Annotated in this window: 104 protein-coding genes, 1 pseudogene and 1 riboswitch (1 of these 106 running past the window's edge); of the genes and pseudogenes, 44 read left to right on the plus strand and 61 right to left on the minus strand. The window is 71.8% G+C overall.

What is annotated here, in order from left to right; translation table 11 throughout:
* Positions 1-27 precede the first annotated feature (27 nt).
* On the minus strand, positions 28-555 hold the full coding sequence (locus ACZ561_RS00460; RefSeq protein ID WP_470987723.1) for a gamma carbonic anhydrase family protein: 528 nt from the start codon (positions 553-555) through the stop codon (positions 28-30).
* Positions 556-678: 123 nt separating this feature from the next.
* Between ACZ561_RS00460 and ACZ561_RS00465 the strand changes: the two genes are divergently transcribed.
* Positions 679-1,422 (plus strand): acyltransferase, encoded by a 744-nt coding sequence (locus ACZ561_RS00465; protein ID WP_470987726.1) that lies wholly within the window; start codon positions 679-681, stop codon positions 1,420-1,422.
* 285 nt (positions 1,423-1,707) lie between these two features.
* On the opposite strand, the gene ACZ561_RS00470 is transcribed toward ACZ561_RS00465, so the two are convergent.
* On the minus strand, positions 1,708-2,577 hold the full coding sequence (locus tag ACZ561_RS00470; RefSeq protein WP_470987728.1) for an EamA family transporter: 870 nt from the start codon (positions 2,575-2,577) through the stop codon (positions 1,708-1,710).
* Between the two features lie 118 nt (positions 2,578-2,695).
* Here ACZ561_RS00470 and ACZ561_RS00475 point away from each other — a divergent pair, with 118 nt between their 5' ends.
* Both ACZ561_RS00475 and ACZ561_RS00480 read left to right on the plus strand, forming a co-directional pair.
* Positions 2,696-3,268, plus strand: a complete 573-nt coding sequence (locus ACZ561_RS00475; protein WP_470987731.1) for a helix-turn-helix domain-containing protein — start codon at positions 2,696-2,698, stop codon at positions 3,266-3,268.
* 44 nt (positions 3,269-3,312) lie between these two features.
* On the plus strand, positions 3,313-3,870 hold the full coding sequence (locus tag ACZ561_RS00480; protein WP_470987733.1) for a YbaK/EbsC family protein: 558 nt from the start codon (positions 3,313-3,315) through the stop codon (positions 3,868-3,870).
* Positions 3,871-3,981: 111 nt separating this feature from the next.
* On the opposite strand, the gene ACZ561_RS00485 is transcribed toward ACZ561_RS00480, so the two are convergent.
* The 3 genes from ACZ561_RS00485 to ACZ561_RS00495 all read right to left on the minus strand — a co-directional run bounded on the left by ACZ561_RS00485 (position 3,982) and on the right by ACZ561_RS00495 (position 7,451).
* Positions 3,982-4,404, minus strand: coding sequence for a CoA-binding protein (locus ACZ561_RS00485; RefSeq protein WP_470987736.1), 423 nt, complete (start codon positions 4,402-4,404; stop codon positions 3,982-3,984).
* A 69-nt stretch (positions 4,405-4,473) separates the two neighbouring features.
* Complete coding sequence (locus ACZ561_RS00490; protein WP_470987739.1) at positions 4,474-5,928, minus strand: carboxylesterase/lipase family protein; 1,455 nt, start codon at positions 5,926-5,928, stop codon at positions 4,474-4,476.
* Between the two features lie 35 nt (positions 5,929-5,963).
* Positions 5,964-7,451: a long-chain-fatty-acid--CoA ligase gene (locus ACZ561_RS00495; RefSeq protein WP_470987743.1), complete on the minus strand. Its 1,488-nt coding sequence runs from the start codon at positions 7,449-7,451 to the stop codon at positions 5,964-5,966.
* 358 nt (positions 7,452-7,809) lie between these two features.
* Here ACZ561_RS00495 and ACZ561_RS00500 point away from each other — a divergent pair, with 358 nt between their 5' ends.
* From ACZ561_RS00500 to ACZ561_RS00515, 4 genes are all read left to right on the plus strand, one after another.
* Positions 7,810-9,171, plus strand: coding sequence for a PucR family transcriptional regulator (locus tag ACZ561_RS00500; RefSeq protein ID WP_470987746.1), 1,362 nt, complete (start codon positions 7,810-7,812; stop codon positions 9,169-9,171).
* Between the two features lie 38 nt (positions 9,172-9,209).
* Entirely contained in the window at positions 9,210-9,836 is a 627-nt protein-coding gene (locus ACZ561_RS00505) for a YigZ family protein (protein WP_470987748.1), read from the plus strand.
* 126 nt (positions 9,837-9,962) lie between these two features.
* Positions 9,963-11,135: an exonuclease SbcCD subunit D gene (locus ACZ561_RS00510; protein ID WP_470987751.1), complete on the plus strand. Its 1,173-nt coding sequence runs from the start codon at positions 9,963-9,965 to the stop codon at positions 11,133-11,135.
* Positions 11,132-14,365 carry an AAA family ATPase gene (locus ACZ561_RS00515; RefSeq protein ID WP_470987754.1) on the plus strand — a complete coding sequence of 1,078 codons (3,234 nt, stop codon included), beginning with the start codon at positions 11,132-11,134 and terminating at the stop codon, positions 14,363-14,365. The genes ACZ561_RS00510 and ACZ561_RS00515 overlap by 4 nt, the downstream gene beginning before the upstream one ends.
* Here ACZ561_RS00515 and ACZ561_RS00520 read toward each other — a convergent pair.
* The 3 genes from ACZ561_RS00520 to ACZ561_RS00530 form a co-directional block, all read right to left on the minus strand.
* Entirely contained in the window at positions 14,355-14,801 is a 447-nt protein-coding gene (locus ACZ561_RS00520; RefSeq protein ID WP_470987756.1) for an Lrp/AsnC family transcriptional regulator, read from the minus strand. The genes ACZ561_RS00515 and ACZ561_RS00520 overlap by 11 nt on opposite strands.
* A gap of 173 nt (positions 14,802-14,974) precedes the next feature.
* Positions 14,975-16,678 (minus strand): DUF885 domain-containing protein, encoded by a 1,704-nt coding sequence (locus ACZ561_RS00525; protein ID WP_470987759.1) that lies wholly within the window; start codon positions 16,676-16,678, stop codon positions 14,975-14,977.
* Positions 16,679-16,727: 49 nt separating this feature from the next.
* Positions 16,728-17,225 carry an Lrp/AsnC family transcriptional regulator gene (locus tag ACZ561_RS00530; protein ID WP_470987762.1) on the minus strand — a complete coding sequence of 166 codons (498 nt, stop codon included), beginning with the start codon at positions 17,223-17,225 and terminating at the stop codon, positions 16,728-16,730.
* 59 nt (positions 17,226-17,284) lie between these two features.
* On the opposite strand from ACZ561_RS00530, the gene ACZ561_RS00535 reads away from it, so the two are divergent.
* Positions 17,285-18,490 carry a trans-sulfuration enzyme family protein gene (locus ACZ561_RS00535; protein WP_470987765.1) on the plus strand — a complete coding sequence of 402 codons (1,206 nt, stop codon included), beginning with the start codon at positions 17,285-17,287 and terminating at the stop codon, positions 18,488-18,490.
* Here the strand turns inward: ACZ561_RS00535 and ACZ561_RS00540 are convergent.
* From ACZ561_RS00540 to pdxR, 7 genes are all read right to left on the minus strand, one after another.
* Positions 18,417-19,811 carry a GNAT family N-acetyltransferase gene (locus ACZ561_RS00540; protein ID WP_470987768.1) on the minus strand — a complete coding sequence of 465 codons (1,395 nt, stop codon included), beginning with the start codon at positions 19,809-19,811 and terminating at the stop codon, positions 18,417-18,419. The two genes, ACZ561_RS00535 and ACZ561_RS00540, sit on opposite strands and share 74 nt — an antisense overlap.
* 88 nt (positions 19,812-19,899) lie before the next feature.
* Positions 19,900-22,629, minus strand: coding sequence for a DUF7824 domain-containing protein (locus tag ACZ561_RS00545; protein ID WP_470987770.1), 2,730 nt, complete (start codon positions 22,627-22,629; stop codon positions 19,900-19,902).
* Positions 22,626-24,032: an SWIM zinc finger family protein gene (locus ACZ561_RS00550; protein WP_470987773.1), complete on the minus strand. Its 1,407-nt coding sequence runs from the start codon at positions 24,030-24,032 to the stop codon at positions 22,626-22,628. Before ACZ561_RS00550 ends, ACZ561_RS00545 begins: the two co-directional genes overlap by 4 nt.
* Positions 24,033-24,321: 289 nt before the next feature.
* A complete protein-coding gene (locus ACZ561_RS00555; protein ID WP_470987776.1) occupies positions 24,322-24,636 on the minus strand; it encodes a winged helix-turn-helix domain-containing protein in 315 nt (104 codons plus the stop codon).
* Positions 24,633-25,055 carry a hypothetical protein gene (locus tag ACZ561_RS00560; protein WP_470987778.1) on the minus strand — a complete coding sequence of 141 codons (423 nt, stop codon included), beginning with the start codon at positions 25,053-25,055 and terminating at the stop codon, positions 24,633-24,635. Before ACZ561_RS00560 ends, ACZ561_RS00555 begins: the two co-directional genes overlap by 4 nt.
* Positions 25,056-25,131: 76 nt before the next feature.
* Positions 25,132-26,721 carry an alkaline phosphatase D family protein gene (locus ACZ561_RS00565; RefSeq protein ID WP_470987781.1) on the minus strand — a complete coding sequence of 530 codons (1,590 nt, stop codon included), beginning with the start codon at positions 26,719-26,721 and terminating at the stop codon, positions 25,132-25,134.
* 200 nt (positions 26,722-26,921) lie between these two features.
* Positions 26,922-28,322 (minus strand): MocR-like pyridoxine biosynthesis transcription factor PdxR, encoded by a 1,401-nt coding sequence (gene pdxR / locus ACZ561_RS00570; RefSeq protein WP_470987783.1) that lies wholly within the window; start codon positions 28,320-28,322, stop codon positions 26,922-26,924.
* Between the two features lie 384 nt (positions 28,323-28,706).
* Here pdxR and ACZ561_RS00575 point away from each other — a divergent pair, with 384 nt between their 5' ends.
* Both ACZ561_RS00575 and ACZ561_RS00580 read left to right on the plus strand, forming a co-directional pair.
* Positions 28,707-29,711, plus strand: coding sequence for a hypothetical protein (locus tag ACZ561_RS00575; RefSeq protein ID WP_470987785.1), 1,005 nt, complete (start codon positions 28,707-28,709; stop codon positions 29,709-29,711).
* A 354-nt stretch (positions 29,712-30,065) separates the two neighbouring features.
* Positions 30,066-30,665: pseudogene (locus ACZ561_RS00580) on the plus strand (EamA family transporter); the annotation flags it as partial.
* Positions 30,666-30,707: 42 nt separating this feature from the next.
* Here the strand turns inward: ACZ561_RS00580 and ACZ561_RS00585 are convergent.
* Positions 30,708-31,538: an alpha/beta fold hydrolase gene (locus tag ACZ561_RS00585; RefSeq protein WP_470987788.1), complete on the minus strand. Its 831-nt coding sequence runs from the start codon at positions 31,536-31,538 to the stop codon at positions 30,708-30,710.
* Positions 31,539-31,653: 115 nt separating this feature from the next.
* Here ACZ561_RS00585 and ACZ561_RS00590 point away from each other — a divergent pair, with 115 nt between their 5' ends.
* Together ACZ561_RS00590 and ACZ561_RS00595 are read left to right on the plus strand one after the other, a co-directional pair.
* A complete protein-coding gene (locus tag ACZ561_RS00590; protein ID WP_470987791.1) occupies positions 31,654-32,538 on the plus strand; it encodes an RNA polymerase sigma-70 factor in 885 nt (294 codons plus the stop codon).
* 247 nt (positions 32,539-32,785) lie between these two features.
* Positions 32,786-33,526, plus strand: a complete 741-nt coding sequence (locus tag ACZ561_RS00595; RefSeq protein ID WP_376432672.1) for a GntR family transcriptional regulator — start codon at positions 32,786-32,788, stop codon at positions 33,524-33,526.
* 217 nt (positions 33,527-33,743) lie between these two features.
* On the opposite strand, the gene ACZ561_RS00600 is transcribed toward ACZ561_RS00595, so the two are convergent.
* The gene (locus ACZ561_RS00600; RefSeq protein WP_470987795.1) at positions 33,744-34,901 is read right to left on the minus strand and encodes an ROK family transcriptional regulator; all 1,158 of its coding nucleotides are present in this window, start codon (positions 34,899-34,901) and stop codon (positions 33,744-33,746) included.
* 143 nt (positions 34,902-35,044) lie between these two features.
* Here ACZ561_RS00600 and ACZ561_RS00605 point away from each other — a divergent pair, with 143 nt between their 5' ends.
* A complete protein-coding gene (locus tag ACZ561_RS00605; RefSeq protein WP_470987798.1) occupies positions 35,045-35,413 on the plus strand; it encodes a hypothetical protein in 369 nt (122 codons plus the stop codon).
* A 295-nt stretch (positions 35,414-35,708) separates the two neighbouring features.
* Here the strand turns inward: ACZ561_RS00605 and mug are convergent, their stop codons facing one another.
* The 7 genes from mug to katG all read right to left on the minus strand — a co-directional run bounded on the left by mug (position 35,709) and on the right by katG (position 43,992).
* Positions 35,709-36,269, minus strand: coding sequence for a G/U mismatch-specific DNA glycosylase (gene mug / locus ACZ561_RS00610; protein ID WP_470989989.1), 561 nt, complete (start codon positions 36,267-36,269; stop codon positions 35,709-35,711).
* Positions 36,266-37,708 (minus strand): adenylosuccinate lyase, encoded by a 1,443-nt coding sequence (gene purB / locus ACZ561_RS00615; RefSeq protein WP_470987800.1) that lies wholly within the window; start codon positions 37,706-37,708, stop codon positions 36,266-36,268. Before purB ends, mug begins: the two co-directional genes overlap by 4 nt.
* Before the next feature lie 124 nt (positions 37,709-37,832).
* Positions 37,833-38,612, minus strand: coding sequence for an SGNH/GDSL hydrolase family protein (locus ACZ561_RS00620; protein WP_470987802.1), 780 nt, complete (start codon positions 38,610-38,612; stop codon positions 37,833-37,835).
* Between the two features lie 91 nt (positions 38,613-38,703).
* Complete coding sequence (locus tag ACZ561_RS00625) at positions 38,704-39,723, minus strand: hemolysin family protein (RefSeq protein ID WP_470987805.1); 1,020 nt, start codon at positions 39,721-39,723, stop codon at positions 38,704-38,706.
* Positions 39,720-41,060, minus strand: coding sequence for a hemolysin family protein (locus ACZ561_RS00630; RefSeq protein ID WP_470987808.1), 1,341 nt, complete (start codon positions 41,058-41,060; stop codon positions 39,720-39,722). The genes ACZ561_RS00625 and ACZ561_RS00630 overlap by 4 nt, the downstream gene beginning before the upstream one ends.
* Before the next feature lie 143 nt (positions 41,061-41,203).
* Positions 41,204-41,692 carry a GNAT family N-acetyltransferase gene (locus ACZ561_RS00635; protein WP_470987811.1) on the minus strand — a complete coding sequence of 163 codons (489 nt, stop codon included), beginning with the start codon at positions 41,690-41,692 and terminating at the stop codon, positions 41,204-41,206.
* Positions 41,693-41,772: 80 nt separating this feature from the next.
* Positions 41,773-43,992 carry a catalase/peroxidase HPI gene (gene katG, locus ACZ561_RS00640; RefSeq protein ID WP_470987813.1) on the minus strand — a complete coding sequence of 740 codons (2,220 nt, stop codon included), beginning with the start codon at positions 43,990-43,992 and terminating at the stop codon, positions 41,773-41,775.
* A 230-nt stretch (positions 43,993-44,222) separates the two neighbouring features.
* Here katG and ACZ561_RS00645 point away from each other — a divergent pair, with 230 nt between their 5' ends.
* On the plus strand, positions 44,223-44,633 hold the full coding sequence (locus ACZ561_RS00645; protein ID WP_383552532.1) for a Fur family transcriptional regulator: 411 nt from the start codon (positions 44,223-44,225) through the stop codon (positions 44,631-44,633).
* Between the two features lie 16 nt (positions 44,634-44,649).
* Here the strand turns inward: ACZ561_RS00645 and ACZ561_RS00650 are convergent, their stop codons facing one another.
* Complete coding sequence (locus tag ACZ561_RS00650) at positions 44,650-45,513, minus strand: LLM class F420-dependent oxidoreductase (protein WP_470987817.1); 864 nt, start codon at positions 45,511-45,513, stop codon at positions 44,650-44,652.
* A 47-nt stretch (positions 45,514-45,560) separates the two neighbouring features.
* On the opposite strand from ACZ561_RS00650, the gene ACZ561_RS00655 reads away from it, so the two are divergent.
* Positions 45,561-45,788, plus strand: a complete 228-nt coding sequence (locus ACZ561_RS00655; protein ID WP_470987820.1) for an antitoxin — start codon at positions 45,561-45,563, stop codon at positions 45,786-45,788.
* The gene (locus ACZ561_RS00660) at positions 45,785-46,156 is read left to right on the plus strand and encodes a fic family toxin-antitoxin system, toxin component (RefSeq protein WP_376441973.1); all 372 of its coding nucleotides are present in this window, start codon (positions 45,785-45,787) and stop codon (positions 46,154-46,156) included. The genes ACZ561_RS00655 and ACZ561_RS00660 overlap by 4 nt, the downstream gene beginning before the upstream one ends.
* 49 nt (positions 46,157-46,205) lie before the next feature.
* Here the strand turns inward: ACZ561_RS00660 and ACZ561_RS00665 are convergent, their stop codons facing one another.
* From ACZ561_RS00665 to bioB, 5 genes are all read right to left on the minus strand, one after another.
* Entirely contained in the window at positions 46,206-46,871 is a 666-nt protein-coding gene (locus ACZ561_RS00665) for a class I SAM-dependent methyltransferase (RefSeq protein WP_470987823.1), read from the minus strand.
* 76 nt (positions 46,872-46,947) lie between these two features.
* Complete coding sequence (locus ACZ561_RS00670; protein WP_470987827.1) at positions 46,948-47,292, minus strand: VOC family protein; 345 nt, start codon at positions 47,290-47,292, stop codon at positions 46,948-46,950.
* A gap of 18 nt (positions 47,293-47,310) precedes the next feature.
* A complete protein-coding gene (gene bioD / locus ACZ561_RS00675; RefSeq protein WP_470987830.1) occupies positions 47,311-48,027 on the minus strand; it encodes a dethiobiotin synthase in 717 nt (238 codons plus the stop codon).
* 131 nt (positions 48,028-48,158) lie between these two features.
* On the minus strand, positions 48,159-49,439 hold the full coding sequence (locus tag ACZ561_RS00680; RefSeq protein ID WP_470987832.1) for an adenosylmethionine--8-amino-7-oxononanoate transaminase: 1,281 nt from the start codon (positions 49,437-49,439) through the stop codon (positions 48,159-48,161).
* Positions 49,432-50,697 (minus strand): biotin synthase BioB, encoded by a 1,266-nt coding sequence (gene bioB / locus ACZ561_RS00685; protein ID WP_470987835.1) that lies wholly within the window; start codon positions 50,695-50,697, stop codon positions 49,432-49,434. Before bioB ends, ACZ561_RS00680 begins: the two co-directional genes overlap by 8 nt.
* Before the next feature lie 144 nt (positions 50,698-50,841).
* Between bioB and ACZ561_RS00690 the strand changes: the two genes are divergently transcribed.
* Together ACZ561_RS00690 and ACZ561_RS00695 are read left to right on the plus strand one after the other, a co-directional pair.
* Positions 50,842-52,008, plus strand: coding sequence for an 8-amino-7-oxononanoate synthase (locus ACZ561_RS00690; protein ID WP_470987837.1), 1,167 nt, complete (start codon positions 50,842-50,844; stop codon positions 52,006-52,008).
* 170 nt (positions 52,009-52,178) lie between these two features.
* Positions 52,179-52,637 carry an ATP-binding protein gene (locus tag ACZ561_RS00695; protein ID WP_470987840.1) on the plus strand — a complete coding sequence of 153 codons (459 nt, stop codon included), beginning with the start codon at positions 52,179-52,181 and terminating at the stop codon, positions 52,635-52,637.
* Positions 52,638-52,684: 47 nt separating this feature from the next.
* Here ACZ561_RS00695 and ACZ561_RS00700 read toward each other — a convergent pair whose 3' ends face one another.
* A complete protein-coding gene (locus tag ACZ561_RS00700; protein WP_470987842.1) occupies positions 52,685-53,590 on the minus strand; it encodes a LysR family transcriptional regulator in 906 nt (301 codons plus the stop codon).
* A gap of 72 nt (positions 53,591-53,662) precedes the next feature.
* Between ACZ561_RS00700 and ACZ561_RS00705 the strand changes: the two genes are divergently transcribed.
* Positions 53,663-54,292 (plus strand): LysE family translocator, encoded by a 630-nt coding sequence (locus tag ACZ561_RS00705; protein ID WP_470987845.1) that lies wholly within the window; start codon positions 53,663-53,665, stop codon positions 54,290-54,292.
* Between the two features lie 84 nt (positions 54,293-54,376).
* On the opposite strand, the gene ACZ561_RS00710 is transcribed toward ACZ561_RS00705, so the two are convergent.
* The 3 genes from ACZ561_RS00710 to ACZ561_RS00720 all read right to left on the minus strand — a co-directional run bounded on the left by ACZ561_RS00710 (position 54,377) and on the right by ACZ561_RS00720 (position 56,305).
* Entirely contained in the window at positions 54,377-54,853 is a 477-nt protein-coding gene (locus ACZ561_RS00710) for a C40 family peptidase (protein WP_470987847.1), read from the minus strand.
* Between the two features lie 3 nt (positions 54,854-54,856).
* Positions 54,857-55,029, minus strand: a riboswitch (cyclic di-AMP (ydaO/yuaA leader).
* A 339-nt stretch (positions 55,030-55,368) separates the two neighbouring features.
* On the minus strand, positions 55,369-55,674 hold the full coding sequence (locus ACZ561_RS00715) for a hypothetical protein (RefSeq protein ID WP_470987849.1): 306 nt from the start codon (positions 55,672-55,674) through the stop codon (positions 55,369-55,371).
* Between the two features lie 7 nt (positions 55,675-55,681).
* On the minus strand, positions 55,682-56,305 hold the full coding sequence (locus tag ACZ561_RS00720) for an ATP-dependent Clp protease proteolytic subunit (protein WP_470987852.1): 624 nt from the start codon (positions 56,303-56,305) through the stop codon (positions 55,682-55,684).
* 58 nt (positions 56,306-56,363) lie between these two features.
* Between ACZ561_RS00720 and ACZ561_RS00725 the strand changes: the two genes are divergently transcribed.
* Positions 56,364-56,648 carry a type II toxin-antitoxin system Phd/YefM family antitoxin gene (locus ACZ561_RS00725; RefSeq protein ID WP_470987854.1) on the plus strand — a complete coding sequence of 95 codons (285 nt, stop codon included), beginning with the start codon at positions 56,364-56,366 and terminating at the stop codon, positions 56,646-56,648.
* Between the two features lie 164 nt (positions 56,649-56,812).
* Here the strand turns inward: ACZ561_RS00725 and ACZ561_RS00730 are convergent, their stop codons facing one another.
* Positions 56,813-57,802 (minus strand): ABC transporter permease, encoded by a 990-nt coding sequence (locus ACZ561_RS00730; protein ID WP_470987857.1) that lies wholly within the window; start codon positions 57,800-57,802, stop codon positions 56,813-56,815.
* A 106-nt stretch (positions 57,803-57,908) separates the two neighbouring features.
* Between ACZ561_RS00730 and ACZ561_RS00735 the strand changes: the two genes are divergently transcribed.
* The 8 genes from ACZ561_RS00735 to ACZ561_RS00770 all read left to right on the plus strand — a co-directional run bounded on the left by ACZ561_RS00735 (position 57,909) and on the right by ACZ561_RS00770 (position 64,950).
* Positions 57,909-58,529, plus strand: a complete 621-nt coding sequence (locus ACZ561_RS00735) for a TetR/AcrR family transcriptional regulator (RefSeq protein WP_470987860.1) — start codon at positions 57,909-57,911, stop codon at positions 58,527-58,529.
* A gap of 139 nt (positions 58,530-58,668) precedes the next feature.
* Positions 58,669-58,971, plus strand: a complete 303-nt coding sequence (locus tag ACZ561_RS00740; protein ID WP_329123332.1) for an urease subunit gamma — start codon at positions 58,669-58,671, stop codon at positions 58,969-58,971.
* Positions 58,972-58,987: 16 nt separating this feature from the next.
* Positions 58,988-59,386 (plus strand): urease subunit beta, encoded by a 399-nt coding sequence (locus ACZ561_RS00745; protein WP_470987863.1) that lies wholly within the window; start codon positions 58,988-58,990, stop codon positions 59,384-59,386.
* Positions 59,379-61,100, plus strand: a complete 1,722-nt coding sequence (locus ACZ561_RS00750; RefSeq protein WP_470987865.1) for an urease subunit alpha — start codon at positions 59,379-59,381, stop codon at positions 61,098-61,100. Before ACZ561_RS00745 ends, ACZ561_RS00750 begins: the two co-directional genes overlap by 8 nt.
* Entirely contained in the window at positions 61,100-61,765 is a 666-nt protein-coding gene (locus ACZ561_RS00755) for an urease accessory protein UreF (RefSeq protein WP_470987868.1), read from the plus strand. Before ACZ561_RS00750 ends, ACZ561_RS00755 begins: the two co-directional genes overlap by 1 nt.
* A 19-nt stretch (positions 61,766-61,784) precedes the next feature.
* A complete protein-coding gene (ureG, locus tag ACZ561_RS00760; RefSeq protein ID WP_470987871.1) occupies positions 61,785-62,474 on the plus strand; it encodes an urease accessory protein UreG in 690 nt (229 codons plus the stop codon).
* The gene (locus ACZ561_RS00765) at positions 62,471-63,214 is read left to right on the plus strand and encodes an urease accessory protein UreD (protein ID WP_470987874.1); all 744 of its coding nucleotides are present in this window, start codon (positions 62,471-62,473) and stop codon (positions 63,212-63,214) included. Before ureG ends, ACZ561_RS00765 begins: the two co-directional genes overlap by 4 nt.
* A 158-nt stretch (positions 63,215-63,372) precedes the next feature.
* Positions 63,373-64,950 carry an alpha/beta hydrolase gene (locus ACZ561_RS00770; protein WP_470987877.1) on the plus strand — a complete coding sequence of 526 codons (1,578 nt, stop codon included), beginning with the start codon at positions 63,373-63,375 and terminating at the stop codon, positions 64,948-64,950.
* A gap of 50 nt (positions 64,951-65,000) precedes the next feature.
* Here the strand turns inward: ACZ561_RS00770 and ACZ561_RS00775 are convergent, their stop codons facing one another.
* Together ACZ561_RS00775 and ACZ561_RS00780 are read right to left on the minus strand one after the other, a co-directional pair.
* On the minus strand, positions 65,001-66,038 hold the full coding sequence (locus ACZ561_RS00775) for an NAD-dependent epimerase/dehydratase family protein (RefSeq protein WP_470987880.1): 1,038 nt from the start codon (positions 66,036-66,038) through the stop codon (positions 65,001-65,003).
* Positions 66,039-66,102: 64 nt separating this feature from the next.
* Positions 66,103-66,834: a lysophospholipid acyltransferase family protein gene (locus ACZ561_RS00780; protein ID WP_376437794.1), complete on the minus strand. Its 732-nt coding sequence runs from the start codon at positions 66,832-66,834 to the stop codon at positions 66,103-66,105.
* Positions 66,835-66,919: 85 nt separating this feature from the next.
* Between ACZ561_RS00780 and ACZ561_RS00785 the strand changes: the two genes are divergently transcribed.
* Complete coding sequence (locus tag ACZ561_RS00785) at positions 66,920-67,933, plus strand: DUF3048 domain-containing protein (protein WP_470987883.1); 1,014 nt, start codon at positions 66,920-66,922, stop codon at positions 67,931-67,933.
* Positions 67,934-68,000: 67 nt separating this feature from the next.
* The gene (locus tag ACZ561_RS00790; protein WP_470987886.1) at positions 68,001-68,351 is read left to right on the plus strand and encodes a PRC-barrel domain containing protein; all 351 of its coding nucleotides are present in this window, start codon (positions 68,001-68,003) and stop codon (positions 68,349-68,351) included.
* A 2-nt stretch (positions 68,352-68,353) separates the two neighbouring features.
* Here the strand turns inward: ACZ561_RS00790 and ACZ561_RS00795 are convergent, their stop codons facing one another.
* From ACZ561_RS00795 to ACZ561_RS00815, 5 genes are all read right to left on the minus strand, one after another.
* A complete protein-coding gene (locus ACZ561_RS00795) occupies positions 68,354-68,563 on the minus strand; it encodes a hypothetical protein (RefSeq protein WP_376437802.1) in 210 nt (69 codons plus the stop codon).
* Positions 68,564-68,658: 95 nt separating this feature from the next.
* Positions 68,659-69,627: a cytochrome c oxidase assembly protein gene (locus ACZ561_RS00800; RefSeq protein ID WP_470987888.1), complete on the minus strand. Its 969-nt coding sequence runs from the start codon at positions 69,625-69,627 to the stop codon at positions 68,659-68,661.
* 104 nt (positions 69,628-69,731) lie between these two features.
* On the minus strand, positions 69,732-70,757 hold the full coding sequence (locus ACZ561_RS00805; protein ID WP_376437807.1) for a 6-phosphofructokinase: 1,026 nt from the start codon (positions 70,755-70,757) through the stop codon (positions 69,732-69,734).
* A 176-nt stretch (positions 70,758-70,933) separates the two neighbouring features.
* A complete protein-coding gene (locus tag ACZ561_RS00810; RefSeq protein ID WP_470987890.1) occupies positions 70,934-71,662 on the minus strand; it encodes a type 1 glutamine amidotransferase in 729 nt (242 codons plus the stop codon).
* A 19-nt stretch (positions 71,663-71,681) separates the two neighbouring features.
* Positions 71,682-72,929 carry a Mur ligase family protein gene (locus tag ACZ561_RS00815; protein ID WP_376437812.1) on the minus strand — a complete coding sequence of 416 codons (1,248 nt, stop codon included), beginning with the start codon at positions 72,927-72,929 and terminating at the stop codon, positions 71,682-71,684.
* Positions 72,930-73,055: 126 nt separating this feature from the next.
* Between ACZ561_RS00815 and def the strand changes: the two genes are divergently transcribed.
* Complete coding sequence (gene def / locus ACZ561_RS00820) at positions 73,056-73,616, plus strand: peptide deformylase (RefSeq protein WP_470987892.1); 561 nt, start codon at positions 73,056-73,058, stop codon at positions 73,614-73,616.
* 75 nt (positions 73,617-73,691) lie between these two features.
* On the opposite strand, the gene ACZ561_RS00825 is transcribed toward def, so the two are convergent.
* Positions 73,692-74,429, minus strand: coding sequence for a GbsR/MarR family transcriptional regulator (locus tag ACZ561_RS00825; RefSeq protein WP_470987894.1), 738 nt, complete (start codon positions 74,427-74,429; stop codon positions 73,692-73,694).
* A gap of 256 nt (positions 74,430-74,685) precedes the next feature.
* On the opposite strand from ACZ561_RS00825, the gene ACZ561_RS00830 reads away from it, so the two are divergent.
* A complete protein-coding gene (locus ACZ561_RS00830) occupies positions 74,686-75,864 on the plus strand; it encodes a serine hydrolase domain-containing protein (RefSeq protein ID WP_470987897.1) in 1,179 nt (392 codons plus the stop codon).
* 96 nt (positions 75,865-75,960) lie between these two features.
* Here ACZ561_RS00830 and ACZ561_RS00835 read toward each other — a convergent pair whose 3' ends face one another.
* A complete protein-coding gene (locus ACZ561_RS00835; protein ID WP_470987900.1) occupies positions 75,961-76,608 on the minus strand; it encodes a TetR/AcrR family transcriptional regulator in 648 nt (215 codons plus the stop codon).
* Between the two features lie 153 nt (positions 76,609-76,761).
* On the opposite strand from ACZ561_RS00835, the gene ACZ561_RS00840 reads away from it, so the two are divergent.
* Positions 76,762-77,991, plus strand: a complete 1,230-nt coding sequence (locus tag ACZ561_RS00840; RefSeq protein WP_470987902.1) for an acyl-CoA dehydrogenase family protein — start codon at positions 76,762-76,764, stop codon at positions 77,989-77,991.
* An 89-nt stretch (positions 77,992-78,080) separates the two neighbouring features.
* On the opposite strand, the gene ACZ561_RS00845 is transcribed toward ACZ561_RS00840, so the two are convergent.
* The 3 genes from ACZ561_RS00845 to ACZ561_RS00855 form a co-directional block, all read right to left on the minus strand.
* A complete protein-coding gene (locus ACZ561_RS00845; protein WP_470987905.1) occupies positions 78,081-78,368 on the minus strand; it encodes an SHOCT domain-containing protein in 288 nt (95 codons plus the stop codon).
* A 49-nt stretch (positions 78,369-78,417) separates the two neighbouring features.
* Positions 78,418-78,876 (minus strand): DUF6325 family protein, encoded by a 459-nt coding sequence (locus tag ACZ561_RS00850; RefSeq protein WP_470987907.1) that lies wholly within the window; start codon positions 78,874-78,876, stop codon positions 78,418-78,420.
* 133 nt (positions 78,877-79,009) lie between these two features.
* Positions 79,010-79,477, minus strand: a complete 468-nt coding sequence (locus ACZ561_RS00855; protein ID WP_470987910.1) for a VOC family protein — start codon at positions 79,475-79,477, stop codon at positions 79,010-79,012.
* A gap of 138 nt (positions 79,478-79,615) precedes the next feature.
* On the opposite strand from ACZ561_RS00855, the gene ACZ561_RS00860 reads away from it, so the two are divergent.
* Positions 79,616-80,983, plus strand: a complete 1,368-nt coding sequence (locus ACZ561_RS00860) for a cytochrome P450 (RefSeq protein ID WP_470987912.1) — start codon at positions 79,616-79,618, stop codon at positions 80,981-80,983.
* A gap of 74 nt (positions 80,984-81,057) precedes the next feature.
* On the opposite strand, the gene ACZ561_RS00865 is transcribed toward ACZ561_RS00860, so the two are convergent.
* Positions 81,058-81,846: a putative protein N(5)-glutamine methyltransferase gene (locus ACZ561_RS00865; RefSeq protein ID WP_470987914.1), complete on the minus strand. Its 789-nt coding sequence runs from the start codon at positions 81,844-81,846 to the stop codon at positions 81,058-81,060.
* Between the two features lie 186 nt (positions 81,847-82,032).
* Positions 82,033-82,518 carry a glutathione peroxidase gene (locus ACZ561_RS00870; RefSeq protein ID WP_470987917.1) on the minus strand — a complete coding sequence of 162 codons (486 nt, stop codon included), beginning with the start codon at positions 82,516-82,518 and terminating at the stop codon, positions 82,033-82,035.
* Between the two features lie 38 nt (positions 82,519-82,556).
* On the opposite strand from ACZ561_RS00870, the gene ACZ561_RS00875 reads away from it, so the two are divergent.
* The gene (locus ACZ561_RS00875; RefSeq protein WP_470987919.1) at positions 82,557-82,769 is read left to right on the plus strand and encodes a DUF6011 domain-containing protein; all 213 of its coding nucleotides are present in this window, start codon (positions 82,557-82,559) and stop codon (positions 82,767-82,769) included.
* 35 nt (positions 82,770-82,804) lie between these two features.
* Here the strand turns inward: ACZ561_RS00875 and ACZ561_RS00880 are convergent, their stop codons facing one another.
* Positions 82,805-83,668, minus strand: coding sequence for an acyl-CoA thioesterase (locus ACZ561_RS00880; RefSeq protein ID WP_470987922.1), 864 nt, complete (start codon positions 83,666-83,668; stop codon positions 82,805-82,807).
* Between the two features lie 10 nt (positions 83,669-83,678).
* Positions 83,679-86,252, minus strand: coding sequence for a DEAD/DEAH box helicase (locus tag ACZ561_RS00885; RefSeq protein ID WP_470987925.1), 2,574 nt, complete (start codon positions 86,250-86,252; stop codon positions 83,679-83,681).
* A 71-nt stretch (positions 86,253-86,323) separates the two neighbouring features.
* Here ACZ561_RS00885 and ACZ561_RS00890 point away from each other — a divergent pair, with 71 nt between their 5' ends.
* On the plus strand, positions 86,324-87,115 hold the full coding sequence (locus ACZ561_RS00890; RefSeq protein WP_470987927.1) for a metal-dependent hydrolase: 792 nt from the start codon (positions 86,324-86,326) through the stop codon (positions 87,113-87,115).
* Here the strand turns inward: ACZ561_RS00890 and ACZ561_RS00895 are convergent.
* Positions 87,112-87,891 (minus strand): TetR/AcrR family transcriptional regulator, encoded by a 780-nt coding sequence (locus ACZ561_RS00895; protein WP_470987929.1) that lies wholly within the window; start codon positions 87,889-87,891, stop codon positions 87,112-87,114. The genes ACZ561_RS00890 and ACZ561_RS00895 overlap by 4 nt on opposite strands.
* Positions 87,892-88,008: 117 nt before the next feature.
* Here ACZ561_RS00895 and ACZ561_RS00900 point away from each other — a divergent pair, with 117 nt between their 5' ends.
* The gene (locus ACZ561_RS00900) at positions 88,009-88,716 is read left to right on the plus strand and encodes an NAD(P)-dependent oxidoreductase (RefSeq protein ID WP_470987931.1); all 708 of its coding nucleotides are present in this window, start codon (positions 88,009-88,011) and stop codon (positions 88,714-88,716) included.
* Positions 88,717-89,133: 417 nt separating this feature from the next.
* Here ACZ561_RS00900 and ACZ561_RS00905 read toward each other — a convergent pair whose 3' ends face one another.
* Together ACZ561_RS00905 and ACZ561_RS00910 are read right to left on the minus strand one after the other, a co-directional pair.
* Positions 89,134-90,915, minus strand: coding sequence for an ABC transporter ATP-binding protein (locus ACZ561_RS00905; RefSeq protein WP_470987933.1), 1,782 nt, complete (start codon positions 90,913-90,915; stop codon positions 89,134-89,136).
* Positions 90,912-92,762, minus strand: coding sequence for an ABC transporter transmembrane domain-containing protein (locus ACZ561_RS00910; protein WP_470987936.1), 1,851 nt, complete (start codon positions 92,760-92,762; stop codon positions 90,912-90,914). Before ACZ561_RS00910 ends, ACZ561_RS00905 begins: the two co-directional genes overlap by 4 nt.
* A gap of 167 nt (positions 92,763-92,929) precedes the next feature.
* Here ACZ561_RS00910 and ACZ561_RS00915 point away from each other — a divergent pair, with 167 nt between their 5' ends.
* On the plus strand, positions 92,930-94,534 hold the full coding sequence (locus tag ACZ561_RS00915) for a peptide-N4-asparagine amidase (protein WP_470987939.1): 1,605 nt from the start codon (positions 92,930-92,932) through the stop codon (positions 94,532-94,534).
* 219 nt (positions 94,535-94,753) lie between these two features.
* On the plus strand, positions 94,754-96,097 hold the full coding sequence (locus ACZ561_RS00920) for a cation:dicarboxylate symporter family transporter (protein WP_470989991.1): 1,344 nt from the start codon (positions 94,754-94,756) through the stop codon (positions 96,095-96,097).
* 48 nt (positions 96,098-96,145) lie between these two features.
* Here the strand turns inward: ACZ561_RS00920 and ACZ561_RS00925 are convergent, their stop codons facing one another.
* The 3 genes from ACZ561_RS00925 to ACZ561_RS00935 form a co-directional block, all read right to left on the minus strand.
* Positions 96,146-97,573, minus strand: a complete 1,428-nt coding sequence (locus ACZ561_RS00925) for a Gfo/Idh/MocA family protein (protein WP_470987942.1) — start codon at positions 97,571-97,573, stop codon at positions 96,146-96,148.
* Positions 97,574-97,775: 202 nt separating this feature from the next.
* Positions 97,776-100,700: an FAD-binding and (Fe-S)-binding domain-containing protein gene (locus ACZ561_RS00930; RefSeq protein WP_470987945.1), complete on the minus strand. Its 2,925-nt coding sequence runs from the start codon at positions 100,698-100,700 to the stop codon at positions 97,776-97,778.
* 37 nt (positions 100,701-100,737) lie between these two features.
* Positions 100,738-101,181 (minus strand): MarR family winged helix-turn-helix transcriptional regulator, encoded by a 444-nt coding sequence (locus tag ACZ561_RS00935; RefSeq protein WP_470987947.1) that lies wholly within the window; start codon positions 101,179-101,181, stop codon positions 100,738-100,740.
* A gap of 95 nt (positions 101,182-101,276) precedes the next feature.
* On the opposite strand from ACZ561_RS00935, the gene ACZ561_RS00940 reads away from it, so the two are divergent.
* Together ACZ561_RS00940 and mltG are read left to right on the plus strand one after the other, a co-directional pair.
* Positions 101,277-103,112 (plus strand): ABC transporter ATP-binding protein, encoded by a 1,836-nt coding sequence (locus ACZ561_RS00940; protein WP_470987950.1) that lies wholly within the window; start codon positions 101,277-101,279, stop codon positions 103,110-103,112.
* Positions 103,113-103,432: 320 nt separating this feature from the next.
* Positions 103,433-104,299: an endolytic transglycosylase MltG gene (gene mltG, locus ACZ561_RS00945; protein WP_470987952.1), complete on the plus strand. Its 867-nt coding sequence runs from the start codon at positions 103,433-103,435 to the stop codon at positions 104,297-104,299.
* A gap of 71 nt (positions 104,300-104,370) precedes the next feature.
* On the opposite strand, the gene ACZ561_RS00950 is transcribed toward mltG, so the two are convergent.
* Positions 104,371-104,748, minus strand: a complete 378-nt coding sequence (locus tag ACZ561_RS00950) for a hypothetical protein (protein WP_470987955.1) — start codon at positions 104,746-104,748, stop codon at positions 104,371-104,373.
* A gap of 43 nt (positions 104,749-104,791) precedes the next feature.
* Complete coding sequence (locus ACZ561_RS00955) at positions 104,792-105,922, minus strand: NAD(P)-binding domain-containing protein (protein ID WP_470987957.1); 1,131 nt, start codon at positions 105,920-105,922, stop codon at positions 104,792-104,794.
* A 490-nt stretch (positions 105,923-106,412) separates the two neighbouring features.
* Here ACZ561_RS00955 and ACZ561_RS00960 point away from each other — a divergent pair, with 490 nt between their 5' ends.
* Both ACZ561_RS00960 and ACZ561_RS00965 read left to right on the plus strand, forming a co-directional pair.
* Entirely contained in the window at positions 106,413-106,829 is a 417-nt protein-coding gene (locus ACZ561_RS00960) for a YjbQ family protein (RefSeq protein WP_470987959.1), read from the plus strand.
* A 377-nt stretch (positions 106,830-107,206) separates the two neighbouring features.
* Positions 107,207-107,695 (plus strand): DedA family protein, encoded by a 489-nt coding sequence (locus tag ACZ561_RS00965; protein WP_470987962.1) that lies wholly within the window; start codon positions 107,207-107,209, stop codon positions 107,693-107,695.
* Positions 107,696-108,135: 440 nt separating this feature from the next.
* On the opposite strand, the gene ACZ561_RS00970 is transcribed toward ACZ561_RS00965, so the two are convergent.
* On the minus strand, positions 108,136-109,425 hold the full coding sequence (locus ACZ561_RS00970; protein WP_470987965.1) for a PucR family transcriptional regulator: 1,290 nt from the start codon (positions 109,423-109,425) through the stop codon (positions 108,136-108,138).
* Positions 109,426-109,776: 351 nt separating this feature from the next.
* On the opposite strand from ACZ561_RS00970, the gene ACZ561_RS00975 reads away from it, so the two are divergent.
* Positions 109,777-111,132, plus strand: a complete 1,356-nt coding sequence (locus ACZ561_RS00975) for a lipase family protein (protein WP_470987968.1) — start codon at positions 109,777-109,779, stop codon at positions 111,130-111,132.
* Between the two features lie 214 nt (positions 111,133-111,346).
* On the opposite strand, the gene ACZ561_RS00980 is transcribed toward ACZ561_RS00975, so the two are convergent.
* Positions 111,347-111,462: the end of a PucR family transcriptional regulator gene (locus tag ACZ561_RS00980; protein WP_470987971.1), read on the minus strand. 1,072 nt of this gene lie beyond the right edge of the window; 116 of the gene's 1,188 nt are visible here — the last part of the coding sequence; its start codon lies beyond the right edge, outside the window; the stop codon is at positions 111,347-111,349.

The raw sequence follows: 111,462 nt of genomic DNA on the forward strand, positions 1-111,462 counted from the left end.
CCCTTCGCCGTGTCCGCTCCGCCGCTCTCAGTCCTCGAAGGCCTCGGCGTGGCCCTTGGCCAGGTGCAGGTACATCTCCGCGTTGAGACGGATCCCGGCCTGCTCCTCCTCGGTCAGCGGGCGCCGGACCTTGGCCGGGACGCCCGCGACCAGCGAACCCGGCGGGATCTCCATGCCCTGGGGGACGAGCGCCTGCGCGGCGATGAGCGAACCGGCACCGACACGGGCCCCGTTCAGGATCGTGGCACCCATGCCGACCAGGACGTCGTCCTCGATCGTGCAGCCGTGGACGGTCGCGTTGTGGCCGACCGTCACACGCTCGCCGATCGTGACCGGGTAGCCGGGGTCGACATGGACCGTGCAGTTGTCCTGGATGTTGGAGTCCTCGCCGACGACGACCGGACCGCAGTCCGCCCGGAGCACCGCGTGGTACCAGACGCTCGCGCGGGCGCCGAGCGTGACCTCGCCGAGCACGACGGAGGTCGGCGCGGTGAAGGCGGTCGGATCGACCTGCGGCTCCTTGCCGCCCACGCCCTTGATCAACGCCTCTGTCATCGTTCGCTCCTGATCCTTCGTCGTTGCGTCACGCCCTGCGGGGGCAATCTAGCCCCCGCCTGATGACGGACATCACAGGGCACCCCCGTGATCAGGTACGACGGTGAGGACTACCGTGTCCGGGTGCCCAAGAACAGAAACACGTTCTCCTCTCTCGCCGCCTGGCGGCGCCGGGTTCTCGCCCGTGCCGTGCAGGGCGGATGGCGCTGGGTGCAGGAGGCCGGTTCCGTGACCGCGGAGAGCCCCGGACGGCTGCGCTTCCGCCGGCTCGGCGCGGGCACCCGACTCGCCTTCCCGCAGGGCACCGTCTTCGGCGAGCAGTGGATCGAGATCGGCGAGTGCTGCATCATCGCCGAGCAGGTCACCCTGACCGCCGGGATGCTGCCGGGGCTCGACCTCGGCCCCGACACGGTCCTGACCCTGGGGAACGGCGTCGTCCTGGGGCGCGGCAGCCATGTCATCGCGGACACGACGGTGACGATCGGCTCGGACACCTACTGCGGTCCGTACGTCTACATCACCTCGACCAATCACAGCTACGACGATCCCGACGAGCCGGTCGGCAGGCAGTGGCCGCGCTCCGAGCCGGTCGAGATCGGCCCGGGCTGCTGGCTGGGCACGGGTGCGGTGATCCTGCCGGGCGCCAAGCTCGGCCGGAACGTGGTGGTCGCCGCGGGCGCGGTCGTACGGGGCGAGGTTCCGGACCACTCGGTGGTGGCCGGCGCCCCGGCGAAGGTCGTGCGCAGCTGGGACCCGGAGCTGGGCTGGCAGCCGCCGCTTCGGACACCGGCGCCGGTACCTGTCCCGGACGGCGTGACGCACGAGCAGCTCGCCGCGCTGGCGGCCTGGGACCTCGCGGAGGGGTGACGCCGGCGCGGGCGTCAAGCGTGGGGGCGTCCGGCCCGACCGTCGTCCGGCCCGACCGTCGACCGGGCCGACCGTCGACCGGCGTGACCCTTGACGGTCCGGCCGCCCTGGCCCGACCGTCGACCGGGCTGACGGTTGACCGGGCCAGGCGCGGCCTGACCGCTGACCGGCCCGACCGTTGACGGGTCCGGCCCGCCCGGCCCCGACCGTCGCCCGGCCCGACCGTCGACCGGTCCGGCTGCGCCTGGCGAGCTCCGACCGCGTGCTGCTGTCCGGGGCCCGTCGTCAGCCCGTCGCGAGCAGCACCGTGCCGACCAGCGCGAGGCCCGCGCCCGCCGCCTGTACCGCCCGCAACCGTTCCTTGAGCACCCCGCGCGCGGCCAGCGCCGTCACCACCGGGTAGAGGTTGGCCAGGACGGCGGCGACGGTGACCGGACCGTTCTGCGCCGCGATCGAGTACGTGCCGTTGGCGGCGACGTCCGCGAGGCCGACGAAGGCGAGCGCCGGGAGGGCCGCCCACACGACCTTCATGCCCCCACCGCCCTCGGGCAGCGCCCGGCCGCCCCGCTTCACGGAGACGTAGAGGGCGCCACCGCCCACCGCCACATTGGTGACGCGCTGCACGAACAGGGCGAGGAACAGGCCGGTGAGGGTCGTGGACGCCTCCGCGATCAGGGCCATCACCGAGCCGAACCCGAAGGCCGCGACCACGGTGAGGAGCACCGCCTGCCGCTGCACCGGGGCGCCGCGCAGCTCCGGTCCGCCGGCCAGGACGATGCCCACGACCGCCACGCCGATCCCGGCGAACTGGAGCAGCCCCGGCCGGTCGCCGATGAGCAGGCCCACCGACACGGGCACCACGACGCCGAGCGAGCCGAGCGGGGAGACCACGCCCATCGGGCCGAGGGCCAGGGCCTTGTAGAAGGCGAGCATGGCCACCGGGCCGACCACACCCGCGGCGACCGCGTACCAGAGCTGGGGGCCGATCTCGCTCCAGCCGCCGGTGGCGACGACGATGGCGCCGAGGACCACGACCGCGATGGTCTGCGAGGCGACGACGACCGTCAGCGCGGGCATGCGCCGGGTGAGCAGCCCCCCGCCGAAATCGGCCAGTCCCCAGAGCAGGGCGGTGGCCAGGGCGAACAGCGCGGTCATGGAATCCTCGCAGGGTGGTGGTCTCGCAGTACAGTGCGGTGTACAGCTGAGTACACCGCGATAGACCACACGGTAGTTCAGTCTGTTGAACTCTGTCATCCAAAATATTGGACGGAATGTGTCGGACCTCGATCAGCTCACGCAGTCGCTCGCGCGGAACCTGAAGCGGTGGCGCAACGAGCGCGGTTTCACTCTGGACGCGCTCGCCGCACGGGCCGGGGTCAGCCGCGGCATGATCATCCAGATCGAGCAGGCCCGCACCAACCCCAGCGTCGGCACCACGGTGAAGCTGGCCGACGCGCTCGGCATCTCGATCACGACCCTCCTCGACTACGAGCAGGGCCCGCACGTCCGCCTCGTTCCGCCCGAGCAGGCTGTGCGCATGTGGTCCACGTCCACGGGCAGCCACACCAAGCTCCTGGTCGGCACCGAGGCGCGCGGCCCGCTGGAGCTCTGGTCCTGGACGCTGATGCCCGGCGACGGCAGCGCATCCGACCCGCACCCCGACGGCACGACCGAACTGCTGCACGTCACGGAGGGCGAGCTCACCCTCGTCGTGGAGGGCGAGGAGCACCGGATCCCGGCCGGCACCTCGGCCGTCTTCGAGGCCAATGTGCCGCACGCCTACCGCAACGACGGCACGGACAAGGCCGAGATGACCATGGCGGTCTCCATCCCGCCCGCACGCTGAGACGATCAAACCCGGGGAACGGGCGCCTTGTTAGCGTGTCGTCCATGCGCGCACCCATCGGAGACTTCGACAACGCCGTTCCCGCCCCCGAGTGCCTCGACCAGCTCACGGAGCCGGTCGCCGCCGCGGTACGCGCCTGGCGGGGAGCCGTCCCGGCCGACCAGCTGCTGTACGTGGACACCGACCCGGAGATCGCCGACACGGCCGTCTTCGTCGAGCACTACGGGCCCCGGCTGCTCGACCAGTCCGCGAACTGCGTGATCGTCGCCGGGAAGCGCGGCGAGGAGACCACCCTGGCCGCCTGCGTGGTGCGCTCTGCCACCAGGGTCGACGTCAACGGAGTCGTCCGCAAGCACCTGGGATCCCGCAAGGCGCGGTTCGCGGCGACGGAGACCGCGACCGGCGAGAGCGGCATGGAGTACGGGGGCATCACCCCGATCGGACTCCCCGCCGACTGGCCCGTCCTCGTCGACGCCACCGTCGTCGACACCGAATGGGTCCTCGTCGGCAGCGGCCGACGGCGCGGCAAGCTCATCGTGCCGGGCAAGGCCTTCGCCCAACTGCCCGGCGCCGTCGTCCTGGAGAGCCTCGGCGTCAGCTGAGGCGTGGTGGAGGGGTACGGCTCAGGCGGGAGCCCGAGGGGCCTCGTCCCACACGACGCACGGGCTCGAAGGGTACGGTCTCGGGCGAGGCGCGGGCTCGAGGGCCTCGGCTCAGGCGAGGCGCGGGATCTCGATCGCGGGGCAGCGGTCCATGACCATGTCGAGGCCCGCCTCGCGGGTCCGGTCGTACGCCGCGTCGTCGATCACGCCGAGCTGGAACCACACCGCCTTGGCGCCGATGGCGGCCGCCTCGTCCGCGATCTGTCCCGCGTGCTCGCTGTTGACGAAGACATCGACCACGTCGACCGGGAAGGGGATGTCGGCGAGCGAGGCGTAACCCTGCTCGCCGTGCACCGTCTCCGCCTTCGGATGGACGGGCACGATTCGCTTGCCGAAGCGCTGCAGTACGGCGGCCACGCCGTACGCCGCGCGCGCCCGGTTCGACGACAGGCCCACGACCGCCCAGGTGTCGCCCGTCGCGGTCAGGATCTTCCGTACGGTGTCCGACTCGGTGGTCGCGGTCTCGACGCTCATCTGCTGCCTCCTGTGGCTCGTCGCTGTCCAGAACGAGCCGGGGTCCCCGGTGATTCCCTGTCGGTCGTGTCAGGTGTCCCAGGCCCGCCGTTCGTCCTCGCGCGGGGACTCGACCAGCGTCGGGGCGCCCGGGCCGAAGGTCATCACCGGCCGGGACGGGTCCCAGGGCCGCCATCCCGGGTCGCCGGTCGCGGCGAACCGCGTCCAGGCCCCGTGCATCGCCGCCGCCAGCTCGCGTGGGGCGTCCGGGCCGGTGAGCGCCACCGCCTCGGGCCGGTCCAAGGTGTCGAAGACGAAGGCGATCTCCAGGGCATGGCAGGCGCCGAGGCCCATCACCGGGGAACGCCAGCCGAACTCGTACACATGGGTCGAGCCGGGACCCGTTGGCCGGGCGTCCGCCACTCGGTTCAGCGGCACGCGCAGCAGCTTGTCGGTCGCGAGCGCCCCGAGCAGCTCGCCCGGCGTCTCGCCGGGCCGGTTCGCCCGGTACGCGCGCGTGGTCCGCGACGGCACCTCGGTCCTCCACAGCGCCACCCTCAGCGCGAGGCGGCTCAGCCGCTCGGTCAGCCGGCTGGGCACGAACCACAGGCGGTACTCCTCGGTGTTCGTCCCCATCAGCAGATCGACCTCCGCCGACGCCCCGTCGCGCAGTGCCTCGGCCGGGTCACGGGGGAGCACCTCGCCGTCGACGGCGATCTGGAAGGAGTGCCCACCCGTCAGCGGCGAGCCCTTCCCTGTCACCGCGGTCTGCGCGTCGAGGAGCCGGTCGCGGGGTACGGCGGACAGCGCCCGCGCGGTCGCCTCGACGCCCAGGTGCGAGGCGATGGCCTCGGTCGTCCGGCGGGCCCGTTCGAGCGGCAGCGCGGTCGGCGCCCCGCTCTGGAGCACGGCGCGCCGGAACAGCCCCTTGGCGAGCGGGGAGGCGAGCAGCGCGGCGATCGAGATCGCGCCCGCCGACTCGCCGAAGACCGTCACGCGCTCCGGGTCGCCGCCGAAGGCCGCGATGTTCTCCCGTACCCAGGTCAGAGCGGCCAGCTGGTCACGCAGCCCCAGATTGGCCGGGGCGTCGGGGAACACCCCGAACCCCTCGATGCCGAGCCGGTAGTTGAGCGAGACGAGCACGACACCGTCGCGGGCGAACGCAGCCCCGTCGTAGACGGGGACGGACGACGAACCATGGACGAGCGAACCACCGTGGATCCAGACCATGACCGGTCGGCTCCCGGCCCCGCCCTCCCAGGGGGCCCAGACGTTGAGGTTGAGACAGTTCTCGCCCTCGACGTCCGGATCCGGGAGCAGCGCGTCCAGGGGCGGGGCGTACGGGCGCTTGGGCGCCGTCGCCCCGAAGGCGACCGCCTCGCGCACGCCGTCCCAGTGCTCGACGGCCTCGGGCGCCCCGAAGCGCAGCGGACCCACGGGGGCCCGGGCGTACGGGACACCGAGGAAGGAGGCCACACCGCCTTCCAGGGAGCCCCGCAGGACACCGTCACACGTGGTCACCAGCGGACCGGCACCAACGGACATCGGTTCAGCCCCCTCCTCGGCGCGACGCGCCGTGCTCAGACCGCGGACACCAGCGCCCGCTTCAGGACCTTGCCGGTCGGTCCGAGCGGCAGCTCGTCGACGAACCGGACCACCCGCGGGTACTTGTGACGACCGAGACGCTCCTTCGACCATGCGACGAGCTCCTCCGCCGTGACCACGCCGGCGCCGGCGCGCCGGACGATCACCGCGCAGACCTCCTCGCCCTTAGCGTCGTCGGGGATGCCGATCACCGCGACCTCGGAGACGGCCGGGTGGCGGACCAGGACCTCCTCGACCTCGCGCGGGTAGATGTTGAAGCCGCCCCGGATCACGAGGTCCTTCTTCCGGTCCACGATGCTCAGGAACCCGTCCTCGTCACGGACCCCGAGGTCCCCGGTGCGGAACCAGCCGTCGACCACCGCAGCGGCCGTCGCCTCCGGGTCGTCGAGATACCCCGCGAAGACGTTGTGCCCGCGCACCACCACCTCGCCGATCTCGCCGTCCGCGAGCAACCGGACCTCGTCGTCCACAGCCGAGTCCGCGATCCCGATCTCGACACCCCAGACGGGGTGTCCGACCGTCCCGGGGCGCCGTCCGATGTGCGGCTGGTTGAAGGTGGCGACCGGCGAGGTCTCGGTGAGGCCGTAGCCCTCCAGGACCTGGGTCGCGAACGTCTCCTCGAACCTTTCGAGCACGGCCACCGGGAGCGCCGAGCCACCCGAGACCGCGGCGCGCAGCGCCACCGGCCCGGAGCCCGACACGGCCGCCGCCTCCACCAGGGCGTGGTACATCGTCGGAACGCCCATGAAGACGGTGACGCCCTCACCGGCCAGCACCTCAAGCGCCGCGGCCCCGGTGAACCGGGGCATCAGGACCAGCGTGGCCCCGACCCGCAGCGTCCCGTTCATGGCGCACGTCTGCCCGTAGCTGTGGAAGAGCGGCAGACAGCCGAGCACCACGTCCTCCGCGCCCAGACCCAGCAGGTCCTGCGAGGTCACGGAGGCGTTCAGCACGATGTTGAGGTGTGTGAGCCGGGCGCCCTTCGGCCGTCCCGTCGTTCCGCTCGTGTAGAGGATCACGGCCGTGTCGGAGGGTTCGGCCGGCTCGGGGGCGCGCAGCGGCTCGGCCGCCGAGGGGGCGCCCTGCAGCGCATGCACCCCGGCGGCCCGCGCCGCCTCCTCGGCCACCGGCCACAGCGGTCCGCCGCTGACGATCGCCACCGCCTTGCTGTGCTCCAGGACGTACTGGACCTCCTCGGCCACCAGGAGCGCGTGCACCGGCACGACCGTCGCGCCCGCGGCCAGCGCGCCGTAGTACACCCGCAGGAACTCCGTGGTGTTCGGCAGGAGCACCGCGACCCGGTCGCCCGGCTTCACGCCCGCGGCGCGCAGCCCGGCGGCGCAGCGGAGCGCCCCGCCCCACAGTTCCCTGTACGTCACCCGGGCCGCGCCCTCCACCACCGCGATCCGGTCGGGGAAGTGGCGGGCGGACTCGCCCAGGACGTTGGCGACGCTCAGTGACATGGCACGCTCCAGGAAACACCGCGTTGACAATCGCTTGACACGAGACAGAATCCGTCGCCAGGCCGGTCGGGCACCATGTGCATCTGCCCACCATGTGACCGACGGAGCTGGGCAGCGGCCCCCTGTGACCGACCGGGGCGTGGCATTCGCCAAATTCCGGCGTTACGGTGCGGACATGACGCACGGCCCCCCGACACCTCCCGGCAGGAGGCCCCGCCCCACGACGCCGGGAGACGCGGCGCGCGGATCCACGACGCTCGGAGACGGCGCGGCGCATGGCTCCGAGACGTCTGGAGGCGCGGCGCGCGGATCCGCGACGTCCGGTTCCGCGGCACGCGGCTCCACGTCGTCCGGTTCCATGGCGCGTGGCTCCGCGACGTCCGGCTCGACGACTCCCGGAGGCCGGGGCGCGCACACCCCCGTCGGCTCCGCCACCGGCGCGCTGCGCCACACCCTCGCCACCGCGCTGATCGACGACCTCGATCGCCTCACCGACCGGGCCGTCGACGACATCCGCGCCCACAGCGGTACGTACGCCTCCGGAACCCCCGTCACACGCGAGGAGCTGTGGAGGTTCGTCCGCGACAACCTGCTGCGAGCCCTGGAGGACTTCGGCGGACTGGCCCCCACCGGCGGAGACTTCGAGGACGCCGCCCGCGCGACCGGCCGCCGCCGGGCCGAGCAGAACGTCCCGCTCGACACCGTTCTGCGCGCCTACCGCCGGGGCGGCCGCGTCCTGTGGCTGGTGATGGCCGAGCATCTGCGGACCAGGCCGGGCCGGGATTCCGACAGTCGCGACACCGAACTCGACGTCGCCGGCGCGGTCTGGGAGACCATCGACCGCTACTCGGTCGTCATGTCCGACGCGTACCGCCTGACCCAGCTGGAGATGCAGAGCCGCCAGGACACCCGCCGGGTCGCCCTCTTCGAGGCGCTGCTCGACGGCCGCGCCGACGACCCGGCCGTCGCCACGGCAGCCTCCGCCGCGCTCGGCGTGCCGCAGCAGGACCGGTACGTCGTGGTGGTCGCCGCCCAGGACCCGGCCGCCCCGCCCCATCCGGCACCCGTCCTCGAGGCGCACGGCATGTGGTCGTTCTGGCGCCCCCGCGGCGGCCGCTACGCAGGCATCGTCCGGCTGCCGCGCGGCGCGGAGGCCCACAGCACCCTGCTCGACCTGCTCCGGCACCGGACGGGCGCGACCGCCGGGGTCTCCCCGGAGTTCGACCGGCTCGCACAGGCCGGCCGGGCACTGCGACTGGCCGAGGAGACCCTCCGTACGCTCCCCACGGGCAGCGGCGAGGCGGCGACGTTCGACGACCGGCTCGCCGAGGTGCTGCTCAGCGGCCGGGGGGACATCTCCGAGCGGATCGTGACCGTCCACCTCGGACCCGTCCTGGCCACCGGCGGCGAACGAGCCGCCCTCCTCGAGACCCTCCGGGTCTGGTTGGACAACGGCTGCTCGGCGGCCCGGGCCGCCGAGCAGCTCTACTGCCACCGCAACACGGTCCTCAACCGCATCAGCCGTATCTCGGAGCTCACCGGCCGTTCCAGCGAGTCGGGTGCCACCCGCCTCGGCTGGTCCCTGGCCCTGAGGGCGCTGCCCCTCGCCGACCTCGGCGACCCGGCCGACGCCGGAGATTTCGGGGACCTCGGTGGACCGGGCGACTTCGGTGGCTTCGCCGGCCTCGGCGCGGAGCCCGAGCGGGCGCCGGGGGACTGACGGCGGGGAGCACGGGCGCGGGCGCATAGGGTGGCGGGATGCAGGAGCAGTACCGCACGCTCGCCCGCGAGGGTGTGCACGAGACCGAGATCAACCGATCGCGCTTCATCTGCGCGCTGGCACCCGTCGCGACCGAGCAGGAGGCGCAGGAGTTCGTCGCGCGCATCCGCAAGGAGCACCCGACCGCCACGCACAACTGCTTCGCGTACGTCATCGGCGCCGACGCCGCCGTCCAGAAGGCGAGCGACGACGGCGAGCCCGGCGGCACGGCGGGTGTCCCGATGCTCCAGATGCTCATGCGGCGGGAGGTGCGGTACGTCGCCGCGGTCGTGACCCGCTACTACGGTGGCGTGAAGCTCGGCGCGGGCGGTCTGATCAGGGCGTACGGCGGCGTGGTCGGCGAGGCCCTGGACGCGCTCGGCACGATCACCCGGCAGCGCTTCCGTCTCGCCACCGTCACCGTCGACCACCAGCGCGCGGGCAAGCTGGAGAACGACCTGCGGGCGACCGGGCGCGCGGTCCGTGAGGTGACGTACGCCGAGGGCGTCACCATCGAGATCGGCCTGCCGGACGCGGACGTGGCGGATTTCCGCGCCTGGCTCGCGGACGCGACGGCCGGCACGGCCACGCTGGAGCTCGGCGGCGAGGCGTACGGCGATGCCTGAGCGCGTCATCCGCCGCGGGCACCCGTCCGCGACCCCGGACCTTCCGCATGTCCCCGGGATTCCCGCATCCCCTGGGATTCCCGAAGCCCCGACCGATGTCCGACCCCACCGATACGCTCCTGGATCATGAGATTCCTGCATACGTCGGACTGGCACCTGGGGCGGTCGTTCCACCGGGTCGGCCTGCTCGACGCCCAGTCCGCGTTCCTCGACCACCTGGTGGCCACGGTGCGCGAGCGTGACGTGGACGCGGTCCTCGTCGCCGGGGATGTCTACGACCGGGCCGTGCCGCCGCTCTCCGCCGTCGAACTCTTCGACACCGCCCTGCACCGGCTCGCCGAGGTCGGAGTGCCGACCGTCATGATCTCCGGGAACCACGACTCGGCGCGCCGCCTCGGGGTCGGTGCCGGGCTCATCGAGCGCGCCGGAATCCATCTGCGGACGGACCCGGCCGGCGTCGGCACGCCCGTCGTGCTCACCGACGCCCATGGAGACGTGGCCCTGTACGGCCTGCCCTACCTCGAACCGGCCCTGGTCCGCGAGCGGTTCGGCGTCACCCAGGCCGGGCACGAGGCGGTCCTCGGCGCTGCCATGGACCGCGTCCGCGCCGACCTCGCGCAGCGGCCCGACTCCACCCGGTCCGTGGTCCTCGCCCACGCCTTCGTCGCCGGCGGCGAACCGAGCGACAGCGAACGGGACATCACCGTCGGCGGCGTCGCCGCCGTCCCCGCCGGAGTCTTCGACGGCGTCGACTACGTGGCCCTCGGCCATCTGCACGGCAGCCAGGCCGTCACCCCGCGCGTGCGCTACTCCGGCTCCCCGCTGGCCTACTCCTTCTCCGAGGTGGATCACCGCAAGACCATGTGGCTGATCGACCTCGGACCCGAGGGCGGGATCGAGGCCGCCGAGCGTGTCGACTGCCCGGTGCCCCGGCCCCTCGCCCGGATCACGGGACGGCTGGACGACCTGCTGGCGGACCCCGCCCTCGTACGGCACGAGCAGTCCTGGGTCGAGGCGACCCTCACGGACCCCGTGCGGCCCGCCGAGCCCATGGCCCGGCTCACCGAGCGCTTCCCGCACACCCTGAACCTGGTCTTCGAGCCCGAGCGCACCGAGGGCGACCCCTTCGCCTCGTACGCACAGCGGCTGCGCGACCGCAGCGACCAGCAGATCGCGGAGGACTTCGTGGCGCACGTCCGCGGCGGCGCGGGACCGGACGGCGCCGAACGGACCGTGCTGTACGGCGCGTTCGACGACGTACGGGTGGACGCGGCGGAGCGCGAGGTGGGCGCCCGGTGAGACTGCACCGCCTTGCCGTCACCGCCTTCGGGCCCTTCGGTACCACCCAGGAGATCGACTTCGACGCCCTGTCCTCCGCGGGGCTCTTCCTGCTCCACGGACCGACCGGGGCGGGCAAGACCTCCGTCCTCGACGCCGTCTGCTTCGCCCTGTACGGCGCCGTGCCGGGCGCGCGGCAGTCCCCGGGAGCCTCGCTCCGCAGCGACCACGCCGCGACCGGCACCTCCACCGAAGTCACCCTCGAACTGACCGTGGGGGACCGGAGACTGGAGATCACCCGACGCCCGGCCCAGCCACGCCCCAAGAAGCGGGGCGGCGGCTTCACCACCGAGAAGGCGCAGAGTTGGCTGCGGGAGTACGACGCCGGCACGGCGGAGTGGACCGGGCTCAGCCGTTCCCACCAGGAGATCGGCGAGGAGATCACCCAGCTCGTCGGCATGAGCCGCGAGCAGTTCTGCCAGGTCGTCCTCCTTCCCCAGGGGGACTTCGCGCGCTTCCTGCGCGCCGACGCCGAGGCCCGCGGCAAGCTGCTCGGGCGGCTCTTCGACACCCGCCGGTTCGCGGCCGTCGAGGAGCGCCTCGCCGATCTGCGGCGCGCCGCCGAGCAGCAGGTACGGGAGGGGGACGAGCGGCTGCTCGCGCTGTCCCACCGGATGGCGCAGGAGACGGGCGGCGCCGTGGTCGAGGAGCGGCCCGGCGAGCCCGGACTCGCCGAGGCCGTCCAGACCCGGGCCGCCGTGGCCCGGTCCGAGGCGCGCGAGGCGCTCGACATCGCCGACTCCGCCGTTTCGGCGGCCGAGTCCCGACAGACGGCAGCCCGCCACGCGCTCGACACCGAACGGGGCCTGGCGGCTCTTCAGGCGCGGCACGCGGAGGCGCGGCGACGGCAGCGGGAACTGGAGGAACGCCGGGCCGAGCGGGACGTGTGGGAGGCGACGCTGGAGCGCGCCCGCGAGGCCGACCGCGTGGCACCCGCCCTCGGACTGCGGGCCGACGCGGAGCGCGAGCACACGGCGGCAGGCTCCGCCCGGGAGCAGATCCGCGGCAGGCTGCCCGCCGAACTGGCCGACGCGGGCGCGGAGCAACTGTCCGCCCTGGAGCGCCGACTCCGCGAGCAGCTCGGCGGCCTCGAGTCCGCGCGGCGCGCCGAGCGGCGCAGCGCCGACATCGCCCAGGAACGCGCCGTTCTGGAGCGCCAGGCCCGCGCCGACGAGGAGATCCTCCAGGACGCGGGCGGCTGGCTCGCAGGGTGGGAGACCCGGCGGGCGGAGCTGACGGCACGCATCGAGGCGGCCCAGGAGGCCGCCGCCCGCGCCGAGCACCTGGCGGGCCGCCTCGAACCCGCCCGCCGCAGGCTGTCGGCGGCCCGCCGCCGCGACGACCTCGCGGAGCGGACGAACACCGCAGAGGCCCGGCTCACGGCGGCCCGCGAGCACCGGAACACGGCCCACGAGGCCTGGCTGGACGTCAAGTCCCGTCGCCTGCAGGGCATCGCGGCCGAGCTGGCCGCCGCCCTCACCCCCGGCGCCCCCTGCCAGGTCTGCGGCTCCGCCGACCATCCGGCCCCCGCCCGCACCGGCGCCGACCACGTCGACCGCACCGCGGAGGACGCGGCCTACGCCGCCTTCACTCGCGCGGAGGAGACCAGGACCACGGCCGAACGCGAGCTCGCGGTCACCCGCGAATCCTGGTCCGCGGCCCGCGCGGAGGTCCTCGCGGGACCCGCTCCCGTGATCCCGACACAGGGCCGCGGCTCTGCCGACGCGGAGCCATTCGCAGGAGTCCTCACGGGCAGTGCCACCGCAACCTCGAGTCAGGGCCACCCGCCCACCGAAGACGAGCCGTCCGCCGTGCACGCCTCCGTCGGGCGGGCCCCGAGCGGCACCGCGGGGGACCGCGAGGGCGCCGCTCCCGTGGCCGACGGCAGGGTCCCGGCGGAAGCGGTGGCGGCCGAGCCCACCGTCTCCGGACTTGCCCGAGAAGTGGAGGAGTTGGCCGCGCGGCATGCCGAGGCGCACTCGCTCGCCGCGCAGACGCACGGGGCGCGTGAGGCGCTCGCGCGGGCCGAGCGGGAGTACGAGAGCAGGGTCGGCGCGCAGCGGGACGCCGAGCGGCGGGTCGCGGGGCGCACCTCGCAGCGTGAGGCGCTCGACCGCGAGCAGGCAGGCCTGGACGCCGAACTGGTCAGAGGCCGTGGCGAGTCCGGGAGCGTCGCCGAGCACGCCTCGCGGCTGGAGCGGAAGATCGCCATCCTGATCGACGCGGCCGAGACCGTACGGGCCGTGGACCTCACCTCCCAGCGGCTCAAGGAGGCCGACGACCGGCTCGCCGACGCCGCCTTCCGCGCCGGTTTCGACACCCCCGCCCAGGCCGCCCGCGCGCTCCTGGAGGACGGCGAGCGCCGCACCCTCCAGCAACGGCTCGACGCCTGGCAGGCGGAGGCCGCCGCCGTCGCCGACCGGCTCGCCGAGCCCGAGACACGGGCCGCCGCCGACCGGCCGCCCGCCGAACCGGCGAGCGCCGAGACTGCGCACACCGCGGCCGAACGGGCCCTGCGGGACGCCACGTCGGCCCTCGCGGTCGTCCGCGAGCGGTGCGCCGAGCTGGCCCGGCTCTCCCGGCAGGCCGACACGGAGGTCCGCCGCCTGGGGCCCCTCCGCGAGGAGTACGAACGGGTCGCCCGGCTCGCCGGCCTCACCGCCGGCACTTCGGCCGAGAACGAACGGAAGATGCGCCTGGAGTCGTACGTACTGGCCGCCCGGCTCGAACAGGTCGCGGCCGCCGCCACCGCCCGCCTCCAGCGCATGTCCTCCGGCCGCTACACCCTGGTGCACTCCGACGCCCGCACCGGCGGTAAGCGCGCAGGACTGGGCCTCCACGTGGTCGACGCCTGGACGGGCAACGAGCGCGACACCGCCACCCTCTCCGGCGGCGAGACCTTCTTCGCCTCCCTGGCGCTCGCACTGGGCCTCGCCGATGTCGTCACCGACGAGTCCGGCGGCGTCCGGCTGGACACCCTCTTCATCGACGAGGGCTTCGGCAGCCTCGACGACCAGACCCTCGACGAGGTGCTCGACGTCCTCGACTCCCTCCGCGAACGGGACCGGAGCGTCGGCATCGTCAGCCACGTGGGCGACCTGCGCCGCCGCATCCCGGCCCAGCTGGAGGTGGTCAAGGAGCGCAGCGGCTCGGCCGTGAGGCTCCGTACGGGAGGCGGACTCAGCGGCTGATCGGGCGCCGCGGGAGGGGCGAGGAGTAGACGACGTTCGTCGTCACCGAGCCGAGCGTGGCGATCTTCCCGGCGATCTCCTCAAGGTGCTTCATGGACCGGGCCGCGACCTTGATCACGAAGCAGTCGTCGCCGGTCACATGGTGCGCCTCCAGGATCTCGGGGGTGGTCCCGACGAGATCGTGGAAGGGCTTGTAGTTGCCGTTGGGGTAGCGCAGCCGGACGAAGGCCAGGATCGGCAGCCCGAGCCTCTCCTGGTCCACCACCGCGGTATACCCGGCGATCACCCCGGCCTCCTCCAGCCTGCGCACCCGCTCGGTCACCGCGGACGCCGACATCGACACGGCCCGCGCCAGCTCGGCGAAGCTGGCCCTGCCCTCGGTCTGCAGGGCCTGGAGGATGCGCCAGTCGGTGGCGTCCGGTGAATATCCGCTCATGAAACGAGATGTAGCAGGGAGATCCCCGGGCGATCAAGAAGTGCCCGGGGATTCTCACCGGTACGAAACGGGCAGCGGGCCGGATTTGCACCCGGCCCCGCCCTCGTTCGGCCCGTTGCCCTGCACCCGTCGGCCTTCGGCCCATGACCCGGCGCGGTACCCGTGGCCCGCGATCAGAGACGCGAGATCTCGTCCACGAGGTCGTCGAGGCCCAGCGGGCCCTGTGACAGTGCCGCCATGTGCCAGGCCTTCGCGTCGAACGCGTCGCCGTGCGCCGCCCGCGCGTTGGCGCGGCCGAGCAGCCAGGCCCGCTCGCCCAGCTTGTAGCCGATCGCCTGGCCCGGCATCGACAGATACCGGGTCATCTCGCTCGCGACGAAGGCCGCCGGCCGGCTGGAGTGCTGCTGGAAGAACTCCTCCGCCAGCTCGGGCGTCCACCGCTCGCCCGGGTGGAAGGGCGAGTCCGCCGGGATCTCCAGCCGCAGGTGCATGCCGATGTCGACGATCACGCGACAGGCGCGCATCATCTGCCCGTCCAGGTAGCCGATCCGCCGCTCGGCGTCCGGCAGGAAGCCGAGCTCGTCCATCAGCCGCTCCGCGTAGAGCGCCCAGCCCTCCGCGTTGGCGCTCACTCCGCCGATCGTCGCCTGGTAGCGGGAGAGCTGATCGGCCACGTGCACCCACTGGGCGATCTGCAGATGGTGGCCCGGGACACCCTCGTGGTACCAGGTCGACACCAGGTCGTACACCGGGAAGCGGGTCTGGCCGTCGACCGGCAGCCAGGTGCGCCCGGGCCGGGAGAAGTCCTCCGAGGGGCCGGTGTAGTAGGGCGCCGCGGCGCCGCCGGGCGGAGCGATGTGCGACTCCACCTTCCGTACCCGCTCGGCGAGTTCGAAGTGGGTGCCGTCGAGCGCCTCGATCGCCTGGTCCATCAGGTTCTGCAGCCAGACCCTGACCTCCTCGACGCCCTCGATGTGCGTGCCGTGCTCGTCCAGGTGCGCCAGGGCCTCCCACGGACCCGCGCCGGGCAGGATGCGCTCCGCTTCGACGCGCATCTCGGCGAGGAGACGGTGGTACTCGGACCATCCGTACGCGTAGGCCTGGTCGAGGTCCAGGTCCGTGCCGTTGAAGTAGCGCGACCACCGCTGGTAGCGCTCGCGGCCCACCGTGTCGGGGGCACCGGCGACCGCGGGGGCGTACACGTCCCGCATCCAGTCCCGCAGCGCGGCGACCGCCCCGGTCGCGCCCGCGGCCGACTCGGCGAGTTCCGTACGCAGTTCGGGACGGAGCGACTCCGGTCCCTGTGCGGCGAACTCCTCGAACCAGCCACGGCCTTCGGCGTCCCCGCCCGACCACTCCGTCAGCTGCTCGATGAAGGTCGCGGTCGGACGGGGCCCGCCCAGAAGCTTGCGCTCGAGTCCGAGGGCGAGCGAGGCGCGATAGCCCTCCAGCGCCGCCGGAACCGCGCGCAGCCGCTGGGCCACGGCCTCCCAGTCCTCTTCGGTCTCCGTGGGCATCACGGTGAACACGATCCGCACGCTGTGCGCGGGGGACCGCATGTTGCTGACCGTGCAGAGGCTTTCATCGGCCTCGTGGACGGCGAGTTCGGCCGTCAGTCGCTCCCGCAGCAGGCGGCCGCAGCGCCGTTCGGCATCGGTGTCCGCGCCGGGCCGCTTCTCGGCCTCGTCGAGCAGGGCCAGGGTGCGGCGGACGAGCTCGGCCACCGTCTCCTGTCCGGCCGGCGAGAAGTCGGGAAGGCGACCTGCGCTTTCCTTGACTCCCAGGTATGTACCGGTGATCGGGTCGAGTTCGATGAGTGCGTCGACGAAGGTGTCGGCGACCTGGCGGGGCAGCGCGCTGCTGGAAGTCGTTGGCATGAGGCTCATCCTCGTGCCTCCGGCGTGCCCGCGTCACCCTCATTCGATCTCAGTCGGCTGACAAATGAGCGCCGGAAGAGGGCGGCAGAAGTGGTCCGCACTCCCACTGCTGGAAGATCAACCGGGTCTCCACGCGGGCCACCTCGCGGCGCGAGGTGAACTCGTCGAGCACGAGTCTTTGCAGGTCGGCGGGGTCGGCCACGGCCACGTGCACGAGATAGTCGTCCGGTCCCGTCAGATGGAACAGCGCCCGGGACTCCGGAAGCGCGCGAATGCGTTCGACGAACGGACCGATCAGTTCGCGCCGGTGCGGGCGGACCTGGACAAGGAGGAGCGCTTCGAGCCCCCGGCCGAGTTTGGCCGAATCCAATCGGAGCCGGTGTCCCAGGATCACTCCCGTGCGGCGGAGCCGCGCCACCCGGTCGAGGCAGGTGGACGGCGCGACGCCGACCTCGGCGGCGAGTTCGCGGTAGGTGGTCCGGGCGTCGTTCTGCAGGAGGCGAAGTATGTGCAGATCGACCGGGTCCAGTACGACAGAATCGGCCATTCGCCGAACGTAGCACGGACATTCGACCCTACTTTCCGGTATCCGTTCACAGTTCCGCCATGTACATGGACTACGACGCCTCCACCCCCAGGGCTCTGGCCACCGAAGCCGTGCACGCCGGCCGCGAAGACCTCGCGGATCTCGGTGTGCACGCCCCGCCGATCGATCTGTCCACGACGTACCCCTCGTACGACACCCGGGCCGAAGCCGCCCGGATCGACGAGTTCGCCACCACGGGAGCCCGCCTCGACGGGCCGCCCGTCTACGCCCGTCTGGACAACCCCACCACCGCCCGCTTCGAGTCGGCGCTCGCCCGGCTGGAGGGGACCGACTCCGCCGTGGCCTTCGCCAGCGGCATGGCGGCGCTCACCGCCGTGCTGCTCGTCCGGGCGAGCCTCGGGCTGCGCCACGTGGTGGCCGTCCGGCCGTTGTACGGCTGCAGCGACCATCTGCTGAACGCCGGCCTGCTGGGCACCGAGGTCACCTGGACCGATCCGGCGGGCATCGCCGAGGCGATCCGTCCGGACACCGGCCTGGTGATGGTGGAGTCCCCCGCCAACCCGACCCTCGCCGAGGTCGACATCCGCGCCGTGGCCCACGCCTGCGGCTCGGTGCCGCTGCTGGTCGACAACACCTTCGCCACTCCGGTGCTCCAGCGGCCGGTCGAGCACGGGGCGCGGATCGTGCTGCACAGCGCGACCAAGTACCTGGGCGGACACGGCGACGTCATGGGCGGCGTGGTGGCCTGTGACGAGGAGTTCGCCCGCTCGCTGCGCCAGGTGCGGTTCGCCACCGGCGGCGTGCTGCACCCGCTGGCCGGCTATCTGCTGCTGCGGGGGCTGTCCACCCTGCCGGTTCGGGTGCGGGCGGCGTCGTCGACGGCCGCGGAGCTGGTCCGGCGGCTGGCCACCGATCCGCGCATCGCCCGGGTCCACTACCCGAAGGTGGGCGGCGCGATGGTCTCGTTCGAGGTGTACGGAGACCCGCACGACGTGATCGCCGGCGTACGGCTGATCACGCCGGCGGTCAGTCTCGGCAGCGTCGACACCCTGATCCAGCACCCGGCCTCCATCAGCCACCGGATCGTGGCCGAGGGAGACCGGCGCTCGGCGGGCGTCAGCGACCGGCTGCTCCGGATGTCGGTCGGTCTGGAGGACGTGGAGGACCTGTGGCGGGATCTGACCCAGGCGCTCAGTGCTCCGCCTGCTGGTACTCCTCGTACGGCAGACGGCTCCGCGTCGGAGTCGCCCCGAGTCGGGCGGTGATGACGAGGGTCCCCTCCTCGATCTGGTAGTCGAGGGGGAGGTTGAGCGCCCGCATCGCGGCGACCATGCCCGTGTTGGAGGACTGGGTCACCGCGTAGACGCTCTCGCATCCGGCCTCGACGGCCATGGCCACAAGACGGCCGAGCAGTTCGGAGCCGATGCCCCGGCGCTGCCAGTCGTCCTCGACCATCAGGGCCACCTCCGTCTCGTCGCCGTCCCACAGCAGATGGCCGAGGGCGACGAGCCGGCCGGAGGCCGTCTGCACGGCGAGGGTGCGGCCGAAGCGGGGGCTGAGGAGGTGGCTGAGATAGCGGTCGGCGTCGCCGACCGGCCCGTGGTAGCGCAGCCCCAGGGTCCGCTCGGAGCAGCGGTCGTGCATGGCGCGGGCCGCGACCAGGTCGCTCTGGTCGGCGCGGCGGACCGTGATCTCGTTGCCCTCGGGCAGGGTGAGGACGTCGTGGCTGCGCGGGATGCGCGGGCCGAGGCGTGCGTCGAGTTCGACGAGTGCGCGAGCGCGGGCGAACTCGGTCGGGGTGAACGGCAGATAGGGTCGCTCGATCGTGATCGCCCCGCCGTTGGGGTCGCGCAGCCGCATCACCGTCTCCTCCAGGACGCCCTCGACCGGTGCGGTCTCTCCGGTGGGTCGGCCGGTCAGGGAGACGGCGGGCAGCGAGTGGATGGTGCACCGACCGAGCAACTGCCGCAGGGCCAGCGGGAGTTCGGCGGCGTCGAGGGCGGTACGGGTGGCGAGGCCGAGCAGCCGGGTCGGGGTGTCCACCAGGTCGTGGGCGTCGGCCCGCTCGATCCAGGTGCTGCTTCCGCCCGCGGCGGCGATCTCGCGGGTGAGTTCGTTGGCCTGGAGGACGGTCGGGGCGCGCAGCAGGAACTCGTCGACCGTGCCCTCGGCGAGCGGATGGGTCTGCAGGGTCAGGATGTCGACCTCGTGGCGGGCCAGCGCGGTGCACAGTGCGGCGAGGCTGCCCGGGGCGTCGCGGACCGTGGTCCGCATCCGCCAGAGGCTCGTCTCGACGGGCTCGCCGGTGCCGGTGTCCGACGGCAGCGGGGAGTGCCCGCTGCCGCCGGGATCACCGGCCGGCGGTGCATGGCTGTGGCGCCGTGCCCACCATGTGTGGAAGGCGGCCGTGGCGATCAGGGCGATCGCCGAGAACACCAGCATGTACGGACCGTCGGCGCCGCGGACGACGGTCTTGGCGATCGTGTCGGCCACCACCACGGCCGTGAACAGGGCGGCCAGCTCGATGAGGTCCCGCCGCCAGTGGTGGGGGCGGCGGGCGCTCTTCGCGGACGTCACATCAGTCATGGCTTCACTGTGACCCAGCGGTGTTGCGTGATCACGAACGCTTTGTGACTGACGGGTTAAGCGCCGATCTGTGGGCTTGTTGACGGTTTCAGACCAGTTGTGTCGCGTCCTGATCGGCCCGGAGGGCCGATTGGTGAAGGGCCTTCCGCAGCCGTCCGGCCTGCACCACGAACTGGGAGGAGCCGCCGCGCTCGGCGACCGCGTCGAGGCCCCCGACCTCGGCCGTCGCTCCGCACCGCTCCACGCAGTCGGCGGCCACGGCCAGCAGTTCTCCGAGCCCGCGCACCGGCTTCTCCGCCGCCAGCAGACCGTGCAGCGTGCCCGCCAGCACCGCCCACGTGGTGGCGCACGCGCCGGTGGCTGCGGCCGTACGGGCCGCGTCCGCGAGGCGGTTGACCTTGACCGTGCCGTCGCCGACGAGCTGCGCGAGGGTCGTGCCGAGGCATTCCGCGTCGAGATCGCCCCGCGCGGCCAGGACGAGGAGCGCGTCCACGGCGGTCAGTCGATCCTCCGCGTGCCGGCAGCCGAGGCCGATCGCCACCGCGAGATGCGTCGCGGGACCGACCGGCCCACCGGACTCCGCCAGCGCCGTCAGACCCCAGGTCACCCCGCGCTGGTCCCACTCGACCCCACCGGCGAGACCCGGCAGCAGCAGGCTCGCCAGGGTCTCCCGGTCATCCGGCAGGACAGCCGGCCCGTTCACCCTTTCGCCGATCCAGTGGTGGCAGCGATGGCTGACCTCGCTCTCGGCGCCTCCCAGCCACTGGAACGCCTGCGGAAACTCTTCCCGTACGGTCCGCCGCTCGCGGATCTTCAGCACGATCCGGTCCGCCAGCCACCACTTCCCCTGCCCCACTTCGGAGCCGCGGGTCAGGAACCGCATTCCCGGCATCAGGGAGGGGTCGGCCGTCAGCCAGTCCGCGAGTCGCTCACCGGCCCTGGTGCCGAGTTCCGCCGCCGCGACCGCCGCGTCCCGGGCCGACGGGTCGGCCTTGCGGACGCGCAGCAACGCCTGGGCGAGGTCCGCCGGGGCCGGTTCGATCCTCGCGTCCCGGTAGGCCCGCAGCCGCTCCACCAGTACCGAAGGATCTATCGCCCCCGTGTGCCGGGTGGGGGTCGCGAGCAGGAACGGGAGCCGGCCCGAACCGATGACGGAGGCGGCCTCCCACAGTCGCGCGTCCACCACCCTGTCCAGCGACTGGTGCACACAGGAGCCGAAGCTGCGATCGTGCACCATGGCGCTGTGAATCACCGAGGGCCGCACCTTCTCCAGCAGGGCGGCGAGGACGACGTCCACGCCGTAGGTGTGGTGCCCGAAGGGGTCCCGCTGCCCTCCGTCCTCCGACGTCCGCATCCAGAACGCGTCGGCGAACGCGGCCGCCACCGCCCGCTTCAGCTCCTCGCGGTGGAGATGGGCATGGCGGACGAGACCGTCCAGCGCACGCTCGAACTCCTCGGGCGCGGTCGTACGTCCCTTGGACACGGTCACCAGTTCCTCGACCAGCTCCGCGACCGTCCCGGCGGGATCCCGCACGGGCCGCAGCTCCGGTACCGGAGGAAGAACCTCCTCGTACGGAAGGCCGTCCCCGAAGTCCGTCGCCCCGCCGAACAGCTCCTCGGCCGTCTGCCGGTGCACGGGGCTCAAGGAGGCGGCGGCACACGCCAGTTCCTCGCGCACGTGCTCGTCCACCTCCGCCAGGTGCCGCCCCACCAGCTTCAGCGCCCGCTCCTGGATACCGGTGTCCTCATGCCCGAACGCGTCCGCGACCAGGGGCAGCAGGTCGGCCGCCGCGCCGGACCGGCGCCGCAACTCCTTGGCGAGCAGCGACAGCTGCGCGCGTACGAGCTTCTTCTCCGGACGGAACAGCACCGGCCCCGACATCTGGGCCAGGTCCTGAACGGAGAGCGAGCCCTCGGCGGCGAGCCCCGCCACGACCTCCTGCGCATGGGCCGCGACGGGTGACGGAGCGTCGGCCGCCATCCCGAGCCACTCGGCCTTCCGGCCGCGGCGCTCCTCCCCGTCCGTGCCGAGCAGCTGGAGCAGCGCGAGCGGGAAGCGCAGATCACGCGGCTTCCCGCCGCGCAGCAGCCGTGCAACGCAGCCGTCCAGCAGCATCGCGCGGTCGAGGACGCCCTCGTCGACCAGCGCCTTGAGCGCGGTGGGCCAGTGGGTGGGGGCCTCCGGTCCCGCCGCCCACGTGAGCCGATCGGGCGTCTCGATCATGTCGAAGATCCGCGGCACCAGGATCGGCGTCTGCGGGTCGGCGCGCAGCTGCTCCAGAAGCCGGGGCCCGGTCACCTCGCCCGTCCAGCCCAGGATGTAGCCGTCCGTCGTCGGAACGGCGCAACCCGAACGCAGGACCAGTTCATGGACCAGCCGGTAGTCGCCCTCCGCCACGGCCGGCCGCTCGGCGAGGCGCTGGGCCACGTCGCCCAGCCACGCGGGCTCACGGTCGGCGAGCACGTCCAGGACGAGGTCCGTGGTCGACCTGCCCCAGTCGTTCAGGTCGCGGCCACCGATCCAGGCCGCCGCGGCCGCCGCACCCGTGTGGCACCCGGCGCCGGCCACCCGCAGCGCGCGCTGGACCCTCGTCTGCTCGTTCCAGCGGGTCCAGCCCCAGCCGCGGACCTCCGTCCGCAGGGCCTTGAGCTCCGCGAGCGCGGTCTTCCGATCGCCGGGTCCCAGCTCCTTCAGCCGTCCGGGAACCGCCTCGTCCCGTCCCGCCCGAACCGTGATCAGCAGCTTGGTCACCGCCCGACCCTCCCGGGCCGCGGTCAGCCGCGCCTTCAGCGCGGCCTCGTCGATGCCGTCGCTCATCGCGCACCTCCGACGGACACGACTCCGGGCGCTGCCCCGCTCACGGCACTCGGCACCGCACCACGCCGGGCCATCCGCACCGCCAGCGCGTGCTTGCACGGCCCCCGGCGGCCCCTGTAGTCAGCCCACCACTGGCACGTACAGCTCAGCACCCCGCCGGACTCCCGTACCTGGTAGCGCCGTTCGCCGGATGCGACCGTCGCCAGTTCACCGTCGATCGCGACCGCTCCCTCCGCGACGAGGGCGCGCGCGGCCACCAGGCGGGGATTGTGCCGTTCGGCACGGTCGGCGTCGTACGGCAGCTCCCGGTGGAAGTACGCCGCGTCGGCCACGTCGTAGCCGACCCGGCCCGCCGTGCCGAGCCGGGTCAGTGCGGCCCGCACCCGGTCCACCGACAACCCCGTCTGCGCCCCCAGTTCGGCGAGATCGATGCGCGGCTCCCAGGCCAGCAGGACCGAGACGAGCTCGGCGTCCTGTGCCGCCTCCTCCGTGGCCAGTGCCTCCAGAACGCCGCCCTCGCCGGAGAAGCCCCGGGAGGCGTCGGGCGACAGGGTGAGCGTCAGGCGCATTCCCGGCAGCGCCACCTCCCAGGCGCTCGCGGTCGCGAAGCCGTCCGGCACGGGACCGTGGACCCGCAGCGCGGTCGCGTGCCGCAGCACCCGTTCGAGCGCCGCCAGCCGGTCCGGACCCGGCAGACAGACGGCGCCCGGCACCGGCCGGGTGGTGGGCCGCAGGGTGCGGCCGTTCTGAACGACCCAGAGGGGACCGGCCCCCCGGCCCTGCGAGCGCGGCAGCGAACGCAGGAACCGCACCGCCTCGGGGCCCGTCAGCTCCGCGCGCAGATCGAACCCGGCGGACACCACCTGCGCTTCGGCGAAACCGCGCAGCCAGCGGTCGGGCAGCGGCACCTTCTTCTCGACGACCGCGCCCTCGAGGGTGGTCACCGCCAACTCGTCGGGGCCGACCCGCAGATGCAGCGGATCGTTGCCCGTCATCCGGGACAGCGCCTCGCGCAGCGGGTTGTTGACGTCGACATTGGTGGTGCCGTGCCCCGTCTCGGCACCGTCCAGCCCCTGGCTGAGCACGTCGAGCCGTGCGTACACCCCGCCGCATCCCGAGAACGACTCGAACCGCAGCCGGTCGCCGTTCCCCGTCACGACCGGGTCCAGTGACCCCGGCCGTATCCGCTGGTAGTAGCGGGCGACCGCCACGTCCGCCACCGCGAGCAGACCGCGCGCGGCGATCTGCGGGGACGTCAGAAAGCCGGAGAAGAAACGGGGATGCGCCTCGGCACCGGCGGGTGTCAGCCCCCCGGAGGTCTCCAGGCCGAGCAGCCGGCCGGCACCGGAGGACTCCAGGGCGGACGGGCGTGAGTAGGCGAGCGCCTGTACGGATCGCGTCATGGAAAGGACGCTAGGACCCACCACTGACAGTCAGCCGGGACCGCGGAGGGCAGGCCGCTCCGCGGGTCCTTCGGCGGCCGTTACGCGGGTGGCCCCGGCCGCCGAGGGAGGCCGCTCCTTGTGCCCCTCGGCCGCCGCGGGAGGTAGCTCCGCGTGCCCCCGACCGCCGCGGGAGGTAGCTCCGCGTGCCCTCCGTCGCGGGGAGGTGGATTCACCGGCCCTCGCCTGCCTACGGCGCGATCCGGGGCCGCGGATACGCGGCCGACCGAGCGGCTCGCACCGCCCGCGCTCACGCCCCGGCGATCGCCCGCAGCGCGTCCAGGTGACGTCGGTACACGGCCTGCCCCTCGGCCGTCAGTGCCAGCCACGTCCGGGGCCTGCGCCCCACCCGGCCCTTGTCCACCGACACGAGACCGGCCTCCTCCAACGCCGCCACCTGCTTGGACAGCGCCGAGTCGGTCACCTCCACCAGATCCCGTACGAACGCGAACTCCGCCTTGTCCAGCGGCGCGAGAGCCGCGACGACCGAGAGCCGTACCGGCGACGTCAGCAGCGGCTCCAGATCGTGGCGGGGGTGCGCGCCCTGCTTCTCCGCGGCGCTCACGCCGTGGGCCTCCGCAGCTCCAGCCACGCCCCGACCGCCGGCGGGAGCGCGCAGCCGACGGCCGCGACCACGGCGAACGGGACGCTGTCCGCCCACACGTTCAACCCCAGGAGCAGGGCCGCCGCGTACAGGGCGCCCCAGGTCCCGATGACGAGACCGTGGCGCAGCCCGAAGCTCCGCCGCACGGCCCGCTGACGGGCCGCGTACACGCTCAACCCGGCCACGACGAGCCCGTAGAGCGTCATCGACACGGCGACGACGAGCGGGCTCCGCCACAGCAGGATGGTCGGCACCAGAGCGAGTTGGGTGGCGCCGAAGACCAGCAGATACCGCCCGTACCAGCCGCTGCGCTTCCGTACCGCGTCCTCCATGGCGCGTGAACGGTGCAATGCCTGTGACGCGTCCGTGTGTGCGGACATGTCCATCCCCCTTGTCCTCGACAGCAACTACTTTCCACTATGGCAAGTAAATGCTGTCGAGGCAATGAGGAAGGGGCTATTGACCGACGCGTCCCGGCTGAAGTGCCTTACTGAAGAGGACCGTTCCGCCCTCCGCGCGGAGTCTGACCGTCAACTCGCCGCTGCCGCCGTCGATGTCGACCTCACCGAAGTACTGCGGGCTCTCCATCGGCGAGAGGTTCGCCCGCTCCGGCGCCCGTACGAAGACCCGCTCCGGGCCGAAGGTGGCGTCCAGCTTGTTGGCCGGGAAGCCGCCCGCGGCCAGCGGGCCGGAGACGAACTCCCAGAACGGCGCGAAGTCCTGGAACGCGGCGCGCTCCGGCGCGTAGTGCTGGGCCGAGGTGTAGTGGACGTCGGCGGTCAGCCACAGGGTGCCGGTGATTCGACGGTGCTTGATGAAGCGCAACAGCTCGGCGATCTGCAGCTCCCGGCCGAGCGGGGCGCCGGGGTCGCCCTGGGCGATCGCCTCGATGTTCGCCGCACCGTCGGGGACGACGAGACCCAGCGGCATGTCGGCGGCGAGCACCTTCCACACCGCCCGTGAGCGGCTCAGCTCCCGCTTGAGCCAGGCCAGCTGCTCGGCGCCGAGGATGCCCGTGGTGTCGTCCCCCTGCCGGCCGGGGGAGTTGGCGTTGCGGTACGAACGCATGTCGAGCACGAAGACGTCGAGCAGCGGACCGTAGCGCACCACCCGGTGCATCCGGCCTTCCGCGGCGCCACCGCGCGCGTGGAGCGTGGAGACGGGGAAGTACTCGGCGAACGCCTGCGAGGCACGAGCCGCGAGCACGTCCACGTCCTTCTCCGTGTAGCGGGCGTCGTCCAGGATCTGGCCGGGGTACCAGTTGTTGCGCACCTCGTGGTCGTCCCACTGCACGATCGACGGCACCTGCGCGTTGAAGGCGCGCACGTTGTGGTCGAGGAGGTTGTAGCGGAAGTTGCCTCGGTACTCGTCAAGCGTCTCCGCGACCTTCGCCTTCTCCGGCGTCGTGACGTTCCGCCAGATCCGTCCGTCGGGCAGGGTCACGCTCGGCTGGATGGGGCCGTCCGCGTAGATCGTGTCGCCGCTGCACAGGAAGAAGTCCGGGTTCAGCCGGCGCATCTCCTCGTACGCCCGGAAACCGCCGATGTCCGGGTTGATGCCCCAGCCCTGTCCGGCGATGTCGCCCGACCAGAGGAAGCGCACCCCGTCGCGGCGCCGGGCCGGAGCCGTACGGAACGTGCCGACGACCGGTTCGCCGGTTCGGCGCGGGTCGTCCGGGTCCGCGAGCGTGACCCGGTAGTGGATCTGCTCGCCCGCGGGCAGCCCGCGCAACGCCGTCGTCCCGGTGAAGTCACTGCCCGCGCCGAGCAGGGGCCCGAAGTGGCGGTGCGTACGGCGGAACGATTCGCTCGTCGAGGTCTCCACGATCATCCGGGCGGGCCGGTCCGAACGGACCCAGACCAGACCCGAGGAGGCGGTCACATCACCCGTCTGCACGCCCCACGCGGCCCGCGGCCGACCCGAGAGCGCCAGCGCCGGGGCGGCGGCCGCGGTACCGCCGAGGGTGAGCGCCGCCGACGCGGCGAGCGAGCCGCGCAGCACGCTGCGGCGGGCGGGGGACGGGCCGCCGGGGACGGAGTAGGACATCGAAGCGCCTCCAAGTGCTGGATCGGGTGGGTTCGTTGTGCCGCCCTCATGCCTAACGGCAGGGGGCGGCGGACACACGAACCCCGCGTGAACAGACCGGAGTCGGCCCCGTTCGGCCCAACCGCCGACCCGGCCGGGCCGACGGGGGAGCGGCTGGGTGGGGGCAGGCGCGCCCGCCGGCGCGCCTGCCCCGTCGGCCGCTAGCCGCACGCCCCCGCCGCCAGCCCCACCCCCCGCTCGATCTCGGACGGCGTCAGATGGGCGTAACCGATCACCAACCGGACGTCGCCGTCCGTGGAGCGGGCGGTGCCGTACTCCTCCAGGGGGCGCAGGGCGACACCGGCGGCCGCAGCCCGCTCCACGAAGCGCGCGCCGGGGCCGTAGCGCTCCGGCACGCGCGCGATGATGTGCAGCCCGGCGGCGATCCCGCTCACCTCGGTGCCAGGGAAGTGCTTCTCCAGGGCTGCGACCAGCGCGTCCCGCCGTTCCCGGTACGCACGCTGGCAGCGGCGCAGCTGCCGGTCGTAGCCGCCGCTCGTCACGAACTCCGTGAGCAACGCCTGGTCCAGGGCGGGGTTCCCGAGGTCCATCGTCCTTTTCCGCTCCACGACCTCCGCGACCAGCTCCTCCGGCACCAGCATCCAGCCGAGCCGCAGTCCGGGCGCGAGTGACTTGCTCACGGAGCCGGTGTACGCGACCCGTTCCGGATCGAGCCCCTGCAGTGCGCCGACGGGCGCCCGGTCGTAGCGGAAGTCCCCGTCGTAGTCGTCCTCCAGGACATAGCCGTCCACCGACCGGGCCCAGTCGAGGAGTGCGGCGCGACGCGGCGCCGAGTAGGAGATCCCGGTGGGGAACTGGTGGGAGGGGGTCGTCACGACCGCCCGTACCCCCGACGCGGTGAGCGGACCGGGCAGCAGCCCCTCCTCGTCCGTCGGCAGCCACACCGTCTCGAGACCGGTCGAGGCGAAGAGCCGGTCGTGCTCCCGGCTGCCGGGGTCCTCGATTCCGATGGTCCGCATCCCACGCGCCGCCAGGACGAAGCCGAGCAGCGTCGACGCCTGCGCCACGCCCGAGCACACCACGAGACGTTCGGGATCGGCCACCACCCCGCGCCGACGGGCGAGCATCCCGGCGAGCGCGGTCCGGAGCTCCGGCAGTCCCCGCGGATCGGGATAGCCCAGCGCGCGATGCGGAAGGGAGGACAGCACCGACCGCTGGGCCGCCGACCAGGCGGCGCGCGGGAAGAGCGAGAGATCGGGCGTCCCGGGACGGAAGTCCACCTGGACGCCCGGCGTGCGCGGCACCCGATCCCGCGCGGCCTGGGACGTGGCCGCCCGCACCGCCTCGCCCACCCAGGTGCCCGAACCGCGGTCGCTGCGCAGATAGCCCTCGGCGGTGAGCTGCTCGTACGCCTCCGTCACCAGGCCGCGCGAGACACCGAGATCGGCCGCCAGTTCACGGCTCGACGGCATCCGCGTCCCCGCCGTGAGGCGACCGCTCCGCACCGCCTCGCGCAACGCCTCCTGAAGCGCCCGCCCGCGCCGCCGCACCGGCGCACCCGCCGTGGGGAGCAGCAACTCCCACGCCGTGTAGGCCCGCATCCAGGATGTCCCCCTCCCACCCGGCGTCCTGGACTCCTCGCCATTCACGACACCACCCCCTACGCCTTCGTCATCGCGACCGAACCCCCGACCGCACCTCGATCCTGCCGGACTCGTACGGCATGGGAGCGCCCCCGCGTGGCGACCGACCTTCCTGGGAGCAGGGTCAGGGCGGCGGACCCACATCTTTCGCTCGACAGCCGCGAACGGCAGCCGAGCTCCACCCTGGCGGATCCGATGGCGCACGGCATCGTGCGTGTCCGTGATCGCGAGCCTGACGGCGAGTGTTGACGCCGTCCGATTAGGCTGCCCCCGTCGGCCGACTCGTCCAGGTGAAGTCGCCCCCCGGCCCGACAACCACCTCAAGAACACCTAGGAACCACTGTGGAGTTTGACGCCGTCCGCGCCGAGCTCACCGCCACCGGGGAGCTGCCGGGCCTCGGCGCGGCGCTCGGCCGGCTCGACTCGCTGCTCGTCAGGGACGGTGCCCACTGGATCGTGGCCCGCGACGGAGCACGGGTCGAGGCGGGCCGCCTGTCCGGGGACAGGAGCATCGTCTTCGACATCCGGCACGGCTGGCGGCTGCCAGGGTCGGAGCGGGTGTACGTCACCCCCGTCCCGGACGGCGGCCTCGCCCTGAGCGGGGGCGACTCCGTCACCCTCCACGAGGCGGACGGAAGCGTCCGGTGGACCTTCTCGCACCCCGCATGGCCGAGCGGAGCCTACGGCGCCTGCGCCCCCGACCCCTCCGGGACCGCCCTGCTCGCGGTCGTCCAGCCCAGCGTCGAGACCGAACGAAACGAAGTCCTCGTGGTCCTGGACCTGGCGACCGGCGCCGTGCTGGCGTCCAGCACGCTCCCGACGCACTGGGGGACGTACGCGTTCCAGCAGCCGCTCGGCCCGGCCGCCACCCGGGAGGCCTTCCTCAACGCGGCGCAGGGGCAGGAGGAGGCGTACTCCCTGCTCGTCGCCGCCACGCGGGAGTGCCTGGCGATCACTCGGGTCGGAGGCCACGACGAGCCCTTCACGGGAAGCAGCCTGCGTTCCGGCGCCTTTCTGACGCTCGCCGTCGCCGGGGAGCAGCTCACCCGGTACGACACGCCGGCCGGCCCCCGGGCCGTGGTGGAGGCGGCCGATGTCCTCCCGGACGGACTCGTCTTCATGGGGCAGCCGGGCTTCCTCGACGAGGGACGGATCCTGGCGGCGGTCGGCGAGGATCCTTGGGAGGAGGAGTGCCGTCACGTCCTGCTCGACGCCGACGACCTGCGCCCCCGGGCCGAGGTCGCATATCCGCCGGGCACCGAGGTGACGACCCGCACGCTGCCCCTCGGTGACGGCACCTGGCTGACGTTAGACGACGACACGGTCCACCGCTGGCACACCGCCTGACGCCCGGCCCGCGCCCGCCGCCTCCTGGCCGTGCCCGGAAGGTCCGGGCAAGTGGTCCCCGAAGACGTAGGGGAAGTGGACCTTAAACCGGGCCGCCCCGCTTCCTAGCGTCGGGGCATGAACGCGAACTCCCTGCGGGGCGCCGTCCTCGTGACGGTCGCCTACGCGCTCGTCGGCGCCTCCTTCACTGCCAACAGCCTTCTCGGCGACTACCCGTACGCGGGCGGCCAGGCCCTGCGCTACGGCGCCGCATGTCTTCTCCTGCTCCCCTTCCTCGGCCCCGGCGGGCTCGTTCCGCTCCGGGCGCTCGGTGCCCGGCAGTGGGTGCGCCTGGCCGTGCTCGCCGGTGTCGGGATGGTCGGCTTCAATCTCGCGGTTCTCGCCGCCGAGCGCACCGCGGAGCCCGCCGTCCCCGGTGTCCTGGTCGGCTGCGCCCCCGTGGTCGTGGCCGTGCTCGTGCCGCTGCTCGACGGGCGCAGGCCCGCTCGGCCGGTCCTTCACGGTGCGCTGCTCGTCGCCGCTGGTGCTTTCACCGTCCAGGGGTGGGGCCGTACCGATCTGCCCGGCCTCTCCTACTCCGTAGGAGCCCTGGCGGGCGAGGTGGGATTCACCGTCCTCGCCGTGCCCGTTCTCCGCCCGCTCGGGCCGAAGCTGCTCACGGCCGTCGTCTGCGGTGTCGCCGCCGTCGAGTCGGCCCTCATCGGACTTGTCGTGGACGGCGGCGCGTTCCTGCGGGTCCCGACGGCCGTGGAGAGCGGCGCCCTGGTCTGGCAGGCCGCCCTGGCCACGGTCGTCGGCTTCGTCCTCTTCTACATGGGGGTCCAGCGGATCGGCATGGAGCGCGCCACCCTGTTCACCGGCGCGATCCCGGTCGCCGCCGCGCTGACCGCGGTGCTCGTCTCCGCCGGCGGATTCGGCCTCCCGCAGGCCGCCGGCAGCGTCCTGGTGGGCGCCGGAGCCGCTCTCGGGACGGGCCTGTTCACGCGGACGACGCCGTCAGCTGCTGCCGTCGAGGATCACCCGCGCGACGAGCGCGGGGTCGTCGTTCATGGGTACGTGACCACAGCCGGGCAGCCGCACCAACCGGGCCCCGGGCATCGTGTGCTTGGCCCGGATGCCTTGTCGGCGCAGCAGCAGCCGGTCGCGGGTGCCCCAGGCGATGGTGACCGGCACGGCCGAGACGTCGTCACCGAACAGCACGGTCCGGCCGGCCTCCAGTGTCTCCCGGAAGCCGGTGGCCTCGCGCAGGGCGAGAGTCTCGGCGACCACCGCCTCGGGTGAGCGGCGCCCCGGACGTGCGTAGATCGTGCTCGTCAGCGCCGTACGCCCGGCGGCGCTGCGGGAGAGCCGCTCGATCAGGGGCACGGGCATCGAGAGCGCGGCGGCCCGCATCGCGCGCAGCGTACCGAAGGCGTACCGGCGTTCGCTCTCCGACCAGAACCCGGCCGGGGAGAGCGCGGTGACCGAGCGCACCTGCTTCTCCCGGCCGAGCTCGAGGGAGAGGAGCCCGCCGAGGGAGTTGCCCGCCACATGCGGCCGTTCGATCCCGAGAGCCTCGCAGAAGGCACTGAGCACCGGAACGACCGTCGACAGGTTGTAGTCGAAGCCCTCCGGCAACGCGGGCGAGGTGCCGAAACCGGGCAGGTCGACGGCCACGACATCGCGCTCGGCGGCGAGGATGTCGAGGACCGGCTCCCACGCCTGCCAGTGGTGACCGATGCCGTGGAGCAGCAGCAAAGGCTCACCCGCGCCCCTGCGTTCGTATGTCAGGGATACGGGCCGCGGACCGCGCGGGGATTCGATCGTGAACGAGATCTGCTCGGACATACGCCTGACTCCCTGACTTAGACACCCTGTCAGCAAGAATTACCGCTCAGTAGCCAGGAGTTCAAGGGCTCCGGCAGAACTGGACAGACTTCGGCCGGTCGGCTGGGATGGGGGAGTGGCGACCGACACCCTGACCGATGTCTTCGAAGAACACCGGCCGATGCTCATCGGCGTGGCCTACCGCATGCTCGGCCGCGTCGCCGACGCCGAGGACGTGGTCCAGGAGGCGTGGCTGCGCTGGACAGCAGCGGACCGCGGCGACGTCCGCGAGCCACGCGCCTTCCTCGTACGGATCACCACCCGCCTCGCGCTCGACCGGCTGCGCCAGGTCCAGGCGCGCCGCGAGTCGTACGTCGGGCCATGGCTCCCCGAACCCGTCGTCACGGACTTCGGACCCGCCGTCCCCGACACCGCCGAGCGTGCCATGCTCGCCGACTCCGTCTCGGTCGCCGTGCTCGTCGTCCTCGAATCCCTCTCGCCGCTGGAACGCGCGGTCTTCGTGCTTCGCGAGGCCTTCGGCTTCCCCTACGGGGAGATCGCCACCGCCCTCGACCGCTCCGAGGCCGCCGTCCGTCAGCTCGCCGGCCGGGCCCGCCGCCATGTCGACGAGGGCAGGCCGCGCTACGACGTCGACCCGGCCGAGAGGCGCGACCTCACCGAGCGTTTCCTCGCCGCCGCTGCTGGCGGGGACCTCGAACAACTCCTCGACCTGCTCGCGCCCGACGTCCGCCTCGTCGGCGACAGCGGCGGCAAGTCCAAGGCGCCCCTGCGGATCATCGAGAGCGCGGACAAGGTGGGCCGCTTCCTCCTCGCCGTCAGCCAGGACGCGGAGAACCTCTACGAGTTCCGCTCCGTGGAGTTCAACGCGGGCCCCGCGCTGCTGGTCCTCGTCGACGGCAAGCCCGACTCGGTCTTCCAGATCGAGGCACGGGACGGGCGTATCCAGTGCGTCTATATCGTTCGAAACCCGGACAAACTTCACGCGGTGGGTATCGACTGACTCGTCGGCACCCCTCACATGCCCCGTCTCCGGTCCGGAGGCGGGGCACTTTGCTGCGCGGGGCTCACGACGGCGCGAACGTCCTGTGAACGATCTACGCCAGAGGGCCGCATTCACGGGCATCCGGGTCAGGATTGGTCTTGACCAAGGGGGTGTGCCGCCTTATGGTCGCAGAGATAGTGCAGGAACCTTTAATAAACAAGGGCGCGGAAAACCGCCGGGGACACGGCGATTGCGGAGGATCAGGGTGGGGACCACGCAGCTGGAGACGGTGCCGGAGCCTAAGTACTGGCACCTCAAGACCGTGATCGGCGAAGCGCTCGACTCCGACTTCGCGGTCGGCGAGATCCTTCCCAACGAGCGCGAGCTCGCCGCGCGCTTCGGCGTCGCCCGGGCCACGCTCCGCCAGGCCCTGGAGCAGCTGGAGCTCGAGGGCCGGCTGCAGCGCCGACGAGGCGTCGGCACCACCGTCGCCCCGCCCCGCGTCGGTGTGGACGTCTCCACCACGCAGCACAGCTGGCCTGGTGTGGCCGAGGAGACCTGGCAGTCCGTGGACTCCGCCACCGCCGTGGCCCCCGCCTCCGTCGTACGCCTCCTGGACATCGAGCCCGACGAGCAGGTGCACGTCGTGCGCCGCCTGCGCGTCACGCAGGGCCAGCCGGTCGCGGCCGAGCTCCTGTACGTGCCGTCCGGCTCCGTCCCCGAGCTGACCGCGATCGACACCCCGTCCGGCCCGGCCCGCGCCCGCAGCGTGCTGCGCGAGCTGCAGCGCCTCGCCCTGGACGGCCAGGACCGCGCCGTGGAGCTCGGCTCCGCCCGCGCCGACGACGCCAAGGAACTGGACCGCCTCCCGGGCGCCCCGGTCCTCGTCGTCACGACCCGCTACCTCTCCGAGGGCCGCACGGCCGCGGTCTCGGTGGCCACGTACCGCGCCGACACCTGCCGACTGACGTTCGGCGACTCGGGCGACCTGGTGATGGCGTCCTGAGGTAACCGACCACCGGCTTCGGCACACCCACCGAGCCCGTGAGCGGCACCGCCGAGGCGGTCCACTCACGGGCTCGCGGCGTTTCGGGCGGGGCGGAGTGTGGTCCTGGGCCGGCCGTGGACCTGGGCCACCGGGCGTCGGCGGCGCTTCGGGCGGGGCGCCCTCCTCCTGGGCCGCAGTGGTCCGCGTACCGGGCCGAGCTCGCGGCCCGAACCCGTCAGCGACGGGCCGTCACCGTGCCCTCCACCGCGAAGAGTTGTTCCTCCACGTGGTCCAGGGCCAGGCGCAACGCGCCCGTTCCCACCGCCGCCTCGCCCAGCATCGACAGGACCACGCGCGGGGGGCGCAGGCAGAAGCGGGCCAGTTCGTCGCGCAGGGGCTGCAGGACGCCGTCCAGGCCGGCCGCCCAGCCGCCGATCACCACCAGCTCGGGGTCGAGCGCGAGCACCAGCGCGGCCACGTCGTGCACCAGACGCTGGGTGAAGCGCTCCACCGCCGCCTCCGCCTGCGCGTCGCCCTGCCGGGCCAGCGCGAAGACCTCGGTGACCGCCTGCTCGTCCAACGGGTGCAGCGGCTCGTCCGTCGTCGACAGCAGGTGCTCGGGGGTGACCCCCTGGCCGAGCAGATGCAGCGCACCGATCTCCCCGGCCGCCCCGCCGTAACCGCGGTGCAGACGACCCCCGATCAGCGAGCCCGCGCCCGGGCTCAGTCCGGCGAGTACGAAGACGATGTCGTCGGAGTCGGTCGCCGCGCCCTTCCAGTGCTCCGCGACCGCCGCCGCGTTCGCGTCGTTCTCCACCAGCACCGGGCACCGGAACGACCGCCGCAGCCGCTCGCCGAGCGCCAGGCCCGTCCAGCCCGGCAGCGCCGTGCCGAGCCGGACCGTGCCGTCCGCTTCGACGATTCCGGGCGTGCCGACACCGACCGCCCGCAGGTTGGAGCGGGCCACCCCGGCCCTGCGCAGCACATCCGCGACGACCGTGCGGACCCGATCCAGTCGCTCGTCCTCCGGCGCGGTCTCCGAGACCTCACGGGCCCCTGCGCCGATGATCCGCCCGTCGAGACCGGAGAGAAGCGCCGCGACGCGGTGCGGGCCGATCTCGATGCCCAGCAGATGCCCGGCCTCCGCACGGAAGCGGAACCTCCGCGCGGGCCGTCCCTGCCGCCTGGCCTCGCCCTCCTCGGGCGCCGCCTCGACGACGAGACCTCCGACGATGAGCCCCTCGACCACGCCCTCGACCGTCGGCCGGGACAGCCCGGTGATCCGGGTCAGGTCCGTGAGCGTGAGCGCGTCGGCGCCCCGCAGAGCATGGAGTACCACCGCGGAGTTGATCCGCCGCAGCAGAGAAGGATCCCCGCCGGTCAGCCGCCCCACAGTGTGTCCTTCCAGCTCGTACGCGTGTCTGGCGGATGTTACTCAATGGACCGGAGGGGGGCGAGTGGCGCCCGTGCTCGACGGCGGCGGGCAGGCGGCCTGACGGGGCGCCGGCTGTCAGAGCCGGCCGGTTTACTGAACCCATGACGCTCGCACAGCACCTCACCGCCGTCGATCTGCTGCGCGCCCGCGCGTTCCCCGCCGAGGGGTACCACATGACCGAGTTAGCCGCCGAAGACCCCACGGAGGATCAGGCGGAGGCCGAACGGGAAGCGCTCGCGCTGCTCCTCGAGGCCCGCTGGGGCCCGCCGCACCTGGTGGGTCTGTCCGGACTGCTCGCCCGCGTCGGCGCGGGCGAGGCGATACCGGAGCCCTGGGCGCTGATCTGCACCTCGGTGCCCGACGTCCAGCTCTGGCACGTGGACGCCCGCTGGGTGGTGCTCGGCCTCGCGCCGTCCGGCGAGGGGGAGTTCCAGCTCCTGGCCTGGGTCACCGAGACCGACCCACCGTGACCGACGGCCGCGAGTCCGCACCGCCCGTCGGCAACGCCCGACGATCCGCCGCGCGCAGGCACGACGCCTACGCCCGACGATCCGCCGTACCCAGGCCCCTACGTCGATGCCCGACGATCCGCCGCGCCCCGGCCCCTACGCCTCCACCCGACCATCCGCCGTACCTACGCCTGTACGTCGACGCCCGACGATCCGCCGCGCCCCGGCCCCTACGTCGACGCCCGACGATCCGCCGCGCCCCGGCCCCTACGCCTCCACCCGACCATCCGCCGTACCCACGCCTGGACGCCTTCGCCTACGCCCGCCGGTCCGGAACGCCCGCCGCCTCGCGCAGGCGCGCGTACTCCTCCGCCATCGCCGTCGGCGTCCAGTGCGCGTTCAGCCCGCTCGGGTTGGGCAGTGCCCACACGCGGGTCTCCCCGATCGTCCGCTGCTGCGGACCGACGACGGCGCCGCGCTCCCCGAACGCCGTCCGGTACGCCGTGATGCCGACCACCGCCAGCCATCGCGGACGCAGGCGCCCGACCCGTTCGGTCAGCAGCCTGCCACCCTCCCTGAACTCCTCGCCGCTCAGTTCGTCGGCCCGCGCGGTCGCCCGCGCCACGACGTTCGTGATGCCGAGTCCGTACGAGAGCAACTCCTCCTGCTCCGCAGGCTTCAGCAGCCGCGGCGTGAAGCCGGACAGTTCGAGCACCGGCCAGAAGCGGTTGCCGGGACGCGCGAAGTGGTGGCCCGTCGCAGCCGACATCAGCCCCGGATTGATCCCGCAGAAGAGGACGGAAAGGCCGCCCGCGGCCACGTCGGGGATGACGCGGTCGCGGGCGGCCTCGAGCTCCTGCGGTGTGAACCGGGTCAGAGGATCGACCCGGGGGTGTACGCGGCGGCCTCCGGGTGCTGCTTGACGATCTCCTCGATACGGGAGACCACGGCGGCGACCTGGTCGGCGGCGGCGCCGGTGAACGACAGTTTGTCCGCCATCAGCGCGTCGAGCTGCGCGCGGTCGAGCGGGATCCGCTCGTCGGCGGCCAGCTTGTCGAGCAGCTCGTTGCGCTCGGCGCCCTGCTCGCGCATGGCGAGGGCCGAGGCGACGGCGTTCTCCTTGATGGCCTCGTGGGCGAGCTCGCGGCCCACCCCGGCGCGGACGGCGCCCATGAGGACCTTGGTCGTGGCGAGGAAGGGGAGGTAGCGGTCCAGCTCGCGGGCGACGACGGCCGGGAACGCGCCGAACTCGTCGAGCACGGTCAGGAAGGTCTCCAGGAGGCCGTCGAGCGCGAAGAACGCGTCCGGCAGCGCGACCCGGCGGACCACGGAGCAGGAGACGTCGCCCTCGTTCCACTGGTCGCCGGCCAGCTCGCCGGTCATCGACGCGTAGCCGCGCAGGATGACCATGAGGCCGTTGACGCGCTCGCAGGAGCGGGTGTTCATCTTGTGCGGCATCGCGGAGGAGCCGACCTGGCCGGGCTTGAAGCCTTCGGTGACCAGCTCGTGGCCGGCCATCAGACGGATCGTCTTGGCGACCGACGACGGTGCGGCGGCCAGCTGCACGAGCCCGGTGACCACGTCGTAGTCGAGCGAGCGCGGGTAGACCTGCCCGACCGACGTGAAGGCGTGCGCGAAGCCGAGGTGCCCGGCGATGCGCTGCTCCAGGTCAGCCAGCTTGGCCGCGTCGCCGCCGAGCAGGTCGAGCATGTCCTGGGCGGTGCCGACCGGGCCCTTGATGCCGCGCAGCGGGTAGCGGGCGATCAGCTCCTCCAGACGGCCGTAGGCGACGAGCAGCTCGTCGGCGGCCGTGGCGAAACGCTTGCCGAGGGTCGTGGCCTGGGCGGCGACGTTGTGGGAGCGGCCGGCCATGACGAGCTCGGCGTACTCGCCGGACAGCTTGCCGAGGCGGGCCAGGACGGCGACCGCGCGGTCCCGCATCAGCTCGAGCGAGAGCCGGATCTGCAGCTGCTCGACGTTCTCGGTGAGGTCGCGGGAGGTCATGCCCTTGTGGACGTGCTCGTGACCGGCGAGGGCGTTGAACTCCTCGATCCGGGCCTTCACATCGTGGCGGGTGACCTTCTCGCGCTCGGCGATGGAGCCGAGGTCGACCTGGTCGAGCACGCGCTCGTAGTCGGCGAGGGCCGCGTCGGGGACCTCGATCCCGAGGTCCTTCTGGGCACGCAGCACGGCGAGCCACAGCTGACGCTCCAGCTTCACCTTCTGCTCGGGGGACCAGAGGACGGCGAGCTCCGCGGAGGCGTAGCGGCCGGCCAGGACATTGGGGATACGGGGCTTCGCAGTCACAGCAGTCACGTGGACAGATTCTACTGGCGGATTCTGCAGGCCAGCGCCACCGTCTGGTTTGTCTCTTGCTACGAGACGCCCGTCACGCGCGCGTGCGCCAGGGGGTGTCGGGCGGATCGGAGCGGGACACGACCTAAGCCGTCGGAGGCTCGTACGGCAGCAGCTCGGGCCGCTTGGCAGGGCGGCCGTCGCCGGAGGAGCGGCCGGTCAGCCGTCGTCCGATCCACGGGCCGAGGTGCTCCCTGGCGAACCGCGCGTCACCGAGACGGCGGGTCACCCAGCCGGGCGGCACGCCCGGCGGGAGGGGAGTGCGCCAGTCGTTCTCGGGGGCGAGGCCCAGGCTCTCCCACACGGCCTCGGCCACGCGCCGGTGGCCCTCGTCGGTCAGATGGAGCCGGTCGACGTCCCACATGCGCGGGTCGCCGAGCGCGGGCGCTCCGTACAGGTCGACCACCAGGGCGCCGTGCCGGGCGGCGAGCTCGTCGACGTAGTCGAAGAGCTCCTCCATGCGCGGCCGGAAGCGCTCCATGACGGGGCCGTTGCGGCCCGGGCTGCGCATCAGGACCAGCTGCCCGCAGGAGGGTGCCAGCTTCTCGACCGCCTCGGTGAGCAGACCCCGTACCCGGCCCATGTCGCACTTCGGCCGCAGCGTGTCGTTCAGACCGCCGACCAGGGTCACCACGTCCGCCTTCATGGCGGCGGCCAGGTCGACCTGCTCCTCGACGATCTGTCCGATGAGCTTCCCCCGTACCGCGAGGTTCGCGTACCGGAAGTCGGGGGTGCGGGCGGCCAACCGGGCCGCGAGGAGGTCCGCCCACCCCCGATAGGTCCCGTCGGGCAGCCGGTCCGACATTCCTTCGGTGAAACTGTCGCCGACGGCGACCAGACTTGTGTAGGTGGCATTCATTTCCATGACGGGCCGATCATACCGTCTGGTATGCGGATGCCGATCCGCCCGAGCCCCCGGGACGCGCACGCGTCCCGGGGGCTCCGGACCATCACCGCTACGGCGCGGTCGGCCGACCGACCAGCTCCCGCAGGACGTCCTCCATCGTGACGAGGCCGGCCAGCTTGCCGTCGTCGTCCAGGACGGCCGCCACGTGTGTACGACTGCGGCGCATCGCCGTCAGTACGTCGTCCATCGGCGTGGCCGCCCGGACCCGGGCGATCGGCCGCATGGCCGATACAGGGAAGGGGAGGTCGCGCGGTGTCGCGTCCAGGGCGTCCTTCACATGCAGGTAGCCCAGGATCCGGCGGCTCGTGTCGACCACCGGGAAGCGGGAGAAGCCGGACGCGGCGGAAAGCTCCTCCAGCTCCTCGGGCGTCGTGCCGACCGCCGCGTACACGACCTTCTCCACCGGCATGACCACGTCCCGCACCGCGCGGCGGCCCAGTTCGAGGGCGTCGTGCAGGCGCTCCGCCGTACGGTCGTCGAGCAGCCCGGTGACGCCCGCGTCGGTGACCATCCTGGCCAGCTCGTCGTCGGAGAAGGTCGCCGAGACCTCGTCCTTGACCTCCACCCGCAGCAGCTTCAGGATCGCGTTGGCGAAGGCGTTGATCGTGAAGATCACCGGACGGAGCGCCCGGGTGAGCGCCACCAGCGGCGGGCCGAGGATCAGTGCGGTACGCGTCGGTTCCGCCAGCGCGATGTTCTTCGGGACCATCTCGCCGAGCAGCATGTGCAGATAGGTCGCCAGCGCCAGCGCGATCACGAACGAGATCGGGTGCACCAGGCCGTGCGGCACGCCGACCGCGTCGAAGACGGGTTCGAGCAGATGCGCGATGGCGGGCTCGGCGACGATGCCGAGCACCAGGGTGGACAGCGTGATGCCGAGCTGCGCCGCGGCGAGCAGCGCCGACACATGTTCGAGACCCCAGATGACGCTGCGCGCCCGCCGGTCACCGGACTCGGCCGCCGGCTCGATCTGGCTGCGGCGTACGGAGATCAGGGCGAACTCCGCGCCGACGAAGAAGGCGTTCACGACCAGGGTCAGAAAGCCGATCAGCAGCTGGATCGCGATCATCGGCCCGTCTCCTCGGTCTCCTGGGACCCCTCGGCGGACGGCGCGTGCATCAGCACCCGCGCGGCCCGGCGCCCGGAGGCGTCCACCACGTCCAGCTCCCAGCCGGCCAGCTCGACACTGTCGCCGACGGCGGGGATCCGCCCCAGCTCCGTGGCGAGGACACCGGCCAGCGTCTCGTACGGCCCGTCCGGCACCCGCAGGCCGATGGCCTCCAGCTGGTCCGTGCGCGCGGCGCCGTCGGCGGACCAGAGCTCGCGCCCGTCCGCGTCCGTGCCCGCCCGCGCGAGGTCCGGAGTCTCGTGCGGATCGTGCTCGTCGCGCACCTCGCCGACGACCTCCTCGACGATGTCCTCCAGCGTCGCTACGCCGGCCGTACCGCCGTACTCGTCGATGACGACCGCCATCGTCTGCTTGCCGGACAGCCGGTCGAGCAGTCGGTCGACCGTCAGCGTCTCCGGGACGAGCAGCGGTTCGCGCAACATGTCCCCGATGCGACGGCGCGGCCGCTCGTCGGCCGGTATCGCCAGGACGTCCTTGATGTGGGCGATGCCCACCACCGCGTCGAGGCTGCCCCGGTAGACGGGGAAGCGGGACAGGCCGGTCGCGCGGGTCGCGTTGGCGACGTCCTCGGCGGTGGCCTGCACCTCCAGGGCGGTGACCTGGACGCGCGGGGTCATCACGTTCTCCGCGGTCAGTTCGGCCAGGTTCAGGGTGCGGACGAACAGTTCGGCGGTGTCCGCCTCCAGAGCGCCCTCCTTGGCGGAGTGGCGGGCCAGCGCGACGAGTTCCTTCGGGGAGCGGGCCGAGGCCAGCTCCTCGGTCGGCTCCATGCCGAGCCGGCGCAGGATCCGGTTGGCGGTGTTGTTGAGATGGCTGATCAGCGGCTTGAACGCGGCGGTGAAGACCCGCATGGGGGTCGCCACCCGCTTGGCGATCGCCAGCGGCGCGGAGATCGCCCAGTTCTTCGGGACCAGCTCGCCGACGACCATCAGGACGACGGTCGACAGGACGGTGCCGATGACCAGGGCGACCGAGGACGCGACCGAGGCGGAGATGCCGAGGTCCTCGAGCGGACCGCGGATCAGCTTGGCGATCGAGGGCTCGGAGAGCATGCCGACGATCAGGTTGGTGACGGTGATACCGAGCTGGGCGCCGGAGAGCTGGAAGGTGAGCGACTTGACGGCCTTGAGGGCGCTCGCCGCGCCCCGCTCGCCCCGCTCCACGGCCTGTTCGAGCTCGGACCGCTCGACCGTGGTGAGCGAGAACTCGGCCGCGACGAAGGCACCACACGCGAGCGCGAGCAGCAGCGCCACCACGAGCAGAAGCACTTCGATCATCGGTTCACCTCCGTCCCATGATCAGTCACGGGCAGAGGGATCGCGCGCTTGGTACTGGGAGGCTCGCCCATGGGCGGACGCTCACACCTTTCGATCGTGCGGGAGGGAAGAAGTACCCATGGTAAAGGACGGGCAAAGCGGCCTCACCCGCGTGGGGTGGCCGACAGAGGCTTCACCCAGCGGGTCCACTGCTGCTGGGGGCCGTACTCCGCCGCACGCCAGGCGTGCTGCCCGAGTTCGTTGTGGTCGAGGACCATGGCGTCCGCCCGCCGCCCGCCGAGTCGTACGAAACGCTCCTCGGCCGCCGCGAGCAGTGCCCCGCCCACGCCCCGGCGACGGTGGTCCGGGTGGACGGCGAGCCGGTAGAGATGGCAGCGCCAGCCGTCGAAGCCGGCGATCACCGTGCCGGCGAGCTCGTCGCCGCGCTCGGCGAGGATCAGGGCGTCGGGGTCGCGGGCGATGAGCCGGTCGATGCCGGCACGGTCGTCGCTGATGCTGGTGCCCTCGGCGGCCACCTTCCAGAAGGCGAGGACGGCGTCGAGGTCGGCAGGGGTCGCGGTTCGGATACGCGGTTCGGTCATGATCCGCATCCCACCACCGGCTCGGGCAGGCCGTCGACCCTGTTTCGCCATACGGGCGGACAGCAGTCCAGGCCTGCCCGGAGGGGCAGGCCTGGACGTCACGGCCGGGCCTCAGGGCCCGTGCTTCGCGATCAGACGAGGTCGAACCGGTCCAGCTCCATGACCTTGGTCCACGCCGCGACGAAGTCGTTCACGAACTTCTCCTTCGCGTCGTCGCTCGCGTAGACCTCCGCGAGCGCGCGCAGCTCGGAGTTCGAGCCGAAGACCAGGTCGGCACGGGTGCCGGTCCACTTGACCTCGCCCGCCGCGTCGCGGCCCTCGAACTCGTCCTGCGCCGAGGACGTCGACTTCCACGTCGTGCCCAGGTCGAGCAGGTTGACGAAGAAGTCGTTGGACAGCGTGCCCGGCCTGTTCGTCAGGACGCCGTGCTTGGACTGGGCGTGGTTGGCGCCCAGGACACGGAGGCCGCCGACGAGGACCGTCAGCTCGGGGGCGCTCAGGGTCAGCAGGTTCGCCTTGTCGAGCAGCAGGTACTCGGCCGGAAGACGGTTGCCCTTGCCGACGTAGTTGCGGAAGCCGTCGGCGGCCGGCTCGAGCGCGGCGAACGACTCGACGTCCGTCTGCTCCTGAGCGGCGTCGACACGGCCCGGCGTGAACGGCACCTCGACGTCGTGGCCGCCGTCCTTGGCCGCCTTCTCGACAGCCGCGGAGCCGGCGAGCACGATCAGGTCGGCCAGCGAGACCTGCTTGCCGCCGGCGGAGTTGAAGGACTCCTGGACGCCCTCGAGCGTACGCAGCACCTGCGCCAGCTCGTCCGGGTTGTTGACCTCCCAGTTGCGCTGCGGCTCCAGGCGGATGCGGCCGCCGTTGGCGCCGCCGCGCTTGTCGCTGCCGCGGAAGGAGGAGGCCGCGGCCCAGGCCGCGGAGACCAGCTGGGTGACCGTGAGGTCCGAGCCGAGGATCTGCTCCTTGAGGGAGGCGATGTCCGCCGCGTCGATCAGCTCGCCCTCGCGCGCCGGCAGCGGGTCCTGCCACAGCAGCACCTCGGAGGGGACCTCCGGGCCGAGGTAGCGCACGGCCGGGCCCATGTCACGGTGCGTCAGCTTGTACCAGGCGCGGGCGAAGGCGTCCGCGAACTGCTCCGGGTTCTCGTAGAAGCGGCGCGAGATCTGCTCGTAGACCGGGTCGAAGCGCAGCGACAGGTCGGTGGTGAGCATCGTCGGGCGGTGCTTCTTCGACGCGTCGTGGGCGTCGGGGATGATCTCCTCGGAGTCCTTCGCGACCCACTGGTGAGCACCGGCCGGGCTCTTCGTGAGCTCGTAGTCGTACTCGAAGAGGTGCTTGAAGAAGTCGTGGCTCCACTGCGCGGGCGTGGTGGTCCAGGTGACCTCGAGGCCACTGGTGATCGCGTCGCCGCCCTTGCCGGTGCCGTAGGCGTTCGCCCAGCCGAGGCCCTGGGCCTCGAGCGGCGCGGCCTCGGGGTCGGCGCCGACGTTCTCCGCCGGGCCGGCGCCGTGCGCCTTGCCGAAGGTGTGACCACCGGCGATGAGGGCGACGGTCTCCTCGTCGTTCATCGCCATGCGGCGGAAGGTCTCGCGGATGTCGCGGGCCGCGGCGATCGGGTCCGGGTTGCCGTTGGGGCCCTCGGGGTTGACGTAGATGAGGCCCATCTGGACCGCACCGAGCGGGCTCTCCAGCTCGCGGTCACCGGTGTAGCGCTCGTCGCCGAGCCAGGTGGTCTCGGGGCCCCAGTACACGTCCTCGTCGGGCTCCCACACGTCGGCGCGGCCGCCGGCGAAGCCGAAGGTCTTGAAGCCCATCGACTCCAGGGCGACGTTGCCGGTGAGGATCATGAGGTCGGCCCAGGAGATGGACTGGCCGTACTTCTGCTTGACCGGCCACAGCAGGCGGCGGGCCTTGTCGAGGTTGCCGTTGTCCGGCCAGCTGTTCAGCGGCGCGAAGCGCTGCTGGCCGGCGCCGGCGCCGCCGCGGCCGTCGCTGATGCGGTACGTACCGGCGCTGTGCCAGGCCATACGGATCATGAGCGGGCCGTAGTTGCCGAAGTCCGCGGGCCACCAGTCCTGCGAGGTGGTCAGGACCTCCGCGATGTCGCGCTTGACGGCCGCGAGGTCGAGGCCCTCGAACGCCTCGGCGTAGTCGAACTCCTCACCGAGCGGGTTCGCCACGGCGGGGTTCTTGGCAAGGATCTTCAGATTGAGCCGCTCCGGCCACCACTGGCGGTTTCCGCCGCCCTGGGTCGGGTGCGCGGCGCGCGCGGTGTGCGCGACCGGGCAGCCACCCGTCCCCTCGGCTTTCGCGTCGGTGACGACTGCATCGTGGTTCTCGGACATGGGAATCCTTCCGGACGGGGCGGATCGCGGTGCTCAGCCGGGGCGACTCCGGAGGCGGTTGTGCCACCCGACCGGAGCCATCTTGTCCCTTGGCTATTGCCGGAATAGATCCTACGATAGACAGAGTCCAAGTCAAGAAGCACGCCAACCCTCTATCCCATCGGAAGCCTGACGTCCCCTGGTGAACGTCGTGTGTCCCGCCGAAGTCCGAGCTGAATGGGTGAACCGACATGAGCGACCTGCTGGAGCGACTGCGTGGGCGTGGCTGGCGGATGACCTCGCAGCGGCGTGTCGTCGCGGAGGTGCTCGACGGCGACCATGTGCACCTCACGGCCGACGAGGTGCACGTCCGCGCGGCCCGACGGCTCCCCGAGATCTCCCGGGCGACGGTCTACAACACCCTGGGAGAGCTGGTCTCCCTCGGTGAGGTCATCGAGGTCTCCACCGAAGGCCGCGCCAAGCGGTACGACCCGAACGCCCACCAGCCGCACCAGCACCTCGTCTGCGCCGGCTGCGGCACCATCCGTGACGTCCACCCGACCGGCGATCTCCTGGCCGACCTCCCGGCGGAGGAGCGGTTCGGCTTCGCGGTGTCCGAGGTCGAGGTCACCTACCGAGGGCTGTGCCCCTCCTGCGCCTAGCCTGCCCGAGGCCGCCTCAGCCCGTGCGCAGCTCCTCGATCACCGGTCCGAATGTCTCCATGGCGTTGTCCATGACGGTGACGTACGAGAATCCGTACCGCTCGCGCTGCTCGCGCAGCTGGTCGGCGATCTCCCGCACGCTGCCGACGACGAGCAACGGGAGCTCCAGCACCTGTTCCTCGCTCAGATGGGACACGTACGGCATGAACTCGGCCACCGCCGCCGCCCGGTCGTCGGTCACGACGACTCGCTGAAGGAGCAGATTCAGCTCGGCCGGAGCGACGCGGTCGGCCTCCTTCTCGAAGCGGCGGTACGTGGCCACCCGCTCGTCCATCTCCTCGGGGGACAGGACCTCCACGCGGCCGGCCTCGGTGCGTCCGCCGGTGAACGCCATGACGTCGGCGTGGCGGGCGGCGAGACGCAGCACGCGGTCGCCGTTGCCTCCGATCAGCAGCGGCGGGCGATTCCCGTCCTCGGCGCCCAGGATCCGGTCCAACTCATCGACGGTACGGGTGAGATGGTCGACCCTCCGGCCCGGCGGGAGAAAGTCGATCCCCGCCCGCTCGTGCTCTTCGCGCACATAGCCCGCACCCAGTCCCAGTTCCAGTCGGCCGCCGGTCAGGGCGTTCGTCGTGGTGACCTCGCGGGCCAGCAGCGTCGGATTCCAGAAGCCCGCGTTCAGTACGAAGGTCCCCACGCGCGGCCGCGTCGTGGCCTCGGCGGCGGCCACCAGGGCGGGGAAGGGGGCGGGCATCCCCAGATGGTCCGGAACCAGGATCAGGTCGTAGCCCAGCTCCTCGGCGCGGCGGCAGCGTGCACGCCACTCCTCGCCGGTCCCGGGCGTCAGCATGGTGACCGCGAAGCGGAACGGTAATGCCATGGCGGCTCCCCTTGTCGGTGCTAGCGCACCGGCGCTAGCGTGGTCGTGTGGCCAAGACTCAGCTGAACGTCCGTGTGGACGAAACTACCGCCGACACAGCCCGTCGGCGGGCACAACAGCGCGGAGTGAGCGTCAACCGCTACATCGAGGAGCTCGTCCAGCAGGACGCGGGCGAGTCGGGGCGGGCCTTCGTGGAGGCGGCCGCCGACTTCATGAGGCAGTACGAGGGCGTGTTCTCCGAGGAGTTCGGCTCGGAGCGTGACCTCACCGCATGAGCCTCACGGTCGACATCTCCTGGCTGCTCATGGTCGCCGAACACCAGACGCCCGGCGACCCCCAGGTCACCGACTGGGGCGCGCTCGTCGCCGCGGTCGGCCGGCACGACGCCGAGATCTTCGGCGTGCCCGTCTACAGCGACCCGCACGCCCGCGCCGCCGCCCTGCTCCAACTCCTCCTGCACATCCCGGCCTTGGAGCACTCCAACGCGATGTTCGCCTCGGCCGTGGCCTACGGCTATCTCGTCGCCAGCGGTCTGAAGGTCGTCACCTCGCCCGAACAGGTCCGTGATCTGGCCCGCCTGGTCAAGAAGGGCGAGGCCGACGTCCGCGTCATCGCCGCCGAGCTGCGTCAGTGGAGCCGCTGAGCCGAGAGCGGCGGCGCCGAGCCGAGAGGGGCCCTGGGGCGACAGCCCCTCAGATCCGTCGTGCCGAGCCCAACACGCAGTACGAGGAGGGGAGTCGGGTCCCCTTCTCCGGCACGGTGAACCGGCGGTAGGTGATCGGTTCAAATCCCGCCGCCTCGACCGCCGCCAGCGGATCGCGCGCCGTGTGACAGCCGCCGAACAGCAGCGGCCAGACCGTGCGGTCCAGGGCGCGCTGCGCCCGGGCCATTCCGGGAGACGGTGCCAACCCGTGCTCGAAGAAGCGCAGTTCGGCACCCGGGCGCAGCACGCGGTGCAGCTCGGCGAGCGCGCGCGGCACATCCCGTACGGTGCACAGCACCAGGGAGGCCACCGCCGCGTCGAACGCCTCGCTCTTCACCGGCAGCGCCTCCGCCGCACCCGGCACCACATCCACCGGCACATCGGCGCGCAGGGCGGCATCGGCCGCCAACGTCCGCAGATGGCGTTCGGGTTCGATGGCCACGACCTCGGACACGGTGCCGGGATAGTGCGCGAAGTTCAGCCCGTTCCCGGCGCCGATCTCGATGACCCGACCCGACAGGCCGGTCAGCAACTCCGTACGAAGGGCGCCGATGCCGCCCTTCGTATCCGCGGAGACGCTGAACCGCGCGTAGAAGCGCGCGAAGAGGGGATGGTGGACGGCGTCCCGGGGGACCCGGGTGGAACGCGCGGACATACGCGGACCTCCTCCTCCGACGCTCGACGGCGCAGACACGGACGGACGGGAGGATTCTGCCCGCGTACCGCCCTTCTCAGCCCGACACGAAGCAGAACTCGTTGCCCTCGGGGTCACGCATCACCTGAAAGGCCCCTTGCGGGTCGGTGACGATGCCACCGACACGGGTCGCGCCGAGGGCGGTCGCCTCGTCGGCCGCCGCGTCCAGCTCGGGCGCCTCCAGATCCAGATGGAGCCGGTTCTTGACGACCTTGCCCTCGGGCACCTGCTGGAAGGCGATCCGTACAAAACCGGGCGGCTCGACGTACGACCAGTCGGGGCTCCGGTCGACCGGAGCCCCGCCGAGGAGCCCGGCCCAGAACCGCACCAGAGCCGCCGGATCGGCGCAGTCGAAAACGATCTCCGAAACGTGTGCGCGCATGGCTCCAGCTTACGGAGGTCAGGGCCGCGCGCTCGCGGTGAACCCCTCGGCGTCCCAGACGCCGCCGAGCGCCGGGGCCAGCCACTCGCCCGCGCGCGCCCGGAACGCGGCCGGATCGAGACCGCCCGCGCCCTCCGGTACGGCACCGAGCAGAGGCGCCCCGGCCATCTCCGGCAGTTCGGCCAGGTTGCAGCACGACGCCAGGTCCGGAACGGTCGGCCAGCTGCCGACGACGACGCCGAGCTGCTCGATGCCGCGTGCCGCGAGCGCCTCGGCGGTGAGCTGGGTGGTGTTGAGCGTGCCGAGCCCGGCGGGCACCACGACGAGCACCGGGGCGCCGAGCAGACGGGCCACGTCGGCGAGCGTGCCGCCGTCCTCGTCGAACCGGACCAGAAGCCCGCCCGCACCCTCCACCAGAACCAGATCGTGCTCGGTCGCCAGCTTCGCGGCCGCCTCGGCGACCTCCTCGGGCCCGACCGGCGCCATGCCCGCCCGCCGGGCGGCGGTGGCGGGCGCCAACGGCTCCGGGAACCGCGCCAGTTCGGCCGAGGTCCCCGCCCCGGAGAGCCGTACGACCTCGTCCGCGTCCCCGCGCTCGCCCGGTTCGAGACCGGTCTGGGCGGGCTTGAGCACGGCGACCGACCGGCCCTGGGCCGTGGCGACCGCGGCCACGGCGGCCGTCACGATCGTCTTGCCGATCTCCGTCCCCGAACCGCTGACGACGATGACGGTCATGATGTGTCGAGTCCTCTCTGAGCCCCCGCGCCCGTACGGGCGCGGGGTCGTCCGAAACGCCGGCCCGCATCCGGGCCCGATGGGCACCGACAGGGACCGGGTTTCCCTTGCTCCGGGCGCGGCCCGGTAGGTCAGCCCGCCACCGCGGCCGCGCGCACCGCGGCACAGATACGGGCCAGGTCCGCGTCGCCGGTCACGAACGGCGGCATCGTGTAGATCAGGTCGCGGAACGGCCGCAGCCACACGCCCGCCCGGACCGCCGCCTCGGTGGCCGCGGCCATGTCGACGTCGTGGTCGAGCTGGACGACACCGATGGCGCCGAGGACCCGCACATCCCGGACACCGGGCAGCGAGGCGGCCTCGGCGAGACCCGCGCGGAGCCCCGTCTCGATCCGTTTGACCTCCAGCGCCCAGTCCTGGGACATCAGCAGGTCGAGCGAGGCCAGGGCCACGGCCGAGGCCAGCGGGTTGCCCATGAACGTCGGCCCGTGCGCGAGCACCGGAACCTCGCCGAGCGAGATCCCCTCGGCGATCCGCGTCGTGCAGAGCGTCGCCGCCATCGACAGATAGCCGCCGGTCAGTGCCTTGCCCACACACATCACATCGGGCGAGATCCCGGCGTGGTCGGCGCCGAACAGCGTGCCCGTGCGGCCGAACCCGGTCGCGATCTCGTCGAAGATCAGGAGCACACCGTGCTCGTCGCACGCCTCACGCAGGACGCGCAGGTAGTCGGGCGAGTGGAACCGCATCCCTCCCGCGTTCTGCACCACCGGCTCCACGATCACCGCGGCGATCTCGTCCGCGTGGAGCGCGATCTGCTCCCGCAGCATCTCCGCGTACGACTCCTCGTACGCGGTGGGCGGCGCGTCCACGAACACCTGCTGCTGGAGCACGCCCGACCACAGCTGATGCATCCCGCCCTCGGGGTCGCACAGCGACATCGGCTGCCAGGTGTCACCGTGGTAGCCGCCGCGCCAGGTCAGCATCCGCTGCTTCTCGGGCCGGCCCACCGAGCGCCAGTACTGCAGACACATCTTGGCCGCGACCTCGACGGAGACCGAACCGGAGTCGCTGAGGAAGACATGCTGGAGCGGTGCGGGGGTGATCTCCACCAGACGGGTGGCGAGCCGGACCGCCGGCTCGTGGGTGAGCCCGCCGAACATGACATGGCTCATCCGGTCCAGTTGGCCGTGCGCCGCCTCGTTGAGCACGGGGTGGTTGTAGCCGTGGATCGCCGACCACCACGAGGACATGCCGTCGATCAACTCGTCCTGGCCGTGCACGGGTTCGGCGAGCCGCAGCCGTACCCCGGACGCGGACGCGACGACCAGCGGGTCCGTACGGCCCGGCATGGGGGCGTACGGATGCCAGACGTGCGCCCGGTCCAGGGCGAGCAGTTCGTCGTTACGCATTCGGCGCGAGCTCCGTCCCGGCGCCGCGTCGACGAACGGCCACGAGGTCGGTGCGCGCTCCCGGCACGGCCTCGGCGGCGGGCTCCGCCTCCGGGGCCGCCTCCGCCGCCGGCGCGTGGCCCCCGCACGGCCCACAGCCGCCGCCCGCCTCGGCGTGCGAACCGCAGCCCGCACCCGCCTCGGCCTGCGAACCGCAGCCGGACGAAGCCGCGGAGCCGCACCCACCGGCCGCACCCGCCGCCGCGAGCGCGTCCGCGCGGTGCTTCGGCAGCGTCGTCGTGCCCGCGCCCTCCACCTCGAAGCCCGCGTCCGCGATCATGTCGAGGTCCGCCTGACCGGCCTGGCCCTCGCTCGTCAGATAGTCGCCGAGGAAGATCGAGTTCGCGATGTTCAGCGCGAGCGGCTGCATCGAGCGCAGGTGCACCTCGCGCCCGCCCGCGATCCGGACCTCCACATCCGGGCAGACGAACCGGACCATCGCCAGGATCCGCAGGCAGCGCTGCGGGGTGAGGTTCCACTCCTTCGCGAGCGGAGTGCCCTCGAACGGGATCAGGAAGTTCACCGGCACCGAGTCCGAGTCGAGGTCGCGCAGCGCGTAGACGACGTCGACCAGGTCCTCGTCGCTCTCACCCATGCCCGCGATCAGACCGGAGCAGGCCGACAGACCGGCGGCGTGCGCCTTCTGCACGGTGTCCACCCGGTCCTGGTACGTGTGGGTGGTCGTGATCTCTCCGTACGTCCCCTCGGACGTGTTCAGGTTGTGGTTGTACGCGTCGGCGCCGGCCTCGCGCAGCCGCTCCGCCTGGCCGTCCGAGAGCAGACCGAGGCACGCGCAGACCTCGACGCCCTCGTTCTGCTCCTTGATCGCCTCGATGGTCTTGCCGACCCGGTCCACGTCCCGGTCCGTCGGCCCACGGCCGCTCGCCACCAGACAGACCCGCTTCGCACCGCCCGCGACACCGGCGGCGGCCGCCTGGGAGGCCTCGTCCGGCTTCAGCCAGGTGTACTTGAGGATCCCGGCGGTCGAGCCGAGCCGCTGGGAACAGTACGAGCAGTCCTCCGGGCACAGCCCGGACTTCAGATTGACCAGGTAGTTCAGTTTCACCCGACGCCCGAACCACTGGCGGCGCACCTTGCCGGCCGCGGCCACCACATCGAGCAGTTCGTCGTCGGAGGTCGCCAGCACGGCGAGCGCTTCTTCACGGCTCGGCAGCTCGCGCCGCAGCCCCTTCTCCACCAGCGTGTTCAGCAGGTCCATAAGGGCTGATCCTCGCCTACCGCACACCTCGCGGCCAAGGAGGATCTGAACAAACGAGGCCGTTTGAGGTGTGTGCATGGCCACACCCTGACCTCGGCCCCGGGCGGCTAGGGTCTGTGCGCTGCCTACAAAAGGATCTGCCCCATGCATCGGGACGAGGACACGCGCGGGACGGCGTTCGACTGGACCGACGCCGAGGCGCGCCGCCGCGAGCGGGCGGGGCTCGTCCGCACGCTCAGGCCCCGCGCCGCCGAATCGGACCTGCTCGACCTGGCGAGCAACGACTACCTCGGACTGACCCGCCGGCCGGAGATCACGGAGGCGGCGGCCGAGGCGGCACGCCGCTGGGGCGCGGGCGCCACCGGCTCGCGCCTCGTCACCGGCACCACCCGGCTGCACACCCGCCTGGAGCGCGAACTCGCCGAGTTCTGCGGCTTCGAGGCGGCCCTCGTCTTCTCCTCCGGCTACACCGCCAACCTCGCCGCGCTGACCGCGCTGAGCGGCCGCGACTCGCTGATCGTCTCGGACGCGGGCAACCACGCCTCGATCGTCGACGGCTGCCGGCTCTCGCGCGCCGAGACGGCCGTGGTCCCGCACGCCGACCCCGAAGCGGTTCGCAAGACCCTGCGCGCCCATGAGGGCCGCCGGGCCCTCGCCGTCACCGACTCCGTCTTCTCCGTGGACGGCGACAAGGCGCCACTGACCGAGATCGCCGACGCCTGTCGCGCCCACGGCGCCGCGCTCGTCGTGGACGACGCCCACGGCCTGGGCGTACTCGGCGACGGCGGCCGGGGTGCCCTGGCCGCAGCGGGTCTCGCCGGTGACGAGGACGTCGTCGCCACCCTGACCCTCTCCAAGTCGCTCGGCAGCCAGGGCGGCGCCGTCCTCGGGCCCGCCCGGGTCGTCGAGCACCTGGTCAACGCGGCCCGGACGTTCATCTTCGACACCGGTCTCGCGCCGGCCGCCGCGGGCGCCGCCCTCGCGAGCCTGCGGCTGATCGACGGAGAGCCCGGCCTCGCCGAGCGCGCGCGTACCGTCGCCACCACGCTGCACCGGATGCTCACCGAGGCCGGACTGACCGCCGTCCGCCCGGACGCGGCGGTCGTCTCGGTGCGCGCCCCCTCGCCCGAGGCCGCGCTGCGGTGGGCGGCCGACTGTCGCGAACTGGGCCTCGCCGTGGGCTGCTTCCGGCCCCCGTCGGTCCCGGACGGCATCTCCCGGCTGCGCCTGACGGCACGCGCCGATCTGACGGATGCGCAGATCGACCGGGCGGTGGAGACGATCGTGCGCACCGCGCCTCCGGCTCTCTGAACCGCAGCAGCCCGGCCGCCCAAATACGGTCTCCCGTAGCAGAGTTCACCGCTTCGAGCGACAAATATGCACATATCTTGGTGGATCGCCATACAGGGCGGCACCATCGGTGGCACTCTGACGCGTAGCGCAATCCGGGCCGGGCCCGGTGGGAAAGGGACAGCGTCGCCATGGCAGACCACCAGGAAGCAACCGTCACTCTGCCGAGCGATCCCGCCTCGGTCTCCGCCGCCCGCAGATATGTCGCCGACACCCTGACCGGCTGGGGGCTCGCCGAGGTCGGCGACACCGCCGACACCGTCCGGTTGATCGTCTCGGAACTGGCCACCAACGCCGTCCAGCACACCTTCGGGCAGTCGCCCACCTTCACCGTCGACGTCCGTCTGGAGCGCGAGGAACAGCTCCACATCGGCGTTACGGACAGCCACCCCCGCTGGCCGAAGCGGCTCCCGGCCGCCGTGCAGCAGGACAACGGCCGGGGGATGGTCATTATCCGCTTCCTGACCGCCGAGGCGGGCGGCCGGCTCTCGGTCACCCCGACCAGCGAGGGCGGCAAGACGGTCTGGATCAACCTCCCCTGGACCGCCGCCCCGCACCAGGCGCTCGCTCCTCAGCCGGCCGGCTCCTGAGGGGTGTCCTGCCGGGTCGGGCTCGTGTGCCCTGACACGCACACCCCCTAGCCCCGGGCGAACCCGCCCCGAAGGAGCGCCCGCAGGGACCGCGCCGCCGGACCCGACTCCTCACCGCGATGCGCCACCGAGATCGTCCGGCGGAACGACGTCGGCTCCAGCGCCCGTACACCCAGCGGCGACGCCGCCATCGTGGCGACCATCTCCGGCACCACCGCCACTCCGAGCCCCGCGCTGACCAGCGCGCACACCAGGGCGTACCCGGGCGTCCGGCACACGACCGACGGGGTCGCGCCGGCCCGGGCGAGTGCGCCCTCCACACCCCGCCTCGGTGGATGGTCCGGCGCGCTGCTGATCAACGGCTGCCCGGCGAGCTCGGCGATCGGCAGCCGCCCCGAACCCTCCGCCAGCGCATGGCCCGGCGCCGTGACCAGGACCAACTCCTCGACCAGCAGGGGCTCCAGCGCGACCCCCGGCGGCGGCGGAGCGGGCTCCGCGGGCTCGTAGGTGTGGGTGAGTGCCAGATCGACCTCGCCCTCCGCCACCGCAGCCACCCCGCCCGGCGGCTCGTACTCGGCGACGGTCAGCTCCACGTTCGGATGGGCCCGGCGGAACGCGCTCAGGACCGGTGGCAGCAGATGGATCCCGACGGTGGTGAAGGTACCGACCCGGAGCTGCCCGCCGGAGAGCCCGCTGAGCTGCGCCAGCTCGTGACGCGCCTGCTCCATCTCGTCCAGGACCCGGCGTGCGCGGGTGACGAGTAGTTCACCCGCGGGAGTCAGCCGCGCGCCCCGATGGTGCCGGACGAGGAGCGCGGCGCCCGCCTCCCGTTCCAGTTTGGCGAGCTGCTGCGAGAGCGCGGGCGGGGTGTAGCCGAGCCGGGTGGCGGCCCGGGTGATCGAGCCGTCCTCGGCGACCGCCACCAGCGCCGCGAGTCGCACCAGATCCTGCATAAAGGATTCCTTTGGCCAGACCCAGAAGATCGTGTCTCCACACTAAAGGCTCGCGGCGGGCACGCTGGGGTCATGGACGGACAGCTGATCGCCTTCATCGGGGTCGCGGCCGGCATGGTGGCCATGCCGGGCGCGGACTTCACCGTCGTCGTACGCAGCGCTCTCGCCTCCCGGCGGGCCGGGGTGGCCAGTGCCGTCGGGGTGGCGGGCGGCCTCCTGGTGCACACCGCCCTCGCGGTGGCGGGGCTCGCGGCCGTGCTGATCGCCGTACCTGTGCTCTACCGCGTCCTGCAGATCGCCGGCGGCGTGTACGTCCTCCACCTCGGCGTGCAGGCGTTGCGCGGCGCGCTGCGGGCGACGGGGGAGCTGTCGCCCGACACCGCGGGCGAGGCGAAGGTCTCCCGCGCGCTCCGGCAGGGCTTCCTGGCCAATGTGCTGAACCCGAAGGCACCCGTGCTGTTTCTGAGTCTGCTGCCGCAGTTCGTGCCGGACGGTGTCGCGGTCGTGCCGCGCACGCTGTTGCTCGCGTCGATCGTCGTGCTGCTCGCCCTGCTGTGGTTCCCCCTGGTGGCCGTCCTGGTGGACCGCCTGGGCCACTGGCTGCGTCGTCCGCGGACGGCCAGGACCGTACAGGGGGTGACGGGCGGCGCGCTCGCCGCCCTGGGGCTGACCCTGCTGACGGCTCCCCTCGCGGGGAACTGAGGCCGGTGCGAGAGGATGCGGCGGCGCCACCGCACCCGCGTGACGGCATCGTTCAGCCCGTCATGAGGTCAGCAGGTCACTCGGTCATCGGACCCGGCCGTAGTAGACCTTGGACGACCAGATCCGGTCGAGCTTCACCCAGGAGCCCGTCTTCGGCGAGTGCCAGATCTTGTTGCCCCCGGCGTAGATGCCCACGTGGTACACCCGTCCACCCGAGTGGAAGAAGACCAGGTCACCCTTCTGCCGACTGGAGGCGGAGATGTGCCGGGTCTTGTTGTACTGCTGCTGCGCGGTGCGGGGCAGCGACTTGCCCGCCTTCTTGTACGAGTAGAGCGTGAGCCCCGAGCAGTCGAACCGGGAGGGGCCGGCCGCTCCGTACCTGTAGGGCGATCCCTTCTTGGCCACCGCGACGCTCAGCGCCTTGCCGGCGTGCGCGGTCGCGGCCTGGGCCTCCGACGTGACGCCCGGCGCCAGCATCGTGCCGCCGACGGTGGCGAGGGTGAGAGCCGAGGCGGCTCCGGCCCGGGACAGCAGGGACGGGACATGAATCTGCGCGCTCATGCGCAACCCTTCGTCAGCCGCCTGTGAAGGATGACCTGTCGGGTTCGGACTGGCGAAGTTGCCCGGCCGCGGCTGCGGCTTCACCCCGAGGAACGGCCCCACTGCTCGGTCGTCCCGTACTGCTCGGGTCCTCCACTCCTGCCGATCCACTCCTGTCGACCAGACATCCGGGACAGCGGCAGGACTCGGCGTCCGCCCGGACCGCCCCGCCGCGGTGGCGGGGGCTTGTCGTCGTGAGGGATCTTGACCCACATTCATGGCGAAATCCGAGTTGAAACGACGCTTTGTGAGGCTCCTCACGACTGATCCGTTCGGGTGGACAGGCATGTTTCGTGATCTTCTGAGGTTTGGTCGACGAGCCGCGTACCAGGGGAGAAACACCCGATTCCGCCAGATGCGTACACCTGTTGCGCAACTCACCCCGCACATATGTCGATTCGTCGACTACGCCGAACGGGGGAGGATTTCTATGGTCGTGATACCTCTAGTGGACCTCGACACGACACGCGGATGTGTCAACTCGCGCGGGTTCCGGGCACGGTGACGCGCTCGGCGCGGCGCTCTCCGTCCAACACCCGCAGTGCGCGCGCCAATGTCTCCGCGTGCACGTCGGTCTCACCGCGCACATGCATCACCGTCAAGGCGTCGCGCAGGGCGGTCGCCCGCCCCACCAGGGCCTGAGCCGCTCGCAACGCCCCATAGGTATGCAAGGTTCTGGATGGATTGATGCGCCCCAGGAGATCGACGATTTCGAGATAGGCGTCGACGAACTCGCCCTCGGCGCGCGTCAGCGCGGGCAGCGGCGGCAGCTCGGGAACCATCCCCGGCTCACCTCGCCCCGGCGCCGCCGGACGCCCCACGGTTTTGAATCACATGATCCACCAGGCCGTACGCGGTGGCGGCCGGCGCGTCGAGGATCGTGGTGCGGTCGATGTCGGCGTCGATCCGCTCGCGATCCCGTCCGGTGTGGGTGGCCAGCATCCCGGCCACCATCGCACGCAGCCGGATCAATTCCCGTGCCTGGATGTCGAGATCGCTGGGCTGCCCCTGCAACGGCTCGTCCATCGTGGGCTGCTGGAGCACCACCCGGGCACCGGGCAGCGCGAGCCGCTTCCCGGGCGCGCCGGCCGCGAGCAGCACGGCGGCGGTGGATGCGGCCTGGCCGAGGCAGGTGGTCTCCACGTCGCAGGTGACGACCTGCATCGTGTCGTAGATCGCGGACATCGCGGTGAGCGAACCGCCGGGTGAGTTGATGTAGAGCGAGATGTCCCGGTCCGGGTCGGCGTACTCCAGGTGCAGGAACTGGGCGATGACGTCGTTGGCCGAGGTCTCGTCGATCGGTGTGCCGAGGAAGATGATCCGCTCCTCGAGCAGCTTGGAGTACGGGTCGAGCGTCCGACTGCCGAAGCTGGTGCGCTCGGTGAACTCGGGAAGGACGTAGCGGGCATCCATGGGCGGCCTCCTTGTTCCCTTAAAATGTACAGGACGTACATTCCGTAAGATGAGGAGCATGGCCTATGAGATTCCGGTGACGCAAGCACGCGCAGAGCTCGCCGACCTGATCAACCGCGTGGTGTACGGCAACGAGCGAGTCGTCGTGACCCGGCACGGCAAGCCGCTCGTGGCGCTGGTCTCCGCCGCTGACCTGGAGAAACTCGAAGCGGGGCAGGAGGCCGCCGAGGAACAGGTGGTCAGCTCCGTCTCCACCGTCCGTACCCTCACGTCCGCTCCGGGTGAACAGAGCCGCTTCGGCATCGCGGCCCGCCACCGCGCCCCGGGTACTCCTGACGCATGAGAAAGCCGCGTGCCCCCGTCCGCTACAGCGGGGGCACGCGGCCGTTCGAGAAGGCCGTGCGGAAACGGCACGCAAGAAGGTCGTGCGGAATCGGCGTACAAGGAACGTCGTACGGGCGCGGCGTAACGTGAAGGTCGTACGGGAACGTCGTACGAGAACGGGTGTCAGCCCACCGGTGCCGGTTCGGGGGCCGGGGTCTGTGCCTGCGTGCCCGCCGCCCGCTCGCGCGGCCCGCCGAGCAGCAGCGCGGCCAGACCGGCCACCGCCCATATGCCAAGGACCAGCAGCGGACCGCCCGCCCCGCCGCCGTCGAAGAAGGCGACCGAGCGCAGTGCCGAGCCGCCCGCGCCCGGCGGCAGCCACTGGCCGAGCGCGCCGGCCGGGGCCGGCAGCAGTTCGGGTGCGCTCGCCACACCCGAGAACGGGTTGCCGACCAGGACCATCAGGAGTGCCCCGAGCCCGAGACCGGGCTTGCCGAAGAGCGTGGCGAGCCCCGCGAGCGTCGCACCGATGGCGAGGACGGTCAGCGCGAGGACGCCGGCCTCCGCCCACCAGTCACCGGTGAGCGCCCCGAGCCAGCTGTGGCCGAGTGCGGTGCCGACGATGCCGGCGAGTGCGGCCGCGCCCGTCAGAGCGAGGGCCGCCCGGGTGCGGCGCAGGCCGAGGATCGTGACCAGGACGCCGGAGGCCACGCCGGCCAGGATCAGGGGGAACAGGCTCGACCCGAACGCGCTGCCGCGCGGATCGCTCGCCGGTGCCGGGACGACGTCGGTCACCTTCATCGGGGTGCCGGCCGGGGCCTGGGCGCTGACGGCCTCGCGCAGCAGTCCGGCGACGACCGGGCTCGCGGCGGAAGCGGTCAGCAGTTCGGGGCCCTGCGGCGTGACGATCACCGCGCCGTATACGACCCGGTCCTCGATCGCGGCACGGGCGGCGGCCTCGGAGGCGTAGCGGTGGACCTCGAAGGCCCCGTCGTGCTCGGTGAGGCGCTGCTCCAGGGTGGCGGTGGCGGTGGCGGGCCCCGCGACACCGATCGGCAGGTCGCGCGGGGCGATCCGGGCGGCGGGCCAGGCGAAGGCCGACAGGGCCAGGGCCACGACCACGGGGATCAACACCATCACCGCGAGGGTCTTGCGGGTGGCGGTGGCAGACATGACGTACTCGATTCAAAGAGAAGGATCGTTCGTTTTACGTGAGGGGCTCACTGTCTCTCCGGGGTGGTCGCTTGTCAAGAATGAATGTTCGTTTTAGATTTCGGTCATGGCTCGCGTCTCCCAGGAACACCTCGACGCCCGCCGCCGTCAGATCCTCGACGGCGCCGCGCGCTGCTTTGCCCGCAACGGCTTCCACGCCACGTCGATGGCGGACGTGCTGGCCGAGGTCGGCCTGTCGGCCGGCGCCGTCTACCGCTACTTCCGCGGCAAGGACGAGCTGATCGCGGCTATCGCGGCGGAGGCGTTCGCCGGTATCCGCGGCGCCTTCGAGGAGGCGTCCCGGGCCACCCCGCCGCCCACCCCCGACGTCCTGCTCGGCGCCGTCATGCGGATCTTCCTGGAGGAACGCATCCCGGGCGGGGACCGTCAGGCCTTCGCGCGGCTCATCATCCAGGTCTGGTCCGAGACGCTGCGCGACGAGCACCTGTTCCGGACCCTCGCCGCCGGTTACGACGGGATGCGCGAGGCGTGGACGACGCTCGTCGAGGCGTACCGGGCCAACGGCCTGATGCGCGCCGACGTCCCCGCCGACCATGTGGCCCGGACCATGATCGCCACCGCGCAGGGCTTCATCGCCCAGCAGGCGCTCTTCGGGAACGTCGAGGTCCGCGTCCTCGAGGACGGGCTGCGGGCGCTGATGTCCATGGAGACGCAAAGCCGGAGTTAACGCGCCGGAAAAACTTCCGCCCTAACGTGCAATGTCTGGCCCAGCAGCCCGTCGCCGCAGTTCAACAGCATGTTGAAGATCGGTAACGTCCGCTGCTGTCCGGGAGAGACCGCCCGGTGGACGACTGTGAGGTGGAAGCGTGCAACTGACCCCGCACGAGCAGGAACGGCTGCTCATCCATGTGGCGGCGGACGTGGCCGAGAAGCGCAGAGCACGCGGAGTGAAGCTCAACCACCCCGAGGCCGTCGCCCTGATCACCACGCACATCCTGGAAGGCGCCCGCGACGGCCGCACCGTCGCGGAGCTCATGGCCTCCGGCCGCAAGGTCCTCACCCGGGACGACGTCATGCTCGGGATCCCCGAGATGATCCACGACGTCCAGGTCGAGGCGACCTTCCCCGACGGCACCAAGCTCGTCACCGTCCATGACCCGATCGTGTGACGGGGGAGTACCGCCGATGATTCCCGGAGAAGTCCTTTTCGGTGAAGGGGCCGTCGCCCTCAACGAGGGCCGGTCCGTCACCCGCCTCACCGTCCTGAACGCCGCCGACCGGCCCGTCCAGGTCGGCTCCCACTACCACTTCGCCGAGGCCAATCCCGGTCTGGAGTTCGACCGAGCCGCCGCGCGCGGGCAGCGGCTGCACATCGCCGCCGGTACCGCCGTGCGTTTCGAGCCCGGCATCCCGGTCGAGATCGAACTCGTACCGCTGCGGGGTCACCGCGTCGTCCCCGGACTGCGCGGAGAGACCGCGGGGCCGCTCGACACCCTCGCGGGACCGCTCGACGCGTCCGCCGCCGAGACCGTGGGAACGCGGGAGAAGCCGGCCGCCGACGCCGAGGAGGCCGACCGTGCCTGAGCTGCATCGCGCCGTGTACGCCGATCTGTTCGGCCCCACCACCGGCGACCGTATCCGGCTGGCCGACACCGACCTGCTCGTCGAGATCGAGGAGGACCGATCCGGCGGACCCGGCCGCGCCGGCGACGAGGCCGTCTTCGGCGGGGGCAAGGTCATCCGTGAGTCCATGGGCCAGGCCCGTACGACCCGTGCCGAAGGCGCGCCCGACACCGTCGTGACCGGCGCCGTGATCATCGACCACTGGGGCGTCGTCAAGGCCGACATCGGCATCCGCGACGGCCGGATCACCGCCCTGGGCAAGGCCGGAAACCCCGACACCATGGACGGGGTCCACCCCGATCTGGTCATCGGTCCCGAGACCGAAGTGATCGTCGGCAACGGGAAGATCATGACGGCGGGCGCCATCGACGCCCATGTCCACTTCATCTCGCCCACGGTCGTCGAGCAGGCGCTCGCCACGGGCGTCACCACCCTCGTCGGGGGCGGTACCGGGCCGGCCGAGGGCACCAAGGCCACCACCATCACCCCCGGTCCCTGGCATCTCGCCCGGATGTTCGAGGCGCTCGACACCTTCCCCGTCAACATCGGACTGCTCGGCAAGGGCAACACGATGTCCAGGGAAGCCATGCACTCCCAACTGCGGGGCGGTGCGCTCGGGTTCAAGATCCACGAGGACTGGGGGGCGACCCCGGCCGTCATCGACGCCTGCCTGAGCGTCTGCGAGGAGACCGGAGCTCAACTCGCCATCCACACCGACACCTTGAACGAGGCGGGGTTCGTCGACGACACCCTCGCCGCGATCGCCGGCCGCACGGTCCACGCGTACCACACCGAAGGCGCCGGAGGCGGGCACGCCCCCGACATCATCACCGTCGTGTCCGAGCCGTACATACTGCCCAGCTCGACCAATCCGACTCGGCCGCACACCGTCAACACCATCGAGGAACACCTCGACATGCTGATGGTCTGTCACCACCTCAACCCGGCAGTCCCCGAGGACCTCGCCTTCGCCGAGTCCCGTATCCGCCCCTCGACGATCGCCGCAGAGGACGTCCTGCACGACCTCGGTGCCATCTCGATCATCTCCTCGGACTCGCAGGCCATGGGGCGCGTCGGCGAGGTGATCATGCGCACCTGGCAGACGGCGCATGTGATGAAGAGGCGCCGCGGCGCGCTTCCCGGCGACGGCCGCGCGGACAACCACAGGGCCCGTCGCTATGTCGCCAAGTACACGATCAACCCGGCCGTCGCCCAGGGGATGGACCACCTCATCGGTTCGGTCGAGCCCGGCAAACTCGCGGACCTCGTGCTCTGGGACCCGGCGTTCTTCGGGGTGAAGCCGCAGACCGTGCTCAAGGGCGGCCAGATCGCCTACGCGCAGATGGGTGACGCCAACGCCTCCATCCCCACCCCGCAGCCCGTCCTGCCCCGCCCCATGTTCGGTGCGCTCGGCAAGGCCGCGGCGGCCGGCTCGTTCAACTTCGTCGCCCAGGCGGCGATCGAGGACGACATCACCCAACGGATGGGTGTGAACAAGGAGTTCACGGCGATCGGCAACACCCGACGCGTCACCAAGGCGGACATGCGGGAGAACGACGCGCTGCCCCGGGTCGAGGTCGACGCCGACACCTTCACGGTCACGATCGACGGTGAGCCGGTCGAGCCCGCGCCCGCTGCCGAACTGCCCATGGCCCAGCGCTACTTCCTCTTCTGATGACGAGTCGCGCCGCCCTTCTCGTGCTCGCCGACGGGCGTTTCCCCGCCGGCGGGCACGCCCACTCCGGCGGGGCCGAGGCCGCGGTCAAGGCCGGCCGGATCACCGACGCGGCGAGCCTCGCCGCGTTCTGCCGGGGCCGGCTGCACACCAGCGGCCTCACCGCGGCGGCCCTCGCCGCCGCGGCCGCGCTCGGCCACGACCCGTACGCCCTCGACGCGGCCGCCGACGCCCGCACCCCCTCGCCCGCCCTGCGCGCCGCCGGCCGCAAGCTGGGCCGGCAGATGATGCGGGCCGCCCGAGCCGCCTGGCCCTGCCCCGAACTCGACGCGCTGGCCGCCGCGTTCCCGCGCGGCGCCCACCAGCCCGTCGTCCTCGGCGTCGCCGCCCGCGCCGCCGGGCTCGGCCCCGAGGACGCCGCACACTGCGTCGCGTACGAGACCGTCAGCGGCCCCGCCACCGCCACGGTGCGGCTGCTGAGCCTGGACCCCTTCCAGGCCACCGCCGTCCTCGCCCGCCTCGCCCCCGCCATGGACCGGGTCGCCGAGGAAGCCGCCGCCGCGGCCCGGCAGGGCATCGACGCCCTGCCCGCCGCCTCCGCGCCCCTTCTCGACATCACCGCCGAGCAGCACGCGTCCTGGCCCGTCCGCCTCTTCGCATCCTGAGAACCACTGGAGCCCGCCCATGCACCTCGACCACTCCCACGACCACCTCGGCGCCGTCTCGGCCGACGCCCACCGGCCCGACGGCACCCGGCGCGCACTGCGGATCGGACTCGGCGGACCCGTCGGCTCCGGCAAGACCGCGACCGTCGCCGCGCTCTGCCGAGCCCTGCGCGACCAGCTCTCCATCGCCGTCGTCACCAACGACATCTACACCCGCGAGGACGCCGAGTTCCTGCTCCGCAACGCCGTCCTGCCACCCGAGCGCATCCAGGCCGTCGAGACCGGCGCCTGCCCGCACACCGCGATCCGCGACGACATCTCCGCCAACCTCGAAGCCGTCGAGGAGCTCGAGGACACCGTGGGCCCGCTCGATCTGATCCTGGTCGAGTCCGGTGGCGACAACCTCACCGCCACCTTCTCCAAGGGCCTTGTCGACGCCCAGATCTTCGTCATCGACGTCGCGGGCGGCGACGACATCCCCCGCAAGGGCGGCCCCGGCGTCACCACCGCCGACCTGCTGGTCGTCAACAAGACCGACCTCGCCCCCTACGTCGGCTCCGACCTGGAGCGCATGGCCCGCGACGCCAAGGAGCAGCGCGGCGATCTGCCCGTCGCCTTCACCTCGCTCACCGGCGAGCACGGAGTCGCGCCCGTGGCCGACTGGGTCCGCGCCCGGCTCGCCGCCTGGGCCGCCATCACCACCGCATGAGCCTGCGCGCCACCGCCCGGATCGTCGCCGACGCCGACGGCGGACTGCCGCTCCTGCAGAGCGACGGCCCCCTCGCCCTCCGCCGCACCCGCACCACCGGTCCGTACACCCGCGTCACCGTCGTCGGCGCGATGAGCGCGCCGCTCGGCGGCGACCGGCTCGCGATCGAGACCGAGGTGCGGGACGGGGCGCGGCTCCTGGTCGACTCGGCCGCCGCGACCGTGGCCCTCCCCGGCCGCGCCGCCGAACCCGCCGCGTACGACATCAGGATCACGGTCGGCGACGGCGCCGTGCTGCGCTGGCTGCCCGAACAGCTCGTCTCCGCGTACGGCTCCGACCTGCGGATGCGGACCACCGTCCAGCTCGCCACCACCGCACGGCTCGTGCTTCGGGAGGAGCAGATCCTCGGCCGCCACGGCGAGGAGACCGGCACGCTCCTCACCCGGCTCACCGTCCGCCGCGACGGACGGCCCCTGCTCGACCAGGAGTTGGCGTACGGACCCGGTGCCCGCGGCGGATGGGACGGCGGCGCGGTCCTCGCCGGGAACCGAGCGACCGGACAACTCCTCGTCGTCGACCCCGAGTTCGAGGACAAGCCGGTGGAGCCCCGGCAGCTCGGCGGCAACGCGGTCCTCGCACCGCTCGCCGGACCCGCCGCCCTCGTCACCGTCGTCGCCCGCGACGCTCTCGAACTGCGCCGCACCCTCGACGAGGCGTTGGGAATCCTTGCGCCGTCCTGAGTTCACCGCTCAGCGGTACACCGCTCTCCGGTTATTGGTTCGGCAAAGAAACAGGTGTACGCCCTTTTGCCGTGCGCCGGTGGAACGAAAGGATCCACCGGACAGACCGACACACGGCGCCGCCACGGGGGCAGCGCCGACAGAGGGGGAGGCATCACGTGAGACGCACAGCAGTGCTCGGCTCGGCCGGCACTCTGATAGCGGGCACGCTCATGGCGGGCGCACTGGCAGCACCGACCGCCGCTGCCGACAGCCGCCACCGGCCGGACAGCGAGGCGCGCGGCGTCGCCCTGGCCGCCGAACGGGCGGCCGAGCAGGGCATCGACTGGCAGGACTGCCCGGCCGACTGGGGCCTGGAGAAGCCCATCACCTGCGGCTGGGTCACCGTCCCGGTCGACTACAGCAGGCCGAACGGCAAGCAGATCAAGATCGCCGTCGACCGCATCGGCGCCACCGGCACGCCCGCCGAGCGCCAGGGCGCGTTGCTCTACAACCCGGGCGGCCCTGGCGGTTCCGGCCTGCGCTTCCCGCGCCGGGTCACCACCAAGGCCCCGATCTGGGTGAACACCGCCAAGGCGTACGACTTCGTGGGCTTCGACCCGCGCGGCGTCGGCCACTCGGCGCCCATCTCCTGCGTCGATCCGGCCGAGTTCGTCAAGGGACCCAAGCTCGACCCGGTCCCCGACAACGAGGCCGACAAGCGCGCGCAGCGCAAGCTCGCCGCCGAGTACGCCGAGGGGTGCGCGGAGAAGAGCGGCGACATCCTGCCGTACATCAACACCCTCAACACCGCCCGCGACCTCGACGTCATCCGGGCCGCGCTCGGCGAGAAGAAGCTCAACTTCGTCGGCGTCTCCTACGGCACCTACCTCGGTGCCGTCTACGGCACGCTCTTCCCGACGCACGTCCGCCGCATGGTGCTCGACAGCGTCGTCAACCCTTCGACGCGGAAGATCTGGTACGAGGTCAACCTCGACCAGGACATCGCCTTCGAGGGCCGGCTGAAGGACTGGATGACGTGGGTCGCCCAGCACGACGCCACCTTCCACCTCGGCGACACCTACACCGAGGTCCGGCAGCAGTGGGAGACCCTGCGCGCCGATGCCAAGAAGAAGCCCCTCGGCGGCAAGGTCGGCCCGGCCGAGCTCATCGGGTTCTTCCAGAACGCGCCGTACTACGACTCCATGTGGGTGCCGGTCGCCGAGGCCTGGAGCGCGTACGCCGCCGGTGACCCGCAGCCGCTGATCGACTCGGCGGCCTCCGACCCCACCGACACGGCCGGCAACGCCGCCTCCGAGAACGGCAACGCGGTCTACACCGCCGTCGAGTGCGCCGACGCCCCCTGGCCGACCAGCTGGAAGAAGTGGGACCGCGACAACAGCCGGCTCCACGAGCGGTACCCGTTCATGACCTGGGCCAACGCCTGGATGAACCTGCCCTGCGCCACCTGGTCCACCCCGCGCCAGCGCCCGACCGAGGTGCGGACCGGCAAGGGCCTGCCGCCGGTGCTCATCACCCAGGCCGAGCGCGACGCGGCCACGCCGTACGCCGGAGCGCTCGAGCTGCACAAGCGGTTCAAGGGCTCGCGCCTGATCACCGAGAAGGACGCCGGCTCGCACGGCATCACCAACCTCACCAACCCGTGCCTGAACACCCGGGTGGAGGCCTACCTGCTGTCGGGCAAGCTCGACAGCAAGGACGTGACCTGCGCACCGCACGCCACGCCCCAGCCGTAGTCACCGAGTGACCTTCGAGGGGCGGCCGTCGCGCGACGGTCGCCCCTCGTTCACGCGCGGGCGGCGAGCCAGGCGTCCTCGGCCGCGTAGTCGAAGAAGTCCACCTGGTACTTCACGAGTCCCGGGAACGCCTCCCGCCAGTCCCGCACCGCCAGCTGCGCCGAAAGCCACTCGACCGTCGCCGGCAGGGAGTCCTCGTACGACACCACCGGCCGGTACCCCAGTTCCTTCTCCGCCGCTGCCATGCCGTAGACGACCGGATGGGCCCCGGTCCACGGCGTGAGCCCCACCGTGCCCTCCGGAGGCCCCTCGAAGAGGACCGTCTCGCTCTCCACACCCATCACCGCGTCGATCGCCCGGCCGATCTCCGCCACCGTCGGCGCCTGCGGATCCGCGCCGTTCAGCACCCGGCTGCCCGGGTTCGCCGCCGCCAGCCGGATCAACTCCCCGAGATTGTCCGCGTGGACGGGGTGGAACCGTGAGGCGCCGCCATAGGAGAGGAGGCGCACCGGCCGCCCGTCGAGGGCCCGCTTGACGAACCACAGCTCTCGCGGCCCCGGGCAGTGCAGCCCATGGATCGCCCCTGCCCGCACCACCGTCGTCGGCAGCGCCCCACCCGCCGCGAGCAGCTCACGTTCCAGAGCCACCTTCCGCGTGCCGTACGAAGCGTCACCCGGGGCGACCGTCCGCCAGGACTCCGGGATCGGCACCGGGTAGGCGGGGAAGCCGTCCGGCTCGTCCTGGGTATCGAAGCTGCGGCCGCGCTCGTCCTCGTAGACCGCGCCGCTTGAGATCACCACCGCCGAGCCGATCCGGTCGGCGAGCCCGGTCAACTGCCGTCCGTGCGCGCCGTCGTAGCCGACGATGTCCACCAGCACGTCACAGCCGTCGTCGCCGAGCGCCGCGGCGAGCGCGCCCTTCTCGTTCCGGTCGACGGTCGCCGAACGGACCTCCGCCGGCCATGTCCCGTCCCGGCCGCCGCGCCGCGACGCCGCCGTCACCTCCCAGCCGTCCGCGACGAGCGCCCGCACGGCCGCCCGCCCCACCTGTCCCGTCGCTCCCACCACATACGCGTGTCCCTTGGCCATGGGCGCGACGCTACGGCGGTCATGGTCGTCGCCCCAGGCTCTTTCGCCGTGCGCGGATCCGCCGTCAGCGTCCTCGGCGGGGGAACTTTCGCGGAGCCTTGGCGTTCGCCGCCTTCGCCTGCTCCTCCGCCGCCTTCACCTTGGCCGCGTAGTCGTCGACGTACTCCTGCCCGGACAGCGCCAGGATCTCGTACATGATCTCGTCCGTCACCGCGCGGACCGCGGCCTTCTCGCCCTCCATGCCGGCGTACCGCGAGAAGTCCAGGGGCTCCCCGAACCGGATGGTGACCCGCCTGACCTTGGGCACGACCTGGCCGGGCGGCTGGATCTCGAAGGTTCCCACCATCGCGCACGGGATCACCGGCACGCCGGCCGTGATCGCCATGACCGCGACCCCGACCTTGCCCTTGTAGAGCCTGCCGTCGTGCGAGCGGGTCCCTTCCGGATAGATCCCGAGCAGCTCCCCCTTGGACAGCACCCCGAGCCCCTCGCGGATCGCCGCCTTCCCGGCCTCCTTGCCGGAGCGGTCGACCGGGATCTGCCCGGCGCTGCGGAAGAACGCGGCGGTCAGCCGGCCCTTGAGCCCTGGCCCGGTGAAGTACTCCTGTTTGGCGAGGAAGGTGATCCGCCGCTTGAGCACCACGGGCATCAGGAAATGGTCGGAGAACGACAGATGGTTCCCCGCGACGATCGCCGCGCCCTCCTCCGGGATGTGTTCGAGGCCCTCGATACGAGGCCGGAACAGCAGCCTCAGCAGCGGCCCGAGCAGAACGTACTTCATCAGCTGGTAGAACACCGGCAGCCCCCGTCTCCCTTGAGCATCGCCTATTTGTAACCACTCGCGCGACCGTGGTCCACACTGGAGACGGAGAGTGGACCTTATGGCTGCCGCACACCGACGCATACGGCCCGGCGCAGCCGTCACCGTGCTCCTGTGCGCGGTGATGACCGCCGGATTGTACGGCTGCGCCGACTCCGGCACCCCCGAGCCCACGCCGACCCCGCCCCCGACCCGCGCGCCGACGACTCCCGTGCCCACCCAGGAGACGCGGTCGCCCTTCACCGGTCTGGCGGCCCGTCCCGCCCCCGTGCTCGCCGTCAAGATCGACAACGTGCCCCCGGCCCGCCCGCACACCGGTCTCGGCGCGGCCGATCTCGTCTACGTCGAGCAGGTGGAGGGCGGCCAGACCCGGCTGCTCGCCGTCTACTCCTCCGATCTGCCGGAACGGATCGGACCCGTCCGCAGCGCCCGCGAGTCCGACATCGAGCTGCTGCGCCAGTTCGGCAGGCCCGCGCTCGCCTACTCCGGCTCGCAGGCCGCCCTGAAGCCCCTCCTGCAGGCCGCCCCGCTGTACCCGCTGCCCCCGGAGGACGCCCCCGGCGCCTATCTGCGCGGCGGCGGCCGACCGGCGCCCCACAACCTGTACGTCCTGCCCGGGCGCGCGCTCGCCGCCGCTCCGAACGCCGAGGACGCCAAGGACATCGGCTTCCGCTTCGGTCCCGCCCCCGCGGGCGGGGAGCAGGTCAACGAGCGCACCGTGCGCTTCCCGGCCTCCCGGTACACCTTCACCTGGAACGCGGGGGAGAAGGGCTGGCGGGTGGCGATGGACGGCAGCCCCGCCCGTACCACCGACGAGGGCCAGGTGACGGCGGCCACCGTCGTGGTGCAGCACGTGACCATACGGTCCTCACGGTTCCGCGACGTCCTCGGGAGCGTCTCGCCCTACACCGAGACGGTCGGCAGCGGCACCGCCGTCGTCCTGCGCGACGGAGAGGCCCACGACGCCCGCTGGAGCCGCCCGGCGGCCGAGAAGGGCACGACCTTCACCACACCGGACGGGGCACCCCTGAACTTCGCCCCCGGCCGCACCTGGGTCGTCCTCGCCCCGCGCTGACTTCCCGCGCGGAGTAGCTCCCGCGCAGGGGGGTACCCGCCCGAGACGACCAGGGAGGAGGCCCGTCATGACCGCCGACATCTGGGGCTACGCCGAGACCACGGGGCATGTGCCCGGCACCCGGCTCATCGGATACAGCGTCGAGGCCACCGACGGCTCGATCGGGAAGATCGACGAACACACGGAGGACGTCGGCCGGTCCTATCTCGTCGTGGACACCGGACCGTGGATCCTCGGCCGGCGCGTGCTGCTCCCCGCCGGCCTGGTCACCCGCATCGACACGGAGAACGAGACCGTCCGGCTCTCCTGCACGAAGGAGACCGTCAAGGACTCACCGCCCTTCGAGAGCGGGCAGCACGAGGCCGACGGCGACTTCATCAGGCTGATCGAGTACTACTACAGCAACCGGCACATGTGAGCTCAGGGCTGAGGGCCGGGCCTGCTCGGCCCGCGGCGACGGGCGCCCGCGGGGGCGGAGCTGTCCGCCGCCGCCATACCGATGGTGACCACACCGAGCACGATCCAGCCGAACCAGAGCCAGCCGCTGCTGCCGAGCGCCACCGTGTACGCCGTCGTCAGCACCAGGGCCGCGACGGTGATCACGCTCATCGCCTTCGTGGGACCGGACATCTGTCCGCCTCCTCCCGACAGGGCCGTCCCCCTCATCGTGACCCCTGAGGCGGGCGAAGCGCTACTCCCGCGTCACGCCCACGTCGGACCCGGCCTCAGTCCCGTGTCCCGACCTGCTGCCCACGGGTCCGGAGCGAGGCGAGATACGCGTTGTACGCCTCCAGCTCCTTGTCCCCGTCACGGTCGGCGGCCCGGTCCTTGCGGACGGCCTGCCGCTGCTCGGAGCGGTACCACTGGTACACCAGCGCGATCAGCACCAGCACCGACGGGATCTCGCTGAACGCCCAGGCGATACCGCCCGCCGCGTTCTGGTCGGTGAGCGCGTCGATCCCCAACGAGGCCGGCGGATTCTCGTACGCCTTGATCATCGGCTCGCTCGCCATCATCAGCGCGATGCCGAAGAAGGCGTGGAACGGCATCCCCGCGAAGAGCTCCAGCATCCGCATCACATAACCGGGGCGATGCGGTCCCGGGTCGACCCCGATGATCGGCCAGAAGAAGACCAGGCCGACGGCGAGGAAGTGCACCATCATGGCGATGTGTCCGACCTTCGACCCCATGAGGGTGTCGAAGAGCGGGGTGAAGTAGAAGCCGTACAGGCTCGCGATGAAGAGCGGGATCGTGAACGCGGGATGCGTGATGATCCGCATGTAGCGGCTGTGCAGCAGCATCAGGAGCAGCTCACGCGGGCCCTTGTCGCCCCGGGCCGCGACCGGCAGCGCCCGCAGCGCCAGCGTCACCGGCGCGCCGAGCAGGATCAGGATCGGCGAGAGCATCGAGATGACCATGTGCTGCACCATGTGCACGCTGAACATGACCATGCCGTAGTCGTTCAGCTTGGTGCACATCATCAGTGCGATGGTCAGCACGCCCAGCGTGAAGAGGATCGTCCGGCTGACGGGCCAGGTGTCACCGCGCCTGCGCAGCCGAGCCACGCCCCATCCGTACAGCGCGAGTCCCACGACGCTGCCGATGAGGAAGAACAGGTCCGGCGAGAACTCGAGCCCCCGTCCCAGCGTGAACGGCGGCAGATCCATGGTCATGCCGTGCCCGCTGTGATCCATGTGTGTACTCCTGGAGCCCGATTCGCGCTTGTTGTCCGCACCAGACTAGAACCGCCCCCGTTCGCGGATGCGACCGGGGGCGATTCGTGGTGTCGGTACGGGGGTCAGAGCACGCACTCGGCCTCTGCGTAGCGCTCCGCCGGGACCGTCTTGAGGGTCTCCACGGCCTGGGCCAGCGGGACCATCGTGATCTCCGTGCCGCGCAGCGCGGTCAGCATCCCGAACTCGCCGCGGTGCGCGGCCTCCACCGCGTGCCAGCCGAAGCGGGTGGCGAGGACTCGGTCGTACGCGGTCGGCGTGCCGCCGCGCTGGACGTGACCGAGTATCACCGGGCGGGCTTCCTTGCCGAGCCGCTGCTCCAGCTCGACCGAGAGCTGGTTGGCGATGCCCGTGAAGCGCTCGTGCCCGTACTGGTCCTTGGCGCCGACCTCGAAGTTCATCGAGCCCTCGCGCGGCTTGGCACCTTCGGCCACGACCACGATCGCGAAGCGCTTGCCGGCCTCGAAGCGCTCGCCGACGCGGGCGGTCAGCTCGTCGATGTCGAAGGGGCGCTCGGGCACGACGATCGCGTGGGCGCCCGCGGCCATGCCGGAGTGCAGGGCGATCCAGCCGGTGTGCCGGCCCATGACCTCGACGATCAGGACGCGCTGGTGGGACTCGGCGGTGGTCTTCAGCCGGTCCAGGGCCTCGGTGGCGACGCCGACGGCGGTGTCGAAGCCGAAGGTGACGTCCGTCGAGGCGATGTCGTTGTCGATGGTCTTCGGCACGCCGACGATCGGCAGCCCTGCCTGGGAGAGCAGGTTGGCGGCCTTCAGGGTGCCCTCGCCGCCGATCGGGATGATCGCGTCGAGGCCGAGCTCGGCGACATGGCCCTTGGCACGCTCGACGCCGTCGACGAGGTGGGCCGGCTGGACCCGGGAGGAGCCGAGGATGGTGCCGCCGCGGGCCAGGATGCCGCCCACCGCGTCGAGGTCGAGCTTGCGGTAGTCGGCCTCCAGGAGGCCCTTCCAGCCGTCATGGAAGCCGATGACCTCGTCACCGTGGTCGACGACGGCGCGGTGCACGACGGAACGGATGACGGCGTTCAGACCGGGGCAGTCGCCGCCGGAGGTGAGCACACCAATGCGCATAGCCCAAATACCTTTGCAACGTGGGCCGACTTCCGGACCACGTCGTCCGGTTGGATCCCCGCCACCCTATCGGTGCCGAGTGGCGGGGCCGAACCGGATGTCCGCAGTTTGGACACCGTATTTACTTACGAATCCAATGGGCGTAAGGGCGCTCAGACGTGCACTCCGCCGGACGGTCAGGAAGGCTGCGTCGCGGCGGCGATCCGCTCGGCGCGCAGCGCCTCGTACCAGCGGTCGTCGGTCGGCGGCAGTGCGTTCACGTCGAGGGCCAGCTTCAGGAGCAGGTCCGCGATCTGCGGGTTGCGGGCCATGACGGGGCCGTGCATGTACGTACCGAAGACGGTGTCGTTGTACGCGCCCTCGGTGCCGTCGCCCGTGCCGTTGCCCTTGCCCAGGACCGTTCGGGCGAACGGGCGGGCCGTCGGACCGAGATGGGTGATGCCCTGGTGGTTCTCGAACCCGGTGAGCTGGGGGAGACCGAGTCGCGGGTCGATGTCCGCGAGGACGTCGCCGACGCACCGCTCGCCCTCGCCGCGGGTGGAGATCACGTCGATCAGACCGAGGCCGGGCTCGCGCTCGCCGAGGTCGTTGATGAACTCGTGGCCCAGGATCTGGTACCCGGCGCAGACCGAGAAGATGATCGCGCCGTTGGACGCCGCACGCTCGAGGCCGCCGTCGCGGCGCAGCCGCTCGGCCGCGAGCCGCTGCGGCCGGTCCTCGCCGCCACCGATCAGGTAGATGTCGCCGGAGGTCGGGATCGGCTGGTCGCTGCGGACGTCGACGCGCTGGACGTCCAGTCCGCGCTGGCGGGCGCGGCGCTCGACGACGAGGGCGTTGCCCTGGTCGCCGTACGTGCTGAGCAGGTCCGGGTAGACCCAGACCAGGCGCAGGCTGCTGTCACTCATGCTGCATGTCCTCTACGGGTCAGTTGCCGACGCGGCGGCGGACGTCCTGGAAGGCGGTGTAGTTGGCGATCAGCTCGATCTGTCCCGGCGGGGCGAGCCGAACCGCCTCGTCGAGCGTCTCGCAGACGCGGAACTCCACACCCGCGACCTCCAGGCGGACCGCCAGGTCCAGCTTGCGGTCGCCGATGACCATGATCGGGTGGCCGGCGAGCCGCCCGTAGTCGACGTCCCAGAGCCAGGAGGTGTCCGTGCCGTCGGCGCCGCGCGCGTTGACGGAGAGGATGACCGGGGTCGGCGGCTGGTCGATGAGGGAAAACGTTTCGAGCCACCCCGCCGGGTTCTTCGCGAGCAGCAGCCGCAGGTCACGGTTCTGGAAGGAGACCACGTCGTAGCGGCCGGCCACGGCCTGCACCTGGTACATGCGCTCCAGGGCGACCTGCGGCGGCACGCCGAAGACGGCGGCGACGGCGGCGGAGGTCGCGGCGTTGGCCTTGTTGGCGCGGCCGGGCAGCTGGAGGTGGATCGGCCAGGCCGAACCGTGCGGGTCCAGGACGTGGTCGCCGTTGAGCGCCCAACTCGGCGCCGGGCGGCGGAAACCGCACTCGCCGCAGAACCAGTCGTCACCCGGACGCTGCATCACACCGCCGCACGCGGGGCACGACCAGGCGTCGTCCTTCCACTCCTGACCGGCGGCGACCCACACCACATTGGGGGAGGAGGAGGCGGCCCACACGATCAGCGGGTCGTCGGCGTTGGCGATGACCACGGCCTTCGTGCCGCTCAGACCCTCGCGCCACTTCTCCGCGAGCATCCGGGTCTCGGCGGCGCGGTCGAGCTGGTCGCGCGAGAGGTTGAGGAGCGCGATCGCCTTGGGCGTGGTGTCCCGGGCGACTCCGGCGAGGTACTTCTCGTCGACCTCGATGACGCCGTACTTGGCGTCCGAGCCGCCGGCCAGCGCCGACGTGATGCCCGCGGGCATGTTGGCGCCCAGCGCGTTGGAGACGACGGGGCCGCTGGCCCGCAGCGCCTCGGCGATCAGCCGGGTCGTGGTGGTCTTGCCGTTCGTCGCGGACACCAGGACGACGTCCAGATGCTGCGCGAGCCGACCCAGCAGGTCCGGGTCGAGCCTCAGCGCCACCTTGCCGCCGATGACCGATCCGCTGCCGCGTCCCGCTGCGCGCGACACCGCGGCCGCGGCCTTGCCCGCCGTCACGGCCAGCTTGGCACGCGGCGACAGCGGCTCTGGATTACCGGGGTGTCCTGACATCTTTCTTGTTCCTCCTTGCGTCGGTCCGGGCTCAGCCTATCGAGATCAGCCAGGCGACCCGAACTGCGGCACCCCTGGAACCCTCGCCGAAACGACGAGGTCAACGCGGACCGTACCCTTACGTCCATGCGAAACCGGCCGATCCCCGGCAGTTCCGGCCGCGTCCGAGGCATGACCCTGCTCGGCGACCCGGCGCTGCACACCCCCTGCGAACCCGTCAGCGACTTCGGCCCGGAGCTCGCCCGGCTGATCGAGGACATGTTCGCCACGATGTACGCGGCGAACGGCGTCGGTCTCGCGGCGAACCAGGTGGGAGTGGGGCTGCGCGTCTTCGTGTACGACTGCCCGGACGACGAGGACGTGCGCCATCTCGGGCACCTGGTGAACCCACGCCTGGTGGAGGCGGACGGGGACGTGTTCCGGGGCCCCGAGGGCTGTCTGTCCCTGCCGGGTCTGGAGGCCCCGACCCCCCGCTTCGACCGCGCGGTCGTCGAGGGCGTCCTGATGGACGGCACTCCGGCCCGCGTCGAGGGCACGGGCTTCTTCGCCCGCTGCCTCCAGCACGAGACGGACCACCTGGAGGGCGGCGTCTACGCGGACCATGTGACGGGGTGGCGCAGGTCACGGCTGCTGCGCGCGATCCGCAAGGAGCCGTGGGGGACGGGAGCGGACGCGCTGCGTCACTGACCGCCTTGTCTCCCCGCGCACCTCGGGGTGGGGGTGCCGGGGAACCGCTCGACGACCGGAAGCGCTGCCCGGTGGTCACCGAGCGGGCTCGGCCTGGTCGCCGCTGCGGGCCCGCTGCCATTCGTCGGCCGCCTGGACCATGGCCCGGCCGACGTGCTCGAAGAAGTCACCGATGTCTTGCATGCGGGTGCCGGCGGGTGTCTTCTCGCCGAGGATCCGGGCGCCTTGACGGGCGAAGTCGGCCAGCATGGTGTTCTGGCGGGCGCTGGCCATCCAGCCGCGGAACCAGGCGTCGGCATCGATGACGTACCGGTCGCGCCGCCGACGGGGGTCGCGTTCGCGCCGGATGAGTTCCTGTTGTTCGAGTTCGCCGACGGCCTTGGAGATGGAGGCGGGGCTGACCTGGAGGCGCTGGGCGAGCTCGATGGCGGTCAGGCTGCCACCGTCGGTGACGTACAGGCAGGTCAGTACGCGGGCCGTCATCCGTGCCAGACCCGTGCCGACCATCATCGCGGTGAACTGTTCCTCCATCTCGTGGACGGCCTCGGGGTCGCGTCCGTGCGGGTCGGTGGGGGCGCTCGACGGGGAGGCGGTCGGGGCCGGGGTCGGTTGGCGGCGGCGAGCGCGCCCTTGGGTCGCCTGATGCGCCGCGTCGGCCCGGTAGGCGTGGGGGCCGCCGTTACGAGCCACCTCCCGGGTGATGGTGGAGATGGGGCGGTCCACGCGGCCGGCGATCTCGGTGTAGGTGAGTCCTTCCGCCAGTCCTCCGGCGATCTCCCGCCGCTCCTGCCGGGTCAGTCTGCCTCCGGGCATCGTTCCTGCCTCCCTGTTGCGTCCTCCGGTGGGGCCAGTATTGCGTTCAGAGACAGTTCATTGCAAGAGCGTCATGCTGGATTTACCTTCACCTTCAATGTCATTGCAAGAAGATAGCTTGCTGACCTGCAATGATGGGATTCACGGAGATTTTAGGATTGACGAATTGGTGAAGGCAATTTAGCTTTTACTCATCAGTGAATCAGCGGCACAGTCCGAGCCGCCCGAACGCCGAACCCCTGAAAGGGCGTACGACATGACGACCTCCTTCTCCGCCAAGGCCGGGCTGCTCCTCACCGCGATGGCGCTCGCCGGTGGCGCCCTGGCCGCCCCCGCGGCGGCCGCTCCGTCTCCCTCGGACCGCGCCGCGGTGCAGCGGACGCTCGACGACGCGGTGGCCAAGAGCGGCGCTCCGGGCATCGTCGCCGAAGTCAGCGACCGCCGTGGAAGGTGGTTCGGCTCGGCAGGCGCGTCCGACACCAGGACCGGGCAGAAGCGCAGGCAGTCGGAGCAGTTCCGGATCGGGAGCAGCACCAAGGCGTTCACCGCAGCGGTCGTGCTGCGGCTGGAGGCGGAAGGCAGGCTGAGTCTCGACGACACGGTGGAGCAGTGGCTGCCGGGCCTGGTGGCGGGCAACGGCTACGACGGCCGCAAGATCACCGTCCGGCAGTTGCTCAACCACACCAGCGGCATCTTCAACTACGGCAACGACCCCGAGTTCTTCAAGAAGGGTGTCGGCGCGGAGTGGTTCCGGCACCGCTATGACACCTACACCCCTGAGCAGCTGGTCAGGACAGGCCTGGCCACGCCGCCGCTCTTCGCGCCGGGGGATGCCTTCCTCTACTCCAACACCAACTACTTCCTGGCCGCCATGATCGTAGAGAAGGCGACCGGCAGGACGTTCGGCGAGGAACTCGACCGGCTGGTCCTCCGCCCGCTGAAGCTGAACCGGACCTACCTGCCGGGCACCGAGCCGGAGATCCGCCGGGCGCACCCCCTCCACTACTCCACTCTCTTCTCCTCCGACGCGAAGCCCACGGTCCACGACGCGACGGAGATGAACCAGTCCTTCTCCTGGGCCGCCGGTGGCATCGTCTCGAGCACCGGCGACATGCAGCGCTTCTTCGGCGCGCTGCTCGGTGGACGCCTGCTGCCCGCCGAGCAGCAGCGGGAGATGTTCACGACCGTCGAGACCAAGGGCCCGGTCCCGTGGATCCCCGATACCCGCTACGGCCTGGGTGTGTTCGCGCAGACTCTCCCGTGCGGCGCCACGCTCTGGGGCAACGGGGGCGCGACCTACGGCTCGTGGACGTACGCCATGGGGTCCCGGGACGGCAGGCATCTGCTCACCAGCCAGGTCAACGGCGACTGGAGCGGACTGGGCGTCTTCAACGACCTGCTCGCCGCCGAGTTCTGCCCGACCGAGTCCCGTTAGGCAACGGCAACGGCAACGGCAACGGCAACGGCAACGGCAACGGCAAGGGCAAGGGCCGGTCGTAGCGGGGAGTGGCTGCTCGTCGGCCGAGCCGGGTCAGAACCCCGGCGCCCCGACGCGGTCGGCCGCTTCCGCCAGGCGGCCCCACAGCAGGTCCGCGAGGGCTCGGACCAGCTCGCTTCGCGAGCACGGGCGCTCGCCGAGCCACCAGTCGCCCGCCGCGTGCATCATGCCCACGATGCCGTGACCCCAGATCCGCGCCTGCGCCTCGCCGGCCGGGCCGAGGTCGATGCGCTCGGAGATGACCTGGCCGAGCTCCTCGCCCATCCGCCGCAGCACCGGCGCCGAGTGGCGGCCCACGTCGAAGCCCTGTTCGGTCTGGTGCGTCTCCTCCGCGGGGTGCATCAGGAAACGGTAGACCTGCGGCATCGCCTCGATCGAGGCGAGATACGTGTCGAGCGTGGCCTCGACCCGCCGGCGCCGGTCGGCCGGTGCGTCGAGCGCCGCCCGCAGCGCGGAGAGCAGCGCGTCGGTGTGTCGGGTCGCGAGGGCCCGGTACAGCCCGCCCTTGTCGCCGAAGTGCCGGTAGAGGATCGGCTTGGTGATGCCCGCCTCCGCCGCGATGGCGTTCATCGAGGCCTTGGGGCCGTCCCGGAGCACCACCCGGTCCGCCGCCTCCAACAGTTCGCGGCGCCGCTGATCGGCCGACGACTGCTGGTCGGTGGTCCGGTGTGTGATCTCCATAGCGTGTCTCCCCGCCCGTGCGTATTCCGTGAGGCTGTCGCAACGTAACACCCGACCGGCACCCGGTGCCGCCCGGTCCACCGCAGGTTGACAGCGCCTACCAGCGAGTAACAGACTGCTGTTACCGCAAGTAACGCAGTGCTGGGAGGGAACATGGCCGAGTTCACGCTCGAACTCAACGACGACCAGAAGCAGGTCCGTGACTGGTTGCACGGCTTCGCCGAGGACGTGATGCGCCCCGCCGCCGCCGAGTGGGACGAGCGTGAGGAGACTCCCTGGCCGATCATCCAGGAAGCCGCCAAAATCGGCATCTACTCTCTCGATTTCTATGCCCAGCAGTTCTTCGACCCGACGGGCCTCGGCATTCCGATGGCGATGGAGGAGCTCTTCTGGGGCGACGCGGGCATCGCCCTCTCCATCGTCGGTACCGGCCTCGCCGCCGTCGGTGTCCTCGCCAACGGCACCGAGGAGCAGATCGGCACCTGGATCCCGCAGATGTACGGCGACGTCGACGACGTGAAGGTCGCCGCCTTCTGCTCCTCCGAGCCCGACGCCGGCTCCGACGTCGCCTCGATGCGCACCCGCGCCGTCTACGACGAGGCGAAGGACGAGTGGGTCCTCAACGGCACCAAGACCTGGGCGACCAACGGCGGCATCGCCAACGTCCATGTCGTCGTCGCGGTCGTCGACCCCGAGATCGGCTCCAAGGGGCACGCGTCCTTCATCGTGCCGCCGAACACCCCCGGCCTCTCCCAGGGGCAGAAGTTCCAGAAGCACGGCATCCGCGCCTCGCACACCGCCGAGGTCGTCCTCGAGAACGTCCGCATCCCCGGCCACTGCCTCCTCGGCGGCAAGGAGAAGCTCGACGAGCGTCTCGCCCGGGCCCGCGAGAAGGCGAAGGCGGGCGGCGGCGAGCGTGTGAAGAACGCCGCCATGGCCACCTTCGAGGCCTCCCGACCCGCCGTCGGCGCCATGGCGGTCGGCACCGCCCGCGCCGCCTACGAGGTCGCCCTCGACTACGCCAAGACCCGTGAGCAGTTCGGCCGCCCGATCATCGACAACCAGGGCATCGCCTTCCAGCTCGCCGACATGCGCACCCAGATCGACGCCGCCCGGCTGCTCGTCTGGCGCGCCTCCTGGATGGCGACCGCGGGCAAGCCGTTCACCTCGGCCGAGGGCTCGATGTCCAAGCTGTACGCCAGCGAGGTCGCCAAGAAGGTCACCGGCCAGGCCATCCAGATCCTCGGCGGCAACGGCTTCACCCGGGAGTACCCGGTGGAGCGGATGCACCGTGACGCGGCGATCTACACCATTTTCGAAGGTACGAGCGAGGTCCAGCGCCTGGTCATCGCCCGCACGCTCTCCGGGATGCCGATCCGTTAGGCAGCGGCCCGCACGTGCCGGCCCGTGCCCCTGGTGGGGGCGCGGGCCGACGTGTCGATTCCGGGTGTGGTGGTCGGGTCAGGACCGGGTCATGTCGCGAGGAGGTTGCGCTTCTGGGCCTCGAACTCCTCCTCGGTCAGCACACCCTGGGCCTTCAGGTCCCCCAGCTGCTTGAGCTGCTCGATCTTGGTGCTCATGTCGTCGCCGGGGGGTGCCGGAGCCGGTGCGGGTGGCTGCTGCTGATACTGCTGCTGTTGCTGTCCGTAGTCCTGCTGGGCCCATCGGCCCGCCTGCCGCCGTGACACTCGGTTGGACACCGCGGTGGCGGTGCCGGCGACGACGGCGGTGCGGGCGACGCCGCGAAGAAGTCCGGGCATGGTCAGTCATCTCCCAGGGAGTGCTCGGGGGCCGTATGTGATCGGGAGGTCAGGCCGCCGCCCCTCCGCCGGACTCGGTCGCATCCAGCGAGGCCAGCAGCGCCTGGACGGGAATCCGTCCGTTCGCCACGATCTGCGCGCCGCTGCGCCGCATGGCTCGTGCGAAGGGGGCGGCCCACAGGTTCTCGTACACGATGACCCCGGCGGAGTTGCCCGGCTCCAGCGCGGAACCGGCGTCGTCGACGTCGCTCTGGTCCAGCAGGCCGGACGAGGCGCCCTCGAACACGGTGAGGTCGACCTCGCCCCCGAAGTCTCGCAGCTCCACGGCGGCGACCGAACCGTCCTCGTCCTTGCGGATGAACTGCAGGTCGAGGATGCGGATGATGCCCCGCTCCACCAGGTCGACGAGGAGGGGGAAGCCCTCGCCCGTCATCCGGTTGCCGGGAAACTCCAGGATCAGGTAGTCGACGGGTCCCATGTCCTCGAGTTCCGACAGGTCGTCGCTCATGGCCACTCCTCAAGCGCTCGGGATTCCCGCCTCGACCGGGCCCGGTTGCGGGCGGCCCCCGCCTCGGCGACAGGCGGCCTCCCAGCCATTCCAGCACCGCCCGGGGGCCTCCGCATGTCGTGGGGCGGCGCCGTCACACCACGCAGAACTCGTTGCCCTCCGGGTCCTGGAGCACCACCGCGTAATAGTCCATCCCGTTCGGCTCGTCCATCGTGCGCAGGATCGACGCGCCCAGAGCCGTCAGCCGCGCGACCTCCCCGTCCACGCGGTCGCGCCGCAGCGCGAGCGGCACCTCCCGGCCCCCGCCGACCTTCAGATCCAGATGCAGCCTGTTCTTGCCCGCCTTCGGCTCCGGAACCTGCTGGAACCAGACCCGCGGCCCGGCCCCCTTCGGGTCCACGATGGACTCGGGAAGCTCCCCCGCCCCCTCGGACAGCTCCTCCTCCGGCACCCCGATCGACGCCCAGTACGCCCGCCAGGTCTCATGGCCCTCCGGCGGCGGCTGCGGTACGTAACGCAGGGCCTCCGCCCAGAAACGGACGAGCCTCTGGGGGTCGGCACAGTCGATGGTGAGCTGCAGGGTCATCTCCACGGGTTCCATGGAACGAGCCTCCCAGGCGGCACGGACAATCGGGCCAACAGGCCGGATCCGGCCGGGTGTTCGACCGTACGGCTACCGGTGGGTCGGGCAGTCGTGGAGAATCGGCAAGCCGGTGACGATCAAGGGGGCAACGCACACATGGCAACCACCAACGAGATTCCGGGCCCGGCGGGGCTACCGCTGCTCGGCTCGATGTTCGACCTCAAGAACGACTCGCTCGGCACCTTCCTGAACGCCCAGCGCGCTCACGGGGACGTCGTCCGGATCACCGCGGGCCCGCCCGGTGTCCGCGCCATCGTCTACGGAGTCTTCTCCGCCGAGGGGGCCCAGCAGGTCCTGGCCACCGAATCCTCCAACTTCCGCAAGGACAACGCCTTCTACCAGGAGGTCCGCGAGTCCTTCGGCAACGGTCTGCTGACCAGCCAGGACGAGGACTACCTGCGCCAGCGCCGGCTCGTCCAGCCGCTCTTCACCCGCCGCCGCGTCGACAGCTACGCCGAGGCCGTCGCCGCCGAGGTCGCCCGTGTCACCGAGGCCTGGCGGACCGCCGAGGACTCCACCGTCGACGTCCTCGACGAGATGGCCGGCTTCGCCCTGCGCGCCGTCGCCCGCATCCTCTTCGGTACGGACGTCGAGGAGGCCGTCGACACCGTGGAGCGTGCCTTCCCGGTGATGGGCGACTACGTGCTGCGCCGCGGCTTCTCACCGCTGAACATCCCGCGTGACTGGCCCACCCCCGGCAACCGCCGCGCCCGCGCCGCCCATGAGGAGCTGTACGCCGTCTGCGACCGGATCATCGCCGAGCGCCGGGCGGCCGGTGAGGCCGAGGACGGAGGCCAGGACCTGCTGTCCCTCCTCGCCGAGGCCGAGAGCGCCGAGGACGGCACCTTCGACGCCTCCGAACTGCGCGAGCAGGTCCTCGTGTTCCTGCTCGCGGGACACGAGACGACCGCCACCTCCCTCGGCTTCGCCCTCCACCTGCTCGCCCTCCACCCGGATCAGCAGAAGAGGGCCCACGAGGAGGTCGACCGCGTCCTGGCAGGCCGGGTGCCCGGCGCCGCCGACCTCGACGGGCTGCCCTATCTCACCCAGGTGCTCAAGGAGGCCATGCGGATCTTCCCGGCCGCAGCGGTCATCGGCCGGCGGGCGGTCGAGGCCACCGAGATCGGCGGCCACACCATCCCCGCCGGCGCCGACGTGATCGTCGCCCCCTGGGTCACCCACCGGCACCCCGCGTACTGGGAGGACCCGGAGCGCTTCGACCCCGAGCGCTTCACGCCCGAGGCCGAGGCGAGCCGCCCGCGCTACGCATGGTTCCCCTTCGGAGGCGGTCCGCGCGCCTGCATCGGCCAGCACTTCTCCATGCTGGAGTCGGTGATCGCGCTGGCGATGCTCCTTCAGGCGTTCGAGATCGAGGCGATCGACACCGAGGTGCCGGTCAACGCCGGGATCACCCTCCAGGCGGCGGGCTCGGCCCGCTGCCGGGTCCGGCCCCGAACCGCCTAGGCGAAGGCGCCGGCCCGAACCGTGAGGTCGGACCGGCGCCACGGGTCAGTGACGCGTCGGACCGGCGCCCTGGATCAGTGACGCGTCGAGACGACGACCGTCGCGTACAGCTCGTCCGACGTGACCAACCGCGGCGTCAGGCCGTGCCCGGAGACCGCCTCGACGGCGTCCGCGGCCTGGCGCTCGCTCGTCTCGACCAGCAGATGCCCGCCCGGCGCCAGCCAGTCGGCGGCTTCGGCCGCCACCCTGCGCAGCACGTCGAGGCCGTCCGAGCCGCCGTCGAGCGCGACCAGCGGTTCGTGCTCGCGCGCCTCGGGCGGCAGCAGGCCCACCTCGTCCGTCGGTACGTACGGCACATTGGCGACGAGCACCTCGACCCGACCGCGCAGCTCCTGCGGCAGCGGGGCGAACAGATCACCCTCGAAGACCCGGCCGCCGCGCGGCTCGATGTTGCGACGTGCGCAGCGCACGGCGGCGGGCTCGACGTCCGAGGCGTACACCTCGGCGCCCTCCACGGCCGAGAGCAGCACGGCCCCCGCCGCCCCCGAGCCGCAGCACAGATCGACACACAGCGCCCCCGGCCGGGCCAGGCCCACGGCGTGCTCGACGAGGAACTCGGTCCGCCGCCGAGGTACGAACACCCCGGGATCGACGGAGATGCGCAGTCCGGAGAAGGCCGCCCAGCCCACGACGTGCTCGATGGGCAGACCGGTGGCGCGAAGCTCGACCATCGTGTCGAGTTCGACGGTGCTGTGCGCGGTGGAGAAGAGCAGCTCCGCCTCGTCCTCGGCGAAGACGCAGCCCGCGGCGCGGAGCCGGGAGACGGTGGTGGAACGAAGAGAGTGGGACGGGTCGATCGACATGGAAACCTTCCGGGAAACCGAAGGGGCTCCCGTGGTCACCTCTGTCGGGCTGACCACACGGTCGTCGAGGGGGAGCACCCTGCCTGCATGGCGTTGATGGGTCCCACCTCCTCGGTCGTCCACTGAACTGGAGCCGCACACATTACATGATCGACACCGTGTGGATCACCCGACAGGGTCGCCTGCTCAGGCGGACAGCTGCGTCTCGATCGCCGCGAGGACCTCGGGGGCCTCGGGCTCGGTACGCGGACGGAAGCGGGTGATCTGCCCGTCCTTGCCGATCAGGAACTTCTCGAAGTTCCACTGGACGTCCCCGGACTCGCCCTCGGCGTCGGCGACCTGCGTCAGCTCCGCGTAGAGCGGGTGACGGGCCTCGCCGTTCACATCCGTCTTCTCCAGGAGCGGGAACGTCACGCCGTACGACGTGGAGCAGAAGGTCTGGATCTCCTCGGCGCTGCCGGGCTCCTGCCCCAGGAACTGGTTGCAGGGCACACCGAGGACGGTGAAGCCCTTCTCCCCGTACTCCTTCTGCAGCCGCTCCAGCCCCGCGTACTGCGGCGTCAGACCGCACTTGGAGGCCACATTGACGACCAGGACGGCCTGGTCGCGGTAGTCGGCCAGCGAGATCGGGTCACCGGACAACGTGCGCAGGGGGATGTCGTACACACTCATGAAGAACTCCTCGTCGAGAATCAGGCTGCGATCACAACATGAGTGAAGAACCACTGGCAATCGCCATCGATTCCGCCCCCGGGGGTACGCGGCGGATCGTACGGTGCCGGCTGTGCGGGCGGCCCCTGACCGGTGCGGAATCCCGCCGTACCGGCCTCGGGCCCTCCTGCGACGCCAAGCTCCACCCGACGGGCCCGGACATCCGTACCCGTCGCCACGAGGTCGACCAGGACACCCTTCCCGGCACGTAGCGCGCGCCGTCGTGCTCGGGGGACGCCACGAAGGGCTACAGCTTCCGGAACAGTCCCTCCTGCACCACCGACACCAGGAGCCGGCCCTCGCGGTCGTAGATGCGGCCGCGGGCCAGGCCGCGGCCGCCCGTGGCGATGGGGGACTCCTGGTCGTACAGGAACCACTCGTCCGCGCGGAAGGGCCGGTGGAACCACATCGCGTGGTCCAGCGAGGCCATGTCGAAGCCCCGCGGGCCCCACAGCGGCTCCACCGGGATCCGCACCGCGTCGAGCAGCGTCATGTCCGAGGCGTACGTCAGCGCGCAGGTGTGCACCAGCGGGTCGTCGCCGAGCGGGCCCACCGCGCGCATCCACACCGCGCTGCGCGGGTCGGCGCCCGTGACCTCGTCCTTCGTCCAGCGCAACCGGTCCACGTAGCGGATGTCGAAGGGCTGGCGGCGGGCCATCCGCTCCAGGGCCTCCGGCAGTACGCCCAGATGGTCGCGGATCTCGTCCGCGAGCTTCGGCAGGGTCTCCGGGTCGGTCATGTGCCGCGGCGGCAGCTGGTGCTCGAAGCCGGCCTCCTCCGGCAGGTGGAAGGAGGCCGTCAGGTTGAAGATCGTCCGCCCCTGCTGGACCGCCGTGACCCGACGGGTCGTGAACGAACGCCCGTCCCGCACCCGCTCCACCTGGTACACGATCGGCACGCCCGGCCTGCCGGGCCGCAGGAAGTAGGAGTGCAGCGAGTGCACCGGCCGGTCGCCCTCCGTCGTGCGCCCGGCCGCGACCAGGGCCTGGCCGGCGACCTGCCCGCCGAAGACCCGCTGCAGCGACTCCTGCGGGCTCTGGCCACGGAAGATGTTGACCTCGATCCGCTCCAGATCGAGCAGGTCGACGAGGCTCTCGGCGGGGTTGGTCACCGTCTTCTCCTTAGAGCTGTCCCACGGACGTCACACGGACGATCGCACGGCCCTCTTCGTCGGAGGCCGCGAGATCCACCTCCGCGCTGATGCCCCAGTCATGGTCGCCGTTCGGGTCGGCGAAGGTCTGCCGGACGCGCCACAGGCCGTGCGCCGCGTCCTCCTCGATCGACAGCAGCTTCGGGCCGCGCGCGTCCGGACCCGTCCCCAGGTCCTCGTACTCGTCCCAGTACGCGTCCATCGCCTCGCCCCAGGCGTCCGCGTCCCAGCCGGACTCGGCGTCCATCTCGCCCAGCGCGTCCACGTTGTCCAGGGCCGCCAGCTCCACCCGGCGGAACATCGCGTTGCGCACCAGGACCCGGAAGGCGCGGGCGTTCGCCGTGACCGGCTTGACCTGATCGGCCTTCTCCTGCGCCTCCTCGGCCGTCTCGACCTCCGGGTTCGCCAGCTGCTCCCACTCGTCGAGCAGGGAGGAGTCCACCTGGCGCACCATCTCGCCCAGCCAGGCGATCAGGTCCTCCAGATCCTCGGTCTTCAGGTCGTCCGGGATCGTGTGGTCCAGCGCCTTGTACGCGCTCGCGAGATAGCGCAGCACGATGCCCTCGGTCCGCGCCAGCTCGTACCAGGAGGTGAACTCCGTGAAGGTCAGCGCCCGTTCGTACATGTCACGGATGACGGACTTCGGCGAGACCGGGTGGTCCCCCACCCACGGGTGCGACTTCCGGTACACGTCGTACGCGTGCCAGAGCAGCTCCTCCAGCGGCTTCGGGTACGAGATCTCCTGGAGCCGTTCCATGCGCTCCTCGTACTCGACGCCGTCCGCCTTCATCCGCCCGACCGCCTCGCCGCGCGCCTTGTTCTGCATGGCGGCGAGGATCTGGCGCGGGTCGTCGAGGGTCGACTCGACGACCGACACCATGTCCAGGGCGTACGACGGGGACTCCGGGTCCAGCAGGTCGAACGCGGCGAGCGCGAACGTCGACAGCGGCTGGTTGAGCGCGAAGTCCTGCTGGAGGTCCACGGTCAGCCGGATCGTGCGGCCCTCTGCGTCCGGCTTGTCCAGCTGCTCCACCACCCCGCCGTCGAGGAGCGAGCGGTAGATCGCGATGGCCCGGCGGATGTGCCGCAGCTGCGCCTTGCGCGGCTCGTGGTTGTCCTCCAGGAGCTTGCGCATCGCCTCGAACGCGTTGCCCGGCCGGGCGATCACCGACAGCAGCATGATGTTGGTGACCTTGAAGCGCGAGGTCAGCGGCTCCGGCTCGGAGCCGATCAGCTTCTCGAAGGTGGTGTCGCTCCAGGCGACGAAGCCCTCCGGCGCCTTCTTGCGCACCACCTTGCGGCGCTTCTTCGGGTCGTCGCCGGCCTTGGCGAGCGCCTTCTCGTTCTCGATGACGTGCTCGGGTGCCTGCGCGACCACGAAACCGGCGGTGTCGAAGCCCGCCCGGCCGGCCCGGCCGGCGATCTGGTGGAACTCCCGCGCCCGCAGCGTGCGCACCCGGTTGCCGTCGTACTTCGTCAGCGCCGTGAACAGCACCGTACGGATGGGGACGTTGACACCCACGCCCAGCGTGTCCGTGCCGCAGATGACCTTCAGCAGACCCGCCTGTGCCAGCTTCTCCACCAGGCGCCGGTACTTCGGCAGCATCCCCGCGTGGTGCACACCGATGCCGTGGCGGACGTAACGCGAGAGGTTCTGGCCGAACTTGGTGGTGAAGCGGAAGTTGCCGATCAGCTCGGCGATCTTGTCCTTCTCCTCGCGCGAGCACATGTTGATGCTCATCAGCGACTGCGCCCGCTCGACGGCCTGCGCCTGCGTGAAGTGGACGATGTAGACCGGGGCCTGCTTGGTCTCCAGGAGCTCGGTCAGGGTGTCCGTGATCGGCGTGAGCCGGTACTCGTACGAGAGCGGCACCGGGCGCGTCGCCGAGCGGACCACCGAGGTCGGCTTGCCCGTGCGCCGGGTCAGGTCCTTCTCGAACATCGACACGTCGCCGAGAGTGGCCGACATGAGCACGAACTGCGCCTGGGGGAGTTCCAGGATCGGGATCTGCCAGGCCCAGCCGCGGTCCTGCTCCGCGTAGAAGTGGAACTCGTCCATCACGACCTGGCCGATGTCGGCGTACTTGCCGTCCCGCAGCGCGATGGACGCCAGCACCTCGGCCGTACAGCAGATGATGGGAGCATCGGCGTTCACCGACGCGTCGCCGGTCAGCATGCCGACGTTCTCGGTGCCGAAGAGCTTGCACAGGTCGAAGAACTTCTCCGACACCAGTGCCTTGATCGGCGCGGTGTAGAACGTCACCTGGTCATTCGCGAGCGCCGTGAAGTGCGCACCCGCCGCGACCAGCGACTTTCCCGAGCCGGTCGGGGTGGACAAGATCACGTTCGCACCCGAGACGACCTCGATCAGCGCCTCTTCCTGGGCCGGGTAGAGCGTGATGCCGCGGCCCTCCGCCCATGAGGAGAAAGCCTCGAAGAGGGCGTCGGGGTCGGCGTTCGGCGGGAGCTGATCGATAAGGGTCACGCCCCCATCTTGCCTGGATTCCGACCGGATGAGGGAACCGGCCACCTGCACGAAGATCACGGACGATACGCTGCCTTGTCGACCGGTCGTCAACTGAGCGCCGGCGCGGGAGGAATGGGGCGGGGACGAGCATGATGGGACCGGCGCACTCGCTGTCCGGAGCGGCGGCCTGGCTGGGCGTCGGAGCGGCGGCCGCAGCCGCCGGGCACCCGATGCCCTGGCCGGTGGTCGTCGTCGGGGCGCTCATCTGCGCGGGCGCGGCCCTCGCCCCCGACCTGGACCACAAGTCCGCGACCATCTCGCGCGCTTTCGGTCCGATATCGAAGGGGCTGTGCGAGATCGTCGACAAGCTCTCGTACGCGGTCTACAAGGCCACGCGCTCCACCGCCGACCCCCGGCGGTCGGGCGGGCACCGCACCCTCACCCACACCTGGCTCTGGGCCGTCCTCATCGGCACCGGAGCCTCGGCACTGGCCATCACCGGCGGCCGCTGGGCGGTCCTGGCGATCCTCTTCGTCCACCTCGTACTCGCGGTGGAGGGTCTGCTGTGGCGGGCCGCCCGGATGTCCAGCGACGTCCTCGTCTGGCTGCTCGGCGCCACCAGCGCCTGGATCCTCGCGGGCGTTCTCGACCAGCCCGGCAACGGCGCGGACTGGCTCTTCACCGGCCCGGGGCAGGAGTACCTGTGGCTGGGCCTGCCGATCGTCCTCGGCGCCCTCGTCCACGACATCGGCGACGCGCTGACGGTCTCCGGCTGCCCGATCCTGTGGCCCATCCCGGTGGGGCGCAAGCGGTGGTACCCGGTCGGGCCGCCGAAGGGGATGCGCTTCCGCGCGGGCAGCTGGGTCGAGCTGAAGGTCCTGATGCCGGCGTTCATGCTGCTCGGCGGGGTGGGCGGAGCCTCGGCGCTCGGCTTCTTCTAGCGGGTACGGGACCCCGGGGGCCCGCTTCGGTCGGTCCGGGGGACGCCCAGCGTCGTCACGAGCCGGGCCAGCTCCTCCTGGAAGAGCTTGTCCGGGCTCGCCGTCTGGCGACCGAGATGCCCGTACACCTCCAGTGCCACCAGGCCGTGCAGATGCCCCCAGACGCGCAGGGCCAGCGCGACGCCGGCCGGCGGCAGTTCGGGGAAGGCCGGGCGCACCTTGTCGAGGAGTCCGGCGTCGAAGTCCGACCAGGTGAACGCGCTGTCACGGTAGAGGGGTTCGGTGAACGGCCAGGCTGCCGCGGCGAGCCCGGCGAGGCCGGTGCACACCCGGCGGGCCGCGTCCGGGGCGGGGCCGCCCTCGGGGGCCCGGTAGCCGGGCACGGGGTCGCCGTAGACGAGCCGGAAGCCCTCGGGGTTGGTCAGGGCCCAGGTACGGAAGGCGTCGGCCCAGGCCAGGATCCGGGTGGCCGGGTCCTCGACGGGCGCGTGCGTCCAGGCCGCGTCCACGGCGTCGGCCAGCGCCGAGTACACGTCGTCGATGAGCGTGGTGACCAGGTCGTCGCGCGTGGCGAAGTACCCGTAGATCGCGTTGGCCGTCATGCCCATCTCGCGGGCGATGGCCCGCAGCGTGATGGCGTCCGGACCGCCCGAGGCCATCAGCCGCAGGGCCGTGTGCTTGATCTCGGCCGTGGTCTCGGCCCGCAGCCGCTCACGGCGCCCCCGGCCCGCCGGTGCCGTCCCCGCGTCTGTGCCTGTCCCTGATCTTCCCGTCACGCGGGCACTCTACAGCGTCACTCATGTTCGCGCCGTATGGAAACTGCACGGTGTGAACTTCACGGCGTATAGTTTTCGCACGGCGTTATGTCACAGGTGTGATCACAGGGGAGAGTCATGCACATCGGAGTCATCGGAGCCACCGGCACCATCGGCAGCCGCGTCGTCGCGGAGGCCCTGGAGCGCGGGCATCACATCAGGGCCTTCAGCCGCGACGCCACGGAGGCGGCGGCAGGCGAGACCCGCGAGAACATCACCTGGGGGAGCCTCGACATCCTCGACCCCGACGGCGTCGCTGCCGTCCTGCCCGGGCTCGACGTCCTGATCAGCGCCTTCCAGCCCGGAAACGCGGCGCGGGACCTCACGGACACCGTGCGGCGTTCCATCGCCGACGCCACCGTCTACGCGACCGCGGCGCGGGCCTTGCTGCAGGCGCTGGAGAGTCACCCCCGAACCCGGCTGATCGTGATCGGCGGCGCGGGCAGTCTGGAGGTCGAACCCGGTGTGGTGCTCGCCGACGCGCAGGAGCGGCTGCACGAGACCCTGGACGCCGTCGGGCTGCCTCGCGCCTACGCGGCGGCGGTCCGCGGCCACCGGGACGCCCTCAACGTGCTGCGCACCTCGAACCGTCGGTGGACCTACTTCAGCCCCGCCGAGGACATCGCACCAGGCGAACGCACCGGCCGTTTCCGCGTCGGCGGCGACCAGCCGATCCGGGACGCCGAGGGCCGTAGCCGCGTCTCGGCGGAGGACGCGGCCATGGCGCTGGTCGATGAGGCGGAACTGCCCCGCTTCGTCCAGCGGCGCTTCACGATCGGGTACTGAGGGCGGCGACGAGCCGGTCGGCCCGACGCATGTCGGCCGGTTCGCCGGCTCCGGCCCGCCCGTGCCGATCCCGCCGGCCGGCCCGCCCGAGCCGACGGTCCGACCGGTGCCTGCCGGGCCGGTTCGCGGGCGCCGACGGTCGTTGTCGGCTCGTGAGGCCCGACGGTCCGTGCCGGCTCGCACGCCCTGACACTCCTGTGCCGGCCGGCACGCGCTCAGCGATGTGCCGGTCTTCCCGTGCGGGATCCCGCCGGCCGGCACGCCCCGACGGTCCGATCGACGCGCGCCGTGCCGGTTCGGCGGCGCCGGCGGTCCGTGCCGGCTCGCACGCGCTCACCCGCCCTTGCCGGCCTGTCCGGCCGGCCCGCCCCTGCCCGCGGTCCGCGTCGACATGGCCGGCCCGGCGCGCCCGCCGGGTCAGCCGTGCCAGGAGCGCCAGAGGGCCGCGTACGCGCCGTCCGCCGCCACCAGTTCTTCGTGGCTGCCCAGTTCGCTGATGCGGCCCCCCTCGACCACCGCGATCACATCCGCGTCGTGCGCGGTGTGCAGTCGGTGGGCGATGGCGACGACCGTGCGGCCGTCGAGGACCCGGGCCAGCGAGCGTTCCAGATGGCGCGCCGCCCGCGGGTCGAGGAGCGAGGTCGCCTCGTCCAGGACCAGCGTGTGCGGGTCGGCGAGCACCAGCCGGGCCAGGGCGATCTGCTGGGCCTGCGCCGGGGTGAGCGCGAGCCCGCCCGAGCCGACCTCGGTGTCCAGGCCCTCGTCGAGCGCCCGTGCCCAGCCGTCCGCGTCGACCGCGCCGAGCGCCGCCCACAGCTCGCCGTCCTCGGCGCCCGTGCGGGCGAGCAGCAGGTTGTCGCGGAGCGAGCCGACGAAGACGTGGTGCTCCTGGTTGACCAGGGCCACATGCTCCCGGACCCGCTCGGGCGGCATCTTCGCCAGCTCGGCCGAGCCGAGCGTGACCGATCCGGTCCGCGGGGCGTAGATGCCCGCGAGCAGCCGGCCGAGCGTCGACTTGCCCGCGCCGGACGGGCCGACCAGCGCGAGCCGGGTGCCCGGGGCGACGTCCATCGACACCTGGTGGAGCACGTCGACGCCCTCGCGGTAGCCGAAGCGCACCTCGTCCGCCCGAACGTCCCGTCCCTCGGGGCGCAGGGCCCCGTCCCCCGCGTCCGGCTCGATGTCCCGGACGCCGACGAGCCGGGCCAGTGACACCTGGGCGACCTGCAGCTCGTCGTACCAGCGCAGGATGATCCCGACCGGCTCGACCAGCATCTGGGCGAGCAGCGCGCCCGTGGTCAGCTGCCCGACGTCGATCCAGCCGCGCAGGACGAACACGCCGCCGAGCATCAGGACACCCGCGAGAACGAGCGTGTGCGTGAGGTTCACGACCGGGAAGAGGACCGATCGCAGGAAGAGCGTGTACCTCTCCCACGCGGTCCACTCGGCGATCCGCCGGTCGGAGAGGGCGACCCGGCGTGAACCGAGGCGGTGCGCCTCGACCGTCCGGCCCGCGTCGACGGTCTCCGCGAGCGCCCCCGCGACCGCCGCGTACCTGGCGGCCTCCGAGCGGTACGCCGACGGCGCCCGCTTGAAGTACCACCGGCACCCCACGATCAGCAGCGGCGCTGCGACCAGCAGGGAGAGCGCGAGCGGCGGTGCGGTCACGGCGAGCCCGCCGATCAGCAGACCGGCCCAGACCACGCCGATGGCGAGCTGCGGCACGGCCTCGCGCATCGCGTTGGCGAGCCGGTCGATGTCCGTGGTGATACGGGACAGCAGGTCGCCGGTCCCGGCCCGTTCAAGGACCCCCGGCGGCAGCCCGACCGACCGCACGAGGAAGTCCTCGCGCAGGTCCGCCAGCATCTCCTCGCCCAGCATCGCGCCGCGCAGCCGCACCATCCGTACGAAGAGCGTCTGGACGACGAGGGCGAGCGCGAACAGGGCGACGGTGCGCTCCAGATGGAGGTCCCGCGCCCCCTCCGAGAGCCGTTCGACGAGCGAGCCGAGCAGGTACGGGCCCACCATCGAGGCGGTCACCGCGACCGCGTTGACGGCGATGAGAAGCGCGAACGCCCCACGATGGCGGCTGAGCAGATCGCGTACATAGGTGCGCACGGTCGCGGCCGTGCCCACGGGCAGGGTCGTCGCCGACGTGGGGGCCGCCGGGTCGTACGCCGGTGGCGCCAGGCCGATCATGCCGACTCTCCTTCCAGCTCCGATGCGAGCTTCGACGCGAGCTCGTCCTCCCTCGCCGGGGCTTCGCTCGCGTGGTCTTTCCTCGCCCTGTCGTCCAGGGCCTGTTCGTCTTCGGTGTCCCGGGTCACGACGGCCCGGTAACGCGGCTCGGTACGCAGCAGTTCGCGGTGCGTACCGACCGCCACCACCTCGTCGTCGTGGACGAGGGCAACCCGGTCCGCCCGGTCGAGGAGCAGCGGCGAGGAGGCCAGGACCACCGTCGTACGGCCCTCGCGCAGCCCCCTCACCCCGGCGGCGACGCGCGCCTCGGTGTGCGAGTCGACCGCCGAGGTCGGCTCGTCGAGGACCAGCACCTCCGGGTCGGTCACCAGCGACCGGGCCAGCGCCAGACGCTGGCGCTGACCGCCGGAGAGCGACCGGCCGCGCTCGGTGATCCGGGTCCTCATCGGGTCGCCGTCGGTGTCCACGGACGCCTGCGCGAGCGCGTCGAGGACGTCCCCGCAGCGCGCCGCGGCCAGGGCTTCCTCGGGCCGGACCGCGCCGGAGGAGGGCACGTCGAGCAGCTCGTGGAGCGTGCCGGAGAGCAGGACCGGGTCCTTGTCCTGGACCAGCACGGCGGTACGGGCGGTGTCCAGATCCAGTTCGTCGAGCGGCACCCCGCCGAGCAGGACCGAGGTGTGCCCCTCGCCCGCCTCCGTGGGGTGGCCCCCGAGCCGGTCCGCCAGTCGTCCGGCCGCGTCCGGGTCGCCGCAGACGACCGCCGTGAGGAGGCCGGCGGGGGCGAGCAGCCCGGTGACGGGGTCGTACAGATCACCCGTCGCCCTGCGGTGCACCTCCGCCGTCGTGGTGGTGGTCCGCGCCAGCGACAGCACCCGGGCCGCGCGCTTGGCGGAGGGCCGGGAGAAGGAGTACGCCATGGCGATCTCCTCCACGTGCCGAAGGGGATGCAGCATCAGCGCCACCGCGCCGTAGACGGTGACCAGTTCGCCGACCGCGATCCGCCCGTCGAGCGCGAGCCTCGCCCCGTACGCGAGCACACCCACCAGGAGCAGACCCGGGAGCAGGACCTGTACGGCCGCGATCAGGGCCCACATCCGGGCGCTGCGGACGGCGGCGCGGCGGACCTCCTGGGATGCCGTGCGGTAGCGGGCGAGGAACAGCTCCTCGCCGCCGATGCCGCGCAGCACCCGCAGCCCGGCCACGGTGTCCGAGGCCAGCTCGGTGGCCTTGCCCGCCTTCTCGCGCTGGACGTCGGCCCGACGTGTCGCACGGGGGAGCAGCGGCAGCACCGCGAGGGCGAGGACCGGCACACCGACGGCGACCAGGACACCGAGCGTCGGCTGGTAGACCACCAGGCCCACGCAGACCAGGACCATCGTGAGAGCGGCCGCGGCGAAGCGCGACAGCGCCTCGACGAACCAGCCGATCTTCTCGACGTCGGCAGTGGAGACGGCCACGACCTCGCCCGCGGCGACCCGCCGGGTCAGGACGGACCCGAGCTCGGCGGTCTTGCGGGAGAGCAGCTGCTGGACGCGCGCGGCCGCGGTGATCCAGTTGGTGACGGCGGTGCGGTGGAGCATCATGTCGCCGACCGCGATGGCCGCGCCCAGCATGGCGAGCAGGCCGCCTGCGAGCGCGAGCCGCCCGCCGTCGCGGTCCACGACGGCCTGCACGGCGAGGCCGACGGCGAGGGACAGTCCGGCGATGCCGAGTTGCAGCAGCAGTCCCCACAGGAGGGAGCTGACCTGCCCGCCGAGTTGGTTGCGGCCGAGCCAGAAGAGGAACCGGGTGCCCGAGCGGACATCGGGGATCCCTGGATCGGCATACGGTAGATCGCGAATCTTCATGTCGTCCCAGGGCTTTCCGTGGCTTCGCCGAGTGGCGCAAACCGTGCAAGGTTCGCGCTGCCGGACCCCCTGGAGCAATCGAATTTCTCGCAGAGGCACACAGAACGCGCCAAGGTCGCACGACGCCCTCTGGACGCCTCGAACGCCCCGCGCTTCACTCGCGATCCATGAGACATCAGAAGATCATGAGCATGATCGGTGGGCTCGTCCTGACCGCCGGAGCCCTGCTCACGGCGCAGCCGGCCAACGCGGACGCTCCGGCCGATCCGCCGCCGGCCGAGTTCGGCAGCGACTGGCACGACCCGTTGACCGCCGCACCGCCCGTGACCAAGCCTCCGACCCGCTCCTGCGAGGTCCTGCTGGCAGCGGCTCAGTTCCGCGACTTCACGCCGTACCAAGGGAGTTACGCGCCTCCGAAGGGGTGCGGCACCCGCTGGAGCAAGGTCGTCCTGCGTCTCGAAGGAGAGGTGAAGGGGCGTCAGTACGACCGCCTCGGCCACCTCGCCGTCGGCGGCGTGGAGATCTTCCGCACCTCCACGCCCCAGCCCTCGCCCGACGGCATCCGCTGGTCGGTGGAGAAGGACGTCACCCGCTACCGCGACACCCTCTCCCGCCCTCAGCCGGTCGAGATGCTCATCGGCAATGTCGTGAACGAGACGTACACGGGTGTCATCGACGTCCGGGTCACGCTCACCTTCTTCACCGCGCGGGGCGCGGTGAAGCCGGCGGTGAGGACCCCCGACCGGGTGCTGCCGCTCGACCCCACCGGCCTGACCACTCCGCGCAACACCGAACGCATCCTCGCCGAGGTGCACGCCACCGGCTCCGGCGGCGGCTGCGAGGAGTACTGGTATCTGACCGTCCCCGACGCGGCCCCGTACTCCTGCAAGGCGACCGACGGGCCGTACCGCGAGGTCCGGATCTCCGTCGACGGACGGACGGCGGGCATCGCCGCCCCGTTCCCGACGGTGTGGACGGGCGGCTGGTCCAACCCCTTCCTCTGGTACGTCTCTCCCGGCCCGCGCGCCCTCGACATCCAGCCGATCGTCTACGACCTGACCCCGTTCGCGGGCATCCTCAACGACGGCCGCCGCCACCGGGTCGAGGTGTCCGTCCTGGGTGTCCCCGCCGGTCAGAGCGGCTGGAGCACGCCCACCAACATCCTGCTCTGGCAGGACGAGGGCCGCACCGTGGTGACCGGAGGGCTCGACCGGTACGAGGAGGCCGCGCCGCGCAACTCCTCGGTGCACACACCGGGTTCGGAGCACCGCCTGGACACCGATGGCGGGCACGCGCTCACCGTCGCCGGCCATCTGAACACCTCGCACGGCCGTGTCGACACCACGGTCACCCGAACCCTCGCGAACACCTCCGTGCACCGTTGGGTCGAGGGCGAGAACCCGGACGCGCTCACCGCGCGGTGGACCGACGACGAGACCGTGACCGTCGGGCGCACCAGCACCCGAACCCACCGCACGTACACCATGGACGGTGAGACGACGATCGGCGCCGGCGACCGCCTGCGGACCGTGCTGGCACTCGGCGACCGCGCCCACACCGAGGTCGTGCGGGGCGGCGAGCGGCTCTCCTGGTCACGCCTCGACCACAGTTACGCCGGCGATGCCACGTACACCACCGGTGTGCCCCGCGATCAGCGGCACGCGGTCGGGACGACGTCCGACCGCTACCGGCTCCACGGCTCCGGCGGCTGTTACGACCGCAGTGTGGAGACGGCGCAGGGGATGGTCACGGAGGATCGTCTGCGCTGCTGAGTGGCGTGAAGAGGCTGGTGACGGGCTGGTTTGGAGCAAGGTCCAAGATTTGCATGGATGTTCCATCGGGTCTTCTGTGGAATACACGGCTCCGACATAGTGGCGCGCACTGCGGAAGTTTTTTTCCGCATGACAGAAGTCCGCTACGGAGGAGTGCCCGTGCCGCACGCCGCCCCACCAGCATCGCCCGCGCCGTCCCTCGCGCGCCGCGCAGCCCGTCTGCTGCGCACCTCGCTCTTCGCGCAGGTCGCCTGCGCGCTCCTGCTCGGAATCCTCGTCGGGCGGTTGTGGCCCGAGGCCGCATCGGCCGCCCAACCGCTCGGCGACGGATTCATCCGCCTGATCAAGGCGATGATCGCCCCGCTCGTCTTCTGCGTGGTCGTCGCCGGCATCACCAAGGCGGGCGACCTCAAGGCCTTCGGCCGCATCGGCGTCAAGGCTCTCATCTGGTTCGAGGTCGCCACCACCGTCGCCCTCGTCCTCGGTCTGCTCGCCGGAAACATCTTCGGGCCAGGCACCGGGATGAACATCGACCCGGCCACCCTCGACGCCTCCGCCGTCGACGCCAAGACCGGAGGCGGGGAGCTCCCCTCGACCTCCGAATTCCTGCTGCACTCACTGCCCGACAGCGCGGTCGGCGCCTTCGCCGAGAACTCGCTGCTCCAGGTGCTCGTGCTGTCCTGCCTGGTCGGCGCCGCCCTGCTGCACCTCGGCCAGAGCAAGGTGCCCGCCATCCTGCCCGCCATCGAGCAGGCCCAGGAAGTCGTCTTCGCCGTCGTCGGCTTCATCATGAAGCTCGCCCCGCTCGCGGTCTTCGGCGCCACGGCTCACCTGGTCGGCGAGTACGGTCTCGGCGCGCTCTCCACGTACGGCAAGCTCATCGCCGTCTGTTACGGCGTGGCGCTGCTCTTCCTGCTCGCCCTGGCGCTCGCCCTCAAGGCGCTCACCGGGATCAGCCTCTGGAAGTTCGTCCGCTACACCCGCGAGGAGATGCTCCTCGCGCTGGGCACCGCGTCCAGCGAGACCGTGATGCCGCGGATGATGCAGAAGCTGCGCGCCGCCGGCTGCCGCGACGACGCGGTGGGCCTGGTGCTGCCGACGGGCTACTCGTTCAACCTCGACGGAGCCTCGATCTACCTCTCCGTCGGCACGCTGTTCATCGCCCAGGCCGTCGGTGTGGACCTGAGCATCGGCCAGCAGATCACCGTCGTCCTCGTCCTGATGCTCACCAGCAAGGGCATGGCGGGCGTGCCGGGTTCGGCGTTCCTCGCGCTCTCCGCGACCGCCGCCGCCCTGGGCGTCATCCCGGTCGCGGCCGTGGCCCTGCTGCTCGGCGTCGACCGGATCATGGACGCGATGCGCGTCGCCACGAACCTGCTCGGCAACTGCGCGGCCGTGTTCGTGGTCTCCCGCTGGGAGGGGGCGCTGGACCGGGTGACGGCCAAGGCCGTACTGAACGGTGAGATCCCCTTCGTACCGGAAGAGGCCGACGAGACCGCATCGGCCAAGGAGCCCGCGGACGCCGCCGAGCAGTCCCGGGCGGCACAGCAGCCCGCGAGTTGAGCGACCGCGGGGCCCGGCCGGTGCGAGCCGGGCCCCGCGCCGCTCGCCCTATGCCGGCTTGACCGAATCCACGCCCGACCGTGCCTTCTTCCACTCGCCGCGGGTGAAGTCCGGGATCGGCAGCGGTACGCCCTTGGCCTTGACCGAGGCGTGACTGAGCGGCACCGGAGCCGTCCAGGTCGCCGCGTCGTACACATCGAAGTCGGGGACCAGACCGAGCTGCATGCACTGCATCAGCCGGAAGATCATGATGTAGTCCATCCCGCCGTGCCCGCCCGGCGGATTCGCGTGCTCCTTCCAGAGCCAGTGGTCGAACTCGGTGGCGTACGCCGAGAAGTCGCCCCACTGGTGTCCCTTGTGGTCCGGCTCCACATAGATCCGGGCCGGATAGTCCTCGAAGACGCCCAGGGTCCCGCCCAGACTGTTGATCCGGCTGTACGGGTGCGGGGTCGAGACATCGTGCTCCAGCCGGATCACACGGCCCTTCTCCGTCTGGACCAGGCTGATCGTCCGGTCGGCCCCGATGTACGTCTCCTTCCAGCTCGGGTCGCCCGGCGGCATCTCCTTGGCCCGGTACTCGGCGAGACCGAGCGCCGGTGTCCCGAAGCTGCTGATGCTGACCGCACGGTCGCCCCGGTTGATGTCCATGTAGTTGGCGACCGGACCGAAGCCGTGGTTCGGATAGAGATCGCCCCGCAGCTTGGTGTGCCAGAGCCGGCGCCACGGGCCCTCGTAGTACGTGGGCGAGAACATCAGCTCGCGCAGATCGTGGTTGTACGCGCCCGCGCCGTGCAGCAGAGTCCCGAACTTGCCCGCGTGCGCCATCCGCAGGACCCGCATCTCGTTGCGGCCGTAACAGCAGTTCTCGAGCTGCATGCAGTGGCGTCGGGTCTGCTCGGAGAGGTCGACCAGCTCCCACAGGTCCGGGAGCGTCATCGCGATCGGACACTCCACGCCGACGTGCTTGCCGTTCAGCATCGCCGCCCGCGCCATCTCGACGTGGAGTTCCCAGGGCGTCGCCACATAGACGAAGTCCAGGTCGGAACGCTTGCAAAGGTTCTCGTAGTCGTCCTCGCCATGGGTGTACAGACCTGGGGAGGGCTGTCCGGCGGCGACCACCTTGGCGGCGGCGCGCTCCGCCTTCTCCTTGACCGGGTCGCAGATCGCGACCACCCGCACCCATGAGAGCGCGAGGAAGAGGTCGATCATGCTGCCGCCCCGGTTGCCGAGGCCGACGATGCCGACCCGGACGATGGAGCGCCCCTCGAAGGGGACACCGGCCATGGTGGCGCCTCTGCGCCGGGGAGCCCGGGCGATCTGCTCGGTGGTGTCCGCGGCGGCAGCGGCGGCCCCGGGCGAGGCGGCCTCGGCGTGGCCGGCGCCCAGGGCGCCGAGGCCGATGCCCGCTCCCGCGACCCCGGCCGTGGTCCGCAGGACGGAGCGGCGGCTCGGCGGCTGCGGTGCGTTGTCGTTCATGGAACCTCCAGTAGCTGTGTGCACGGCTGGCTCATGAATCCCGCTCAGGACCCTGGCCGTTGAGACTGGTGGTACGCAAGGGCGCGGATTGGACTCTTGCGACGGGTAGTTGGACTCTTCCATTCCGCATGGCCGCGTCATGCGGACGGCGAGGGCCACTCACCCACATGGGGCAAGGGCCCCCGCCATGTCGCGCAGAGCGTCACGGACGTGTCGCGCGCTCCAAGGCCAGGAGCACATGCTCATAGCTCCGGCCGGTCGCCCGGTCCATACCGATCTCGCACATCCGGTTCGCCGACAGATGCGCGTCGAAGGGGCGCGCCGTCACCTCGGCCGCCTCCCGAGCGGTGGCCGAGGCCGTCAGCTCCGGATGGAGCATTCCCCGGTCGCCGGCGAAGGCACAGCAGCCCGCGTCCTCGGGCACCACGACCTCCTCGGCGCAGGCCCGGGCCAGCGCCGTCAGCTGCTCCTCGTCCCCCAGATGCCGCATGGAGCACGTCGGATGCACCACCGCCGACCCCACCGCACGCCGTACGTCGAGCCGCGGCAGCAGCTCGTCGGCCGCCCACACCAGGGAGTCGAGGATCGTCATCTCGGCGTGCAACTCGCGGTTGTCGTCGGTGAGATACGGAACCACCTCGTGCGCGATACCGAGCGTGCACGAGGAGGCGTCGACGACGAGCGGCAGCCGTCCGCCCGCCGTCCAGCCCCAGGCAGCCTCCACGATCCGGTTGGCCATCACCTCGTTGCCGCGCTCGTACCCCTTGGAGTGCCAGATCGTCGCGCAGCACGTTCCGGACACGTCGTCCGGAATCCACACCGGCCTGCCCGCCCGCGCGGAGAGCGCGACGACCGCCTCGGGGAGCGAGGGGCCCGGCCGGCCCTCCGGCCCGCCGAAGATGCGGTTCACACAGGCCGGGTAGTAGATGGCGACGGCCGCCGGGCGGTGGGTGCGGGGGAGCCGGCGGGCCGCCGCGCCCGGGATCTCCGGCAGCCACTCCGGTACGAGATCGGGGCGCACCGCCTTGCGTGCCAGGCCGGTCGCCGCTGACAGGAGACGGTCCCTGATCCGGTCCGCCGCGGCGACGGCGAGCCGCGCCGATGCCTCCACCGCGCGGAAGTTCCTCGCCGCCAGCGCCGCGACGAACTCCTCGCGCGGCGAGTGCCGCCGATGACGGAAGTCCTTCATCATCGCGCCGGTGTCGATTCCGACGGGGCAGGCCAGCTTGCAGGTGGAGTCGCCGGCGCAGGTGTCCACGGCGTCGTAGCCGTACGCCTCCAGCAGGCTCGCCTCGACGCGGGAGCCGTCGCTCTGTCGCATCATCTCCCGCCGCAGCACGATGCGTTGGCGTGGAGTGGTCGTCAGGTCGTGGCTGGGACACGTCGGTTCGCAGAAGCCGCACTCGATGCAGGGATCGGCGACCGCCTCCACCTTCGGGATCGTCTTCAGACCGCGGAGATGGGCCTGCGGGTCGCGATCGAGGACGATCCGCGGCGCGAGCACCCCGTCGGGATCGATGACTTCCTTGGTCCGCCACATCAGCGCCGCCGCCCTCGGACCCCACTCCAGTTCCAGGAAGGGCGCGATGTTGCGGCCGGTGGCGTGCTCGGCCTTCAGCGAGCCGTCGAACCGCTCGACGGTCAGCTTGCAGAACTCGTCCATGAAGGAGGCGTACCGCTCCACGTCGGCGGGGTCACCGGCGTTGAACGCGAGCAGGAAGTGCAGGTTGCCATGGGCGGCGTGACCGGCGACGGCCGCGTCGAAGCCGTGCCGGGACTGCAGCTCCAGCAGCTCCGCGCAGGCCTCGGCGAGCCGGGCCGGCGGTACGGCGAAGTCCTCGGTGATCAGCGTCGTACCCGAGGGGCGCGAGCCGCCCACGGCGGTCACGAACGCCTTTCGGGCCTTCCAGTACCCGGCGATGGTCCCGGGGTCGCGGGTGAAGGCGTTGCTCACCGAGGCGACGGGCGCGACAAGGTCCAGATCGTCGAGCACGGCTGCCGCCGCTCGCTCGTACGCCTCCTGCGCCGCTGCGTCCGGCGCGCGGAACTCCACGAGCAGCGCCGCCGTCTCCTTCGGCAGCTCCGCCCAGTCCTCCGGCACCCCGGCGACGCGGACCGAGGCGCGCAGGGTGTTGCCGTCCATCAGCTCGACCGCGATCGCCCCGGCGTCGTTGAAGCGCGGTACAGCCGCGGCCGCGGCCGGTAGCGAGGGGAAGAACAGCAGCGCCGTCGAGACCCGCCGGTCCAGGGGCAGGGTGTCGAAGACGACCTCGGAGATGAAACCGAACGTGCCCTCCGAGCCGACCATCAGTCCCCGCAGGATCTGCGCGGGGGTGTCACCGTCCAGGAAGGCGTCGAGGCGATAGCCGTTGGTGTTCTTGATGGCGTACTTGGCGCGGATGCGGGCGACCAGCTCGGGGTCGGCCTCGATCTCGGCCTTCAGCTCCATCAGGCCCGCGCAGAGGCGTGGCTCGGCGCGCGCGAGGTCCGCGTCGGCGGTCGGATCGGCGGTGTCCACCACGGTGCCGCTCGGCAGGACGCAGGTGAGGGAGGCGACGGTCCGGTACGAGTTCCGTGTCGTCCCCGCGGTCATGCCGGAGGCGTTGTTGGCGACGACTCCGCCGATCGTGCAGGCGACGGCGCTCGCCGGGTCGGGCCCGAGGACCCGGCCGTGCCGGGCGAGCGCGGCGTTGGCCCGGACGACCGTGGTGCCGGGGCGGATCCGGGCACGGGCACCGTCGTCGAGCACCTCGACGCCCACCCAGTGCCGGCGCACGTCGACCAGGATGTCCTCTCCCTGGGCCTGCCCGTTGAGGCTGGTCCCGGCCGCCCGGAACACCACCTCGCGGCCCTTGCCATGGGCGTACGAGAGGACCGCGGAGATGTCGTCGATGTCCTCCGCCACCACCACGACCTGCGGGACGAACCGGTAGGGGCTGGCGTCGGAGGCGTACCGCACCAGGTCGGAGACCTTCGAGAGCACCTTGCCGGGGCCGAGGAGCGCGGTCAGCTCCTCCCGCAGGTGCCGTGGCGTGCCGCGGGACTGGAGATCGGGGACCCGGTCCGGGGCCGGGGTCCGTTTCGTGCCCGGACGCAGGGCCTGCGGGTTCGGCTCCAGCAGTGGCATGTCACGGCTCCCCTCGGCGCTGCCTGCGCCTCCTCGGTCAGCAGCGCCGCTCCGGCACGTGGTCGACCAGAGCGGACAGCAGACCTCCGAGCACCTCGCGCTGATCGACGGTCAATGGAGCAAGGATGTCCTCTGCGGCGGCCCGACGGGCGCTTCGCAACGCGCGCAGCGTGGCGCGCCCCGAGTCGGTGACCTCGATCCTGACCACCCGGCGGTTCGTCGGATCGGCGACGCGGCGCACCCGCCCGGCGGCCTCCAGACCGTCCACGAGGCTGGTCACGGCCCGGGGGACGACCTCCAGGCGCTCGGCGAGATCGGCCATCCGGGGCGGATGGTCGTAGTGCGCGACGGTGCGCAGCAGACGAGACTGCGCGGGGGTGATGCCCATCGGCTCCAGCTGCCGCTTCTGGCTGCGCTGCAGGCGTCGAGTGAGGCGCAGCAGCTGCTCGGCGAGGAGGCCGTCGGCGTCGGGGGTGTTCATGGGGGAACACTATCAGGACCATGTTCATTGTGAGTATAGGTAACAATGAGCTATGCTCTGATCGACTTCAGTTCTCTCGCCCCTCGTAGGAGCCCATGCGCCCCCATGAAGAGTCCGAATGGACACCCCCACCGCGCGATCCCGCGCAGCCGAAGGAGCCCACGCAGATGCGGCGCATCCTGCGGCTCTTCCGTCCCTACCGCGGCCGGCTCGCCGTCGTCGGCCTGCTCGTCGGTGCCTCCTCCCTGGTGACGGTGGCTTCGCCCTTCCTACTGAAGGAGATCCTCGACACCGCGATCCCGCAGGGCCGCACCGGGCTGCTCAGTCTGCTCGCCCTCGGCATGATCGTCACCGCCGTGATGACGAGCGTCTTCGGCGTGCTCCAGACCCTCATCTCCACCACCGTCGGCCAGCGGGTGATGCACGACCTGCGCACCGCGGTCTACGCACAGCTGCAGCGGATGCCACTCGCCTTCTTCACGCGTACACGCACGGGCGAGGTCCAGTCCCGGATCGCCAACGACATCGGCGGGATGCAGGCGACGGTCACCTCGACCGCCACCTCCCTCGTCTCGAACCTCACCGCCGTCGTCGCCACCATCGTCGCCATGCTCGCGCTGGACTGGCGCCTCACCGTCGTCTCGCTGCTCCTGCTCCCGGTCTTCGTCTGGATCAGCCGCCGCGTCGGCCGCGAGCGCAAGAAGATCACCACACAGCGCCAGAAGCAGATGGCCGTCATGGCCGCGACCGTCACCGAGTCGCTCTCCGTCAGCGGCATCCTGCTCGGCCGGACCATGGGCCGCGCCGACTCGCTCACGAAGTCCTTCGCCGAGGAGTCCGAGCGCCTCGTCGACCTCGAGGTGCGCTCCTCCATGGCCGGGCGGTGGCGGATGTCCACCATCGGCATCGTCATGGCCGCCATGCCCGCGCTGATCTACTGGGCCGCCGGCTTCGCGCTCCAGTCGGGCGGACCGGCGATCTCGCTGGGCACCCTCGTCGCCTTCGTCTCGCTCCAGCAGGGCCTGTTCCGGCCCGCCGTGAGCCTGCTGTCCACGGGCGTTCAGATCCAGACCTCCCTCGCCCTCTTCCAGCGGATCTTCGAGTATCTCGACCTCCCCGTCGACATCACCGAGTCCGCCGACCCCACCCGGCTGGAGAAGATCAGCGGCGAGGTGGCGTTCGAGAACGTCGACTTCCGCTACGACAGCGAGGCGTCCGGCAAGGCCACGCTCGACTCCATCGACCTGACCGTCCCGGCCGGCGGCAGCCTCGCCGTCGTCGGACCCACCGGCTCCGGCAAGTCCACGCTCAGCTACCTGGTGCCCCGGCTCTACGACGTGACCGGCGGACGGGTGCTGATCGACGGTGTCGACGTCCGCGACCTGGACTTCGACAGCCTCGCCCGGGCCGTCGGCGTCGTCTCCCAGGAGACGTACCTCTTCCACGCCTCCGTCGGCGACAATCTGCGCTTCGCCAAGCCCGACGCCACCGACGAGGAGATCGAGGCCGCGGCCCGCGCCGCCCAGATCCACGACCACATCGCCTCGCTGCCCGAGGGCTACGACACCCTCGTCGGTGAGCGCGGCTACCGCTTCTCCGGCGGCGAGAAGCAGCGCCTCGCCATCGCCCGCACCATCCTGCGCGACCCGCCCGTGCTCATCCTCGACGAGGCGACCAGCGCGCTGGACACCCGTACCGAACACGCCGTGCAGCAGGCCATCGACGCGCTCTCCGCCGGCCGCACCACCATCACCATCGCCCACCGGCTCTCCACCGTCCGGGACGCCGACCAGATCGTGGTCCTCGAAGCCGGCCGGATCGCCGAGCGCGGCACACACGAGGAGCTCCTCGAACGGGACGGCCGGTACGCGGCCCTCGTGCGCCGTGACGAACACACGAACGTGGGAGCGGTTGTTCCCCAGAACGTGTGATCGTTCCGGCTTTCGTTGCTCAACTCCCTTGTGACGGCTGATGATTACGGTGCGCAAGCGACGGGCTGCAGACCGCGATCGCTCACTGTCCCACAGATGCACCCTGCACAAGGAGAACGCACCACCATGAACGTGATCACCAACCTGCTCGCCGGCGTCTTCCACTTCCTGGGCTGGCTCGTCTGACCCTGGTTCGTCCGACTCCGTACGACCGGTACGCGCAGTGCACGGCGCCGTCGGTTCCCCGTCCCAGGGGGCCGGCGGCGCCGCCGCATGTGCGGCTCCGCGGTTTCGCGGGTCTGCCGGGTTAGCGTGCGGCCATGACGCACCGGTCCTGGCAGCCCGAACACCGTCGCCGCCGCCCCCGGCTCACCCGCCGGGGCAAATTCGCGCTGCTCCTCGGCGCGGCCCTCGCGGTGGCGGCCGCGATCACCGTGCCGCTGCTGCTCCGCGGGGAGGACAAGCCCGAGCCTGTCCCCGAGAAGCAGCGGACCCTGCTGATCCCCGAGGGCTTTCGGGCGGGCCAGGTGTACGCGGCCATCGACCGCTCCCTCCGCCTCGCCGAAGGCACCACCCGCAGCGCGGCGGCAGCCCCGGCCACCGCGCTCGAACTGCCCGCGGCAGCGGCGGGAAACCCCGAGGGGTACCTCTTCCCGGCCACGTACCCCGTGGAGGCCGCGACCACCCCCGAGAGCCTGCTGCGCTACATGGTCGACACGGCGGGGAAACGCTTCGGCACTGATCACATCGGCGCGGGCGCCCAACGACAGGGCCTCAGCGTGCACCAGACGGTAATCATCGCCAGCATCGTGCAGGCCGAGGCCGACACCGCCGAGGACATGGGCAAGGTCGCCCGTGTCGTCCACAACCGCCTCGCCAGGGGAATGGCGCTTCAGATGGACTCGACCCTCAATTACGCCCTGGGCCGCTCCACCGTGGACACCACCCATGAGGACACGAAGATCGACAGCCCGTACAACACCTACGAACGTCCTGGGCTGCCGCCGACCCCGATCGGGAACCCCGGTGAGCAGGCGATGGCGGCGTCGGTCGAACCGGCGACGGGTGACTGGCTGTACTTCGTGACCGTGCGGCCGGGGGACACCCGCTTCACCGCCGACTACGCCGAACACCAGGCGAACGTGGCCGAGTTCAACGAGAATCGCCGAGCGGCGAGGGAGGGGTGACCTCGGGCCCGCCGATCACGGCCCAAGCCATGGCACGTCGCCGACAGGCCGACGTCGCCCGTCGGACACCCCTAGGGCGACGTCCGGCAGGAGGACGGGTCCTTGACGACCGCCTCGCAAGCCACAAGGCCTGCTGCGAGCTGCATCGGGGTCGAGTCGCTGCTCACGTCGAGCTGTTGCACCGAGGCCCGCGCTGCGGACTGCGTCGCGAAGGTGAAGCAGTCCCCGTGTACCAGCACGATGTCGGCCGCCGCCCTGACCTTGACCGACCGCACCCCGTCATCCGAGTCCAGCTTCGACCACTGGCCGAAGAGGTCCTCGGCCGTCTTCCGCACCTCGGCGCAGGACGGCTCGCCCCGGCCACCCGTCCCTACCCCTACCGCGTATCCGCCCCCGGCCAGGACCGCGACACCAGCCGTGGCCAGGGCAAACGCCCACCCTCGTCTCATGGCTGATCACCCTAGACCCTGGTCCGGTCCGATCCGGCGCGAATTATCGGACAGGCCCCAGGCTGTTTCCGATGGGGGCTGCGACGGGTTCCCGCTCCAGAAGGCGGCGGATCTCGGTGACGGCGGCGCGACCGGCACGGTTGGCGCCGATCGTGGAGGCCGAAGGGCCGTACCCGACCAGATGGACGCGCTCGTCGCGTACGGCGCGCGTCCCGTCCACCCGGATGCCGCCGCCCGGCTCGCGCAGCCTGAGCGGGGCCAGATGGTCGATCGCGGCACGGAAGCCGGTCGCCCAGAGGATCACGTCCGCGTCCACGGTCCGGCCGTCCGCCCAGGCCACACCGGTCGGGGTGATGTGGTCGAACATGGGGTTGCGGTCCAGGATCCCGCGCGCCCGAGCGCTCTTGATCGCGTCGGTGAGCGGGAGACCGGTGACGGAGACGACGCTCTGCGGCGGCAGCCCCAGCCGCACGCGCTCCTCGACCATGGCGACGGCCGCCCGGCCCTCCATCTCGCCGAACGGTCCCTCGCGGTAGACGGGCTCGCGCCGGGTCACCCATGTCGTCTCCGCCGCGACCTCGGCGATCTCCATCAGATGCTGGGTCCCGGAGGCACCACCACCGACCACGATCACCCGCTGACCGGCGAACTCCTCGGGGCCGGGGTAGTTCGCGGTGTGGAGCTGGCGGCCGCGAAACGTCTCCTGGCCCTGGTAGCGGGGCCAGAAGGGACGGTCCCATGTGCCGGTCGCGTTGATCAGCGCACGGGTGGAGTACATGCCCTCCGAGGTCTCGACGAGAAGCCGGCCGCCCTCGCCCTCGCGGACCGCGCCGACCTCGACGGGCCGGTGGACACGGAGGTCGAAGCGCTCCTCGTACGCCGTGAAGTACGCGCCGATCACCTCGGACGAGGGCCGGCTGTCGTCGGCGCCGGTCAGCTCCATGCCGGGCAGCGCGTGCATCCCATGGACCTTGCCGTAGGTGAGCGAGGGCCAGCGGAACTGCCAGGCGCCGCCGGGGCGGGGGGCGTGATCGAGCACGACGAAGTCGCGATCCGGCTCCAGCCCGGTGCGCCGCAGGTGGTAGGCGGCGGAGAGCCCCGCCTGCCCGGCACCGATCACGACCACGTCGACGTCCCGTACGTCCTGCCCGCGCTCAACCCCGAAATCGTTCACGGTTCCACTAACCGCGGTGGGGGTGCGGATCTTCCCGCCCGCGGTGCCACGGCATGCGGCGCCCGGTGCCCCCCACCCCGGAAGAGGAAACCGAACGCTTGCCGACGGGCCGACACCGTCCCTGTCGGCCGCCGCCCGCCACAAGAAGCGGCGCGCCGCCGGGAGAGGAGGCCGGACGTCCGTTCGCCGCCGGAACACCGAGCAGCGGCGAGGCGGGGGTACTCGGCAGCAGCCCGCGCCGCGAGCTCCGGTGTCAGCGCAGGTGAATCAGGGGGTGAGAGGGCGTCAGCAGCCGCGGGGACAGGCGGCGGAGGCCACCCTCAGCCGCAGGGACGCGCGGCGGAGGCCACCCGCAGCTGGTCGATGTGATCGCGTGGTGAGCAGGGCTGTACGCAACCTGGCGTGAACGGAGCGACCCGTTCCGGTGCTGGTCATCGGTGTCTCGGAGCGTGGACGCGCGATCCCGTGGTACGGACGGCAGGATGCCCCCATGGCATTCACCACCACGGTCCTCACCTTCATCACCGGCACCAACGAAACGGTCACCGACCTGACCTCGGCCTGCACCGATTTCCTCAACCGCGCGGCCCAGGGCGGCGACGGCCTCCTCAACCTCTTCGTCCCCCACGCCACGGCCGGTCTGGCGATCCTCGAGACGGGCGCGGGCAGCGACAAGGACCTCTTGTCCGCGCTCCACCACCTCCTCCCGGCCGACGACCGCTGGCAACACCGCCACGGCTCCCCGGGCCACGGCCGCGACCACGTCCTGCCGGCCCTGGTCCCGCCCCATGCGACGGTGCCGGTGATCAGGGGCGGGCTGGAGCTGGGAACGTGGCAGTCGATCTGCCTGGTGGACACGAACAAGGACAACGCGGAGCGGCAGGTGCGGCTGAGCTTCCTGGGCTGATCGAGCCCGTCACGCTGGTCGGAGCCGCCCGCGGGTTCGATGGTGATGCCGACGGCGACCGCGTTGCCCGGGGACGTCCGGCGGGGCCTCGCGGTCAGTGGGTCGGTAGGGGCCGGGCGTCGGAGGCGCGGGCCCTCCTCCGGTGTCCAGCGCCGTGTGATCGGCGTACGCGCGTTCGGATAACCTGACTGGGCCGGGCGAGCCCGGCTCGGGTACGGGGGCCGCCATGGTGGAACGCAGGGGACGAACGGGCAGAGGCAGAACTCAGGTGAGAGACGGAGACCGGGCGTGTGCCCGTCGCGAGCCCGTTGGGAAGGGTTTCTCGGAACGGGTGGCGCAGGACGCTTGCCTCGGCCCGGCCCCGAGGGCGAGGCGCCGTGGATGACGTCGTGCTCACGGCCGCCGCTCTGTACGTCATCGTTCTCCTACGAGCCGGAGGGACGTTCGCCGTCGGGTGGCTCGCCGGTGCCGGGGCCAGGCGCAGCAGGCTCGCCGGGCGGATCTCCGCGGCCACGTTCATGCGTGCGGAACGCGCGATCCAGCGGTGGGGCGCGCCGGTGGTGGCCATCTCCTTCCTGACCGTCGGTTTTCAGACCGCCGCCAACTTCATCGCCGGCAGCATGCGCATGCCCCTGCGGCGCTATCTCCCCGCACTCTTCGTGGGCGGAGCGGCCTGGGCGCTGGTGTACGCGACCGCCGGGCTCGGGGCACTCGAGATACTGGCGCGACTGTTCGCCGAGCGGACGGCACTCGGGGTCGCCGCGGTCGCCGCCCTCCTCCTCGCGGTGTGCGGTGTGGCGGTGTACCGACGACGCAGGGCCGCTCGGTCCCCGTCCCCCAGCGACGCCGCCGCCGAAGAGTCCTGAGCCCGTCCGGCGCCACGCACGCCGCGCGGCGTGCGTGGCGCCGGACGGTCCCGCGAAGCCGCTCTCCTGCCCCGGTCCGGGCCACCACCCGGGTGGCTTCCCCGTCGTGCCGTCCCTTTTCGTCACCGACGGGGACGGCTCCCGCAGTGTGGCGGGGCCGGGGCGGCCAGGCGCGCGAGCAGGGCGGGGCGGTGGACGTACGAGGGCAACCCGGAACGCCAGGTGCGGCTGACGTTTCTCGGACAGCGACGGGGACGGCTCCCACAGTGTGGCGGGGCCGGGGCGGCCAGGCGCGCGAGCAGGGCGGGGCGGTGGACGTACCAGGGCAACCCGGAACGCCAGGTGCGGCTGACGTTCTCGGACAGCGACGGGTACTGCGAGACCGTGGGCGGGATTTCCCGCCGTACCGAACGGTGCGATGTCCGGCGTCGGCCGGCCGTTCAGCCCCGACGTGAGGGGCCGACGCGGGGCGTACCGCGCCCTTCCGCGTCATGGGCCGCGAGCGCGGCGTGCAGGGTGACCAGATCGGCGCCCCGGGACGCGTCCAGTCCGGTGAGATCCGTCGCCTTGCGCAGGCGGTAGTCCACGGTGTTCGGATGGACCTGGAGCCGGGCTGCTGCCCGGCGACGGTCGAGGCTGCAGGCGAGGAAGGTGCGCAGGGTGGCGAGCAGTTCCGGGCGCGTGTCCAGCGGGTCGAGCAGCGCGGCGAGCCCTTCCCTGGCCGGGCTCGGACGGCTCAGCTGATATTCGAGCAGCACGTCGTCGAGCAGGTACAGTCCGGGCTCGTGGCCGGATGCCTCGGCCACCTCACGTACCTCGCCGGCCAACCGGGCGGCGTCCGCAACGCCCTCCGGTGGCGCGGCGGCCGCCCCGGCCAGCACCTCGGCGCCGCACATCCGGCCCAGTTCGACCACCAGTCGGGAGAGCCGCTCCCGGTCCGCCTGGCCGAACGCGGCGGCCGGCGCCTCGTACGGGACGAGGACCAGCCCTCCGCCGTCCGACAGCACGGACAGCGCAACTCCCGCCGTCTGCCGATGCAGTTCGTTGCGCAGCCGCCGGAGTTTGCGGCGAGCGGCGACCGCGTGGTTCACGCCGGGCACCAGCTCGTCCGGATGCCGTCCCACCGAGATGCTCAGCACCAGGTAGCAAGGTGGCAGACGGATGCCGGCGCGGTCGGCCGCGGCCTTGGGGCTGCCGCCTTCCAGCAGTCGGGACAGCAGCGACTGCAGGGCGACCTGCTGGTCGCCCAGCGCCGTCTGCCGCTCCTGCACGTACCCGGCGGCGACCGCACAGCTCACCAGCCTGAGATACGCGAGCAGCTGACGCTGGACCAGTAACACGTCGCCGATGTCGCCCGGTTCGGCCGCCGGAAAGACATGGGCGGCGCACTCCTCCGCACCGAGGTGATAGGCGCCGACCACGGCCTCCAGCGGCACTCCCTCGTCGGCACGCCGAGCCGACGACTCGCGGATCGCCGCTTGCTCCGACTGATCCGGCGGCTCGCCGGTGCGCAGCATCTCGGCGAAGCTCCGGATGCCGCGCGTCACCTGTTTGGCGATGTCGCCACCGAGCTGTTCCGACGGCAGCCTTCCATAGACGGGCAGCCGTTCGACGAGCCGGACCATGACCGCACGCTCGAGCGCACCGGCCGCAGCCTGGAGCCGGTCGTAGACCGGAACGCCGCCGAAGCGCGGCACCGAGTCGTGTGCCGCGGCGTTGGGTGCGGTCACAATCCACCTCGCAAATCTCTGTTTTCCGCCCTGGAGACGCGACGGCGCACCGCCTCCATCATGTTTCCGGGACATCTCCTACCGGTTGGTAACACGTCAGGCCGGTGGATTGCCAGACGTGGCGGACCGCGGCCGCGTCATGCATCGGATCTCCCCGTACGACCTGACCGCACCCGAGAGCCGCCATGCCCGCACCTCCGCCCGCCGCACAGGAGACCGTCAAACCCCGACTCGCCTTCGCACGGAACCGGCGCCCGGAATCTCCGGGCAGGGAGCCGCCAACCCTCTGCCGGTCGTGCCGTTTTCGAGCCCTCAGGCCGGTCGGCCCCCCACTCAGGAATCGAGGAAGCCATGTCCAAGACGGCAGTTCGTCTGATTTCCATCGCTGTCGCCATCGCGGCCGCCATGACCGCCGCGCCGGCGGCCACCGCCACCGAGTCCGTGCAGGCTGCGACCACGACGACGGCTACGTCCGCCGCGAGCGACCCGTTCTACACCTACGACGGCAGCGAGCCCCTGTCGTCGTTCGCCCCGGGCGCCGTGCTGAAGACGCGGACGCTGCGGTACCACCTCGTCGGCATCCCCACGCCGTTGAGGGCGATCCAGCTGCTCTACCGCAGCACCGACGCCCAGGGACGCCCGGCGGCCAACGTGACCACGGTGGTGCGCAGCCTCACGGGTGACGGAAGCAAGGCCGTGTCGTACCAGTCGTTCTACGACTCGCTGAACCCGGAGGACGGGCCGTCCCGCGCCATCGCCGGCGACCTCACCCTCGGCGGCGTGATCCCCAACGTCGAGGCCGTCTTCATGGCGCCTCTGCTGGCGAAGGGCTACACCCTCGTCATCCCGGACACCCAGGGGCAGCGGGCCGCCTTCGCCGCCGGGCCCGAGTACGGAACCAACACCCTGGACTCGATCCGTGCCGCGACCGGTTCCGCGGAGACGGGGCTGAGCGACAACACCAGGTTCGGTCTCATGGGTTACTCGGGCGGTGCCATCGCCACGAACTGGGCGGCCGCGATGGCACCGGCCTACGCGCCGGACGTGAACCGGAAGTTGGTCGGCTTCGCCGAGGGCGGCCTGCTCGTGACCCCGGCGCACAATCTGAAGTACGTGGACGGCTCCCTCGCGTGGTCGGGCGTCATCCCCATGGCGATCATCGGCGTCTCCCGCTCCTTCGACATCGACGTCAAGCCCTACCTGAGCAGCTACGGCCTGAAGGTGTACGCGGAGCTGGAGAAGGGCTCCATCGTCAACGCCCTCGGCCGCTACCCGGGTCTGACCTGGAAGAAGATGGCGAAGCCCGAGTACGAGAACATCAACTCCGTCCCTGAGATCGTCACGGCGGTGAACCGGATCAACCTCGGCTCCGCCGCGACCCCGACCATCCCCGGGTTCATCGCCCAGGGCGACGCGGGCGTCATGGAGGGAACCTTCAGCAACCGCCCGGGGATCGGCACGGGTGATGGCGTCATGGTCGCCGGTGACGTGCGCGCGCTCGCCCGGCAGTACTGCGCCACCGGCAACACCGCCATCACGTACCGGCAGCACGAGCTGCTCAGCCACGTCGGCGTGCCCGTCATCTGGGCCCCGCTCGCGATGGACTGGCTCGATGCCCGCTTCGCGGGCCGGACGGCCCCGTCCGACTGCGGCCGCATCCCCGCAGGCAACTCGCTGGCACCGGAGGAGCCGACGTCGTCGTCCTGACCCGTGTGGCCCTGCCGCGCGGCTCCGCGCGGCAGGACCACACGCCTGCGACACCCGGCGGGGCGCTTCGCCCTGCGGTCCGACCGTCGGGTCCGCCACGGCCGCCCATGCCAGGCGCCACAGGGCGACGACAGCGTGCGCCGCTGTGCCCCGGGCGGCGAACCTCCGGGCCGACCGATATCGGCCCGGGGCCGGCCGGCGGCGTTGCCCGGGGTCAGTCATGCGGTGGGGCGAGATCGCCGCGCAGCCGCCGGGCACGAAGGACCAGCTCCAGTTCGAAGCGGCGGTCCGGGTCGTCCAGGTCCGCGCCCCACAGCTCACGGAGCTGTC

Source organism: Streptomyces sp. NPDC039609 (assembly GCF_055596705.1).

Bases quoted from the DNA above. Each gene is read 5' to 3' on its own strand.
- ACZ561_RS00545 (WP_470987770.1), bottom strand. From the start codon at position 22,629: ATGAGCGACGGCATCGACGAGGCCGCGCTGAAGGCGCGGCTGACCGCG.
- ACZ561_RS00665 (WP_470987823.1), bottom strand. From the start codon at position 46,871: ATGTCCGCGCGTTCCACCCGGGTCCCCCGGGACGCCGTCCACCATCCC.
- ACZ561_RS00875 (WP_470987919.1), top strand. From the start codon at position 82,557: ATGAGTGAAGAACCACTGGCAATCGCCATCGATTCCGCCCCCGGGGGT.
- ACZ561_RS00940 (WP_470987950.1), top strand. From the start codon at position 101,277: ATGCGCCCCCATGAAGAGTCCGAATGGACACCCCCACCGCGCGATCCC.
- ACZ561_RS00520 (WP_470987756.1), bottom strand. From the start codon at position 14,801: ATGAGCGGATATTCACCGGACGCCACCGACTGGCGCATCCTCCAGGCC.
- ACZ561_RS00715 (WP_470987849.1), bottom strand. From the start codon at position 55,674: ATGGTTCCCGAGCTGCCGCCGCTGCCCGCGCTGACGCGCGCCGAGGGC.
- ACZ561_RS00650 (WP_470987817.1), bottom strand. From the start codon at position 45,513: ATGGCATTACCGTTCCGCTTCGCGGTCACCATGCTGACGCCCGGGACC.
- ACZ561_RS00485 (WP_470987736.1), bottom strand. From the start codon at position 4,404: ATGAGCGTCGAGACCGCGACCACCGAGTCGGACACCGTACGGAAGATC.
- ACZ561_RS00490 (WP_470987739.1), bottom strand. From the start codon at position 5,928: ATGTCCGTTGGTGCCGGTCCGCTGGTGACCACGTGTGACGGTGTCCTG.
- def (WP_470987892.1), top strand. From the start codon at position 73,056: ATGCGAAACCGGCCGATCCCCGGCAGTTCCGGCCGCGTCCGAGGCATG.
- ACZ561_RS00815 (WP_376437812.1), bottom strand. From the start codon at position 72,929: ATGTCAGGACACCCCGGTAATCCAGAGCCGCTGTCGCCGCGTGCCAAG.
- ACZ561_RS00625 (WP_470987805.1), bottom strand. From the start codon at position 39,723: ATGATCGCGATCCAGCTGCTGATCGGCTTTCTGACCCTGGTCGTGAAC.
- ACZ561_RS00635 (WP_470987811.1), bottom strand. From the start codon at position 41,692: ATGGCGAAACAGGGTCGACGGCCTGCCCGAGCCGGTGGTGGGATGCGG.
- ACZ561_RS00670 (WP_470987827.1), bottom strand. From the start codon at position 47,292: ATGCGCGCACACGTTTCGGAGATCGTTTTCGACTGCGCCGATCCGGCG.
- ACZ561_RS00725 (WP_470987854.1), top strand. From the start codon at position 56,364: ATGGCCTATGAGATTCCGGTGACGCAAGCACGCGCAGAGCTCGCCGAC.
- ACZ561_RS00565 (WP_470987781.1), bottom strand. From the start codon at position 26,721: ATGTCCTACTCCGTCCCCGGCGGCCCGTCCCCCGCCCGCCGCAGCGTG.
- ACZ561_RS00460 (WP_470987723.1), bottom strand. From the start codon at position 555: ATGACAGAGGCGTTGATCAAGGGCGTGGGCGGCAAGGAGCCGCAGGTC.
- ACZ561_RS00975 (WP_470987968.1), top strand. From the start codon at position 109,777: ATGTCCAAGACGGCAGTTCGTCTGATTTCCATCGCTGTCGCCATCGCG.
- ACZ561_RS00825 (WP_470987894.1), bottom strand. From the start codon at position 74,429: ATGCCCGGAGGCAGACTGACCCGGCAGGAGCGGCGGGAGATCGCCGGA.
- ACZ561_RS00765 (WP_470987874.1), top strand. From the start codon at position 62,471: ATGAGCCTGCGCGCCACCGCCCGGATCGTCGCCGACGCCGACGGCGGA.
- ACZ561_RS00935 (WP_470987947.1), bottom strand. From the start codon at position 101,181: ATGAACACCCCCGACGCCGACGGCCTCCTCGCCGAGCAGCTGCTGCGC.
- ACZ561_RS00690 (WP_470987837.1), top strand. From the start codon at position 50,842: ATGCATCGGGACGAGGACACGCGCGGGACGGCGTTCGACTGGACCGAC.
- ACZ561_RS00470 (WP_470987728.1), bottom strand. From the start codon at position 2,577: ATGACCGCGCTGTTCGCCCTGGCCACCGCCCTGCTCTGGGGACTGGCC.
- ACZ561_RS00495 (WP_470987743.1), bottom strand. From the start codon at position 7,451: ATGTCACTGAGCGTCGCCAACGTCCTGGGCGAGTCCGCCCGCCACTTC.
- ACZ561_RS00510 (WP_470987751.1), top strand. From the start codon at position 9,963: ATGAGATTCCTGCATACGTCGGACTGGCACCTGGGGCGGTCGTTCCAC.
- ACZ561_RS00800 (WP_470987888.1), bottom strand. From the start codon at position 69,627: ATGGATCACAGCGGGCACGGCATGACCATGGATCTGCCGCCGTTCACG.
- bioD (WP_470987830.1), bottom strand. From the start codon at position 48,027: ATGACCGTCATCGTCGTCAGCGGTTCGGGGACGGAGATCGGCAAGACG.
- ACZ561_RS00865 (WP_470987914.1), bottom strand. From the start codon at position 81,846: ATGTCGATCGACCCGTCCCACTCTCTTCGTTCCACCACCGTCTCCCGG.
- ACZ561_RS00525 (WP_470987759.1), bottom strand. From the start codon at position 16,678: ATGCCAACGACTTCCAGCAGCGCGCTGCCCCGCCAGGTCGCCGACACC.
- ACZ561_RS00540 (WP_470987768.1), bottom strand. From the start codon at position 19,811: ATGACTGATGTGACGTCCGCGAAGAGCGCCCGCCGCCCCCACCACTGG.
- ACZ561_RS00735 (WP_470987860.1), top strand. From the start codon at position 57,909: ATGGCTCGCGTCTCCCAGGAACACCTCGACGCCCGCCGCCGTCAGATC.
- ACZ561_RS00630 (WP_470987808.1), bottom strand. From the start codon at position 41,060: ATGATCGAAGTGCTTCTGCTCGTGGTGGCGCTGCTGCTCGCGCTCGCG.
- ACZ561_RS00960 (WP_470987959.1), top strand. From the start codon at position 106,413: ATGGCATTCACCACCACGGTCCTCACCTTCATCACCGGCACCAACGAA.
- ACZ561_RS00790 (WP_470987886.1), top strand. From the start codon at position 68,001: ATGACCGCCGACATCTGGGGCTACGCCGAGACCACGGGGCATGTGCCC.
- ACZ561_RS00680 (WP_470987832.1), bottom strand. From the start codon at position 49,439: ATGCGTAACGACGAACTGCTCGCCCTGGACCGGGCGCACGTCTGGCAT.
- ACZ561_RS00560 (WP_470987778.1), bottom strand. From the start codon at position 25,055: ATGTCCGCACACACGGACGCGTCACAGGCATTGCACCGTTCACGCGCC.
- ACZ561_RS00530 (WP_470987762.1), bottom strand. From the start codon at position 17,225: ATGGCCGATTCTGTCGTACTGGACCCGGTCGATCTGCACATACTTCGC.
- ACZ561_RS00930 (WP_470987945.1), bottom strand. From the start codon at position 100,700: ATGCCACTGCTGGAGCCGAACCCGCAGGCCCTGCGTCCGGGCACGAAA.
- ACZ561_RS00900 (WP_470987931.1), top strand. From the start codon at position 88,009: ATGCACATCGGAGTCATCGGAGCCACCGGCACCATCGGCAGCCGCGTC.
- ACZ561_RS00500 (WP_470987746.1), top strand. From the start codon at position 7,810: ATGGCGCGTGGCTCCGCGACGTCCGGCTCGACGACTCCCGGAGGCCGG.
- ACZ561_RS00695 (WP_470987840.1), top strand. From the start codon at position 52,179: ATGGCAGACCACCAGGAAGCAACCGTCACTCTGCCGAGCGATCCCGCC.
- ACZ561_RS00860 (WP_470987912.1), top strand. From the start codon at position 79,616: ATGGCAACCACCAACGAGATTCCGGGCCCGGCGGGGCTACCGCTGCTC.
- ACZ561_RS00950 (WP_470987955.1), bottom strand. From the start codon at position 104,748: ATGAGACGAGGGTGGGCGTTTGCCCTGGCCACGGCTGGTGTCGCGGTC.
- ACZ561_RS00620 (WP_470987802.1), bottom strand. From the start codon at position 38,612: ATGGAAATGAATGCCACCTACACAAGTCTGGTCGCCGTCGGCGACAGT.
- mltG (WP_470987952.1), top strand. From the start codon at position 103,433: ATGACGCACCGGTCCTGGCAGCCCGAACACCGTCGCCGCCGCCCCCGG.
- ACZ561_RS00795 (WP_376437802.1), bottom strand. From the start codon at position 68,563: ATGTCCGGTCCCACGAAGGCGATGAGCGTGATCACCGTCGCGGCCCTG.
- ACZ561_RS00855 (WP_470987910.1), bottom strand. From the start codon at position 79,477: ATGGAACCCGTGGAGATGACCCTGCAGCTCACCATCGACTGTGCCGAC.
- ACZ561_RS00505 (WP_470987748.1), top strand. From the start codon at position 9,210: ATGCAGGAGCAGTACCGCACGCTCGCCCGCGAGGGTGTGCACGAGACC.
- ACZ561_RS00830 (WP_470987897.1), top strand. From the start codon at position 74,686: ATGACGACCTCCTTCTCCGCCAAGGCCGGGCTGCTCCTCACCGCGATG.
- ACZ561_RS00660 (WP_376441973.1), top strand. From the start codon at position 45,785: ATGAGCCTCACGGTCGACATCTCCTGGCTGCTCATGGTCGCCGAACAC.
- ACZ561_RS00905 (WP_470987933.1), bottom strand. From the start codon at position 90,915: ATGATCGGCCTGGCGCCACCGGCGTACGACCCGGCGGCCCCCACGTCG.
- ACZ561_RS00535 (WP_470987765.1), top strand. From the start codon at position 17,285: ATGTACATGGACTACGACGCCTCCACCCCCAGGGCTCTGGCCACCGAA.
- ACZ561_RS00775 (WP_470987880.1), bottom strand. From the start codon at position 66,038: ATGGCCAAGGGACACGCGTATGTGGTGGGAGCGACGGGACAGGTGGGG.
- ACZ561_RS00705 (WP_470987845.1), top strand. From the start codon at position 53,663: ATGGACGGACAGCTGATCGCCTTCATCGGGGTCGCGGCCGGCATGGTG.
- katG (WP_470987813.1), bottom strand. From the start codon at position 43,992: ATGTCCGAGAACCACGATGCAGTCGTCACCGACGCGAAAGCCGAGGGG.
- ACZ561_RS00925 (WP_470987942.1), bottom strand. From the start codon at position 97,573: ATGAACGACAACGCACCGCAGCCGCCGAGCCGCCGCTCCGTCCTGCGG.
- ACZ561_RS00720 (WP_470987852.1), bottom strand. From the start codon at position 56,305: ATGGATGCCCGCTACGTCCTTCCCGAGTTCACCGAGCGCACCAGCTTC.
- ACZ561_RS00850 (WP_470987907.1), bottom strand. From the start codon at position 78,876: ATGAGCGACGACCTGTCGGAACTCGAGGACATGGGACCCGTCGACTAC.
- pdxR (WP_470987783.1), bottom strand. From the start codon at position 28,322: ATGCGGGCCTACACGGCGTGGGAGTTGCTGCTCCCCACGGCGGGTGCG.
- ACZ561_RS00785 (WP_470987883.1), top strand. From the start codon at position 66,920: ATGGCTGCCGCACACCGACGCATACGGCCCGGCGCAGCCGTCACCGTG.
- bioB (WP_470987835.1), bottom strand. From the start codon at position 50,697: ATGGACCTGCTGAACACGCTGGTGGAGAAGGGGCTGCGGCGCGAGCTG.
- ACZ561_RS00700 (WP_470987842.1), bottom strand. From the start codon at position 53,590: ATGCAGGATCTGGTGCGACTCGCGGCGCTGGTGGCGGTCGCCGAGGAC.
- ACZ561_RS00645 (WP_383552532.1), top strand. From the start codon at position 44,223: ATGAGCGACCTGCTGGAGCGACTGCGTGGGCGTGGCTGGCGGATGACC.
- ACZ561_RS00550 (WP_470987773.1), bottom strand. From the start codon at position 24,032: ATGACGCGATCCGTACAGGCGCTCGCCTACTCACGCCCGTCCGCCCTG.
- ACZ561_RS00710 (WP_470987847.1), bottom strand. From the start codon at position 54,853: ATGAGCGCGCAGATTCATGTCCCGTCCCTGCTGTCCCGGGCCGGAGCC.
- ACZ561_RS00810 (WP_470987890.1), bottom strand. From the start codon at position 71,662: ATGAGTGACAGCAGCCTGCGCCTGGTCTGGGTCTACCCGGACCTGCTC.
- ACZ561_RS00480 (WP_470987733.1), top strand. From the start codon at position 3,313: ATGCGCGCACCCATCGGAGACTTCGACAACGCCGTTCCCGCCCCCGAG.
- ACZ561_RS00845 (WP_470987905.1), bottom strand. From the start codon at position 78,368: ATGCCCGGACTTCTTCGCGGCGTCGCCCGCACCGCCGTCGTCGCCGGC.
- ACZ561_RS00835 (WP_470987900.1), bottom strand. From the start codon at position 76,608: ATGGAGATCACACACCGGACCACCGACCAGCAGTCGTCGGCCGATCAG.
- ACZ561_RS00870 (WP_470987917.1), bottom strand. From the start codon at position 82,518: ATGAGTGTGTACGACATCCCCCTGCGCACGTTGTCCGGTGACCCGATC.
- ACZ561_RS00890 (WP_470987927.1), top strand. From the start codon at position 86,324: ATGATGGGACCGGCGCACTCGCTGTCCGGAGCGGCGGCCTGGCTGGGC.
- ACZ561_RS00805 (WP_376437807.1), bottom strand. From the start codon at position 70,757: ATGCGCATTGGTGTGCTCACCTCCGGCGGCGACTGCCCCGGTCTGAAC.
- ACZ561_RS00745 (WP_470987863.1), top strand. From the start codon at position 58,988: ATGATTCCCGGAGAAGTCCTTTTCGGTGAAGGGGCCGTCGCCCTCAAC.
- ureG (WP_470987871.1), top strand. From the start codon at position 61,785: ATGCACCTCGACCACTCCCACGACCACCTCGGCGCCGTCTCGGCCGAC.
- ACZ561_RS00840 (WP_470987902.1), top strand. From the start codon at position 76,762: ATGGCCGAGTTCACGCTCGAACTCAACGACGACCAGAAGCAGGTCCGT.
- ACZ561_RS00915 (WP_470987939.1), top strand. From the start codon at position 92,930: ATGAGACATCAGAAGATCATGAGCATGATCGGTGGGCTCGTCCTGACC.
- ACZ561_RS00755 (WP_470987868.1), top strand. From the start codon at position 61,100: ATGACGAGTCGCGCCGCCCTTCTCGTGCTCGCCGACGGGCGTTTCCCC.
- ACZ561_RS00730 (WP_470987857.1), bottom strand. From the start codon at position 57,802: ATGTCTGCCACCGCCACCCGCAAGACCCTCGCGGTGATGGTGTTGATC.
- ACZ561_RS00910 (WP_470987936.1), bottom strand. From the start codon at position 92,762: ATGAAGATTCGCGATCTACCGTATGCCGATCCAGGGATCCCCGATGTC.
- ACZ561_RS00585 (WP_470987788.1), bottom strand. From the start codon at position 31,538: ATGTCCGAGCAGATCTCGTTCACGATCGAATCCCCGCGCGGTCCGCGG.
- ACZ561_RS00605 (WP_470987798.1), top strand. From the start codon at position 35,045: ATGACGCTCGCACAGCACCTCACCGCCGTCGATCTGCTGCGCGCCCGC.